Genomic DNA, 115,343 nt, shown 5'->3' on the forward strand with positions numbered 1-115,343 from the left:
GCCGCGGAGCACGGCCTCGCGCCGGGTTCGGGCGTGGTCGGTGTACTGGTGCTCCAGGGGAGGCAGAGGGCTTGGGGTCCCCTGGAGCAACGCCTCGTACACCTGGCCGAGTTCCCGCATCATGACGTCCATCGACCGGCCGTCGTAGACGCTGTGGTGGAACGTCAGCAGCAGTGCGTGGTGGTCCCGGCCGAGCACGACGAGACGGCCCCGTGCCAGCGGGCCGGCCGCCAGGTCGAACGACGCGTCGGCTTCGTCGGCCTGGACCGCGGCCAGGCGTGCGGCGGGATCGTCCGCGCCGGTGAGGTCCTCGACCGTCAACGCGTAGCCCGCGCCGGGCGGGTCGACGTACTGGAACACGGCTCCGGCGTCCTCCACCAGCCGCGTGCGCAGGGCTTCGTGGCGGTCGCTCAGCACGTCCAGCGCCCGCTGGAGGACGTCGCGGCGAAGCGGACCGCGCAGTGAGTGACAGACCGTCTCGTTGTAGGCGGACACCCCACCGGGTAACTGCGCCAGGAACCACAGCCGCTGCTGGGCGAAGGAGGCCGGATGGATCCGTACCGCCGGATCGGCGACGGGCCCCGCACTGAGGGGCGGGGGCGAGGAGACGGGAGCGGCACGGCGGGTGTTCCGCATCGGCGGTATTCGACCTTTCCTGTCCTGTGCGACGGGATATGGGCCCGGTGGCGCGGGATCACCGCGGGCGGGGTGTCCGGGCCGTTCCGGGAAGTCGGGGATCGCCGCCCCGACGGCTCGGGGAGCACGGCGGTGACCACGGCTCCGGCTGCGACGACGAAGCGTGCGAACGGGACACCGGCGAGGCGCCCACGCCCCACAAGGGGGCCTTCTCGTTGACACGCTGCCGGGAAAACAGGGGCGACGACTTCGCTGCCGCGTCTTTACGGCTCGGCCGCCCCGCCCGGTCAGAGGGGAGGAAAGAAATACGGCACTACCCGTTGGTCAGGGCCCCTCCACAGACTTCATGACGGATCGGTCGGCGGCGCGGCCCTGAATCGCTTCCGATCCGTTTCGGCACCGCGTCGGCGTGAAGCGATCTTCGACCAACACCCAAGCCCTGTCAATGACGACTTCCATGGGAGCCGCTTTCCGCGCAATGGTGAGAAACATGCGAGAGGTGGCACGCCGGTGCAGGCACCGTGCCGAATCGGGCGCATTACCGCCATTCGCCGATGTCGACGTCCGCCACCTGCCACGATGCCTCCCGGTGAGGGACCACCCCTCGACCGGCGACCACACAGGACACCCGGACGGGGACTCAGAGTGATCGATTTTGCCGACGGGTGATCGGCACTCGGTCGAGAATCAATGACGCCCTGCTCGCCTCGGGAACACTCGACTGCCCGATATCCAGCTCACGCGCATTCATATGTGCCGTCCGGCCGACCGCTACGGTCGAGCCGATTCCTCATGAGATTTGCCGAATCTCTTTCCTCATGCGTATCGGCAGGCCGACAGGGAGCCGTTTCCCACCTGACGGACGGTTGGACCGGTGCTCCCGGCAGCGAACACGAAGCCCTTGATGAACGGATTCACGACCAAGATCACCAGCTCACCAGGAGCTTTCGCGTGTTTTCCACCCGTCCGGTATCGATCTGTCCAGCCGCGCTCTGCGGCACCTCTCCGGCCCTTCCCCCCTCGCCGCCGTCGGGTCGGCCCCGGTGACGGCGCCCGGCCTTTGGCCGGCGGGCCTTGGCTCCTGATCTTGGGCACGGGTTGTGCGGCTTTGGTCAGCGTGGTCGACGTCGTTCGGAGTGCTTGCTCGGAGGCGGTCGGGCTGCGACGGCCGAGGCGGGAGTGGCGTCGGAGGGCGTTGTAGTGGTGAGTCGGCGAAAGCGGTCCGGGCGGGCCCGGCGCTCGGCGTCCCGGACCCGGCGGTCCTGGAGGATCCCCCCGTTCGCAGGTCGCGTTGAACGACTCGGCGAGTGCGTTGTCCGCGACCGGGCCCCGTGATCGCTGTGGAAAACGGTGCCGGGGAGGCTGCCGCGGGTCCGTTCAGCCGTGTGCGGGGCGTCGATGACGGGGCAGGCCCTCATGTGGTGCGGGCAGGCCCGCATGTGGTCCGCGATCGCCCACTCCGCCAGGCGGCGCGACAGTCTGCCGGAGCCGGCCGACCGGCCTGTGGGCGCCGACGGACCTCCTTGGACGACAGGGCCGCAGATGCCCGAGGGACCCGGACGTTCCGGGGCACCGAGGCGGCGCCGCTCCGATCAGATCCGATGGTGATCGATGACAGGGTGTGCCGACGGGTGGGGCCCGTTCCTTCGTGCGGAAGGGGCTCTCGGCGGCGAACCCGGTCCACGAGCGGGTCTCGACCGACCGGCAGAGCCTCGCCCCGGAGGGGGACGCGGGGCTCCAGCCGCCTTCACCCGGCCCGGCACCCGGAGTTCGGCGAGCCGCTGACCTGCGCGCGGCCGGGCGACGTCGTGCACCTCTCTGAGATGTTCCGCCTTGTGCGCGGCGCCCAGCCCATCCTCGACTCGCTCGACGTCCTCCACCGCGACCGTCCCGCCCTGCCCGTCCACGGCGGGACCGCGGGCCGCCGAGGCCAAAGGCGGCAAGGGCGTCCGCCGTCCGGCCATCACGGCTGCGCAGACCGGCACCGTTCGCACCGCATGCCCGGAGGGCCGGTCCGTCGACGCCCCGGCCCGCGAGTACGGGGCGGCCGCGGCGCCGTCCCTACGGCCGTCGCCGCTCTCCTGTCCGAGCGCACCGCCGGCCGTGCCGACCACGGTTCCATCGGCCCCCGGGACCGTGCCCCGCATCCACCGGACCAGGAACCGGGCCGAAACGGCCGTCCGCTTCGCCGGCCGGGGCCACATCACCGGGGTCGCCGGCACGGCCGCGACGGCCTGAACACGGACCGGGACCGCAGGCCCTCGCTCCCCGACACGCCATCGGACGCCCAAGAAGCCGACAACGTGGCAACGCCCGAGGAACGGTCCGGGACCGCCGAGTTCGAGGACGTGCTTCTTCAGACGGAGGGGCGACGTTGTGGTGCGGATGCGGCCGGCGTCATGTCCGGCAAGTAGTGACGGACGAAGAGGGTGGCGACCAGGTCCCGCCGACTGCGGACGCCCGTCTTGTCGAACACCGCCTTCAGATGGTCCTGGACCGTGTGCGGTGACAAGCCGGCACTACGGCTGATGTCGACCGTGGACCGCCCTCGCAACACCAGGGCCATGATGTCCCTCTCACGAGGGGTCAGCCCGTATGCCGCGGCAATCAGCGCGATGCGCTCGGCGGGACCGGCCTGTTCGACGACGACGGCGGTGCGGGCCGAGGTCGTCGTGGGTTCCTCCAGGCGCCAGGCGTGCAACCGTACCCGGCCGTGCCTACGGCTGTGCATCCACGAAGTGTGGGAGGGCGCGGCCCCTGCGGCCCGCACCGCCGCTGCCACCGCGTACACGGCGGGAGGCAGTCCGCGGTCACCGGATGGCACGTCGTCGGTGTGGACCAGGTCGTCGAACCACATGGCCACGGTGGGCGTCGCATGGACCACCTGGTGGTCGCCGTCCAGCAGCACCAGTCCCGGCGCCGTCTCCGAGACGTTCTCCTCGGCGAGCCGCGTCAGGTGCAGCCGGCGCAGTGCGCTCCCCAGCGGCTGGACCAGCGACGCCGCCACAGCCAGTTCCGGAGAGCCGAACGGGGGCGAGTCGTCCGCGCGGCCCATGACCAGGGCGCCCCACGCCCCGTGTCGGTCCCGCAACAGCACACGTAACTCGTCGCGGAAATTCAGGGGCCGCATGATGTCGCGGTACCGGGGACTGAGGTCGAGGTTCCCGCTCGTCTCCCGGCTGAGCAGGCCCACCGGCGTCGGTCTGGCCGCCAGATCCGACAGGTCGTTGGCATCCCCCTCGCGGTACTCGATGTCGAGCATGCGCGGCATCATGGCGGGCGGCAGGCCGTCCCGGTAGTCACCGCCGGTGTTCATCAACGTCTGCGGGTCCACGGTCACACAGGCGTATACGTCGAACCGCAGCACGGGCCGTACGACCCGTTTCACCGCATCGAAGAAATCCTCGATACTCCGCGCGGACTGCGCCGCCCGTGCCACCGCGTCCCCGATTCCGCCGACCCGCGTTACTCCTCCGTGGCGCCTCATGGTCCGAGGCTAAGCGTGTACAACGGTTCCCGAGCCCGGTTTGCGCAGGTACTCGTGCCTCCGCTTCCGTGCCCGGGAACCGTCGGTGTCCGAGACGCTCGATCGACGCCTCGGTACAGGTCAGCGGTCGTTGTGCAGGACGAGGTTGAGCTTCGCCCAGTCCTTGCCGCCGTTCTCCCCGTTGCGGAGCGTGATCTCGCTGACCGTCGAGGTCTGTCCCGCGGGGACGTAGCGGTTGAAGTTGTACTCGGCGTCGAGATCGGTGTTGGTGTCGTTCGTGCCCTCGTAGAACCGCAGGGTCACATAGATCATGACTCCGTCGGTGGCGTCCGTCTCCGCGGACACGTGCTTCTCCACACGGATCTCGCCCCCGCACGTGGTCTCCCACCACGCCGACGGCGTGCGAACCTCGTTCACCCACCCCTCGGAGGCGACGTCGCCGCTGCAGTACGTACCGGCGGCGAAAATGCCCTCGTCGTCGCGGATCGTGTAGGTGCCGGTCAGAGCGATGTTCCGCCACACGGAGGCCGTGACCGCGTTCTCCCCCGCAGGCGCGGCCGCAACAGCAACCGGAGCTCCCGCCACCGTCAGACTCGCGACGGCTGTGGCTGCGGCCAGCATCCCCATGGTCTTTCTTCGTATGGACATCTCTTCCCCCTCGTTGTCGTCACCGAACGCGCCGAAGGCGGCTCACCGCCATCGACCGGGTAAAGAGTGCCGTGGCCGGCCGGCATATCCCATCCCAGACATCTGGGGGGGCTCACCGCCGGCGCCCCGACCGTCCGGCAGCAGTCCGAACGGCCCGGCCCGCACCGGACGAAAGGCGCCGCGCCGCCCCATGGCCGACGAGAGCCGCCGAGGTCCGCCGCAGGCAGCGCATGGACGGCGACCCGTCGGCTCCGGACCCCCGTCGGCGTTCCGGCCGGCAGGCCGGGACGCTGTCGGCCGCAGCCGGCGCCACGGCCACGCTCACGCACCACGCGGGCACCGCGCCGGACCCCTGCCGGCGACAAGGGCGGCCGCGGGTATCGCACATCTCCGCGCAGGGGCAGTTCACGGATGTCCGCGACCAGGACCAGGATGTGCTCGCCGTTGCGCTCACCGGCGGCGACCGGCACGACGTCACCCGGTCGCCGCCGCTGGTGGATGCGGTCCCTGCGCTCCGGGGCCCGCGGGGGCGTCCCCGCCACGGACTCCGACGCCGGCAGGCGGACCGGGGTCATGGCTTCGACAAGTACCGCCGCCGGCTGTGGAAGCGCGGCGTCAAGCCGATGACCGTCCGACGAGGCGCCGCCCACGACAGCGGACTTGGCACAGTGCGCCTGGCTGCACCGGTTCGAGCGTCTGCGCATCCGCTACGAACGCCGAACCGCCCCGCACCAGGAGCTGCTGCGACCCGCCTGCTCGATCGTCTGGCCGCGGCGGCGCTCCCGGTCATTCCGGCCCCGGAAGTGCGGGGACCGGTGGGCCGTCCAGTGCGGGGGGAGGAGATCCAGGCTTCCCGCACACGGTCGGAGGGTTCGTGCGGGGCGCCTGGGCCGCCATCTGGACTCTCTGTTCACCTGGTCCGCCTGCTTCCTGGCCGGCGGGGCGGAGCCCGGCCGTCCGGGGGACGGCCGGGCTCCTCGGGGTCACGCCGCGGTGGACGGGAGCCTCAGAAGGTCAGGCTCCAGCCGTCGAGGTATCCGGGGTCGACGGTGAAGATGCCGGGGGTGTTGTCGGTGACGCGCAGCTTCCACGTGCCGTTGGCGGGCACGGCCGACGCGTCCACGGTGAACGTGTCGTGGAGTTCCGTGCCCTCGTCCCAGACGAAGTCCTTCACCAGGATCACCGTGCCGTCCTCGGCGACGAGGTTGATCACCTGTCCGCCGATGAAGTCGTGGACGAGGTCGACGGTCACCTTGAGGTCGTCGGGCGCGTTGCCGGCCCGCCCCGTGACGGTGATGGGTGACTCGACGGTGACCCAGTTGGGGATGTCGACCCGGGCCGGATTGGTGAAGAAGTCCCCGCCGGAGGCCAGCACGGACCAGGCGAAGGAGAGTTCGCGGGTCTCCGAGGCGGAGTTCGTGACGGTGACGACCGTGGAGAAGTCGCCCGCCGCCGTCGGGGTTCCGCTGATGACCCCGGTGGCGGTGTCGATGCTCAGTCCGGCCGGCAGGCCGGCCGCGGCGTAGCCGAGAGCGCCGGGACGGGTCGAGACCGCGTCGATCCGCAGTTCGGTGGGCTGGCCCACTGCGGACTTCTGAGTGGGCGGAACGACGGCCGCGATGGTGTTGACGTACGAGGGGCCGACGTTGACCGCGGCCCAGGCGTTGCCGACGGCCGTGTACGCGCCGTCGGCCATGCCGAAGAGATCGTCCGCGGCCCGGAGGGTGGCGACGCGGGCGCCCGCGTAGTCGGTGCGGCTGGTCATGTAGACCGTCAGGGCCCGGTACCAGATGGCGGCGGCGTTCTCGATGCCGATGCCGGCGACCGGGTTGCCGTCGTAGGTGGGGCTGTCGTACGCGATGCCGCTGATGGTCTTCCGGCCGCTGCCTTCGGCGAGCAGGTAGAAGAAGTGGTTGCCCACCCCGGAGCTGAAGTGGGGGTCGAGCTTCCTGGTCTCGGAGGTCCAGTAGTCCTGGGACGTCCCCTTCGAGGAGGCGTCCTTGGAGGGCCGGTCCATGTACCGGATCGGCCGGCCGGTGCCGCGCAGGTCGATCAGCTCGGCCATGGTGTAGTCCGGCGCGTCCAGCGGGTTGTCCGCGTAGAACTCCACGGCTGCGGCCATGATGTCGCTGGTCGCCTCGTTGAGGCCGCCCGACTCACCCGAGTAGTGCAGGTTCGCGGTGGCGTAGGTGACGCCGTGGCTCATCTCGTGGGCCACGATGTCCATGGAGGTCACGGGCCGGGCGTCGCCGATGCCGTCACCGTAGGTCATGCAGAAGCACAGGTCGTCCCAGAAGGCGTTGGCGTATCCGCTGCCGTAGTGGACCCTCGAGCGGGATCCCACCCCGTCGTCGGCGATGCCGTTGCGGCCGAATCGGTCATGGTAGAAGTCCCACGTCTTCTGTGCGCCGTACGCGGCGTCCACGGCAGCCGTCTGCTCGTGGGCCGCGGTGCCGTCGCCCCAGTGGTCGTCGTCGTCGGTGAGCAGGCTCTGTGTGTTGTCCTGGGCGAACGAGTAGGTCCGGTGATTGCCGCGCGCCGGGTCGGTCAACTCGTACGCGGTGCCGTTGTGGACCGAGCCGATCCGCACGGGGCCGCTGTACTGGCTCCGGCCCTCACCGGCGCGGATCTGCTCCGCGCTGTGCAGTTGCTCGCCGGTGGTGGCGTCGGTCACCACCTGGAGGCGGCTCGGGGTGCCGTCCTGCCGGACGCCGGTGACGAAGGTCTCCCAGGCCAGCACGGGTTCGCCGGAGCCCGCCCAGACGACTTGGCGGGGGGCCTGCGGAGTGGCGGCCTTGGCGGTTCCTTTTTCCTTGCCCGCTGCCAGCGCCTCCTTCCTGGCGGCGCCGACGGTGACGGCGGGCTTGGTCGTGTCCACGGCAATCTGCGCCGCGGTGGCCTTGGTGACGGTCCTGGAGTCGCCGTCCTGGTGGACGACCAGGTCGCCGCCGAGCACCGGGAGCCCGGCGTAGGTGCGCTCGTAGCGGGTGTGGACGGTACCGTCCGCGTCCTTGACGACATCTCTCGGCACGAGTTTCTCGCGGTCGCCGAGCTTCAGCCGGCGGGCGGTGGCGGCACCGTCGGCGGCGGCCGACTCGAGCAGCTTCTCCCGCTCTTCGGCGGAGAGTTCGACGCTCCCGGACCCGGGCTCGGGCCGGACCTCGATCCGCCGGGGCGCCCGGTCCTTGTCCTCGGCGAAGGCGGCCGGTCCCGCAGCCGTGACGGCCGGGAGCAGGAGCGCTCCCACGGTGAGCGCCGCGATCAGTACCGCGCGCTTGCGTGGAGTGGCCACGTCCCGACGAGGGTGAGATCCGGATATCGGAGCATGTCTTAACAGTGACGGTATGTCAGTCATTTCTGCAGCTCTCCTTGTGTCCGGCCGTACACGCGACGGCCGGTGACGCGGATGCCGGACGCGAACCGGCACAACCGGCCCCAGGCAGCGGTGCGCATCACCTGGAGCAGCTCGATGCTTTCAAGAAATTAAGCAAACGGGCAGGGGCCCTCGGCTGATTGTCCAAATCCCACCAACCGATCAACTGCTCTTCGAACTCACCCGAACAGAAACTTACTTGAGGCCACACTTTCCCACATCAAGCCTCTGAACAGCAGTTTCAGCGATGAATTTTCCCCAAGAAGAGCTCTTCCCGCCGCTGGAGGGCGCGCCCGCAGTCCACAGACAGTCAGATCACCTTTGCGCCACCCTCGGATCCGCATGTCACCTGCCGGCCATCCGGATGTAACAGAGTGAACGACTGACGGAACTCACCTTCCTTTACCTTCGACTACTTGAAGGCAAATGAGGACTAAGAGTATGTATCGCCGACGAGTTCGTGCACGGCAGCCAGTGAGGCGTCGAAAGCCGTGGCGGGGCTCGGTGTTCACATCGGGTCGTGCTGCCGACAGGTCCGCGGTCTGCTGACGGCGGGGCGGGGTCCGCCGGTTCCACGGGTCAGCGATGCCGTGTTCGACGCGGACGCGTCGTGAGGAATGTGTCTTGTGCTGCCGCTCGCACATCTCCTCGTACCGGTCGGGGGCGCTCTTCTCGAACGTGCGGTGCGGTGGGGTGATCACTTGTCCGCCGGCCTGCGCACCCGGCGTCGGCGACGATCTCCACGGCAGGCCCCTGGGCCAAGAGCCCGATCGGTCCCGGCCGACAGGCGTGGAGGGATGTCCGCGCAGCTTCCCCGTGCGGTCGGACTGCAGAACAGCACCCGCTCGCCTTTGCCCGTGACCATCACGGTCCTGACGGCGTTCCGCCTGCGCTCACCGGGAGGAACGTGTCCCGGTCCTTGCGCTCGGCGGCCGGGCGTCGGACGCGGATCTCGGTGCCGCCGATGATGCCGGTCCTCCCGCCGGCGCCGGTGGTCGACGACCTCGGCCAGGATCCGCAGCCGCACACCGGCGCCGACGGGGCAGCGGTGTTCAGCGAGCAGGGGTCGCACTTCCCCGACGGCCCGGGGATGGTGGAGCGGTTCACGCCGAACCGGCAGGCCGTGGCCGCGTTCAGCCGCGTATCGCACCGCGTCCGATCACCGTACGGACCCGAGCGGGTCGTGGATCGCAGTTGCCGTCAGGGCCAGGACGGCGAGGTCGTCGCGCAGCCGTTCGCCCCACCAGCGGTGGGCGTCGTCCAGCAGTGCGGTGGCCACGTTCTCAGCGGGAGCCGGCTCATCGGCCGGTGGGAGGGAGGCGACGACGGCAGCGAGGTCCTCCGGACCGCGCTGGTCCACGGCGCCGGCTCCTTCGGTGAAGCCGTCGGTGTAGAGCACCAGGGTGTCGCCCGGTCGTAGTTCCACTTCGGTGACCGGGTGGTGTGACGTCTCCAGTACGCCCAGCAGGGTGCCTCGTGTCTCCAGCGGCGCCGTATCACCATTCGCTCGGCGCAGGAGCGGAGCGGGGTGGCCGGCGCTGGCGATCTGGAGGCGGGCGGGGGTGCAGGTGGCGTCGATGACCACGTAGACGAGGGTGCAGAAGGGGGTTTTCTGGCGGCGCAGTGCGTTGTTGATCAAGCTGAGGACGTGATCGGGGTCGCTGGTGTGCTGGGCTGCGGCCCACAGGGTGTGGCGGACCAGGCCGGTGATGGCGGCCGCGTCGGGGCCTTTGCCGCAGACGTCCCCGAGGACCAGGACGTGGCGGCCGTCGGGAGCGGTGAAGGCGTCGTAGAAGTCACCGCCGATGTGCAGACCCTTGCTGAACGGTGCATAGCGGGCGGCGAGATCGAAGCCGCGCAGCTCGGGCAGTCGGGGCGGGAGCAGGGGACGTTCGAGGGCACGGGTCGCCTCGCTGAGGCGGTTGAACAGGCGGTCCTGTTGCGTGCCGACGGCTATCTGGTCGGCGATGTTCTCCAAGGTGGCGAGGACGGTGGCGGGCAGCGCCAAGCGCGTGGTCAGCGACAGCACACCGAGCAGCTCCCCGCCGGAGACGAGCGGGAATCCAGTGAACAACCCTCGGTCGTTCGTCAGTCGATCCGCGTGCGAGTCGGTGCGGGGCGGGACGTCCAGGTACGGGCGGCGTGCCGCGACGACCTGGTGCGCCAGGGCGCGCTGAGCCGTCTCGCAGGAGATGCCGGGGGACTCGTCGTCGTCCTCGGTGCAGATGGCGTGGACCAGTTCGCCGCGGGCGTTCAGGTTCCAGATACAGACGCGGTCGGCGCCCAGGCGGTCGGTGGCGGCGCGTACGCATCTGTGCAGGCGTTCGTCCAGTGGTCCCGGTGCCGTCATGGCCGCGGCGACTTCGGCGGTGAGCAGAGCGTGGCTGGTGCGTTCGGCGAGTCTGCGCTGGGCGTGCAGGCGGTCGGTGACGTCCTCGGTCAGGACGAGGGTGCGGCTGCGTCCCTCGGTGTCCAGGACCTGCCGTACAGCCATGCGCAGGGCCTGAGAGGTGCCATCGCCGCGGACGCGTTCGAAGACCGCGTCGGGCTCGGCGTCACGGCGTTGTCCGGGAGTGGTCAGATGGTGGTGAAGCGCGGTTCGTTGATCCTCGGGGAACAGGTCGGTCACCGGCCGGCGCACCGAGTCCGGCTCGGTCAGATCCAGGACGTGGGCGGCTCGTCGGTTCCAGGCGATCATGGAGTCGCCGTCCAGCATGAGCACACCGATCGGGGCCTGGGTCAGGAACTGTCCCAGCAGCCGCCGCCCCAGCTGCCGGTCGATCGAGATGCCCGAGGACAGCCGCTGTTGGGCCGCGGCCTGCGCCGCGGCATGCGCTTGGCGGCGGGTGAGTCGCCGGAGCAGTTCACGCACCATATGGGTCATCCGCTGCGCTGTCTCGCCGCCCGCCACACGGCGAACGACATCGGAGGAGAACAGGAGCGGGAGTACGGCGAGCTTGTCCTCCGTGGCGGGGGTGGTCGTCACCACGACAGCCAGATCCGCGGGGTGCGGCCGCAGGGAGTGGACGACGCCGACAGGCGCCGTCACCGTCTCCCCCAGCACCACCACCGTGGGCCGGCGCAGGCCGGGCGTTCCGCCGGTACGGGCCGGCACGTCCTCAGCGGTGCTCAGGAGGACCTCGGCAGTCGCGGCCAGCTCGGCGGTGACGGTGGTGGCCGTCTGCCGGGGGAGGTCGACCAGCAGCAGCAGGGGCAGGCTGTGGTCCACTGTTTCAACTCTCGAGCAGGGGTTCGTCGAGCAGGGCTCTGCCGGTCCATACCCGCAGCAGGTCGGTCACCGGGGACATCACGTGCGCGGCGCGGGCGTCGCGCAGCATGCGGTGCAGGGGTGAGTGCTCGCCGTAGCCGATACCGCCGACCAGGGTCAGGGCGTCGTTGACGGTGGCCTCGGCGGCCTCGGCCACCTCGGCCTTGGCGGAGGCCAGCCCCAACAGAGCCTGAGGTGCACCGATCTCAGCCTCGGCGGCGGCATGGTAGATCAGCCGCCGGGTGCGTTCCACGCGCGCCCACATCGTGCCCAGTCGGTGCTGGACCACCGGCTGGGCGGCAGCGGACCGTCCCACGCGCGCCTCCCTGTGCCGTAGCAGGTGGGAACAGGCCTCCTCCAGGGCCGCCGCGGCCACCCCCAGATAGGTGCCGGCCATGGCCATCAGGAAATAGGGGGCGACGACGTTGAAGACGTACCAGATCTCATCGCCCTCCTCCCCCAGCAGGCACCAGTCGGCGATCTCGGCGCCGCGCAGCTCCAGACCGCGCGAGGCGTTGCCGCGCATGCCGAAACCCTGCCACGACGGTCCCCACTCCAGTCCCGGCGCGGTGGCGTCGACCACCGTGCACGAGAACTGGCCCGGCGGCTTTCCCGGCCCGGCGGCCAGGGTCGACAGGACATAGGAATCCGCGTGGCCGGCGTTGGTCACGAAGCTCTTCGCTCCGGTCAGCCGCAGCATGCCCTCCCCGACACGCTCCATACGGGTCTGCGGCAGCCAGAACTCCCCGCCCGTCCCCGGCTCGGACAGGGCCAGAGTCGTCAGATGCTCACCGGCCGCAATCGGCTTCAGGTAGCGTTCCTCCTGCCGGCGACTGGCCTTCGCAGCGATCACCGCCGAGCCGACGAGATGCATACCGAAGCAAATCGACGTCGAGGCACAGGCACGCCCCGTCGCCTCACCGACCTGCGCCACCGCCAGCAAGCCGTGCCCCATCCCCCCGCACTCGGCCGGCATCACCAGCCCGCCCAGCCGGGACCGCAGCGCGGCCATGCCCTTCTCCGGCCATCTCCGCTCCTCGTCCACGGCCGCGGCCTCCGGGGCGAGAACCTGCTCACCGATCTCTCGCGCCGTGGCCACCGCAGCCCCGAGCTCCACTCCCACCAACGCTGCACTCCGCTGCTTCATAGGGCCCGGTCGACGGCATCGGCGGGCACGACAGTCCTCCTTCGGCGCACTACTGCCAGACGCCCACGCACCTCAACTCTACGGCGTACTCGGTCATCGCTGACAGTCGGCTCCGGAGGCCGAGGTCGCCGCCTTGCGGCGGGAAATGCCGTGCTGAAGAAAGAACGCGCGACCCTGCGTGAGGCGGCCCGGTGTTTCGCCTCGGCGGCGGGCTGCCGAACTGCTGCCGGTCCGTGAGGGGCCCTCAGCGCCGTTACGGTGCCAAGCGGTTGTGCCGCACCCCGGGCGTCACCCGCTCGAGCTTCTCCACTGGAGCCGGAGTGCACCGCCGCGAGCGGCCCGCCGAAGCCGACGACCGCGCCGTCCCGGGCCGCTGGGAAGGCGAGCAGCCAGTCGGTCATGTCCGGCACACACTGATCGCTGTCGGCCCCCTTCCCCGTGCCGCCACCCCCTGCAGCCGTTCTTCATCTTCCGGGTTCGCTGTGCTCGTCCCCGCACGGCCGGGCGACGCGACCAGCGGCGCGGCGAGCAGTGCCGCGGTGTGAGGCACGCGGACGGAACTGCCGGCGTCCCCCATGAGCCCAGCACGTGACGCCGGCTTCGGCGAGGTCGTCGACGGCTCCGTCCTCTTGGCGCCGCCGTCAGGTCGTGTCTCGAGCGGGGCCGGACGGGCGGAATCCGTGGCAGCCGCCCGAACGGATCGGTCAGGTCCTGGACGTTCATGCCGTGGCGCTCGCATTTCCCGGATGCCACGGCCGGCAGTGGTCGATCGGCGGCAGGGTGGCGTCCAGGATCACGAACGCAAGGCGGCCCCCGCCCCACGTCACGTCGGACGAGGCAGGGGTCCGGCGTCGTCACCGTAGGGCGGTCTCCGAACCCTCCGGAAGGGAACAGCGGGCAGTCCGCGTGGAGTTCGTGGCCCTCGTCGACCACCGTGGCGTTCGCCGTCCCCGGATGGATTCGTCGCGTCTGCCGTGCCGGCCGTTGCCCACCTGCCGCGGGTCGGTGACGTGGGCAGGGCACAGGCGTGCAGTTCCACGACGCGTCCGCCGCTTCGCCGGGCCCACGCCCGTGCCTCGTCCTCGTAGCGGTCGAGCACGCCGACGTTGTCCAGGGGACCGAGTCCACCGGCGCCCAGGAAGGCGGGCCGGTCCGTGTTCAGCGGTCGGTCGAGCCACAGGCGCGAGACCAGGAAGGGAGGCGCGCTGCGCAGGCGCGTGATCCGTCGTCGCCGTTCCCGTCCTCCCAGGGGCGGCGAGGCCCCGACGGGGCGCCGCAGGCCCCGGGCGTCCACGGCGAGCACCACGGCGTCGACGGCGTGCTCCCCGGTCGCCGCTCCTGCCCCGGTCATGACTTCGAGGGCGGAGCGCCCGTCGATCGTCCTGGGGTCTGCGGCGCGGAAGGCAGGACTGTTCGCGGGCACCGCGCCGCCGTGTGGTCCGTACCGGTGAAGCTTCTGGTGCCGTTCCCGCCGCTTCGGCGGGGCACCAGGTCGTTTTCCTATGCTCACGGCATGGTTCAGGTACAGGAACGGCCGGGGCTGCACCGCGGGCTCGGGGGTGATCGGCGGGCGGCCTGGTCACTGGCTGTGGCCGCCGTGCTGTGCCAGATTCCTTACCCGCTCGTGTCCGGTCCGCGGCGCGACGTGCTCACCGCCGTCGGCGTGGTGGTCTTCTGCCTGGCGTCCCTCGCGGCCGCCGCGCTGCGGCACGGTGTGCGGGGCCCCTTGGCGCTGTTCGTGGGGGCAGGGCTGGGGGGCCTGGCGGTGGAAGCCGTGGGGGTGCGTACGGGTTTCCCGTTCGGCGCCTACCACTACACGGGCTCTTTGGGGCCGAGCGTGGCGGGGGTGCCGGTGGTGGTGCCTCTCGCCTGGGTCATGATGGCCTGGCCCGCGCTGGAGGCCGGGCGCGTACTGGCCGGGGGCCGAAGGCGCGCCCGGACGCGTCCGGCCCGGGTGCGGACGGCGGTGATCGGCGGGTGGGCGCTGGCCTCCTGGGACGTCTTCCTCGACCCGCAGATGGTTGATGCCGGTCACTGGATCTGGTCGGACCCCCACCCGGCGCTTCCCGGCGTGGAGGGCGTGCCGCTGACCAACTTCGCCGGGTGGGTGGCCGTGTCCGTGGTCATGGTCGCCGCCATGGACGTCGCCTCCGGGCGCTCGGTGCGACGATCCGCCGGGAGCGGCGGGCACGACGGCCCGGCCCTCATGCTGTATCTGTGGACCTACGCCTCCTCGGTGACGGCCTGCCTGGTGTTCTTCGGCCGCCCGCAGGTGGCACTGGTGGGCGGAACCCTGATGGGCCTCGTCGCCGTGCCGCTGGCCGTGCGGATGACGGGTGCCGTCGGGAGACGAGGGTGAACCGGTTCCGTCCCGTGCGGACGATGGTCGCGGCGGGAACGGTGCTGGCGGCCGCCGGTACCGCGCACAGCGCCTGGAACAGCACGGCCCTGCGGATCCCGCCGCCGGATCCGCCGCCGGTGACCGAGTACGTGTCCCTTCTGATGCCGGTGCGCAATGAGGCCGGACGGGTCGGTCCCGCGCTGCGGTCGCTGCTGGCGCAAGAACACCTGCCCCGGGCAGAGGTCATCGTGCTCGACGACCAGTCCACCGACGACACCGGTGACGTGGTCCGTCGCCTGTGCGGACCGTACCGGCACGCCCGGGTCGTGCGCGGCACGGCGCCGAAGCCGGGTTCTCCGGGCAAGGCCCATGCCTGCCACCAGCTCGCGTCGCTCGCGCGGGGCAGCGTGCTGGTCTTCGTGGACGCGGACGTGGTGCTCGCGTCGCATGCGGTGGCGTCATCGGTGGCGCTGTTGCGTTCGACCGGGCTCGACCTGGTCTCCCCCTTTCCCCGCCAGGCCGCCGAGGGACCCGCCAACCGGCTCGTCCAGCCACTGCTGCAGTGGTCGTGGCTCACGGCGCTGCCGTTGCGGAGGGCGGAGGCCTCACCGCGGCCGGCGCTGTCCGCGGCGAACGGCCAGTTCCTCGTCGTGGACGCCACCGCCCTGTACGGATGCGGCGGCTTCGCCGCGGTCACGGACGAGGTCCTCGAGGACATGGCACTCATCCGGGCTCTGAAGCGGGCCGGCGGTCAGGGCGGGATCGTGGACGGCAGCCGGATCGCGAGGTGCCGGATGTACGACGGCTGGCGCGACCTGCGTGAGGGGTACGGCAAGTCCTTGTGGACGGCGTTCGGGTCCGGCGGTGGCGCGGCGGCGGTGTGCGCCCTCCTCGTCTGGGCCTACGTGGTGCCCCCGTTGGCAGCACTGCGGGGATCGCGCTGGGGAGCGGCCGGATACGTCGCGGCCGTGACGGGACGGACGCTGACCGCGCGGCGCACGGGTGGGCGGTGCTGGCCGGACGCGCTGGCTCACCCGGTGTCCGTGGGACTGCTGGTGGCGCTGACGGCGCGGTCCTGGCTCGGTCACCGCCGTTCCACGTTGACGTGGAAGGGCAGGCCGCTGCGGGGGTGGCACTGAGGTGGCCCGCGTCGCCGTGATCGGTGCCGGCATGGGCGGGCTGGCGGTTGCCGCCCGGCTCGCCCGTCAGGGGCACCACGTCACCGTGTACGAGCGAGCGGCCGTGTGCGGAGGCAAGCTCGGCACCGTGCGCCGAGACGGTTTCGCCTTCGACACCGGGCCGTCGCTGCTGACCATGCCCGAGGTCTATCACCGGCTGTTCGCGGACACCGGCGCTCCCTTGGAGCGCTGCGTACCGCTGAGACCGGTGGAGCCGGCCTGCAGCTACCGGTTCGCCGACGGGACCCGGCTGGCGATGCCCGGTGACCCGTGCCTGGTGCCCGGTGCGCTGGACGAGGCGCTGGGCGAGGGGGCCGGAGCTCAGTGGGCCCGGCTGCACGCGGCCTCCGGCGAGCTGTGGCGGTTGGTGGGCGAGGACGTACTGCGGCGTCCGCTCGGCGGTCCGGCGGGACTGCTGCGCCGCTCGGCCCGTCCCCGCGATCTGGCGGCTGTCGCTCCCTGGCGCACCCTGCGGGGCACCGGCCGACGGTACCTGCGTGATCCCCGGCTGCGCATGTGGCTGGAGCGCTACGCCACGTACAGCGGCTCCGATCCCCGGCGCGCGCCCGGTGTCATGGCGGTGGTCCCGTACGTGGAGCAGCGCTACGGCACCTGGTACGTGCCCGGTGGCCTCCGCCTGCTGGCCGAGGCCGTGGAGCAGCGTTGCGTCGACCTGGGGGTGCTGTTCCGCTACGGCTGCGGGATCACCGCGGTGGACACCTCGGGCCGGGGCGTCACCGGTGTCCGCCTGGCCGACGGCGGCACGGCAGCGGCGGACGTCGTCGTCTCCGGCGTCGACGCCGCGGTCCTTTACGGACGCCTGGCAGCGGACCGGCGCGGACACCGGCCTCTGACCGCCCTCGCACGTGCTCAGTCCTCGTTGGCCGGGTTCGTTCTCCTGCTCGCGCTGCGCGGGCGGGATCGCCGGGCACCGCACCATCGGGTGCTGTTTCCGGCGGACTACGACGCGGAGTTCGACGCCGTTTTCGGCGCTCCGGCCCGTCCCGCCGCCGACCCGACGGTGTACATCAGCTCTCCGGACGACGCCGCGCTGCGTCCCGATGACGCGCATGAGGCGTGGTTCGTCCTGGTCAATGCCCCCCGGCACTCACCGAGGGGGGCGCCCGGCACCGTCGACTGGACCGTCCCAGGGCTCAAGGAGTCCTACGCCGAGCGGATCCTGGACATCATGGCCGACCGCGGCACGGACGTGCGCCGGCGCCTGCTGTGGTACGAGGCCCGCACCCCCTTCGATCTGGAACACGCCACCGGAAGCCCGGGCGGAGCCATCTACGGCACCTCGTCCAACGGCATCCGCGCCGCTTTTCTCCGGCCGGCCAATCGCTCCCCCGTCCCCGGGCTCTTCCTCGTCGGCGGATCCGCCCATCCCGGCGGCGGCCTTCCGCTGGTGGCGCTGTCGGCTGAAATCGTCGCAGCGCAGATCGGTGACGCCTGATTCCGCGGGACCCTTACTTCAGCGTCCGCGCCACCCCGGCCGCCAGGTGCAGGAAGCCGACGGCTCCGGCCACCGTCCAGCACACCGCGCACACCGTCGCCCAGTCCCATCCCGTCCCCGGCGTGCCTTCGGACAGCAGACCGCTTCCCAGGCACGCGACCGCGCACAGCACCACCCGCAGCGGCCGTTCGGCGACGCTCAGCGCCCCGATTCCGCGCATTCCCGCCGCGTTGGCCCGGGCCCGCGCGTACTCGTGCAGCTGAGCCAGAAAAGCGGCCGCCAGGCACCAAGGGGCCGGCGCCCCCAGGACGTACAGGATCACGACGAGCAGGAGGTCCGCCACCCGGTCGGCCAGAGCGTCCACCACGGCGCCCAGAGGGCGGGCCCGGCCGGTGACCGCGGCGACCGCGCCGTCCAGCCCGTCGAACAGGCCGGACAGGACGACGAGCGCGCAGGAGGCCAACGGCCACGGGCCTCCCGCGGCCGCCGGTCCCACGGCGGCGGCAACCGTGAGGGGACCGGCCAGCGAGAGGAGATCGGGCGGCACGGCGCGAAGCGGACGTGCGCGGGCGCAGCGCTGGACCAGCGCCACCCACGTCGGGACCAGAACGCCGCCGGAGGGTTCGTACCCTCCGTGGAGCTCGGCCCACCGTGCCAGGGCGTCGGCGCGGTCGTGCGCCCCGGGGCCGGTGAACACCCTCCTGCGGCCGTGGGAGCGCGCTCCTGCGGCCCCGGTCGTTCCGGACCCCGGCCGGGTGGCGGGATCGCCGGCCAGGTGATCGCCCGGAGTACGGCTTCTCCGGAAAGGACGGGGCATCGCGAGAAGGGGGCCCGCGCGGCTGTCCAGACAGAGCATCAGCCGGTAGCCGACGAGCAGGACCGCGTGCAGCAGGTACAGCCACAGGCCCAGCGCCACGGTGACACCGGGGACGACGAGTCCGCCGAACGGCACGCTCCAGTCGACCGGGACGGCCAGGAACACCACGAAGCCGCAGAGGAAACCGCACAAGAACGCCCCCGTCACGAACGCGGCCAGGACCGTCGCCCGGGAGCCGGCGACACCGACGCCGACGAACCGGAAGACCAGGAGCACCTCCGTGGAGAGCAGGAGCCACAGCAGGTGGAAGGCGAGGAGGGCGGACACCGCAGGGCGCCAGCCTCCGGCGTCGGCCAGTCGGGCCAGCGCCGGACCGGCGTACAAGGCGGCGCCCATGAGAAGCGGGGCCGCCATCAGTGCGGGCACCAGTCCCAGCCTGCCCCGCCAGCCGGTGAACGTGTCGTCCTCCGCCGCGACCGGGGACACGTGCAGGAAGCCTCGTCGCAGCCCTTCTCCGTACAGGGTGGCGGGCACCAGCGCGATGGCGAGAGCAGGCCAGGACAACTGGACCACCGCCTCGGCCAGGGTCCGCAGTCCTGCCTGCACTCCGTGCCCGTACGGAAGCGCGTCCGCGATCCGCGCCACGGCCCGCCGGGTGTCGTCCCCGCCGAGCGCGGCCGCGCACAGTCGGAGCAGCACCAGCGCCAGGGGAACGACGGAGACCATCCCGAAGAAGGAGATGCCCGCTGCCACCAAGGCCACCTGTCTGCCGTGCAGACCGTCCCGCACCTCGCGGACGAGCAAGCGCAGCGCGCACCGCCGTGTGTGCGTAGCACCAGTCGGCACCGGTCGCTCCTCTGCACGTTCCCTGACCGATATGCGCGCTTTGGACGACAATACACAGGACGTCGCGCGACAGCAGCCCTTTCACGGGCCCGCGTCCGCGTCGTCGCCCCGGTGCCGGTTCCGATCCTCACCGGTCGGCGAACGGGCCTGGTCGCGGACCGTCCCCGCGCCGTCAACCGGCTGTGGGCGCGACTGCCCGGACTCCTCCCCGGCCTTGAGCGGGTTCTGGACCTCACGAACACCGGCCCGCTCATCCTGCTGACCGGCCACCAGACCCCGGCCGCCCTGCGTCTGCTCGGTACCAGGCGGCCGGCGGCCTGGCTACGCGACCGCAGCGTTCGCAACGCCGACCAGCTCACGGAGACGGCCTCCCAGGCCGCCGGACGCCGGGCGCCGGCACACCAGCCTGCCCGGCGAAAGGCCGACCGCGCGGACGGTGCACACGCCGGCGCAGGAGGTGAGGACTCTCCACCTGCAGGTCGCCGAGCTCGACAAGCTCATCGAGGCTCGGTTTCGCGACCCCCGCCACTTCGATGTGATCACCGGCATGCCCGGGTCGGGCGTCATCCTCGGTGCCGAGTCCCCGGCCGCCTCGCCGACTTCGGCGGCGCGCCGGTTCCCCGTACCTCGGGCAAGATCAGCGGGAACCTGCGTCGGGGCGCAGGAATCGAGGACAAGCCTCGTGTGCGTCCCGTTCCGGATCAAGAGGTGGTCGGGGGCCTCACGCCGCAGGGGTCCAATGATCTATTCGCGATGCGCGTTCGTCCGAGGGGCCGACGGTGCGGTCCTGACGATGTGGACGTCGTCGGCCTCGAAGACCGGACCGCATCGAAGGACTCGGTGCACTTCGCGTCCCGGTCGCGGAGCAGGAAATGCGGCGAGTCCACCCGAATGCCCAACTCGACGGCGGGGTTTCTTGCCTGTTGCACCGTCCAGGACCCGGTGGGACGGGCGGTCACCCCGGCGACGCGCAGCCTGCGTGTGCGGTGTTCGAGGAACACCAGCGCGTGGACCCGGCGCAGGCCGGCCAGGTCGACGGGGACGAAGTCGCAGGCGGCGGTGCCCTCGGCCTGCGCGGTCGGGAACTCGCGCCACGTCGGTCCGCTGCGGTGAGGATCTCCCGGACCGTCGTCGAACCGACCGGGTGTCCGAGCCGGACCGGTCCCCCCGGGTCCGTCGACAGCCCCAGCGGGGATCTCGCTTGACGAGCTACAGGACCAGAGCCTTCACCGGACTCGTGAGTTGCCTGCGCGGCAGCACCGCCGGAACCGCGAGCAGCCTGCGTACCACCCGGTACACCGGTGAGACGATCACCCGGACATGGTTCCAGCAGACCGTGATGCCGCGCCGGCCCTCTCCGGGCAGCGGCGATGGGTTTCCGAACGGTACAGGGGCGCCGACGGCGGTGGCTCGGCGCCCGCGACGCTGTTCGCGCCGCGGGCCAGGGCCTTCGGGCATGGAGGCGCACTTACGGGAGGACGATGTCGCGGCCGGGTCCGCCTTCGAGGACGTCCTTTCCGGCGCCACCGCAGACGAGGTCGTCGCCGCCTTCGCCGTCCAGTGTGTCGTTGCCGGGGCCGCCGAGGACGATGTCGCGTCCGTCCCCGCCCATGGCGTGGTCGTCGCCGGGGCCGGCGTGCACGATGTCGTCACCGCCGTGGCCCTCGATCATGTCGTCGCCCCGGCCGCCCCACATCTGCTGATTGCCGCTGTCACCCATCAGGTGGTCCATGCCGTCGCCGCCGTGCAGGACTGCGGGTCCCATGACCATGTCGTTCCCCGCGTCGCCCAGCACCGTGCGTGCGGTGTGGGCGTGCAGTTCGTCGTCGCCGGGGCCGCCGCTGACGGTGCCGATCCCGGGGGTGAAGGCGGCGATCGTGTCGTCGCCGTCGCCGAGGAGGACGTCGATCCTGTCGGGCCGGGGGCTGTCGGCGGGCAGTTCGCAGACGACGGAGGTGGTGTCCTCGGGCCTGGAGTACGCACAGTGGTCGCCCGGTTCGAGCGGGACCACGTCGCCGAAGCCGATCCGCCGGATCCCGTCGCTGGTGTACATGGAGAATATGTTGAGGTTGTTGGCCTGTCCTGCAGCGGCGGTGAAGACGATCGACTGAGTCGCCCAGTCGGCTCCGACACGGGCCTTCGCCTCGGCGGCGGCCGCCGCCGGGCTGACGGCGAGGCCGGCGGTGAACAGGGATACGGCGACCGCGCTGGCGGTGGCTCGTTTTCGGTTCATGAGACCTCGTCTCGGTGGAGTGACGGTGGACCGACCTGCTTGGCGTGGTGCTGCCGGGGACCGGGCGGCCCCGGTCGTAAAGGCAGTCTCCCCTGCTGGTCCGGATCCGCAAGACCGCGAATTGACGCGGCGTCACGGTAAGCCGATGCCCCTCCGGATGCGACGGTTGGGCTTCTTCGGTCAGCATGTTCCCGCTGTCGCCGCGACAGGGTTCATTACCTCAATTCTGTCTCAATAAAGGCGAGTTGGCCTAAGCAGTCGATGGCTGGGATTGCCGGAGGAGCGGAAGGCGGCTGCCCGGGTGCGGACGGAAGGGCTCCGCCTTCAGGCGGAACGAAGCGCGGTCGGAGCGTCGGGTGATCGACCGGGAGGAGCTCGTCGAGGCCCTGGCCGCTCCGGACGTGGCGGGAGTGCCCGCTGCGGGCGCGCGGGGCGGTATCGGCCGTGGCCGAAGAGGCCCTTGGCGCGGGCACTGTCGTGTCGCACCGGCACGAGGCGGCGACCGTGGAGGTGCTCGCGGTGGACTGCCGACGGATCGTCCAGCCGGTGGCCGCTACGTGGGTGAGGGCGGAGGGCTCGGCGGGGGAACCGTCATCAGTGGGGGAACCGGCGACGGCCGAGCCGCAGCCCATGCCGCCCGCTCACCGCGGGGCAGCCCTGTCCGGAACGGCCGTGTCGGCCAACGCGGAACGGACCCGGGTGTGATCAGCGAGGCCTCTTCTCCATGGCCTGGCCGACGGTCCACCGGGAAGTGTTCCGGCGCCTGGTCCACGAGCGTCTTGGGGCCGCGGCGGCCCAGGTGAACGGGAGCGCGCCGAGACCGATCCGCGTTGCCGGCGGCTTCCCTCGCTACGGCATCCATGCTCCAGCGCCGTCGGTTCGGATCCGAGGAGTACGCACGTTCCCGCTGCGTGCCATCGGCCGCGTTCCCCGCCCGATGCGCCTACCGTCACAGCTCCCACCAGGCAACTTGCCCGGCGGGGCCGATTCTGGTGTACGGAAGCGCACCCTTGGGACCCGGGATCTCGCGTGCCGGGGAACTGGACAGCCCTCACGCCGGAACCAGGTCTCGTTGCCATACCGCGAACGCTCCTCCCCGGCATCGCCCCGCACACCAGTCCAGGTCACGTCCTCGCTTTCCGGCCCCGGGAACGGTCCCGGCTCCCGACCCCCGGCTCGCCACCCATCCCTGTGATCAACTCCGTTTATTTCATTGACATTTCACTCAGAAGACGTACCGTTGGGAGCGCTCCCATAACAGTCTTGCAACTGGAAGGAGTTCCCCCCACATGCGTACACAGAGCCCGTTGACCGGGCGTTCACGGTCGTCCCTCCGCCGGCCTCTCCAGGCACTCGTCATGGTGTTCGCCGTGGTCGTCGGCGCATTGGCCTGGTCGGCCCCCGCCCAGGCTCACGGCACCATCGTCAACCCCGCCTCCCGCGCGTACCAGTGCTGGAAGACGTGGGGCAGCAACCACACGAGCCCGGCCATGCAGACCGAAGACCCCATGTGTTATCAGGCGTTCCAGGCCAACTCCGACACCATGTGGAACTGGATGAGCGCGCTCCGCGACGGCCTCGGCGGCCAGTTCCAGGCGCGGACCCCCGACGGGACGCTCTGCAGCAACAACCTCTCGAGGAACGCCAGCCTGGACAAGCCCGGGCAGTGGAAGACGACCAACATCAGCAACAACTTCACGGTCCAGCTGTACGACCAGGCGTCCCACGGCGCCGACTACTTCAAGGTCTACGTGAGCAAGCAGGGCTTCAACCCCAAGACCCAGACCCTGGGCTGGGGCAACCTCGACTTCATCACGCAGACCGGTCGCTACGCCCCGGCGCAGGACATCAGGTTCAACGTCAACACCTCCGGCTACACCGGACACCACGTCCTGTTCGTGATCTGGCAGGCCTCGCACCTCGACCAGGCCTACATGTGGTGCAGCGACGTGAACTTCGGCTGAGCCGGAGAGCGCCGCGCACGGCACCGGCTTCGGCCGGGCGCCGGTAACCCGCCGCCCGGCCGACCGAGCCCCGTCGGGGCAGGGGACCCATTGGGTCACCCTGCCCCGACGGGGCTCCCTGCGTTCCTGGTGTGAACACGCCCGATCGCGCGGCAGTCTCCCGGCATCAGCGTCACCCCTCGGTCACAGAAGGCCGACAGGCCGCAACTTTCCCTGTGCGCCGTGGATCCAACCTGTGACCGCGACCCGTCTTCCCCGCGCATGGGAGCAGATCATGACCCACAGACGTTCCACGGCGGTTGCCGCCGCGTCGTTCCTGCTGCTGAGCGGTGTGGCCCTCACCGCCGCGCCCGCGGCCTTCGCGGGCACGCCCGGCGGCACCTACGCCGACGACCGCGACAGCGACTTCGACGGCGACGGTTACGACGACGTCCTGACCGGCGCTCCGGGCGGCACCGACGGCGGCAAGAAGGGGGCGGGCTACGTCACCGTCCAGTACGGCGCCGCGAGCGGCATGGGCACCGCCACCAGCGTCCCCCGGGTCCGCACCGCCGTCTTCGGTCAGGCGACCGCGGGGGTCCCGGGCTCCGCCGAGTCCGGTGACGGCTTCGGCACCGCCGTGGCCACGGGGGACCTCGACGCCGACGGCTACGACGACGCGATCGTCGCCGCGCCGGGCGAGGACGAGGGTTCCATGAGCGACGCGGGCCGGGTGACGGTCCTCTACGGATCCCCGGCCGGCCTGACCCCCGCCCGCAGCGTCGCCCTGAGGTCGGACGCGCCCGCGGCGGACGCCCGGTTCGGCCTGGCCGTCGCCGCCGCCCGGCTCTCCGGAACCGCACCGGGCGACGTCCTCGCCGTGGCCGACCGCGGGGGCGTCTCCCTGTTCACCTACGGCGCCGGCTCCCTGGAAGGAACGGGCCGGCTCGACACCGCCGGTGTCCCCGGCCGCGACTCGGTGCAGCCCGTTTCCCTGACCACCGGGAACTACGACGGCGACGGATACGCGGACCTGCTCGTGTCCGGCAGCAGCCTGGAGGAGGACTACAGGCCCCGGTCCTCCCTGTACATGGGTGCCGCGGACGGGCCGGCCTACACCCGCGACCTCGCCGGCGGCTCCGCCACGGCGTCCGGCGACATCAACGACGACGGATACGACGACCTGGTCTACGGCAGGCCCGACAAGCCCGAGGACGAGAACGAACCCCTCACGGGCGGATCCGCCGGCGTCTACCTGGGCTCCGAAGACGGCATGGAGAACGTGGACGAACTCGGCACTCCCGCACAGGTGTGGACCCAGTACACCGCCGGTGTGCCGGGCACCGCCGAACTCGGCGACGGCTTCGGCGCCGACGTCTCCCTCGCCGACATCGACGGTGACGGCTACGCCGACCTGGCCGTGGGCGTGCCCGGCGAGGACATCGGCGCCGTGGCGGACGCGGGCGGGGTGCGGATCCTGCGCGGTTCGGCCGCCGGGCTGACCGCGGTGGGCGCGAAGTCCTTCGACCAGAACTCGGCGGGCGTGCCCGGCACGGCGGAGAAGGGGGACCGCTGGGGCGGACAGGTCCGGCTCGCCGACACGGACGCCGACGGCCGCTGCGAGCTGCTGGCCGCGGCACCCGGCGAGAACACCGGCGACGGGGTGGTCTGGTGGCTCGCCGCCTCCACGACCGGGACGGTGAGCACCGGATCATGGTCGTACGGCGGAGGCTCACTCGGCGCTCCCGGAACCGACGCGCGCTTCGGTACGTCGATCGACGAGTGAGCCGACGCGGGCGCCGCTTCGCCGATCGTGCGGCGGACAGGTCCCGTCACAGGGTTCGTCAGGGGGCGGCCTCGGGGCCGCCAAGTCCCGCCGTGCTGTCCGAGCGGGCCTGAGGAGACCTTATGCGGGCGTGATGCGCACCGCATGCGTTGCGCGGCGAAGGAGGGACGGCTCCGGATCGCCGAGGCGGCCATGGGTGACGGCTGTACGAGGTTCGGGGCGCGTGCCGGGTCTGTGATCCGTCGTCAGGCGGCTGCCATCCGGCGGAGACGGCAGGGTCGGCGAGGTGGTCGCACGGTGCTTGGGCGGAGGAACGTGTGAGGGGGCCCGGCTGACGCCGGGCCCCCTCTTTCGTAGCGGGGACAGGATTTGAACCTGCGACCTCTGGGTTATGAGCCCAGCGAGCTACCGAGCTGCTCCACCCCGCGTCGGTAAGGACACTCTACACGGGTTTCAGAAGCCGGCGGGGACGTCGGCCGCGGACGACGTTCTCGGCCTGGGGGCACCGCCTCGCCCATGAGCTCGGCTGTCCGGCGGTGGACGGCCGGTTCCGCCTCCAGTTCGGCGATCCGCCGTCGTGCGGCCACCGGCTCGGCCTGGTCCTCGCCGGCCGACACCGGGCAGTTGCCCGGTGTCGGCGAGGTGCTGACGGCGTCAGACGTAGATCGTCTGTTCACTGGCGCCGAGGTCGTGGGCAATCCGTCGGACGGGCCGGCCGGCTTCGACGGGAGCGAGGACCTCGTGCCGGAACTCGGCCGGGTGACTACGGGGTACGGAAGCCTCCTTGAGTGTCTGGAGCATCTTCCGGCCGACAAGGTGACTCCACCGGGCCCGGGGCGCATCAGAGCCTCCATCAGACCCGGAGCGGTTCGGTTCCGGCGCGAGGTGCGCGGTTTCGCTGTCTGTGTCTTGGTCAGCGGGCCGGTCGTGCTGTGGTCGTTCGTCCGCTCAGGAGGGCGGTTTCGTAGTCCTTGAGGGTGCGGCCGGCTGTCCATCCTCGGGACTGGGCTTTGGACACGTCCAGGACCACGGAGTGCGCCAGTTGGTCCACGGCGTAGCGGGTGAGCGGCGGCTCCGCGCGCGGGCGCAGTCGGGCCGGCGTCCGGGCGGCGGCTGCCGCGGCCCGGGCCGCGGGCAGCGGGATGTGGCCGATGCGTGTCCGTACGCCGTGGGCGCGCAGGACCGTCCGGATCGCTTCGTCCCGGTCGTAGGGCGTCGGGTCGGCGATGTTGTAGGCGCCCGGCGGCCAGTCGGCGGCTGTGAGGCAGGCGTCGGTGAGGTTCTCGACGGCGGTCAGGCTGAGGCGGACGCTGGGTCCTGGCAGCATGAGCAGGCCGTGGCGGACGCGGGAGAGCAGCCGGGGCGCCAGGTGCGGGTCCCCCGCTCCGTAGACGGCCCGCGGTCGCAGTACGACGGCGCCCGCGGCGAGTGCCAGTGCTTCACCGGCGGCTTTGGTGCGGCCGTATGCGTTCAGGTGTCCGCGCACCGGATGGTCCTCGGTGATGCGGGCTCGCCCGGGGATGGGCGCGTAGACGCTGGCGCTGCTCACCCACACCACCGGCCGGCCGGCGGCCGCCTGCAGCAGCCGTGCCGTGCCGTCGACGTTGACGGCGTGCATGGTGGCCTCCGCCGTGGAGCCGGGCGCGGGGTCGCCGACGGCCGCCGCGCAGTGCACGACGAGGTCGGCGCCGGACAGGTCCGGCACCTGGCGGGTGGCGTCCCAGGGGGTGTGCCGGCCGACCGGGCCGGGGCGTCTGCCGACGCACAGGACGTCGGCGCCGCGGGCGGCGGCTGTGGTGGCGATGTGCGAGCCGCAGAAGCCGCTCGCGCCGGTGACGGCGATGGTGGTCATCGGTTTTCCGCGGTTCGGCGGGCGTCGGTCGCCCGGATGGTGAGGGAGCGCCAGGTGGGCAGGGCCGCGCGCCGGTCCACGCGGGCGCGCAGGATGGCAGGGCGGTGGGGGGCGAGTGCGGCGAGGACGTCGTCGAGCTGGGTACGGGCCAGGCGTGCGCCGGGGCAGGCGTGGGGGCCGGCGCCGAAGACGAGCTGGGCCACGGCGGGTGGAGCGGGGTGCCGGGCGTTCGGTGGTTGGTCATGGGCCCGTGCGGCGTGCCGTGCCACCAGGAGCAGGCGGTCCCCGGCTCGTACCGGGCAGCGGTCCAGCTCCGCGTCGGCCCCCGCCACTCGGGGCAGCAGCGGGGAGGGGGCGGTCACTCGCAGTAGTTCGCCCACCAGGGCCGGGCGCAGTCGGTCGTCGGCCGCCTGCTCCCAGAGGCCCGCGTCGGCGCACCAGGCGGCGGCGCGCGGGAGGGCGGCGACGGTGGTGTTGACGGCGGCGAGCGCGAGCATGGCCCGCAGGGCCGGTCGGGTGGTTTCGCCGGATGCCGGGGTGAGCAGTGCCTCCAGTCGTGCCGTCGCTCCGGCGGCCGTGCGTGCGCTGCCCGGTCGCCGGGGACCGGGCAGGTGGTCGCGTACGGCGGCGGCCGCCGCCTCGGCTGCCGCCGCGGCGATGTCCTGCGGGTCGCCGCTCGTGCCCAGCAGCACGCACACGGTGGCTCCGGCCAGTTCACGGGCCAGCGGTACGAGGTCGACGTCGCGGCCCGCGCGGAGCGGGGCGAGGCGGCGGTCCAGGACGTTCTGCCACACCGGGCGCAGTCGCTCCACTCCGGCGGTGCCGAGTTCGTCGGCGATGGCGCGTCGGGTGGCGCGGTGCTCGGCGCCTTCCTGGTCGAACAGCGTGCCGCCCTCGGACAGTTGTCGGGCGGCGCCGCCGGTGGTGCCGGTGGCGGTGCGGTTCAGCGGGACCTGGGTGAGGGCCTGTCGGTAGGGGGTGGCGCCGTGCACCAGCACCGTGCGGCCGATGCGGGTGACCGTGCGGCGGCGGGCGGCGGCGAGGAGGGCGAACAGCACGGGGTGGGAGCGGGTGTACACGCGCCGGTCGCGGCGCCGGGCGGCGCGGAGTGTGGATGCGGTGGGGGTGGCGGGAGATGTGCTCATCTGGCGTGTACCTGTTTGGGGTCGGTGGGCCGGCAGCGGTGGTCCCCGTACTGCGGGAGGGTCCGGTGGGCGTCCCGGGTCCGTAGGCGGCGCGGGCCGGTGCGGGCCGCCATCGGCTCGGCACGGGTGTCGCGGTCGTTGTGCTCATGCGTCCGGGGGAAGAGGACGATGTCCTCGGGCGGTCCCTCCATCGGGGTGTGGGGTGTGCCGCCGCAGCGCGGGTGGGGCGCGGCCGCGAGGGCGAGGGGGTGGCCGTGGCGCAGCATGTGGGGTGTGCGGTGGCGCGGGTGTCCGGTGCGGTGGTGCCCGTGCGGTGCGATCGTCCCGGGGGCCGTCGGGAACAGGTGCCGCTCGGCGGGTGAGGGCTGCTCGTCCCGGCGTGGCAGGCCGCGGCCGCGGGCCGTCTGCGTTCCTCGCGCGAGCTCTGCGCGCGTCTGAGCGGTCCGGTCGGCGACGGGCAGGCAGTCGGCCGTGCGCACGAGCCGTCGGGGGCCGTGTGTGAGGGCGTACCGGAAGCCGGTGTCGGCGGCGCCGGTGTTCCGCTTCTCCTCGCGGACGAGGTGTGCGGGGAAGGGCGCGGTGGCGGCGCGGTGGCGTGCGAGGGCGGCGGTCGCGTCGGTGGGGGCGTTGTCGACGACGGTGCGCGCGACGCCGGTGTCGCTCCGGGAGGCGAGCGCGGCGGGGGCGGTCATCCCCGGCTCCGTTCGGCGAGGCGCCGGGCGGCGAGGCGCGCGGTCTCGGCACGGTCGGGCTTGCGGGAGCGGCCGGACACCGGGATGTCGGCGAACAGCACCGCGTCCGGCCGGGCGGTGCCCATGCGCTCCAGCGGTCCGTGCAGGGCTGCCCGCAGCGCGGCGCGGTCCGCCCCGCCGCCCGGCTGGACGACGGCGACCAGGCGCTCGTCGCCGTCGCCGGCCGGCACGCCCACGAGCAGGGCCAGTTCGACGCCTGGTACGTGCAGCGCCGGCTCGTACAGTCCCGGGTAGATGTTCTCGGCGCGCCGCAGGACCATGTCCTTGCAGCGGCCTTCCAGTACGATCCGGCCGCCGTCGAAGCGTGCCCGGTCGCCGGTGGCGACCCACGGGTCGGGCTCTTCGCCCAGGTAGCGGTCCCGGGCGGCGGGGCCCGACAGCAGCAGTTCCCCGCGGGCGTCGGTCTTGGCCGCCACTTCGGGAAGGGGCGTGCCGACCAGGTCCCCGTCGCCGGTGAAGGCGGCCTTGTCGGCCTGCTCGACCGCCGCGGCGGGGAACAGCTCGGTCAGCGCGTAGACGCCCCACGCCTCCTCGGCGCCCGCGCGCTTGACGCGGGTGAGCAGGTCGGCGCTCGCGGGGGCCGAACCGGTCCACACCCGTCCGCAGAACCGGCCGTCCTTCGCGAGCAGCTGCCGCAGCTGTGGCGGCGTCAGATAGGTGGCCTGCGGCGCGAGGCGGCGCAGTTGCCGTGCCAGGACGTGCGGCGAGCGGGCGGGCAGGGCCACCGGCGCGCCGCTCGCGAGGGACGGCAGGAGGACGAAGAAGGTGCCGCCGAGGACGGGCCGTCCGGGCTCGGGCCGTACCAGCTCGGTCACCGTGGTCATGCCGGCGGCGAGCGAGGAGCGTGTGTGCACCACCGCGCGGGGTTGGGCGGTGGTGCCCGAGGTGAAGACGATGACCGCGTCGCCGTCCTCGTCCATAGGGGGCGGCAGCGGTACGGTTCGGACGTCGGCGTCCAGGGCCGGGGCGCAGCCGGGCGCTCGGGGTCCGATGGTGGCCACCGGTCCCAGCTCGGCGAGGTCGGGCAGGGCCAGGCGGGCTCGATGGGCGAGCGGCCGGGCCCATCCGGCGGCGGCCTGGGCGGCGGCGTCGGCGAGGACGATGCCGGGGCGTGCCAGGGCGAGTCGGGCACGCAGTACGTCCGCTCCGACGCCGGGGTCGAGCACCGCGGCGCGTGCCCCGAGCCGGTGCACGGCGAGCATCACCGCGAGGGCGCGGGGTCCGGGCCGGACAGCGACGCCGACGGTGGCGCCGCGTGCGACGCCCCGTCCGCGCAGGGCGGCCGTGTAGCGGTCGGCGAGGTCGGCCAGGTCTCCGTAGGTGGCCTTGGTGCGTACGGCGCCGGTGCGGGTGGCGCCCAGGACGGCGGGCCGGCCGGGGTGGCGCCGCAGGGTACGGGCGAGGGTGTCGAGCATCAGCGAGGGTCCTCCCCGTGGCGGCCCGGGCCCTTGTCGAGGTACCAGCGGGCGGTGCCGACAAGGCCGTAGGCGCGCAGCCGGCGGGTGGAGTTCTCCACGAGCATGCCGGGGGCGTGGACGATGGCGGTGGTGCGGCGGCGCACCCGGTTCAGGAAGAGCCGGTCGGTGGGGGACGGGCGGCGTGGCATCCCGCCGACGGCCTCGTACAGTGCGGCCGTGACGGCCATGTTGTTCCCGGCGTGCATCCGGTAGGGGGTGAGGTAGCCGTGGCGGCGATGGTGGGCGGGGCGTATGCGGCCGAAGAGGGCGGCCGTGCGGACCAGCAGGCGGAAGGCGGCCCGTCCCAGCGGCCCGTGCTCGTCGCGGCGTGCGTCGACGCGCCCGCAGACCAGGCCCGCGCCGCGCCGCAGGGCGCCGCGGGCGCCGGCTGTCCAGCCCGGGTGCGGCAGGCAGTCGGCATCGGTGCGGGCCAGCCAGGTCGCCCCGTGCTCGATCGCGTACCGGAAGCCGGTGTCCACCGCGCAGCCCACGCCCTTGTCCGGCTCGCTGAGGACGTGGACGGGGAAGGGCGCCCAGCGGGCGAAGTCGTGGGCGAGGGCGGCGGTGCCGTCGGTGGAGGCGTTGTCCACGACGACGAGAGTGAAGTCGCGGTCGTGCTGGGCCGCGAGTGCGTTCAGCGTGGCGCCGATGCGTGCGGCCTCCTGGTGCGCGGGCACCACCACCCACAGGGTGCTCATGTCTTCTCCCAGACCATCGTCATGATGCTGACGCCGCCGCCCAGGCCGACGAACAGGACCCGGTCGCCGGGGTGCAGCCGCTCGTGGACGCGGTCGAGCTGGACGCCGAGGGTGGCGCTGGCCATGTTCCCGAGCTCGGGCACGGTGACGACGAGCCGGTCCCGGGGGACGCCGGTGAGTTCGACGAACCGCTCCAGGTACGGCACGGTGACCTGGTGCACCAGGATGTGCCGGAAGTCGTCCCACGCCAGTTCGGTGCGTTGCCGCATCCGGTCGAGCACCGATGTGCCGACCTTCTCGAACACCTCGCGCAGCTCGCTGCCGTCACCGTGGAAGTAGGTGTGCTCGTCCCCGCGGGGGTGACGCGAACCGCCGCCGAAGATGCCCCCGACCGACCAGTGCCCGGAGTGTGTCTCGGTGTCCACGTCGAGGATGCCGCCTTGCTCCACCGGCTCCAGGACGACCGCGGCCCCGGCGTCGCCGAAGGTGTATCCGGCGAAGCCGTCCCGTAGCTGGTCGGGGCCGGACGGGGCGTGGCGGACCGCACGGCTGGGGGTCTCCCCGGTGACGACCAGGGCGCGGCGGGCACGGCCGGCGAGAATCATCGCCCGTGCCGTGTCGATGCCGTTGACGAAGCTGTTGCACGCGTTGGTCACGTCCAGCGCGTGTGCCCGGGAGCCGAGTTCGGCTTGGACGATGTGCGCGGTCGCCGGTTCGGCCACGTCCCGGGTGGCGGAGGCGAACACCAGCAGGTCCACGTCGTAAGGGGTGAGAGCGGCCTTGTCCAGTGCGGTGCGGGCGGCGCGCACCGCGAGCGTCGAGGCGTACTCGCCCTGCGCGGCCGCCCGGCGTGAGGTGATGCCGGTGACCCGTTCGAGGATACGCGCCGGCAGGGGCAGCCCTGAGGCCGCGGTGATCTGTTCCTGGAGCTGCCGTGACGTCACTTCGCGTTCGGGGAGGCAGGAGGCCACCGCGGTGATGCCCACACGGGGGCGCCCCGGGTCGAAAGCAGCGTGGTGTATGTGCATGCGCCGAACGCTATGAGCGGGTCGGGGCGGGGTGCTTGAGTACGGGTACTCAACTGTCATGGGTGGTTGGCCGTGCCGGAGAGACCAACGGCTGCGGCGTGAACTCTCCCCCGGTGATGCCGGACGCGGTGGAATCCGCCGCGGATCCGGGTGACAGGTGGTTCGCCTCGTGCCCCTCCCCCTCCCCCCTGGAAGCGTGTACGGCCCGGCCGGCAGATCACCACGCACGAGGACCGAACCGTGACCGGGACCGCCGTCGCCGTGGAAGTTCATCGCCCTGCCGCCACCATGCCCGAAGGATGACGTGACCGGCTGCCGGCCTCACTGCCGGTGCACGTGTCCCCGTACTCGGCGGAGCGCTCACAGAAGGTACGCCGACCGCAGGAGCGGGACGCCCGGATCACGAAGCGCCGCGGCGACAGGCGCATCACGGACGGTACCGCCGGCCGCTGGGTCACCACTTCGGCCGGGACGCTGACCGGCCGGCACCGCGGGCCCCTCAGGAACAGGGCTCCAGCACCTCTACGACACCGGTCTCGGTGTCGTAGCTGCGCAGGGCGATGAGCCGGGCTGGCATCGGCGGTGCCGGCAGCAGTTCGGGGACCCGCCGGCCGGCGAAGGCACCTGCCCGCCGGGTACGGCCGAGGGTGATGTGCGGGCTCCAGCGCCCGGGTTCGTGGAAAGGGCTGAGAGTTCCGGGCGGGCTGTCCGAGACGACCGCCTCCCACACCCGGCGGTGCAAGCCGGTCAGCGCGGCGTCGCGGTCCAGTGCCCAGGCCAGCACCGAGGTGGGCCGCTCGAAGCGAACCACGCCGGTGAACCGCACCGGCAGCGGCAGGGCGGCGGCCACCTCGGCGAGCTCCCAGCGGATCGGGGCGGTCAGCTCCGGGCAGGCGGCCAGGGTGAGGTGCGGGCTGTTGGTCGGTGAGCGGTGACGCGCCTGACTGGGCAGCCCCGCGTCCGCGAGCCGCCGCCAGGCCTCCCGGACCGCCGACTCCGCCGCCTCGTCCAGCAAAAACTCGACCGTGCGCACCACCGCAGCCTACCGGCGGTCTGTGCGTGAGCACGCCCCTCACGGACAGACCGCACTGTCCGGGAAACACAACGGAACACGGCAACGAGACCGATCACCAAGGTGTCGCTTCCGGAGGTGGGGGCTCGCTGATGTCGTACGCGCATCCCGGACGAGACTCGTGGCCGGCTTGTCGTGAGGTCGGCGGTGTCGTTCCCGCGTCCGGAGGAGCGGCGGTTGCTGACGGCCGCGGCGGGCGCACCGCGCTCGAGGTGGAGGCGGAGCTGTTCCGGCCGGTCCGCTGGGCGAGCTGTTGAAGGCGGGTGACGTCGGCCGGGTCGGAGTACCGCCGGCCGTGGTGCACGTGACGGCCGTCGACCAGCACGATCCCCCGTTCGAAACGGGCCGGCCACCGCGCCCGCATCCGACCGTGAGCATGCTGCGCCGCGGCCTGTCCTCCCGCGAGCTTCCCAACGGCAGCCGTCTCGACGGCGCGGCGGCCAGACGATACCGATCAGCCGGGCGGACGTCCTGGCCACCTGGCACAGTCCGGCCACATTTGTCATGCGCAAGCCAAAAGACTAGGGTGTCGGGGTCAGCACCGCCGACGCGGACGCCTACCCGCACGTGTGGCGGGTGTCCGCGGCCATGCTCGGCGTCGACGACGAGTACATCCCCGCGACCTGGGAGGCGGCCGAGGCCCAGTCCCGGCAGGTCCTCGACCCGATCCTGCTCCGTACCGCCGAGGGCGATGCGCTGACCGACGTCCTCCTCGGCATCGTGGCCGAGATCGACGGTGGTCTGACGCGTCCCCTGATCAGCGCGTTCTCCAGGTACACGCTCGGCGACCGGGTCGGCGACATGATCGGGCTGTCCAAGGAGCCGCTCCCACAACCGCCGATCGCGACGGCCTGGCCGCTGCTGGTGGCCTTCCGCGAGGGGCTGATCCTCCTGCCCGGCATCCCGGCGATCGTCTGGACCCTGGAGGAGGCCCTGCGCCGGTTCGTCCTGCTCTTCCTCGCCGAGGCACAGCCGGTCAGCATCGAGATCCCGGACGCGAACCGCCCGTCCTGACCGCCCCTGCCGGCCGACAGCCGACGCCGGAGCCCGGCGCCGCTCGGGTCCCGGCCCCGCCGGGGCAGTGGCGCTTCCTCCCCCTGCCCCGGCGGGGCCGGGACGCATCACCGGCCGACATGTCCAAAGGCTTTGCCAGGGCCGCCGAGGAGCCCTTCGCGCACGCGTCCGCACCGGCGGACTCCCCCGGACCGAGCCCCTGTCCCCACCCCGCCGGCCGTACGGACGGACAGTCGTCGTGTCGCACCGCGGCGGGCGGTCCGGGTCCGAGGAAGGCCCGGGCCGTCCTCCCGGTCACCACTTCAGCGGCAGAGCGGCGAGATGCCGGTCGAGCAGGCCGGAGATGATCCGGTGGTCGCGGAGCGAGGGGTGCCAGTCGCAGCCGAGCCGGTCCAGGCCGGGATCGTCGTAGTACCAGTGGCTGACCCGGTCGTCCCCCCGCGCGTTGCGGTCCTCGACGATGCCTCGGGCGGTGTCGGCGAAGGCGGTGCCGGACACCGGGGTGGCGCTGACCACCAGGAACGTCTTGCTTCCGTAGCGGGACCGCAGCTTGTCGAGGAAGCCGTGGTAGGCGCTCGTGTAGGCGGCGATCAGCTCGCTCTGGGTGGCCCACGGCTCGCCCGGGTGGAGCGGGGTCGAGAAATCGTTGATGCCGAGGCCGATGACGACGACCTGCGGCCGCCAGCCGCGCGGCTTTCGCCAGACGTCGCCGACGACGTTCAGCAGGGCCCGGTCGTAGTAGGTGCGGTAATCGGTGCCGGGCTCACCACCGTTGTAGTTGCGGACCATGCCACGGCCGGAGAACGCGTTCTGCTGGTAGTCGGCGCCGAGCTCTCGGGCGGTGAGGGCGCCGAAGGCGAGGTCCGCGTTGCTGTTCCGGTCGACTCCTCCGTTGGCGGAGCAGTCGCGCGTAGCCGACACGTTGCCGTATCCGGCGGTGAAGGAGTCGCCGATGAACTCGATCTGCCTGCTCCGCGCCGCGGGGGCGGCGAGGACCTCTCCTCCCCGAGCGGCGGCGAATCCGCCGAAGCGGCCGGCGGCCCACGGGCTCTCCGTCCGCTTGACGAGCCGCACGGTGTGCTCGGTGTCGGTGAGATTCCTGATCCAGGACGTGGTGCGCCCGGGAGTAACCAGTGTGCCGACGGTCGTTCCGTCGATCTGGACGTCGTAGTCGTTGGCGGGGTCGTCGAGCACGATCCCCACGCCGGTACCGCGGAACCGGCCTTCGAAGGCGATGCCGGGCCAGGTGTACCGCACCGAACCGTCAGCCGCCTTCTTGACCCGGCCCACCGTGCGGAACCCGCCGAAGGCGGAGGACGGCCGGGAGCGGTGGGCGACGGACGCCTGGGAGGGAGCGGCCGCGGCGGCGGTGACGCTCGCGGCGGCGGCCGTGAGCAGTGCCCGCCGGGAGAGGTGGGGAGCGGTGCGCATGAGCGGTCCTTCCGGTGTCGGGAGATCTGCACGTGCGGTGGTGCGGGAGCGCTCCCCTCATGGCCGTGCCGGTGCGGTGTGGGGAGTGGTCGGTGTCGACGGGTACGGAAGACGCCGATGAGAGGACCGGTCGCCGGCCGGTCCGGCGCGGTGCCGGACGGCTCACGGAGGCGGCGGGCCGGCGTCGCCGGTCGGCCGGAGCAGCTCGGCCAGCTCCCTCTTGAGCACCTTTCCGCTCGATCCCAGGGGCAGACGGTCGAGGAAGACCACCCGCCGGGGGCGCCGGTAGGCCGCGATGTGGCGTTCACCCCAGGCCACCAGGGAGTCCGCCAGCTCCGCGCCCGGCGTCAGACCGTCCCGCGGCACCACCACGGCGCACACCTCCTGGCCGTGGACCGGATCGGGGAGCCCGACCACCGCGACCCGGGCGACCGCGGGGTGCCGGAGCAGCGCGTCCTCGACCTCTCGGGGGTAGACGTTGTATCCGCCCCGCAGGATCACGTCCTTCTTGCGGTCGACGACGGTCAGGTACCCCTCGTCGTCCAGCGTTCCGAGGTCTCCGGTGCGGAACCAGCCGGCGACGAACGCGGCGGCCGTGGCATCGGGGTCGTCGACGTATCCGGCCATCAGGTTGTGCCCGCGCACGACGATCTCGCCCACCTCTCCGGCGGGGAGCGGCTCCACGGTGTCCTCGGCCTCGGGGCGGGCCACGGCGACCTCCACGCCCCAGACCGGTTTGCCGACCGTGCCGGGTCTCCTCGGCCAGTCGCGCTGGTTGTAGGCGACGCAGGGGGACGTCTCGGTGAGGCCGTACCCCTCGTAGACCGGGCAGCCGAAGCCGTCCTCGAACGCGGCGAGCGTGTGCGCCGGCAGGGCCGCACCCCCGGAGTAGGCGCGTTCCAGCCTCGGCCGTACGGGACGGCGGGAGGCCGCCTCGACGAGGGCGAAGTACATGGTGGGCACGCCCATCAGGACCGTGCACCCCTCGGTCTCCATCAGGTCCAGCGCGTCCTCGGCGGTGAACCTCCGCATCAGCACCAGCCTCGCCCCGGCCCGGAAGGACGTCCCCATGCCGCAGATCTGGCCGAAGGTGTGGGAGAGCGGCAGGCAGCCGAGCAGCACGTCGGCGGAGCTCATCTCGAAGGGGGAGAGCATCGTGGTGGCGACGTTCATCACCAGGTTGAGGTGCGTGATCGCCGCGCCCTTGGGGCGGCCGGTGGTGCCGGAGGTGTAGAGGATCACCGCGATGTCGCCCGGGGCGCGGGGCACGGGTCCCGCCATCGGCGCGGCGGTGGCGGCGAGTTCGTCGAGCGCGGGGTGCGGGTCGTGGCCTTCGCCCGCGCCGACGGTGAGGACGGGGGTGCCCGCCGCCTCGGCCGCGGGCTCCGCCTCCCCCAGTGACTCGGCCGAGCAGACGAGGGCCCGGGCTTTCGAGTGGCGGAGGATGTAGGCGATGTCGTCGGTCTTCAGCAACACGTTCACGGGCACGGCGGTCGCGCCGAGGGCGAGGATCGCGAAGTACGCCATCGGAAAGTGCGGCGAGTTGGTCACCAGCAGGCCGATCCGGTCGCCGGGGCCCGTTCCCCGCTCGCGCAGCACCGCCGCGTACCGGAGCGCCGAGCTCCAGAGCGAGCCGTAGGTGATCCGCTCGGCGCCGGCGACCAGCGCGATGCGATCCGGCCACCGGCCCGCGGAGTCCGAGAGGATCGTGGCCGCCGAAAGCGTCGAATTCCTGTAAGCACTCATCACGACTCCGCTTCGCGTTCCGGTAATCGGCGGTCATCGGCCGTACGGCAGCAGGAAACGTATTCTGTGCAAGTCCCGCGGTGGATCCTAGGATGAGCCCGACCCATTGGGAAGCGGAAAAGGAGCGGACCTTGGACATGTCCCCGTACATGGACTTCTTCGTGCGCCTCGCCCACGAAACCGGTGATCGAAAGCGGGAGTTCCTCGAACTGGGCCGCAAGGCGGGCCGATTCCCTGCGGCGAGCACCTCGGATGGCGAGATCTCCATCTGGTGCAGCAACGATTATCTGGGTATGGGGCAGCATCCGGACGTCCTGGACGCGATGAAGCGCGCCGTGGACGAATACGGCGCCGGATCAGGGGGTTCCCGGAACATCGGCGGCACGAATCACTGCCATGTGGCTCTGGAGCGCGAGTTGGCCGACCTGCACGGCAAGGAGGACGCCGTTCTCTTCGCCTCGGGATATTCGGCCAACGAGGGATCGCTGTCGGTGCTCGCGGGTGTCGTCGACGACTGCCAGGCGTTCTCGGATTCGGCGAACCACGCGTCCATCATCGACGGGTTACGGCACAGCGGCGCCCGCAAGCACATATTCCGTCACAACGACGGGCAGCACCTGGAGGAGCTGCTGGCCGCGGCCGATCCGGACCGGCCGAAACTGGTCGTCCTGGAGTCCGTGCACTCGATGCGGGGCGACATCGCGCCCCTGGCGGAGGTCGCCGGTCTGGCCAAGCGGTACGGAGCCGTCACGTTCCTCGACGAGGTGCACGCGGTCGGCATGTACGGGCCGGAGGGTGCGGGGATCGCGGCTCGCGCCGGTCTCGACTCCGATTTCACGGTGGTGATGGGGACCCTCGCCAAGGCCTTCGGCATGACGGGCGGCTATGTCGCGGGACCGGCCGTGCTCATGGACGCGGTACGGGCCCACGCCCGTTCCTTCATCTTCACGACGGCGCTGCCGCCCGCGGTCGCGGCGGGCGCGCTCGCCGCGGCACGGCATCTGCGCGGCTCGGTCGTGGAGCGGGAGCGACTGGCGCGGAACGCCCGACTGATGCACGGGCTGCTGCGTGAGCGGGGCATTCCCGTGCTGTCGGACGAGTCCCACATCGTCCCCGTCCTGGTCGGCGAGGACGGGATGTGCCGGCGGATGTCGGTGCTGCTGCTGGAACGGCACGGCGCGTACGTCCAGGCCATCGACGCGCCCAGCGTCCCGGTCGGTGAGGAGATCCTGCGGATCGCGCCCTCGGCGGTGCACGAGCCCGATGAGATCCACCGGTTCGTGGGCGCCCTGGACGGCGTCTGGTCCGAGCTGGGGGCGGCCCGGAAGGTCTGAGGCCCCGCGGGTGTCACCGTCCGGGAGGGCCGGGCGGAGCGGGCCCGGCGTCCGCGGTCGCGTCTCCCGGACCCGTGCCGCTCCAGATCCTGCCCATCTCGGGGGATGCCGCCATGACCTCGTCGAAGGCGCCCGATGCCTCCACCCGCCCGTCCACGAGCACCACCACGCGGTCGGCCGCGCGCAGCAGCGCCGGCCGGTGGGAGACCGCGAGCACGGTGCGCGTCCCGTCCAGCAGCCTCTCCCACAGCAGGTGCTCGGTGTCCGGGTCCAGGGCGCTGGAGACGTCGTCCAGCACCAGGAGTTCGGGGCCGCCCGCCAGCATGCGGGCGATGGCGGCGCGCTGGACCTGTCCGCCCGACAGGCGCAGGCCGCGCGGGCCCACCACGGTGTCCGGTCCGTCCTGCATCGTCGCGAGGTCGGGCTCCATCACGGCGAGGCGGACGGCCTCGTCGAAGGCCGCGCCGTCCCGGCCCAGGAGGACGTTCTCCCGCACCGTCCCGCTGAACAGCCGCGGGACCTGCGGGGTGTATCCGCAGCGGGGTGCGATCAGGAACGAGGCCGGGTCGGTGACGGGTTCGCCGTTCCACAGGACGGTGCCCCCGTCGTGCGGCAGCAGTCCGAGCACGGCCCGGACGAGGGTGCTCTTGCCGGAGCCGACGCGGCCGGTGACCACGGTGACGGTGTGCCGCTCCACCACCAGGTCCACGTCCGCTATGCCGTGCGGTGTGCCGGGGTGGCGGGCCGTCAGGCGGCGGACGGTCAGTTCCCGCAGGGGCGACTCCCCTGGGGGCAGTCCCCGTGCGGGCGATTCCCGCGGGGACGGGGCGGGTCGCGGGTCGGTGTCCGGGGCGGCGGCCTTCTCCTCCGCTTCCGGTACGAGGGGCGGACCGGCCCGCTCCGGGGACCACCGCAGCCGGCCGCCGAGGAAACCGGCGACCCGTCCCAGCGCCACGGAGACCCGCTGCAGCCGTACGGACAGCATGCCGATCGAACCGAGGGCCTCGGTCAGGACCTGCAGGTAGAAGGCGAACAGGGCGAGGTCGCCGACGCTGAAGGCCCCCTCGTCCATCCGGCCCGCGACCAGCAGGAGCACCATGGCGACCCCGATCGGAGCCGCGTTGCCGATCACCGTGCGCTGGACGACGGCGTACAGTTCCTCCCGCACCGCGGCTCGGGCACGGACACCGTTCAGCCGGGTGACGTGCGCGGCGACCCGCGGTTCGGCGGCGGCCGCCTGCACCGCTCCGACGGCGCCCACCATCTCCCGCAGGGCTCCCGCCACCTCGCCGGACGCGGCCCGGGTGGCGCGCCGGTAGCGCAGGAACCGGCTGTGGGCCAGTGCGGTGACCAGCGTCAGCAGGACGAGGAGGGCGAGAAGGGCGCCGGTGACCGCGGCGTCGACGCGCATCATCACCGTGACCGACGCGGCGACGAACAGCCAGTGGGCGAGGTTGGTCGGCGCCCAGGCGACGAAGAACCCCGTCTCGTCGACGTCCTCGCCCACGGTGCGCAGGGACTCACCGGGCGTGGTGCGGGCGGTCACCTCCGGCCCGCGCAGAGCCGAGCCGAGCAGGGCGTGCCGCAGCCGGGCCGTGGTGCCGTACTGGACCTTCGGCTCCAGCCTGGTGATGATCACGCCGAACTGGAGAAAGAGGCGTCCCGCCTCGATCCCGGCCACCAGGGCGATGATCAGCCATACGCCGCCGTCCGCGCCGAGCGCGTCGAACAGCCGCTGGAACAGCAGCCCCACCGCGAGCGTGCCCAGCCGCAGGAGGATCCACAGACCGGTGAGGGTCCAGTAGACGCGGGCGGACCCGCGCAGCACGTCCACGAGCCGCCCGAGGACGGACCGCCGCTCGGCTCCCCCGGCCGCGGGCCCCGTCCGTTCCCGCTCCGCCTCCCGGTCCGCCGGCCCTCCTCCGTCGTCCGCCCGCTCCACGGGCCGCAGCCGGGTCACGGCCCGTCCCCCGTCCCTCACCGGGCGGCCCCCGCCGTGCGGAGGAGTTCGTGGAAGTGCGACGAGGGGTCGGCGGCGAGGGCGGTCCGCTCCCCCTCCTCGGCGACCTCGCCGTCCTCCAGTACCAGGATCCGGTCGGCGTTGCGCAGCAGGTGCGGCCGGTGCTCGACCACGACGGCGGTCCTGCCGTCGAGAAGCCGCTCCAGCGCGGGCACCAGAAGCCGCTCGCTGTACGGATCCAGCCGGGCCGTCGGCTCGTCCATCAGGACCAGTCCCGGATCGCGCAGGAACACCCTGGCCAGCGCGAGTTGTTGCTCCTCGCCCGCGGACATGCCGCGGGCGCCGGCGCCGAGCAGCGTGTCCAGACCGTCGGGCAGGGTGCGCAGCCAGGGGCCGAGCCCCGCCTCGCCCAGCGCGGCGTGCAGCCGGTCGTCGGAAACGGTGCGGTCGAAGAAGGTGAGGTTGTCGCGCAGTGCGGCGTGGAAGACGTGCACCTCCTGCGTGACCAGCGCGACCCGGCCGCGCAACGCCCGGGGGTCGAGTTCCGTCACGTCCAGGCCTCCGGCCGACACCGTGCCCGTCACCGGCCGGTGGAGCCCGAACAGCAGCCGCACCACGGTGGACTTGCCGCTCCCGGTGCGCCCCACGACGCCGAGGCGTTCGCCGGGGCGCAGGGTGAAGGAGACGTCCCGCAGCACCGGCTCGTCGGGCTCGTAGGAGAAGGAGACCCGGTCGAAGCGGACGCCGGGCCGCCCGGCCGGCAGGGTCCGGTTCCCCGTGCGGGGCGCCGTCCCGTGGCCCAGCAGGTCCCTCAGCCGCTGGACGCTCGCGGCGGCGTCCTCCAGGTCGCGGAAGCGGGTGGTGACCGCGAGCAGGGGGCGGCGCAGCAGCATGGCGTAGGACAGGGAGGCGAAGGCCGTCCCGGTGGAGAGCTGGCCGCGGGAGTGCAGCCAGGCGCTGACCGCCAGGGCGAGGACGACGCTGACGGCGGACAGGCCCTGCACGGTGGCGGGCCAGCGGGCCGAGACACGGGCGGCCTCCCGGGCCTTGCGGTACAGGTCGTCCTGGCGCTCGCCGAGTTCCCGCAGCGTGTACCGCGCGGCCCCGTTGGAGCGCAGGTCCTCCGCCGCCGCGAGGCGCTCCTCGAGGAAGCCCTGCAGGTCCGCCGCCACCCGCTGCCGTGCGGTGACGAAGGGCATGGCGCGGCCCACCAGGGTCCGCAGCAGCAGAAGGGTGCCTGCCGCGAACGGGGCGAAGACCAGGGCGAGCCGCCACTCCAGCCGGAACAGGGCGACGAGGACGCCGACGATCAGCAGCGCCTGGGCCAGCAGCTCCAGCAGCAGCGCCGACATCACCGCGGCGAGCCGGGTGACGTCGCCGTCCATCCGCTCGACGAGTTCGCCCGGAGGATGTGCGCGGTAGAAGTCCGGCGGCCGGCTCAGGCAGTGCGCGACCAGGTCCGCACGGAGCCGGTCGGTGCTGCGCCAGGCCAGCCGCGAGGACAGCGCCTCGGTGCCCGTGGTGACCACGAGCACGCCCAGGGCGGCGGCCAGGGACCAGGCGGCCAGGTCCGTCAGCGCGCCGCCGGAGTCGCCCGAGAGCGTCCCGTCGATGAACCCGCGCAGCAGGTAGGGCGCCACGAGCTGGAGCACGATCCCGGAAGGGACCAGCAGGGCCAGCAGCGTCATGGCGGTCCGTTCGCCGCGCAGGTAGCGGACGAGCATGGAAAGGTGCCGTAACGGGCTGCCTGCCAACGTATCCTCCCCCATTCGCCCGGCGGCGAACGACCAGCATAAAGTCCCCCGCGTCTCCTTGTGAATGACACCGGAATGCCGATTGCGCCCCTCCCGACCAGGGACTGAAGCATGCTATTGCTCGTGATTGACGCGTGCTGTTAGACTCCCCAGGTCTCTTGGTCCGGACATGTGTTTCTCGACGCCAAAAGCCTGGTCAGCCGCGTTCTTCACCGCCGCACAGCGCCACGGGCGTCCGGGCGGTCGGACCGGTCGATCCGGAGGCAGACGCGCGCACGTGCACCGAATGCACCGCCCAAGCACCGCCTTGAACAGCCACATGTGAGCGAAACAAGGGGGATTCATGCCGAGCGACACACGCGGTACGGACTCAACGGACGACAACGTTCTGGTCACCGGTGCGGCCGGTTTCATCGGATCGCATCTCGTGACGGAATTGAGGAGTTCCGGCAGAAACGTTGTGGCGTTGGACCGCAAGCCATTTCCTGACGACTTGGAGAGGCGGCCGCCAGGCCTTTCCGGATCACTCCGGACGATACGCGGCGATCTGAACTCGCTCCGTCTGGCGGACTGCCTGGAAAACACCTCGACGGTGTTCCACCTGGCCGCATTACCCGGGGTCCGCCCGTCGTGGACCCAATTCCCCGAGTACCTCCAGTGCAACGTACTGGCGACCCAGCGCCTGCTGGAGGCCTGCGTCCAGGCCGGAGTGGAACGCGTGGTGGTCGCCTCGTCGTCCAGCGTGTACGGCGGCGCGGACGGCGCGATGAGCGAGGACGACCTGCCCCGTCCGCTCTCCCCCTACGGGGTCACCAAGCTCGCCGCGGAGCGGCTGGCCCTGGCCTTCGCCGCCCGGGACGACGCCAAACTGTCGGTCGGCGCCCTGCGGTTCTTCACCGTCTACGGTCCCGGACAGCGCCCGGACATGTTCATCTCCCGCCTGATCCGGTCGACGCTGCGCAACGAGCCCGTCGAGATCTACGGCGACGGGACCCAGCTCCGCGACTTCACCCACGTGTCCGACGTGGTGCGCGCGCTGGTGCTGGCCGCGGCGGTCCGGGACCGGGGCAGCGCGGTCCTGAACATCGGCACGGGGAACGCCGTCTCGGTCAACGAAGTGGTTTCCATGACCACCGAGTTGACCGGATCGCGCCCGTGCACCTCGTACGGCGCGGCCCGCATCGGCGACGTCCGCTCGACCACCGCCGACGTCCGGCGGGCGGCCGGCGTCCTGGGCTTCACGGCCCGGACGGGACTGCGCGAGGGACTCGCCACCCAGATCGAGTCGACCCGGCGGTCGCTGGCCCGCGAAGCGCAGGACGCCGTCGCGGTCGACGGTTCCACGGCGTCCGCACCGCGGCTGTAGCCGGCATGTGCGGATTCGTCGGATTCAGTGACTCGGGCTTCGCGCGGGAGGACAGGTGGGCCACGGCCGAGCACATGCTCGCCGCCGTGGCGCACCGCGGCCCCGACGGCTCGGGCCGGCTGCACCACCGGGGCGTCACCCTCGCGCACTGCGCCCTGACCTTCACCGACCCGGATCACGGCACGCAGCCGTTCGTCTCCGCGTCGGGAGCGACCGCCCTGGTGTTCAACGGCGAGATCTACAACCACGCCGAACTGCGCGCCGAGCTACGGGCCGCCGGCGTCGCGCTGCGCACCGGCAGCGACACCGAGGTCCTGGTGGAGCTGTACGAGTTGCGGGGAACGCGGATGCTCGAGCGGCTGCGGGGCATGTTCGCCTTCGCCCTGCACGACGCCCGTACCGGCACCACCGTGCTGGCCCGCGACCCGATGGGCAAGAAGCCCCTCTACTACACCCGGGTGCCGAACGGCATCGCCTTCGCCTCCGAGCTCACCGCCCTGCTGCGGCACCCCGCCGCACCGCGCGTCCCCGATCCCGGCGCGCTCGCCGACTACCTGGTGTTCCAGGCGTTCTGCGCCCCCGCCTCGGCCGTGCGGGGAGTGAGCAAGGTACGCCCCGGAAGCTGTGTCACCCACGAGCGCGGAAAGTTGCGGGAGACCGAGTTCTGGCGGCCCCGCCTCGCCCCCGGCAGCGGAGCGCGCCGGGGTCCCGGACTGCGGGAGGCCGAGCGGCAGTTCGAGGAGTTGTTCCGGGCCGCCGTCGCCCGGCGCGTCACCAGCACCGACCGCCGCCTGGGCGTGCTGCTCAGCGGCGGACTGGACTCCAGCGCGGTGGCCGCGGTGGCCCAGCAGCTCCGGCCGGAGCGGCCGGTGCCCACCTTCAGCGCGGGGTTCGTGGACCCGGACTTCGACGAGAGCGACCACGCCCTGGCGGTGGCACGCCATCTCGGCACCGAACACCATGTGGTGCGGATCGGCGGCCCGGACCTGGCGGACGTGGTGGAGTCCGAACTGGCTTACGCGGACGAGCCGTTGGCCGACCCCTCCCTGCTGCCGACGCGTCTGGTCTGCCGGGCGGCCCGCGCGCACGTGCGGGGCGTCCTCACCGGTGACGGCGCGGACGAACTACTCCTGGGGTACCGCTACTTCCAGGCCGAGCGGGCGATCGAGCTGCTGCTGCGCGTTCTGCCCGCCCCCCGGCTGGAGGCTCTCGCCCGGCAGCTCGCGCGCCGGCTGCCGGCCCGTTCCGGCAACCTTCCCGTGGCGGCGGCCCTCGGTCTGCTGGCCAGGGGACTGCGCGCCTCCCCCGAGCACCGCTTCTATCTCTCGACGGCACCCTTCACCCCGGGTGAGCTGCCGGAGGTGCTCACCCCCGAGGCCGGGGCCGAGCTGACCGGGCACGATCCGTTCGCCGAGATCTCACGCCTGCTCCGGGACCAGCCCGGCCTCTCCCAGGTCCAGCTCAGCCAACTCGCCGTGACGACCCACTTCCTGCGGGACGTGATCCTCACCAAGACGGACCGGGGCGGCATGCGCAGCGCCCTCGAACTGCGGTCGCCCTTCCTCGACCTGGACCTGGTCGAGTACGGCAACTCCCTGCCCACCGGCCTGAAACTGCACCGGTTCACCGGCAAGTACCTGCTGCGGCGGATCGCCGCCGACTGGCTTCCCCCCGCCGTCGTGCGCAGGACCAAACGGGGCTTCCGCGCGCCGACGGCCGCTCTGCTCCGCGGGGAGCTGCGGCCCCTGCTCCTGGACACCCTCTCCACGGCGTCGCTGCGCCGCGGCGGTCTGTTCGACACCGGGGCGGTGCGCCTGCTGATCGACGACCACCTCGGCGGCCGGCGGGACACGTCCCGCAAGCTGTGGGCCCTCCTGGTCTACCAGCTCTGGGCCGAGAACCTGACGGCCCGGCCCCGCGCCTCCGAGTCCCCCGCGTACCCGGCCCTCTCCTAGGAGAACCATGGCTGCTCCCGACCGACCGCACATCCACGTGCTCTCCCCCCGGACCTGGGGCGAGTTCGGCAACTACCTGGCCGCGACGCGCTTCTCCCGCGCCCTGCGGAGCGCGATCGACGCGGAGGTGACCCTCCTGGAGGCGGAACCGATCCTGCCGTGGATCGGGGAGGCCGGGGCGGAGATCCGGACCATCTCCCTGGAGAGCCCCGACGCGGTGGTCCGCAACCAGCGGTACATGGCTCTCATGGACCGCCTCCAGACGCGTTTCCCGGAAGGGTTCGAGGCCGACCCCACGCCCGCCCAGCGGGCCGACCTGGAGCCCCTCACCCGGCATCTGCGCCGTACCGCCCCGGACGCGGTGGTCGGCACGAAGGGGTTCGTGGCGAGGCTGTGCGTCGCCGCCGTCCGGCTGGCCGGAACGTCCACCCGGGTGGTCAGCCACGTGACCAACCCCGGGCTGCTGCACCTGCCGCTGCACCGCAGCCGGTACCCGGACCTGACGTTGGTCGGCTTCCCCCGGGCGAAGGAGCACCTGCTCGCCACGGCCGGCGGCGACCCGGAGCGCGTACGGGTGGTGGGGCCGCTCGTCGCGCAGCACGACCTGCGGGACTTCATGACCAGCGAGTCGGCCGCCTCCGACGCGGGCCCCTGGGGCGCCGGTCCGGGCCCGGACCGGCCCCGGGTGATCGTCTTCTCCAACCGGGGCGGGGACACGTACCCGGAGCTGGTGCGGCGCCTCGCCGACCGGCACCCCGGCATCGACCTCGTCTTCGTCGGCTACGGCGACCCCGAGCTGGCCCGTCGCACCGCGGCCGTCGGACGACCCCACTGGCGGTTCCACAGCGTGCTCGGGCAGAACGAGTACTTCGACTACATCCGCCGTGCCTCCCGGTCGAGGTACGGGCTCCTCATCTCGAAGGCCGGCCCCAACACCACCCTCGAGGCGGCCTACTTCGGCATACCGGTGCTGATGCTCGAATCGGGGCTGCCCATGGAGCAGTGGGTGCCGGGACTCATCGACGAGGAGGGGCTGGGCCGCGCCTGCGCCACACCCGAGGAGCTCTTCGGCACGGCGGACGACTGGCTGTCCCGCCCCTCGGTGATCGAGGGGCACAAGAAGGCCGCGCTCTCCTTCGCCGACTCCGTGCTGGACCAGGACGCGGTGACGGACCGGATCGGAGCCGCCCTCCGGGCCCTGCTGGAAGCCCGGTGACCGTCCGCCGCGGAGCCGCGCCCGCCCCCCGCCTCCTCCTGGTCGCGGGGGCCGGCGGGGTGCGCGCGGAGGGCGACGCGGAGGTGCGCCTCGGGCACCCCCTCACCGGCGACCACCTGGACCCGGGCCCGCCGGCCGAAGGCGTCTTCGCCGGGTGGCGCTGGGACGGCGAACGCCTGGTGGCCCGCAACGACCGGTACGGCGTCCGCCCTCTCTTCTACCGGTCCGGCGGCGCCTCGCTCGCCCTCTCCCCCGACCCGCTGGCGCTGCTGCCGGACGACGGGCCCGCCGAGCTGGACCACGACGCGCTGGCCGTCTTCCTCCGGCTGGGGTTCTTCCTCGCCGAGGACACCGCCTTCGCCGGGATCCACGCGCTGCCCCCGGCGGCCACGCTCACCTGGGACACCGGCGGGACGCGGCTTCGGTCCGCAGGGCTGCCGTGCCCCGGACCCACCGGGATGACCGAGGAGCAGGCGGTCGACGGCTTCATCGACCTGTTCCGCGCCTCGGTGGCTCGCCGGGCGCCCGGCGAGCCGTACGAACTGCCGCTCAGCGGCGGCCGGGACTCCCGGCACATCCTGCTCGAACTGTGCCGCCTGGCAGCGCCGCCGCGACGGTGCGTGAGCGGTTCGAAGTTCCCTCCCGATCCGGGGGCCGACGCCCGCGTCGCGGCCGCTCTCGCGGCCCGGCTGGGCCTGCCGCACACGGTGGTGCCCCGTCCGCGCGCGCAGTTCCGCGCCGAACTGTCCGCGCTGCCCGCGCAGGGCATGACGACCCTGGACGGCGCGTGGACCCAGCCGCTCCTGGCCCACCTGCGCCGCCACAGCCGCGTCTCCTACGACGGACTCGGCGGCGGGGAGCTGGCCCAGAACCCGAGCGTCGCCTTCATCCGGGCCCATCCCTACGATCCCTCCGGCCTGCCCGGCCTGGCGGACCGGCTGCTGGACGCGGGCCGGACCGGCCCGCACCTGGAGCACCTGCTGGGTCCGCGCACGAGCGTGCTGTGGAGTCGGCAGGCGGCCCGGCGGCGTCTGGTCACCGAGCTGGCCCGGCACGCGGACAGCGCCTGCCCGCTCAGTTCCTTCTTCTTCTGGAACCGGACCCGGCGCTCCATCTCCGCGGCCCCGTTCGCCCTGGGCGACGGACGGCTCGTGACGCACACCCCCTATCTCGACCACGCCCTCTTCGACCACCTCGCCGCGGTGCCGCGCCGGTTCCTGGTCGACGGGACGTTCCACGACCGGGCGCTGCACCGGGCCTTCCCCGAGCACGCGGACCTGGGTTTCGCCTCGTCGGCGCCCCAGCTGCACGGGCCCCCGCTGGTCGCGCACCGGCTGGCGTACCTGCTGCGGTTCCTCGCGCACGCGGTGGCCGTGGAACCGCGGTGGTGGCGCAGCCCCGACCGCTTCCTGCAACGGCTGCTGGCCGCCGGCCGGGGGCCCGGGGCGCCGCAGCGCGTCAGCCGGCTCCAGCCCCTGGCGCTCTATCTGTTGCAACTGGAGGGCTTCGCCACCCGGCGGTCCGGCCACCGGTCCTAGCGACCGGACACCCGCACACCCGTCAGACCCGCACACCGCACCCGACCACAGCCGCAGGGCCCAGAAGGAGCGCACCGCATGCGGAAGACATTGCCCGTGATCAGCACAGGTCCCGCCGCGGGGACGGCTTCGGGCGGCTGCTCGACCCCGGCCGCGGCCCCGGCCCGTTCGGCACTGCCGCTCTGGCGCAAGCGCAGGCTGCGCATCGCCCTCGTGCGCCACCACGACCTGTGCCTGAACACCCGGCAGATAACCCGGGTCCAGAAGCGGGCCGGTGTACTGCCGCACCTCGGACTGGGCTACATCCACACCGCGCTGAAGTCGGCCGGGTTCCACAACGTCATCCAGGTCGACACCCCCGCCCTGGGCCTCGACAGCGAAGGGCTGCGCAAACTGCTCGCGGACTTCGGACCGGACCTGGTCGGGGTGAGCACCACGACGCCCGGCCTGCCCGGCGCCATCGAGGCGTGCGAAGCGGCCAGGAGCACCGGGGCCAAGGTGATCCTGGGCGGGCCGCACACGGAGGTGTACGCGCAGGAGAACCTCGTCCATGACTGCATCGACTACATCGGCGTCGGCGAAGGCATCACGATCATGCCGGAACTGGCGGAGGCGATGGAGCGGGGCGAGGACCCGGAGGGCATCCGCGGCCTGGTGACCCGCAAGCACGACGGTGGCGCCGCGCCCATGGTGAACCTGGAGGAGGTCGGCTGGCCGGAACGCTCCGGGCTCCCGATGGACAGCTACTACTCCATCATGGCCCCGCGGCCGTTCGCGACGATGATCTCCAGCCGCGGCTGCCCCTTCAAGTGCAGCTTCTGCTTCAAGCAGGCCGTGGACAAGAAGTCCATGTACCGCAGTCCCGAGGACGTCGTCGGCGAGATGACGGAGCTCAAGGAGCGGTGGGGGGTGAAGGAGATCATGTTCTACGACGACGTGTTCACCCTGCACCGCGGCCGGGTGCGGGAGATCTGCGCGCTCATCAAGGAGCGGGGCCTCAAGGTCCGCTGGGAGGCGCCCACCCGCGTCGACCTGGTGCCCGAACCGCTGTTGGAGGCGATGGCCGGGGCCGGGTGCGTGCGCCTGCGGTTCGGCATCGAGCACGGCGACACCGAGATCCTCGAGCGGATGCGCAAGGAGAGCAACATCGAGAAGATCGAGAAGGCGGTCACCTCCGCCCACGAGGCCGGGATCAAGGGCTTCGGGTACTTCATCGTCGGCTGGCTCGGCGAGACCCGGGAGCAGTTCCGCAAGACCGTCGACCTCGCCTGCCGGCTCCCCCTGGACTACGCCAGCTTCTACACCGCGACGCCCCTGCCCGGCACCCCCCTGCACACGGAGTCCGTGGCCGCCGGCCGGATTCCGTCCGACTACTGGGACCGGTTCGTGCGGGGCGAGTTCGACGCGCGGATCGGATACCTGGTGCCGGACGCGCAGGAGCGTGCCCAGCGGGCGTACCGGTCCTTCTTCATGCGCCGTGCGATGGTCGGGCCGCTGCTGTCGCACATGGCGGTGACCGGCCAGTGGCGCAACACCCTGGACGGCCTGCGCAGCCTGCACCGGTCCACGTCCAACACCGAACGTGACTTCTGAGCCCGCGGCCCCGGCCGCCCCGCGTCCGCCGGCCCGTCCGGGGCCGCCGGTCCCCCTCAACCGTCCGCTCGGGCGGCACAGGCGCCGGCCGTCCGGTGAGGGATGGCTGACGCACCATCTGCGCAGCACGATGGCCCGGGGTTTCAGGCCCCCGGAATCCTGGGACGTCCCGGTCCGGCACGTGCTGCCGGGGCTGCCGGCGGACGGGACCGTGCGGGCCGAGGAGGCGGCGGCGGCGCTGCGCACCCCCGCCGGGCAGCCGGGCATCGCCATGGTCGTGCCGACCTACGTCGCCCGGACCGGCCTGGCGCGGCAGCGGGAATGGTTCGGCGCGTTGCTGGACCAGGCGGCCGCGGTGGCCGGGGACCATCCTCGGGTGCCCCTGGTGCTGTTCGTCGGCATGCAGTGGTCGTCGGCCGGCGAGGAGGCGGAGTCGCTGCGGCGCCTGCGCGTGCTGCTGGACGACGCCCGCGTCCGGCTGCCCGGTCTGCGGGTCTGCGGTCTCTCGCTGCCCGGGCCGGGCAAGCCCCGTACCCTCAACGGGGCGATCGCGGTCGCCGAGCTCCTCGGCTGCGCGGGCGTCGGGTGGGCCGACGACGACGTGGCCCTGGAGGACGGCTGCCTGTCCCGGCTGGTGCGGGACTTCCTGGCGGCGGGGTGCCGCGGCGCGGTCGGCGCGACCAAGATCGCGCACACCCACGCGTACGCCACTTCCCGGCTGCTGTCCCGGGCCAAGGCGATCGCCGCGCCGGCGACGAACTACCCGCACGGCTGCTGCCTCCTGGTGGCCACCGACGTGGTGGCCGGCGGGCTGCCGGGGCGGTACGTGTCCGACGACGGCTATGTGTGCTTCCGTCTCCTCGACCCCGCGCTGCCCGACCCGCTGGCCCGCCTGCGGCTGGTTCCGGACGCCCGGTGCCACTACTACGTGGCGGGGCCGGCCGGTGAGACCCGCCGCAGGATCCGCAGGCTGCTGCTCAACCACCTCGTCGACGTCGCCGACTGGCCGCTGCCCGTGGTCCGTCACTACTTCGGCCACGTCCTCTTCGGCGGCATGTGGCCCCTGACCGGTTTCGACTCCTCCCACGGCGCCCGCCACGGCGTGCAGAAGGCGCTCATCAAGTGGCTGTACTTCGCCTGGTTCGCGGGCATCGGGGGCGAGCTGTACGCGCGTGGACTGTGCGGCAGGCCGCTGCGCGGCATCGAGTGGGCCCCGTACTCGGACCTCCGCAGGATCACGCCGTCGTCCCCGTCGCCCGCCGCGTCCCCACCGTCCTCCTCCACGCGTCAGGAGAGCTGATGAAGGTACTCTCACTCCACTCCGCCGGGCACGACACCGGCGTCGCCTACTTCGAGGACGGGCGACTGGTCTTCGCCGTCGAGACCGAACGGCTCACCCGGGTCAAGCACGACCACCGCTGCGACGTCGCCCTGCGCCACGTGCTCGCGCAGGAGTGCGTGGACACCGACGGCATCGACCTGGTGGCCGTGAGCACGCCGGTGCGCAGCGGGCTGCTGCGCATCCCCGACATGGACCGGGCCCTGGAGCGGACGGCGGCGGGCGCGCTCCACCACCGGACCGTCTGCGAGATGCTGGGACGCCGGGTGGAATGCGTCGTGGTCACCCACGAGGTCTCCCATGCGGCGCTGGCCGCCCACTACGCGGGCTGGGAGGAGGGCGCCGTCGTCCTCGTCAACGAGGGCCGCGGACAGCTCACCCGCAGCTCCCTGTTCCGGGTGTCGGAGGGGGCCCTGAAGTGGGTCGACAAGGACCCGCTGCCCTGGTACGGCAACGGCTTCGGGTGGACGGCGATCGGGTACCTCCTCGGTTTCGGCCCGAGCCCCAGCGTGGCCGGCAAGGTGATGGCCCTGGGCGGCTACGGGCAGCCCGACGCCCGCATCCGCGAACAGTTGCTGGCGGTCGACCCGGACGTGATGAACGACCGGGACCTCGCCGAACGGGTGCGCGCGGACCTGGCCGCCCGGCCCGAGTTCGGCTCCGGGTTCGAGACGGCCTCGCACGTGGTGGCGACGTTACAGGAGATGTTCACCGGGGCCGTCCGGGAGGTGCTCGACCGGTACGTGACGCGCACGGACGCCGGGGCGGGCCCGATCGCCCTCGGCGGCGGCTGCGCCCTGAACATCGTGGCCAACTCGGCGCTGCGGGCGGAGTACGGACGGGACATCGCCGTCCCGCCCGCCTGCGGGGACGCGGGGCACCTGACGGGAGCCGGCCTCTACGCGCTCTCCCAGGTGGCCGGTGTGACACCGGAGCCGTTCGCCGTCTACCGCAACGGCGGGGGCGACAGCCGCGCCGACGTCCTGGAGGCGGTGGAGCGCGCGGGACTGCGGGCCGTCGACTACGACCGGTCCGAGGTCGCCGGGGTGCTGGCCGCGGGCGGGGTCGTGGCGCTGACGCAGGGGGCGGCGGAACTGGGGCCGCGCGCGCTGGGGCACCGGTCGCTGCTGGGCTCTCCCTCGGTGCCGGGCATGCGCGAGCGCATGAGCGAGAAGCTGAAACAGCGCGAGTGGTACCGGCCGCTGGGCGCCGTGATGCGCGACGAGCGGTTCGCCGCGCTGTATCCGGGGCAGGCGCCGTCGCCGTACATGCTCTTCGAGTACCGGCTGCCGGACGGGACCGCGCCCGAGGCCCGGCACGTCAACGGCACCTGCCGGATCCAGACCCTGGGCCCCGGCGAGGACCGGCTGTACGGTCTGCTCGACGCGTTCGAGGGGCTGACCGGCGTGCCCGCGCTGATCAACACCTCGCTCAACGGGCCGGGCCGGCCCATCGCGCACACCGCCCGGGACGTACTCGACGACTTCGCGCACACGGACGTCGACCTCTTCGTGTTCGACGACCTGATGGTGCGGGGCGGTGCGGCACGCTGACGCCGGGCCCCGGGTGAGCCGGCCGGAGGGGCTCCGGCCGGCTTCCGGTCATCCGCCCAGGTGCCGGGGGACGAGCCGGGTCAGCACGTCGTCCGTGTAGAGGTGGACGACCTGCACCAGGCCGGGGGCGCCGGGGGGCGCCTGGACGGCGGCCAGCGCCCGCCCGCGCAGTTCCTCCAGCTGGGCCACGACGTCCTGGCCAGCGACCGCCCCGGTCCGCATCAGATGGGCGAGGTTGCCGTCCCGCTCGCCGTTGCGGTCGTAGTCGGTCAGGTCGTCGGCCGTGGTGATGGTCAGGGCGAAGGCCTCCGCGAACTCCCTCACGGCGTGGCCCGGTTGGCCGTCTCCGCCGCAGGCGGCCGCGAGCGCCCCGTAGCGGCCCAGGAAGGCGGCGCCGTAGGTGCTCGCGTGGGCGCGCCACTCCTGGAGGTTCGTCGCCCGGCTGCGTTTGGTGCCTATCTGACCGCCGCAGAGGTAGACGGCGTCCCGCTCCAGGATGTCCGTCACCGCCTTGGGCTCCCGGGCGAGGGAGGCCAGTTCGTGGAGGGCCCGCAGATGCAGGCGGAGGCAGACACAGGCGAGTTCGACCCGGTCGAGGCCGGTGTCGTCGTCCATCAGGTCGTCGAGGAGCTTCATGGAGACGATGTCGAGGGCCAGCGCGCGGGAGACCGCGGCCCGCCGGTCGGGGTCGGTCGTCCACTCGGTGAGGAAGTGGGGGACCCGCAGGTACAGGCGGAGGGCGGCGGTGTGGGCCACCAGGTCCGGCGATCCCCCGGTCTCGGCGACGCAACGGGTGACGTGGTCGCGGTTGGCGGCCTCGGCGGCGAGCATGGACCGCGTGTAGTCCGCGGGCAGGGCCGTGACCGGGGCGGCCGTCACCGCCCGCTCCCCGGGCGGGCCGGGGCCGCGGAGCGTTCCCCGCCGATCTCGGCGAGGGTGGCCCGCCAGTCCGGGTGTTCCAGCGCTCCGGCGAATCCCACGCGGTCGGCCCCGCTGTCGAGGTAGTCGGTGACCTGCCGGCCGGTGCGGACGTTGCCGCTCACGAAGAGGACCTGGTCGGGTCCGAGCCCTTTGCGGAAGTGCCGTACGACCTCGGGGGGCACGTGGTCGTTGCGCGAGTACAGGTAGACCATGTGGAAGCCGAAGGTACGGGCGACGTGGAGGTGCCGGTCGATCTCCTCGGTGCTCGTGGTGCTCACCGGCATGGTGCCGAGCAGGTCCCCGGTGCGCCGGTCCTCGCCGAAGGTGAGGGCGACGGTGAGGATCAGCTCGGGCCACTCCTCGCGGGGTATGCGGCCGGGACAGGCGGCCAGGGTCTCCAGGAAGCTCTTCCACACGAAGTAGTCGTCGCCGGAGCCCAGCAACGCGGGCAGCAGCACCGCGTCCGCGCCGCGGACCACCGGGAACCCGGCCCCCGGGCGGGGTGGGAAGTGCAGGACGACCGGCAGCGTCGTGACCGCCTTCACCGCCGCCACGTACGGTTCCATGTGCGACTCGAACGACTCGTAGTCCGTGCTGGCCAGGATGACGGCGGCGAAGCCCAGCCGCGTGAGTTCCGCCGCCTTCTCGACCGCCTCCGTCACCGGGACCTTGAAGGGGTCGATGATGTGGACGGGACCCGGCCGGTGGTCGCGCAGCCGGGCGAGTACACGCCCCGGCTGCCAGAGCGGTGGTGCGGCGTGGAGTTCGGTGTGGTGGTCGAGCCGTGGTAAGGCGTTCACCAGCGTCTTCCCCCTTGTCGTCCGGGCGGGTCGCGCGACGAGGTGCCGGCCGCGTCACGCGTTCGGATGAGGTGTCGCACGTTCGGGCGGCTGTGCGGGGCGCCCTGACCCTCGGGGTCGTTCCCCGACCGGTCGCGAGTGACCGGCGCGGCGTCGCCGATGCCGGAGCGGGCGCCTGCCCCGGCGCGCCACCTCGCGGTGTTCCGTCATGCTCGTACGGAGGGCCACCGGGCCGTTTTGGCATCCGCCGAGGCCGGGGTGGAGGAGGAGCGCTCCGGAATCCTTCGGCGAGCCCGCCCGGCGGATTCACCGGCGGACGAACCAAGGGCCTCGTTCACGTGCTCCCCTTCCATTGGAGAGACGAACAGCGGGTCCACCGGGCCGCGTCGAGAACAAGGAGCGGCAGGGCGGTTGCCGATACTACACGCGTTCGTTTCCACGGGGTAGGGAGACTTTGCGCGACGGTTATGAAGGCCGGTCGCACCGAAGTCCGCGCACCGAAACAGGAACGCCCCGGCACTTTGCCGCGCGGGGCGTTTCCAGCGGTCCGGGGCGTAATTCACGCGAATTGCAGATGGCGTCGGCGCCGCAATCGGCCCGCCATCACGCATCCGCTCGCCGCGCCCAGCAGCAGCGTCACTCCGACGGCGTGCGTCACCCCGGAGGCGAACGAACCGGCGTCGGCGCCGTCGACGGCGTAGGTGATGATCTCCCGGGTCGACCAGAAGGGCAGCGCCTTGGCCGAATCCTTGGCCGGGTCCATCACCATCTGGGCGCCGATGACGGAGATCAGCAGCAGGGCGCCCTCCATGTCCCTCGGCACCACCGCCCCGAGCAGCAGCCCCAGGGGCACGGCGACCAGCGTGGTCAGCAACAGTTCCACCAGGACGGCCTGCGGGTGCTGCACGTCCTGCCCGACCAGGATCACCACCGCGTAGAGGGCGCTGACGCCCAGGCCCGCGGTGAGGAGGGCCAGCAGGCGCCCCGCGAAGAGCTGGAGCGGACGGAACCCGGAGAGGGCCAGGAGCGGTTCGATCTCCCGGCCGCCGACCGTGGAGAAGAGGGCCGCGGCGCTGACCGCGAAGCCCACGCCGAGGCTGGCGAAGCGGACGGCCTGCCCGGTCTGGTCGTAGCGCCCGAGGTAGAAGACGAGCGGGACCAGCAGCAGCAGGCCCAGCACGCCTCGTCGGCGCAGCAGTTCGCGGAAGGTCATGTCCGCCATCCGCAGGGTGGCTGTCATCGGATGCCCCTGTCCTTGCCGGGGGTGAGATCCAGCACCTGGTCCACCTGGTCGAGTTGGTTGAGCATGTGGGTGACCACGACGACGGCCCTGCCGGCCTCGCGCCATGCCCGGACGCTCCGCCAGAAGTCCACGTACGAACCGTGGTCGAACCCCTGGTAGGGCTCGTCGAGCAGCAGCAGGTCGGGGGCGCCGAGGGCCGACAGCACGACGTTCAGCTTCTGACGGGTGCCACCCGACAGGTCCTTGGCGAGGACGCCCCGCGCGGGGGACCAGTCGAGCTCTCCCGCGAGTTTCCGGCCACGGTGGTCGGACTCCTTGCGGCTCAGACCCCGGCCGGCGCCGAAGAGGGTGAAGTGCTCCCCGGGGGTCAGGAAACCCATGACGCCGGCGTTCTGCGGGCAGTAACCGAGGCTGCCGGAGACGGTGACCCGCCCCTTGTCGGGGGAGATCAGGCCGGCGCAGATCTTGAGCAGGGTGGACTTGCCCGCCCCGTTGCCGCCGACGATCGCGGCGATCTCGCCCGCGTGCACGACGAGGTCCACACCGGTCAGGACGCGGCGGCGTTTGTAGCGCTTCGCGATGCCCCGCGCCTGCAGGAGGACTTTACGGCCGGCGGGCTCGGACATGCCGTGGAACCCCTCTCGGGCACCGACGGAATAGCCCATGGCTGCCACCTTTCTGCCGACCGCGACAAACGGCACGCGTTGCCGGCCTCAATGGTCAGGATGTGTGTCCCGGCCGGGTTCGCCGCCCCGGCCGACGCTCGCGGACTCAGCCTGCCACACGCGGCGTGCGGGGCGGCCGGGGCCGCGATTCCCCGGAAGTCCGGGTCTCCCGCGAGCCGGTTTCGGGGGATCCTACGGGGCGGCCGGCCGGTGGCGGGATCCCTGCCCCGCATTTCGGCCATCTGTTTCCCCCGCCCGGAACCGCTCTTGCAGGCCCGCCCAACGGCTGGTTAGCGTACCGACCCAGCCACACTCATCGCTCACTCGTGCGTTGCCCGCATTCGTGTTCAATTCGCCTCTTCCGGAGTTCACCGCCGGAACGGGAACCGGTGGGCCGCACCCCGTGTCAGGACCAGAGGGAATTTCCGCTCGGAACGACGAAGGGGACGTGGATGCGCGGGGGGACCGTGGACCGTCGTGTGTGGTGGCAGCGGGCCGTGGCCCGTGGTTTCGCGCCACCGCCCGCCCGCCCCACCCCGTTCGTCCTGGTGGGACGCGAGGGACCGGACTCGGACGTCCGCGGCGAGGTGCGCGAGGACGGCGTGAGCGGCGTGCGGCCCGGCGGGGCGGCGTTCCCGCTGCCGTCCGGTGGCCTCGGGGTGCTGCTGCCCACCTATGTGGGGCGGTGCGACGCCACGGCGCACGAGCAGACGTTCCGTCATGTGCTGGACTCCCTGGCGGAGGTGCGGCAGGCCCACCCGTCCCTTCCGCTGTCGGTGTGGGTGGGTCTGCAGTACGGTCCCGGAGAGGACGAAGAGGCGCTGCGCAGGCTGCGCCGGCTGGCCGGGCTGGTCCCCGAGGACCCGGACCTCACCCTGGTCGGCCTGGCCCTTCCCGGGCCGGGGAAGCTGCGCACGGTGAGCACGGTGCTGCGGCTCTCCGAGGATCTCGGCTACTCGGGCTGGCTGTGGACGGACGACGACGTCGAGATCGCCCCCCGCTGCCTCGCCCTGCTGGTCTCCCGGTTCCTCGAACGCGGCGAACGGGGCGCGGTCGGGGCGCACTCGGTGGCACTGGCCCGGGAGACGGCCACCTCGCAGGCCATGGACCGGGTCTCGGGCGTCACCGCTCCGCCGAAGGCCTGCCCGGCGGCGGCCTGTCTGGTGGTCGCGACGGACGTGCTGGGCACCGGCATCCCGGTCAGACGCCTGACCGACGACGGGTACGTGGTGTTCGAGCTGCTCGACGCCGAGGCGGCCGATCCGCTGCACGACCTGGAGGTGCTGCCGGAGGCCCGGATCAGCTTCTACCGCGTCAGCCGCACCCACGACACGTTCCAGCGGCTGCGCCGCTCCCTCTACAGCCATGTGACCTGCGTCGCCGACTACCCCTGGCCCACCTCACGGGTCTACCTGACCCGGGTCCTCTTCCACGGCCTGTGGCCGCTCGCGGCCTGGGACGGCAGCCGCGGTCCCGTGCGCGGCGTGCAGCGCTGGCTGATCAAGGGACTGCACTTCACCTGGTTCTGCGGCGTGGCCGGCTCCCTGGCGGTGCGCGGTGCGACGGGACGGCCCCTGCGCCACGTGGCGTGGGGCGACGAGGGGGACTTCCGCAGCCCCACCGTCGAGGAACCCGCCGCGGGAGCGGCTGCCGGGCACTGACACACGAGGCCGCCCCGAGGGCGGCCCGGAAGGAGACCCGATGGCGACAGCCGGTCCGACCGGGGCGGCGGTGACCGTCATCCTGCCCCACCACGACTGTGCGGCGTACCTGGGTGCGGCCGTCGCGTCGGTGCTCGCCCAGGACCGTCCGGACCTCCGGCTGACGGTGGTGGACGACTGCTCACCCGACGAGAAGTGGGTCCCCGAGCTCCGTCCGTACGCCGGCGACCCGCGGCTGACGGTGCTGCGCACCTCCCGGAACGTCGGGCACCTGCGGATCAAGAACAAGGTCCTGGAGTCGGTGGACACCCCCTACGTGGCCTTTCAGGACAGCGACGACATCAGCCTGCCGGGCCGGCTCCGCCATCAACTGGCCGCCCTGGAGAAGGACCGTGCCGACCTGGTCGGGTGCGCCTACTCCTGCATCGACGAGGCCGGCCGCACGACGGGGCGGCGACGCATGCCCCGCAACGGCAACCTGTGGATGCGGCTGGGGCGGACGACCGTGCTCCTGCATCCGTCCTCGGTGGTGCGGCGCTCGGTGCTGGAGACCCTCGGCGGCTTCGACGGCACCGTGCGGCTGGGCGCCGACACCGACTTCCACCTCCGGGCGGCCCGCCTGTACCGGCTGCGCAGCGTGCGCAAGGTGCTCTACCGGTACCGGATCTGGCCCAAGTCGCTCACCCAGGCGCCCGACACCGGATTCGGGTCCGCGCAACGACGGGCGTACACGGAGGCGATGACCGCCCAGGAGGAGCGAAGGCGACGGGCCCGCACCCGTGAGGAGCTGCTCCCGCTGCTGATCGCCCCGCCCAACGACATCGACTTCACCCTGACCCGGGTCGAGCTCGGTTAGGGGCGGGTGTGGACGACGTGGACGGCGCTCCGGCGGGGAACGCGGACGCGCCGCTGCCCCGGATCGCGGTGGTGGTGGCCGATCCGGACGGCGACGGGGAGCGCACGGTGCGCGCTCTCCTCGCCCAGACGGTGCGGCCCGTCTCCGTGACGGTGGTGACGGCGGCCTCCGGGCCGCCCGGAGACGGCCCGGCGCCCTGGGACGACGGCGCCCGCTCTTCCCGTACGGCCGGGAGCCCGGACGACGCGGGAGCGCCGGCCGTACGGGTCGTCCGGTGTGCCCACGAGGAACTCGGGCCGGCGTGTGTCGACGCGGCCAGGAACGCGGGGGCGCCGTACGTCGCCGTGCTGCGCGGCGGCGACGAGGCCCTCCCCCACTGTCTGGAGCACCTGTCGCGGGCGGCCCGCGACGGCGGCGGGGACGGCGGTGCTCCGGTCGGCCTGGTGCAGTGCGGCACGCTCGGGCTGCGGGACGACGGTCTCGTGGACGGGTTCACCCTGCCGTCCACGGCCGCCGGCCCCCCGCCCTCTCCCCGGGACCTCCTCGACGGCGCCTACCTGGTGCGGCGCGCACTGCTGGACGCGGAGCGCTCCATGGCGGCCTGGGTCGCCCTGCCCATGCTGCTGGTCCGTCGGAGGACCGGCACCGCCGGGAACCCCGCCGTCGCCCTGGCCCCCGGCATGCGCGTCGTCCGGCGGACCCGCCTGGTCCGGCGCGGACACCGGGCGCCCGCCGCCGCACCGCGCGACAAAAGCACGCCCCGTCTCGTGTCGGTGGTCGTCCCGGTGCGCGACGGCGCCCGCACGCTCGCCGCCCAGCTGACCGCCCTGTCCCGGCAGACCGGCGCCGTTCCGTACGAGGTCCTGGTCGTGGACAACGGCTCGACGGACGCCACCCGCGAGGTGGCCGAACGGGCCCGCGCCGGACTGCGGAACCTGCGGATCGTCGACGCGTCCGACCGCCCCGGGGAGAGCCGCGCCCGCAACCGGGGCATCGCCGCGGCGCGCGGCGACTTCGTCGCGTTCTGCGACGCGGACGACGTCGCCGACTCCGGCTGGCTGGCCGCGATGACGGAGGCGGCCAAGGGGGCCGACCTGGTGGGCGGCGGCCTGGACACGTCCGTGCTCAGCCCTGCCCACACCGACGAGCAGCCCCTGCCGATGGACGCGCAGACGGACTTCCTGCCGTTCGCCCGGGGAGCGAACTGCGGTGCCTGGAAGGACGTCCTGACGGCGATGGGCGGCTGGGACGAGCGCTACCGGGGCGGCGGGGAGGACATGGACCTCTCCTGGCGCGCCCAGCTCTGCGGCTACCTCGTCCGTTACGCGGGCGACGCCGTCATGCACTACCGGCTGCGGGAGGACCTGACCGCGCTGGCGAGGCAGAAGTGGAACTACGGCCGTTCCGGCGCCCAGTTGTACGCCGCGTACCGCCGCGCCGGATTCCGGCGGCGGGAGGGCCGGGTGGTCGTCATGAACTGGTGCTGGCTGGTGCTGCACGTTCCGGACCTGGTGCGGTCGCCCGCGCCGCGCCGGCGCTACGTCCGTTACGGGGCGCGGCTGGCCGGGTTCCTGGCGGGAAGCGTGCGGCGGGGCGTCCGGTACCTGTGAGGACCTGCTTCCGGTGCACGTGAGGACGGAAGGCCGTACGGGTGGGGACAAAAGCCCGGCACACGTGAGCAGGGGCGGCGCCCGTGAGGCGTGGAGTCCGTACGTGAGACGGCGCGCCGGACGGGTCCGGCGCACCGTCCGCCCGGATCAGACCAGCCGGTGGCCGGTTTCCGGCGCCACGGAGTCGCCCTCCATGGCCCGGCAGGTGGCCCGCAGGGCGGCGACGACGGCGTGGTCCTCCCCCCAGGCGTCGAGGTCCGGGCCGTCCCCTGTCTTCAGGGCCGGCACCGGCACCTCCATGATCTTCGGGTGCACGTACCGGACCGGGGTTTCGGAGGGGGCCACCAAGGACTCGGTGAGTTTCTCCCCCGGTCTCAGTCCGACGTAGTGGACCGGAAGCTCCGCGCCCGCCCGCGCGATGACCCTTCGTGCGATGTCGAGGATCCGGACCTGCTCCCCCATGTCCAGCACCAGGGCGTGACCGACGCTGCCCAGCGCGGCCGACTGGACGACCAGTTCCACGGCCTCCTGCACGGTCATCAGATAACGCGTCACCCCCGGGTGGGTGACCGTCACCGGGTTTCCGGCCGCGACCTGGCGGGCGAAGACGTCGAGGAAGGACCCCTGGCAGCCGAGCACGTTGCCGAACCGCACGCTCACGTACGGCCTGCCCGCCTGGATGGCGGCCGCCGCGGTGAGTCCCTCGGCTATGCGCTTGGAGTATCCGAGCACCCCGACCGGGTCGACCGCCTTGTCGGTCGAGATGTTCACCAGGAACGCGACGTCCGCGGCCAGCGCCGCGTCCAGGACCGCCCGGGTGCCGAAGACGTTCGTCTTGACGGCCTCGCCGGGGAACTCCTCGAGGATGGGGACCCACTTGAGGGCCGCCGCGTGGAAGACGATGTCCGGTCGGCACCGGTGGAAGAGCCGCGTGAGCCCCCTGGAGTCCCTGATGTCGGCGAGGAGGATGCCGGGGCGCACCGACGAGGGGCCGTCCGCGACGCTGCCGGCCGCCAGGTGAAGAGCCGTCTCGTTGCGGTCGAGCATCATGAGGCTCTCGGGTGCCCACCGGCTGAGCTGCCGGCACAGCTCCGATCCGATGTAGCCGCCGGCCCCGGTGACCAGGATCCGCCGGCCGCGCAGGAATCCGGCACTGCTCTCGAGGCCGGTCCTTATCCGCTGCCGACCGAGAATTCCTTCGAGGTCCAGGGCGGGATGGTCGCCGGTTGGCAGGTGCGCACCGTACCCTGCGGAATTATCGTCAAACATGCAGTCACACTTCCTTTTTGACAAGAGCCATGACTGATGTGCCGACCGACACGACGAACTGGACCGACGTGTCGTCTTGGTGCTTTCTTCGCCGACACCATTGCGCTGTCTTCCCGGGGCGTTGTGCCCGAGGACCACATTCCGGCGGCCGTTCGCCACCTGCCGCACCGGCTCCGTCGACGTCGGGCGGATCCGCGTGGACGTCCGGAGGCGGCCGGGATCGTCACCTTATCGAGGGGCGGGCCGGCGCGGGGCGATTTCCTCGACCGCCGCCGGACACGCCCGGCGGCGCCGGGCGGTGAGCCGGGCCGGCTCACGGGCCGCCGACGCCGAGGAATTCGCGCGCGCCCCGCAAGCGGGTCCGGACCCGGGCCCGGGTGGCGTCGGTGACGAGGCGGATGTCCAGCCCTCCCGGCGGGTCCACGTCGCTGCGCAGCCCGGCCGGCAGCCGGGCGGGGTCCAGTCCGTCGCGCCGGGCGATGAGGACGCCCAGTTCGTGACGGTTCATCGCGTCCGGTCCGGCCACGTGGAACACACCGGATCCGTCCGACTCCGTGATCTCCAGGAGGGCGGAGGCCAGATCGTCGACGTGGACCGGGCAGCGGGTGTCGTCCGTGAACAGGACGCCGGCGCGGGTACCGGCCGCGAGGGCGTGCACGGCCTTCTCGTGGGCGGACCGGCCATGCCCCACGATGAGCGAGGTGCGCACCACTGCGGCCTCGGGCACCGTCACCCTCACGGCCGTCTCCGCCGCGGCCTTGGCGGCTCCGTAACGGGAGACGGGGTCGGGGAGCGCGTCCTCGCGGTAGTGGACGTCGGCTCCGGAGAACACCGCGTCGGAGGAGACGTGGACCAGCCGGCACCCGGCCCGCGCCGCGTGCAGGGCCAGCCGGACCGCGCCGTCGGCCGTGACCGCCCAGTCGGTGTGCCCGCCGGCCGTGTTGATCACCGCGGCCGGACGGGCCCGGTCCAGTACTTCTTCCATCCGCCCCGCATCACGCAGGTCGGCCCGGTACCAGGTGACCGGCAGCAGGTCTCCCGGGGTGGTCCGGTAGGTCGCGGCCACGTCCCATCCGGCGGCCACGGCCCGGCGGAGCACTTCGCGCCCGAGGAACCCGCTCCCGCCGACGACAAGCACTCTCACGCATCGCCCCCCTGACGTCCGGACTTCCCCGATCGCTCCCAGGAGTACGGGGGATGGCCCACGCGACCGTGTCGAGCCGTGATTCCTGGGGGCCGATGCTACTGAAGGCCGCGGGTCACGGGGAAGGCGCCCGCCGGACGGCTTCGCCGGTCAGGGAGGGGCCGGGGAGAACCGGTGGGCTGCCGGTGCTCAGCGGCGGTACGCGGCTGCCGCGATCGTGACGAAGGACCGGATCGACGGGTTGGTGTCACCTTCGTTCCGCACGGCCACCACTCGGCTCGGCACCATGTCGATCAGCGGTACCACGGCCGGCTCCGCGGGCAGGTCGTGTCCGGGCGGCACAAGGCCGGCCGTGCCGTTCCACGGCACGGCCCGCAGGCATTCCCGGACGGGCGCCGGCCGTGTGGGATCCGGTCTTCGCCGGCGCCCCCGCTCGTGGAGGCAAGCGGGCCCTGCGGTCGCGCCACAAACTGCGCGCGCCGCAGCCGCACCACCCGGCCGGGAGGGCCAGGAGGTGAAGGCCAGGGGCAGGGGATCGACCGCGCTCGCCGTGCCGGGTCTCCGGCTCAGTGATCGGCACCCCGGTCCGCCGTGGCCCCCCTTCCCTCGTTCTTCCGCGCCTTCCTTTCCTCCTTCTGCGCCTTTCCCCGGTTCCTCTCGGCCGTTTCGGACGTGCCGGGCCGTTCGCCGGAGGTCTTCGCCCCGGTCCGCTTCTCCCTGTCGGGGAGGTTTGTGGTCAGGCCGCCCCGAGCACCGTCCGAGTGGGAGCGGGGCGTTGAGGCTCCGGCGCCGTGTGCGGCTGTCCCGGCGCCTGGATTCCGGACCGGATCAGCCGGGGCGGAACGAGGGCCTCGTCCCGAAGAGGCGTCACGGGGCGGCTCGGCCGGGGCGTCGGGAACGGAGGACGACGGGGCCGTGGATGCCGTGTCATTCCCTTTGGCGGCGGTGTGCGGCGGGGCGGTCGGCGCGGAGGAGCGGCTGACGGCCCGTGTCTCCTTCTCGCCGCTTTCCTGGTGTGAGGAGCCGTCAGGGAGGGCGAGGGCAGTGGTCAGCGCGGCAGCGAGCGCGGCAGTCCCACCGGCGACCAGCATGCGGCGCCGTGCGGCGGCGGCTTTCGGTCCGGGCGCGCTGTCCGCGGGCAACGGGTTCGGGTGCGTGCTCTCGGCATCCCGCACCGGCCTCCGGCTCGGCGCGACGCTCGTAGCGCGGGGCGCGGAGGGGACGGTCACGGAATCCGCCGTGCCGGCGAGGGCGGTCAGCATCCGGGCGCACTCGTGCGCCGTCGGGCGTTCCCCCTCGTCCAGGGCGGTCATCTTCCGCAGCAGGGCCGCGAGGTCTTTCGGCAGGGAGGCGGGCAGTACGGGCCGGCGGTGGAGGCGTGCGACCGCTGCCTCGAGAGGGCTTCCGCCGTATTCGAGCCTGCCTGTGAGGCACTCGAGGAGTACGAGACCGAGGGCGTAGATGTCGGCGGGCCGGCCGACGGGCCGGCCGAGCACCTGCTCGGGGGACAGGTACGCGGCGGTGCCGATGAGTGTGCCGGTGGCGGTACGGGTGGTGGCGTCGAGCAGTCGGGAGATACCGAAGTCGGTCAGGTGAGGACGCCCGGATGCGTCCAGGATGATGTTGGACGGCTTCACATCACGGTGGACGATCCCCGCTTCATGCGCGTGGGCCAGGGCCTCGGCGAGGTCGGCGCCGAGGGCGGCCGCCGCTTCGGGGGACAGAGGGCCTTCGGTGATGCGGCCTTTCAGCGTGGGGCCTTCGACCAGTTGCATGACCAGGTAGGCGCGGTCCTTGTGCCGTCCGGCGTCATAGGCCGTGACCAGCCCGGGATGTTGCATCCTGGCCAGAATGACCGCTTCGTCCTGGAAACGTTCCTCCATGTCGAGGTCGGCTCCAGGGCGGAAGACCTTGACGGCTACCGGTCGCCTCAGACGCAGGTCGAAGCCGCGGTGGACGTCGGCGGCACCGCCCGAGCCGAGGAGCGCGTCCAGACGGTACCGTCCGGCCAGCACCGCGGCGGAATACCGGGAGGTCAGCGCCAACGCCGACTCGCGGAGCCTCATTCCATCTCCTACTTCTTCGAAGAGGTGTCCGTACAGGCGCTCGTCGCCTACGGGGTTCCGGACACACGTACCCGTGAGGGATCGGGCTACCCCGACGGCCCGGCGGCCACCGGTCCGCCCGCCCAAGACCCGGGCGATCAGCCGGTGAAGCCCTTGCGACGGGAATGGTCACCGGTCCGGACACCGATCCCGCCGACGACGTCGACAAGCCCGTACAGGACCACTGGCCGCGGCCGCGAAGACCTCACCCGGCGCCGGCCGTCAGGACGACTCCACCGCCGCGCCGGAGGAAACCGCGGGAAACCCTTCACCCCGCGCTCCTGGCGACGGCAGCAGACCGGAGATGGGAGCAGGGGTCCTCGGCGGCCGCCCGGGGGATGCGCATCCTGTGCAACAGGTCACGCGTGAGGCGATGGCCGTCGGTGGCGCGCCAGGTGACGCCGGGGTACCGCGAACGCAGATGCGACAGCGCCCTGGTGCCCAGTCCGCTGTCACGGAACGAACCGTCGATGACCACGTCGGTGATCACGCCCTTGGCGCACTCCTCGCACGTCCGGTAGGTCACCTGGCCGACCACCCTGCGGATATGGACCAGCAGCAGGCACTCCTCCCCTGCTGCACCGGGCGCGGGCGACTGCAGCAGCCCGACCGCGCGATAGGCCAGGAGCCTGCGCCGCCACCGGCCCCTACGCCGTCCGGCGCGCCGGTGCCTGCCTCCGCTCCCCCGTGGCGACACGACGGACTGCGGCTCCGGCGACCGACCGTGCGCGACGTCCCTGACGGGTGTGTGATCGTGATGCATGGAGTAGCTGGTTCCCCGTTGTGCGGGAGCGATGTCCGCGTCTCCCCCGGTGGAGCGGAACCGGTGAAGGCCGCGTTCCCCGTCCGTCGGCCGGCGGTCCACACCGACACCGTCCGCCCGGCGATCTGCCGAGGAAGCCTCCGGTCGTCAAAAGGCCGTCAAAAGGCTGCGTGCCAGAGGGACGGGGAGGCGGCCCGCCCTCGGGTTCACCCTCGGCACGGCAGTACACGCTGAAAACGCTCCCTGTTTCCTCCGGGTCCGGAAGGACGCGCACACGCTCGGCGCACCGGCCGGGTGACGTCAGTGTCCGCCGGATGCCGGAGTGCCTCGTGTGAGAGAAGGGGCGACGGGCAACGCATCCTGCATGCGCATCGTGGTCACCGGGGTGACCGGAAACATCGGTTCTGTCGTCGTGCGGCGCTTGCGTGCCGAGGGCGGGCACGACCTTGTGGGTCTGGCCCGGCGGCTGCCCGAGGGCACCGACAGCCGGGGCGTCGACTGGCGCTCTGCGGACCTCAGCGTCGAGGCCTGCCACGGCACACTCGTCGAGGCCTTCACCGGCGCGGACGCGGTCGTCCACCTGGCATGGGGCTTCCAGCCGTCCCACGATCTCGCCTATCTCACCGAACTCGGCGTCGGCGGTACCCGCCGCGTGCTCCGGGCCGTCGCCGACACCGGTGTCCCGCACCTGATCCACATGTCCTCGGTCGGGGCCTACTCACCGAAGAAGGACGACCGTCCGGTGGACGAGTCCTGGCCCACCGGAGGCGTGCGCAGTTCGCGGTACAGCCGGCACAAATCGGCGGCCGAACACCTCCTCGACCGGCATGAGGCCTCCGGCGCCGGCACGCTCGTCACCCGCCTCCGGCCGGGAATCGTCGGGCAGCGCGCCGCCGGCAGCGCTCTCCTGCGGTACGGCGTGCCCGCCCTCGTGCCCTCCAGGGTGCTCGGTCTGCTGCCGGTCCTGCCGATGGACCGGAGGCTGACCATCCCGATGGTTCACACCGACGACGTCGCCGAGGCGATCGTCACGGTGTTGCACCGGCGCGCGGCGGGTCCGTTCAACCTCGCCGCCGACACGCCCGTGACCGCGGCGGTCCTCGCGGACGCGCTCGGCGCCAGGCTGGTGCACGTGCCCTCCGCCGTGGTCCGCGCCGTCATGTCGGCCGCCTGGCACGCACGCCTGCAACCGGTCGACACCGGGTGGCTCGACATGGGCTTCGCGCTCCCGACGCTGGATACGACCCGGGCGCGCACGGAGCTCGACTGGGCCCCGGTCAAGGACGGCCCGCAGGTGCTCGCCGAGGTGATCGAGGGCATGAGGGAGGCCGCGTCCGGCCGGACACCCGTGCTGCGCCCACGCACCGTCCTCGGGGCGCTCGGCGACGCGGCCCGTCGTGGACCGGTCGCTGTGCGGCGACGCCCGTGACCGCCGGCACGGCACCGACGCGCTCCGGACCGCCGCCCGTGGTCGCGCTGCTCTCCGCCGCCCACGGCGGGCCGGCTCTGGCGGTCGCCGCCGTCGCGGGCCTGCTCGCGCTCCGCGGCGACCTGTACCCGTTCGACACCGCCGTCGTCACCGCCGCGGTACTCGCCGGTCAGCTCACGATCGGCTGGGGCAACGACCTGCGGGACCTCCCCCGCGACCGCGCCGTCGGCCGGACCGGCAAGCCGTTGGTCACCGGAGCCCTCCCGGTCGCCTGGGTGGTGCGCGCCCTGGCCGTGGCCGGACTCGCCTGCATCGTGCTGTCCGCGCTCGCCGGACGGCGCAGCGCGCTGGTCAACATCGTCCTCGTCGCCGGCGCGGGCCACGCCTACAACCTGGGGCTCAAGGCGACCTGGTGGTCGTGGGCGCCGTACGCCAGTGCCTTCGGGACGCTGCCCTCGGTCGTCACCCTCGCCGGCCCCGCCCCGGCCTGGGCGCCGCTGTGGACGACCGGCGCCGGAGCCGCGCTCGGTGTCGGGGCGCATCTGCTCAACACGCTGCCCGACCTCGCCGACGACGAACGCACCGGCGTCCGCGGCCTGCCGCACCGGCTCGGCGAGCGCCTTTCACGCGTCCTGGCCGCCGTGCTGCTGGCCGTCGCCTCGCTGCTGGCCGTGCTCGGCCCCGCCGGGCCTCCTCCGGCGTGGGCGCCGGCGGTCCTCGCCCCGGTGGCGGTCCTCGTCGTGCTCACGTGGGCCGCCCACGGCCGTACCCCCTTCCGGGCCGCGGTGGCTGTCGCCCTGCTCGATGTCGTGCTGCTCGTGGCGGCCGGTTGATGGCGCCTGCATCCACTCGCTGGGACCTCGCGGTGGTCGGCGCCGGACCCGCCGGCGCCGCCGCCGCCCTGGGCGCACTGCACGCCGACGCGGGTCTGCGCGTCGCCCTGCTGGACCGGGCGGGCTTCCCGCGGGACAAGGTCTGCGGCGACGGGGTGGCCCCGCACGTCCTCGACCTCCTCTCCGAGGTCCTCGTCACCGGTCTCGTCGACGACCGGGTCCCGGTCGAGCGTCTCCGCCTCGGCCGGGGCGGCCTGGCCGTCGAGCGGCGGACGGCCCGCCCGGCGTGGGTGGTGCCGCGCCGGATCTTCGATGCCCGACTGGTCGACGCGGCCGTCGCCGCGGGCGCCCGGCTCCTGCGGCACCGCGTCCGTGATCTGCGGCGGGACACCGACGCGGTGATCCTGGACGGGGAGGTCTCCGCCGCGGTCGTGGTCGGCGCCGACGGCGAGCACTCGGTCGTCCGACGCGCGCTCGGCCGCTCTCGCGGTCCGGTGGCCCTGGCGCTGCGCGGCTACGCCCCGGTCGCACCCGGGCGGCGAGGCGTACAGGTCATCGAGTTCGGCACCCGCCACCAGCCGTCGTACGCCTGGTCCTTCGACCGCGGTGACGGCCACGCGAACGTCGGATACGGCGAGGTCCTCCACGGAGGCCGGCCGGCGCCGACCCGCGCCCAGTTGTTCGAGCGGCTGGAGGTGCTCCTGCCCGGCGCGGCCGAGGAGGGACGGGACTGGGCCGGGCACCTCCTGCCGCTCTCGACGGCACGCTGGCGCCCTCCGGCCGGTCGCGTGCTGCTCGCGGGCGACGCCGCCTGCCTGGTGAACCCCCTGACCGGAGAGGGCATCCACTACGCCGTGGCCACCGGCATCGCGGCCGGTCGCGCCGCCGCCGCAGCCCTACGGGACGGACGGCCCGAGCGGGCGGGAGAGCACTACGCCCGCATCACCCGCCGGATCCTGTTGCCCCACCTGCGCCACACCGCTCTGGCCGCCCGGCTCGCCCGCACCACCGGTGTCCTCGAGGCCGGGCTGCGGGCTTCGGCCGCCGACCAGCGCGTCTTCGACGACTTCGTCGAACTCGGTCTCGCTCGCGGCCGGTTGACCCCCACCGTCGCGCTCGGCCTCGGCCGGGCGTTCCTCACCCCCATCCGTCCGACCGGCCGCCCTCGGGAGCCAGCATGACCATGCGTGTCCTCAGTGTCTGCGGTGTCCTGCCCCATCACCGCTACCGGCAGGAGGAGATCACCGAGTCCTTCGTCGGCATACTGGTCGAGGATGCGGTCGACCGCGGCGTCGTCGAACGGTTCCACCGCAACACGTGCGTCGAGACCCGGCACACCGTGCTGGCGCTGGAGGAGTACGCCCGCCTCGGGGACTTCGGCCGGTCGAACGACGCCTTCATCCGGATGGGCGTCGAACTGGGCGGTCGCGCGGTCGTCAACGCGCTCAAGGAGGTCGGCCTCACGCCGACCGACGTCGACTTCATCGTGTCGTGCACGGTGACCGGTCTGGCCGTCCCTCCGCTCGAAGCCCGCATCGCGGCGGAGATCGGGCTGCGCCCCGACGTGGTGCGCATGCCCCTGGTAGGCCTCGGCTGTGTCGCCGGCGCGGCCGGCGTCGCACGCCTGAACGACCTGCTGCGCGGCCGTCCGGACGGGGTCGCGGTGCTGGTGTCGGTCGAGTTGTGCTCGCTCACGTTCCAGCGCGAGGACACCTCGCTCGCCAATCTCGTGGCGAGCGGCCTGTTCGGGGACGGCGCCGCGGCGGTGGTCGCAGTCGGTTCCGGGCATCCGCTCGCACGGTCCGACGACCCCGCCCGCCCCGAGGTCCTCGCCTCGCGCAGTCGTCTCTACCCCGACTCGGAACGCATGATGGGCTGGGACGTCGGTTCCGGCGGATTCAGGATCGTGCTCGACTCCTCGGTCCCCGACCTGGTGCGCCGGTACGTCGGCGACGACGTTCGCGGCTTCCTCGACGACCACGCCCTCACCGGCGACGACATCGGCTGGTACGTCGCGCACCCCGGTGGTCCCAAGGTCCTGGAAGCACTGCAGGAAGTGCTCGGGATCGAGCGTGACGCCCTGGGAGTGACCTGGGACTCACTGCGCCGGATCGGCAACCTGTCCTCCTCCTCCGTGCTGCACGTCCTGGCGGACACGCTCGCCGACCGCCCTCCGCGGCCCGGCTCCCACGGGCTCATGCTCGCCCTGGGCCCGGGCTTCTGCTCCGAACTCGTGCTCCTGCGCGCCCCGGGAGGATGAGAGGTGAGCGGCGAGGTTCTGTTCACCGTCCTGGTCCTGGCCGTCGGCCTGGAACGGGTCGCCGAACTGTTCGTGTCCCACCGCAACGCCGTCCGGAGCATCGCGCGGGGCGGTGCGGAGGCCGGGCGGGGCCACTACCCGTTCATGGTGGCACTGCACACGGGCCTGCTGGTCGGCGCGCTCGTGGAGGTACGGGTGCGGCAGCCGGACGCCGTACCGGCCCTCGTCTGGACCATGCTCGCCCTCGTCGCGGCCTCGCAGACGCTGCGCTGGTGGTGCGTCGCCACCTTGGGCCGGCAGTGGAACACCCGGTTGATCGTCGTGCCCGGCGCCGCGCGCGTGACCGGCGGCCCCTACCGCCTGCTCCGGCACCCGAACTACCTCGCCGTCGTCGTCGAGGGGTTCGCGCTCCCGCTGGTGCACTCGGCCTGGGTCACGGCGGTCGTCTTCACCGTGCTGAACGGATTCCTGCTCGCCACCCGCGTCCGCGCCGAGGACACCGCCCTGGCGCGGCTGGCCTGAGGAGGGTCTCATGGATCTCCTCGTCGTCGGTGGAGGACCGGCAGGTCTCGCCACGGCATTGCACGCGGCTCGGGCAGGCCTCGAAGTCGCCGTCTGGGAGCAGCGCGCCGGCACCCTCGACAAGGCGTGCGGCGAGGGTCTGATGCCGGGTGCCGTCGCCGCCCTGGCAGCGCTCGGTGTGCACCCGCCGGGACACGACCTGTGGGGCATCTCGTACGTCTCCGGGCCGCGTCGGGTCGACGCCGACTTCCGGGCGGGGCCGGGCCGCGGGGTACGTCGCACCGTCCTGCACGCGGCGCTGCGCGAGGCGGTGCTGGCCGCCGGCGTACGGATCGAGCAGCGCACGGTGCGCCGTGTCGAGCAGGACGAGGACGGTGTCGTGATCGACGGCACCCGTGCCGGCCACCTCGCCGCTGCGGATGGCCTGCACTCGCCGATCCGCCGGTCCCTGGGTCTGCACCGGCCGCGTCGGGCCCACCGGCGACACGGGCTGCGCCGCCACTACGTGCTCGCCCCCTGGAGCGACCGCGTCGAGGTGCACTGGGCCCGTGACGCGGAGGCCTACGTGACCCCGGTGGGCGACGGCCTGGTGGGCGTCGCGGTGCTCACCGCCGGCCGCGGACCGTACGACGACCACCTCGCCGCCTTCCCCGCATTGCGGGAGCGGCTGGCCGGAGCCGGACCCGCCGGACCGGTGCGCGGGGCGGGGCCGCTCCGCCAGGACACGCACGCACGCACCGCCGGCCGGGTGCTGCTGGTCGGCGATGCGGCCGGTTACGTCGACGCGCTGACCGGTGAGGGCGTCGCGCTGGCGCTCGCGCAGGCCTCGGCGGCGGTGCGAGCAGTCGTCGACCATGACCTGGCGGCGTACGAGCGGGAGTGGCGACGACTCACCCGGCGCCATCGCCGGCTGACCCGGGCGCTGCTCGGCGCGACGAGGATCCTCCCGGTCCGCTCAGCGCTGGTGCCCACGGCGCAGCGGCTGCCGGGGTTGTTCTCCGCGACCGTCGATGCGCTGGCGCGTCCGGCGGGTACATGATCCGGCAGGCTTCGGACACCTGCGCCGCGTACGGACGGAGGAATCCGACGCCGTCCGCGGGGACGATGACGGCCGCCGCGGTGCGCCGCGATGAACCCCGGCTCGTTTCGGCTCGGCCTGGCACCGAAGGGCGCGGGGTGGCACCCTGCCTCATGGCCGTCGTCATCGGTGACGGATGCCCAGGAGCTCTTCGGGGGCGACCACCGGACGGACCGAGAGCGCGCGGCCGCGTCGGCCGGCATCGACTTCGTCACGCTCAAGGAGGGCCTGAGCCCGCGGATCAGCCGCGGCCCGAGGACGTGTGCGTGCCCGGCGCCGGGCCCCGAAGGGGACGCTCCTGCGCGTCGGTGAGCAGGCCGACGGGGGAACGGGAGAAGCCGCAGCAGCAGGCGATGCCTTCACTCGGACCGGTCTCGAGACGGTTCGCATCCCCTCCACGACGGGCTCGTCGGCGGTGGCGCCGGCGAGCCCCAGCCACAGCACGCGCTTGCCCGCGAGGCGGGGCCCGCTGCGGCCGCGGGCGAACCCGTGGTTCCCCACGTGGTCGATCCAGCCCTTGAGGACGGCGGGCGCGCTCTGCCGGTACATCGGGAAGACAGCGACGACACCGGCGTCGAGGATGCGCCGCACATGGGCGTGCGCTTCGTCCGAGTACGCCTTCTCCCTGTCGCCCCGGTCGGGCCGGTGCGACGCGCCAGGCATTCGGTTCCCGGACGGCAGGGGGGCTTTTCCGGGAGTGGCCGTGTGGTGCGGTGCGCGTTCGGAGCTGCTGTCCGGGTTCCTGAAGAGCCGGCCGCGGTCACCCGGCCCGGCCCGAACGGTCTGATCTTCATCACGGTGTCGAGCACGTGATCAAACGGTGCGGCACAGGGCGTGGTCGATGAGGTGGTGCAGTGCGTCCTCCTGACGGGCCGAGGTCTTCGGGTCCGCGGAGCGGCTGTGCGCGGAGACGGTGACAGTGCGTCGGCCGTCCACGGTTGCCGCCGCCCGGATCACATATCCGAAGCCGCTCCCTCCGTGCCCGAGGTAGCCGCCGCCGCAGGACAGGGGTGTGAAGAACAGGCCCAGGCCGTCCCGGGTGTCTTCCGGGTGACCGCTGTTCTCCGGCACCGGCACGGTGTTCTGCAGGGCGGCGAGTTCGGCGGGCTTCAGCAGCTGTCCACTTGCCAAGGCGCCGAAGAAGCGGTTGAGGTCGCGGGCCGTGCCGGTCATCGAGCCGTCGGCCCCGCTGTCGAAGGGACGGTAGGGGATGGTGGTGTCGACCATCGGGCCGTCCACGGTGAACTGCTGGTAGTTGGCCGTGTGCGGATACGGAAGGAAGGGCCGGGTGCCGGGGGTGCCGGTGTGCCGCAGGCCGAGCGGGCGCAGGACGCGGTCGTGGACCTGCTGTTCCCAGGTGCGGCCTGTGATCTTCTCAATGATCATTCCGGCGAGCACGTAATTCGTGTTGGAATACGCCCAGCCGGCGTCTGCCCGGAAGGCGGGTTCATGGCGCATGGCAAGGCCCATCAGCTCTTCGGGCTCGTAGGCACGCCACCGGTTGGCGAAGTAGGTCCGGGCACCGGGGTCGGGGAAAACGTCGTGAATGTAGTCGGACAGGCCACTGGTGTGCTGCAGCAGGTTGCGGACGGTGATGGTCCGGCCGTCGTTTCCCGCACCGGACACCACCCCGGGCAGCAGCTGCTCCACCGTCTGGTCGAGGGAGATCCGTTTTTCACCCACCAGTTGCAGCATGACGGTGGCGACGAACGTCTTGGTGGTACTGCCCAGGCGCAGGTAGCCGTCCCTCGGAACCGGGCGGCGAGTGACCAGGTCCCCCACCCCGGAGCGGGCCGTGACCGTCCCGCGCGGAGTCTCCAGACGGACCGTCACCCCGGTGACCCCGGTGTCCCGCAGTGCGTCGGCGTCACGCTGCACGGACCAAGCCGTGTCGGTGGAGCGCGGCGCGGCCGAAGCCGCAACGGACGGCAGAGACGACGCAGCCAGTGCCAGCACCGCAGCCGATAACCGTGAACGACGAAAGATCATGACCCGAGACCAGGAACAGCGAGGGCGGCCGGCCATCCGGGATACGCCCGATCTCGAGCGGGTGCCGGCCGGATGGACATCATGCCGCTGAAGCCGGGTGCGTGAGGTCGGCGACCGTCGTCGGAGCTGTCGGTGTCGGGCACGGTGGAAGCCGGTGAGGCCGGTGTCGGGCCGGTGGATGACGGACACGCTCCGGCACGCGGCTTCGGCGAGCCGACGATCTCCTCGGACATGCGCGCGGAGCAGGGCGCCCGCAGGATCGATGCTCCGCGTGGCCGCGAAGCGGGCCCGTCGTCCGCGTGCGGTTCGGCCCGTCCCCGTTTCGTGCGGTGGGTGAACGCCTCGGGCGTCGCCCCGTCGGCGAAGCCGTTTTGGCAGTCGTGGCCGAGGCGGTCGCCGAGGAGAGGGGCGGCGACGTCGTGCACCGGCCGGCGCCCGGCTGCCGTCCTGCCCCGGTCGGAGGGTGTCGGACCGCGCAGGGTGTCGAGCGGCGACCTGGGCTCGGGGCCGGGCAGCGCACGCGCGTCGTTCGGGTTACCCTGCCAAGAAATGTCAGTCGGCTCCGGAGGCGTGGTCGTCTCCGGCCGGCGGGACGCCTGTCTCGGGGTCCCTGAGACGGACCGTCTCCACGCCGCGGCGCTCGGACCGGCAGCCGTAGGACGGCACCGGGGTGACTCGAAGTGCACGACAGGGGAACCGGAAGGGAAGCCCTGACGCACCAGGGGAGGCCGGGTGTCCGCGCGCCCGGCTCCCTCACCGGAGGAGAGACCACGATGGCGCACGAAGACGACGCCCGGCAGGCCGTGCCGAACACGCCGGGAACGCGCACTGACGGTGACGGCGTCACGCACCGCCGACCACTGCGGGAGCGGCACGTCGAGGAGACGGTCGAGGTCGGGGTGCCGGTGCGGACGGCGTACAACCAGTGGACGCAGTTCAAGACCTTCCCGCGCTTCTCGACCGTGGTGCACGGCGTCGAGCAGATCAGGCCCGCCGTGACCGTCTGGACCATCGGCTACGGACCCCTGCGCCACCGCTTCGCGGTCGAGACCGTGGAGCAGGAGCCCGATGCCTACCTGGCCTGGCGCGGTCTCGAGCAGAACCCCTCCCACCAGGGCGAGGTCGAGTTCAGGCCGACGGGGCCCGGGAGCACCGCGATCACCGTCCGGATGCTCCTGGAACCGCGGGGAGCCGCGAGGTTCCTCACCCGCTCGTCCAGGGTCACCCGGCTGACCGCCCGGCTGGTGCGCGGCGAGCTCATGAGCTTCAAGCGGTTCATCGAGGGGCTGGGGCAGGAGGGCGGGGCCTGGCGCGGCACCATCCGCAACGGCCGTGTGCAGCACGATCGTCCGGAACCCCCCAGGAGCCGTGTGGCCCAGTGGCCCGTCGGCTGACCCGCGCACCGGACACGGCGAGAGAAAGGCGAACCGATGCAGAATCCGCCCGGCGAGGAGCCGGAGACCACCCTCTCCGTGACGCCGCCGAAGAAGTGGGCGGCCGGAGTCCCCGCGGTCGTGCACGCTCTGGAGTACTCCCTGGCGCAGACCTCCCCGCGCAAGACCGGGGTGGACCTGCTGGCCATGAACCAGGTGGGCGGGATCGACTGCCCCGGCTGCGCGTGGGCGGACCCGGCCCCGGGCCGGCGCCATCGCAACGAATACTGCGAGAACGGCGCCAAGCACATCAACGACGAGGCCACCACGCGCCGGGTCACCGCCGACTTCTTCCGTGAGCACAGCGTCTTTGACCTCGCCGCCCGCTCCGACATGTGGCTCAACCAGCAGGGGCGGCTCACCGAGCCGATGATCAAGCGGCCCGGCTCCGAGCACTACGAGCCCATCGGCTGGAACGACGCCCTGGACGTCCTCGCGCAGGAACTCCGGGCGCTGGCCTCCCCCGACGAGGCCGTCTTCTACACCTCCGGCCGCGCCAGCAACGAGGCCGCCTTCGTCCTGCAGCTCTTCGCCCGCGCCTTCGGCACCAACAACCTGCCCGACTGCAGCAACATGTGCCACGAGTCCAGCGGCTTCGCCCTGAGTGAGACCCTGGGCACCGGCAAGGGCACCGTCAGCCTCGACGACCTCCACCACGCCGACCTGATCTTCCTGGTCGGGCAGAACCCGGGCACCAACCACCCGCGCCAGCTCACCGCTCTGGAGGAGGCCAAGCGGGGCGGCGGCCGGATCGTGGCGGTCAACCCGCTGCCGGAGGCCGGGCTGCGGCGCTTCAAGAACCCGCAGAAGCCGAGCGGGATCGTCGGACGCGGCACCCAGCTCGCCGACCGTTTCCTGCACATCAAGCCCGGCGGCGACCTCGCCCTGTTCCAGGCCCTCAACCGCCTGCTGCTGGAGGCCGAGGACGCCCGGCCCGGCACCGTCCTGGACCACGACTTCATCGACGCCCACACCACCGGCTTCGAGGAGTTCGCCCGGCACACCCGCACCGTCGACTGGGACGACGTGCGCACGGCGACCGGATTGACCCGCGAGGAGATCGAGAAGGTCCGCGACGAGGTCCTGCGGAGCGAACGCGTCGTCGTCTGCTGGGCGATGGGCATCACCCAGCACAAGCACGGCGTGCCCACCATCCGGGAGATCGTCAACTTCCTGATGCTGCGCGGCAACCTGGGGCGCGCCGGCACCGGCGCCTGCCCGGTGCGCGGCCACAGCAACGTCCAGGGCGACCGCACCATGGGCATCTGGGAGCAGATGCCGGACACCTTCCTCGACGCCCTGCAGAAGGAGTTCGGTTTCGACCCTCCGCGTCCGCACGGCCTGGACTCGGTGAACTCGATCAAGGCGATGCGCGAGGGCCGCATCAAGGTCTTCCTCGCCCTGGCCGGCAACTTCGTCCGTGCCGCTCCCGACAGCGAGGTCACCGAAGAGGCGATGCGCTCGTGCCGGCTGACCGCCCACATCTCCACCAAGCTCAACCGCTCGCACACCGTCTGCGGCGACACCGCGCTGATCCTGCCGACCCTGGGGCGCACCGAGCGTGACGTCCAGGCCGACGGCGAGCAGTTCGTCACCGTCGAGAACTCCATGAGCGAGGTGCACACCTCCCGGGGCCGCCTCGAACCGGCCTCCCCGCTGCTGCTCAGCGAAGTCGCCATTCTGTGCCGGCTCGCCCGCCGCACCCTGGGCGGCAAGGCGGAGATCCCCTGGGCCGAGTTCGAGGGCGACTACGGCACCATCCGCGACCGCATCTCCCGCGTCGTGCCGGGTTTCCACGACTTCAACGCACGGGTGACCCGCCCCGGGGGCTTTCAGCTGCCCAACCCGGTCAACGAGGGCGTCTTCAACAACAAGGTCGGCAAAGCCCTGTTCACCTGCAACGAGAGCGTGGTCCCCCGGGCGCCCGAGGGGCACCTGCTACTGCAGACGCTGCGCTCGCACGACCAGTGGAACACCGTCCCCTACACCGACAACGACCGCTACCGCGGCATCCACGGCAGCCGCCACGTCGTACTCGTCAACCCGGCCGACCTGACCGGACTCGGCCTCGCCCAGGGCGATCGCGTCGACCTCGTGAGCGTCTGGGCGGACGGCACCGAGCGCCGGGCCGAGAACTTCGAGGTCGTGTCCTACCCGGCCGCGAAGGGGTCGGCCGCCGCCTACTACCCGGAGACGAACGTCCTGGTGCCGCTGGACAGCGTCGCGGACATCAGCAACCAGCCCACGTCGAAGGGCATCGTCGTCCGCCTCGAACCCACCCTCGACCGGACACGGCCCGCACCCGCCTGACCGGCCGCACGACCGGGAAGCGAAGCCGGTGGCCCCGCGTCCGGCGGGACCATCGGCTTCGCTTCCCGCAGGACGCCATTGACGCGCGTAGCTCGTTGCCGCACTCTGGGCTCCGGTTGTTGTCGACTCAACGGTCGGGAGGCCGGAATGTTCGGACGCGCGTCACGCCTGCTTCTCTCATTTGTCATGCTCATGACTGGCATGGTGGCCGGGATGGGCGTCGCGGCCGGAACCGCGCATGCCGACTCCTGCTACACCTGGAACCGCTCCCTCTCCCAGGGGTCCTCCGGCAGCGACGTGACCCAGCTCCAGATCCGGGTCGCCGGCTGGGTGACCTCCGGCGAGCGGCTCTCCTACGACGGCCAGTACGGCGCACGGACCGCCGCCGCCGTCAAGAAGTTCCAGGCCGCGTACGGACTGAGCGCGGACGGGGTCGCCGGCCCCTCGACCTTCAGCAAGATCTACGCTCTCCAGGACGCCGACTGCACGCCCGTCCACTTCAGCTACGCCGAACTCAACAAGTGCAACTCCGACTGGTCCGGCGGCGCGGTCTCCGCGGCCACCGCCAAGTCGAACGCGCTCAAGACCATGTGGAAGCTGGAGGCGATGCGGCACGCCCTCGGCGACGTCCCGATCACCATCTCCAGCGGCTTCCGCTCCCGCGCGTGCAACAACGCGGTCGGCGGCTCCGCGACCAGCCGTCACCTCTACGGAGACGCGGCCGACCTCGTCGGCTCACCGTCCTTGTGCCGCCTCGCCCAGCAGTCCAGGACGCACGGCTTCTCGGAAATCCTCGGCCCGGGCTACCCGGGTCACAACGACCACACCCACGTGGCCTTCGACCCGTCACCGTACTGGTCGGCCCCCACCTGCGGCATCTGACCGACGGGGCTGTCGCGGGGATCGGCCGACGGGCGATCCCCGCGACAGCCCCGGGCCGGTGCACCACCACATCCCTGGGACGACCGCGTCGCCCGGCGTGCAGGCGTCGGCCCCGCCACGCCGTACCGGCGCTTCCCGACCGAGCAGGCACTGATCGTGGAGACCCGCGCCGAGCAGCGGCGGGCCTGTCATGCCGCCGTTCATGACGCCCTCGCGGACGCGGACCCGTGGCACGGGTTCCGGAACCCGGTCGAGCGGATCTGTGGACTCCACGCGCACAGCCGGGGATTCGCCGACGCCTTCCCCGAGGCCATGGACTTCGCCGCCGGCCGGGAGCGGACTCCGGGCGCGGCCGGCGAACCGGCCCGCCGCGCCCAGGAGACCGGCCGATCGCGCCCCGGCTTCGTCGTCGACGACCTGATCCTCATGCCATGGCCCACCGGGGCCTCCGGGACACGCCGCGCACCGCCCGGTTCGCGGCCTCCCGCCGCTTCGCCGCCTACGTGATCGGGGGCATTGCGCGCCGCCCCGGAGACGGGAGCGCCTACGCCACTGCCGCCGGCACCATGCCTGCGGTGCGCACACTCACCCGGCACGCCATGGACCCGTCACCTGGAGGTTCGGCGGTCCTCGCGGCTCAGTGGACTGGCCGGGTCCCTGCCGCCAGGGGCCGTGTGTCACCGGGCCGGGAGCGACGACGGCGCAGTCCGTTCACGTGAGCGCGGCCGAACCCCGCGCACCGGCGGAGCGCGTTCCGCGGGGGACGACGACGCCGCGTCGACGCATCAGTTCCTCCACCTCGCGAAAGCTCGGCAGGAAGCGGTGACGCAGTCGGCGGTGAGTACGGTGGCGCCCCCGGTCGCCCGCATCCTCTCCATGCCGCTGAACGTGCCGGGCGCGCGAGGGACCGGCCTCGCCGGCCGTCCGGGGAACACTCATGTCGATCTTGTGCAGCTTTGCGGTCGACGGCATGGAACCCGGACGAGGCCGCTCATCTCGCCACGCGGCACCTGTCGACTTCGTGATAGCACGGAGCGACCAGACAGAGAGGGCCTACGACGTCATGGGCATCTTCAGCCGCCGCCAGACAGACGTGATCGAGCCGACGCCGGTTGCCGGCGCCGGTGTGCCCGCAGCGAGGGCCTCGACCACCGGTGCCGCACTGGATCCGACGCTGCGGGCGTTGACCGGGCGATGGACCATCGACCGCCCGCACAGCCGCATCGGTTTCTCTGTCCGTCACGCGATGGTGACGACGGTTCGGGGTGCTTTCAGCGACTACGACAGCACTCTGTACTTCGACGGGGCGCGGCCCTCCGAGTCGCGGGCCGACCTCGTCATTCGGGTTGCCAGCGTCGACACGGGCGTGGAACAGAGGGACGCGCACCTCATCGGCCCCGACTTCTTCGACGCGCGGCGCCACCCGGAGATGGTGTTCCGCAGCACCTCCGCCTTCCACGAGGGCGGGGAGAGCTTCCGCATGACGGGAGAGCTGACCATCCGCGGCGTCACCCGGCCCGTCGACCTGCAACTCGACTACCTCGGCTCGGTCCTGGATCCGTTCGGGTACGAGCGAGCCGGCTTCGACGGCACCACCACCATCGACCGCACCGAGTGGGGCCTGGCCTACGACCAGCGCCTCAAGAACGGCGGCGCCATGGTGAGCGAGAAGGTCCGGTTGCAGTTCGACATCTCCGCGATCCGGGTCACGTCATCACCGTCCTGATGGGCTCCCTCGCCCTCCAGAGGCGCTCGCGTCGCCGAGGAACGGCTTTCCGGGGTTCTGCGCCTTCGGCCGGTGGAGGCGTCCCGCCCGCTCATCGGCAGCGCGCCCGCCCTGTCCTCTCCCCCGCCGACGTGTCCTGTCCGACGGCGGCACGGCGCGGCGGCTCCGGCCCCCGCGCGGTACCGGCGAGCGCACCCCGCCCCCGCACTGTGTCCGTGCCTGCGGGGAGCAGCCCGCGTGAAGCGTCGCCGGGCGTACAGCGAGGGCGAAGGCGCGGACGACTTCGGCGAGGCCGTGCCGTTCCGGCTCGAAGGCGAGCACGGCCGCGTCCTCGCCGTACGTCTGTCGTCCTTCGGCGCACCGGAGGGCGCCGACGCGGTGCGAGGGTCGTGTCGCTGCCGTCGCGGTGCCGGGCCGGGATCGCTCAGGCGCCCGGAAGGAAGAGACAGAACGGGTGACCATGAGGGTCACGGAGGACTCGTACGTCCTTTTGGGGCTGGTGGTCCTCCAGCGTCGCGCCCAGGGCGCAAGCCCGCTCGGTCTCCGCCTCCAAGTCGTCGACCTGCAGGTCCACGTGTGCCTGCATCTGCTGAGTACCTGATCGCTGAGGCCACACCGGGGGCGTGTGATCGGCTTCCAGTTGGAAGCTGAGACTGGGGCGGTCCTGTTCGGGATCCCGCAGCCGGACCCATTCGGGGTCCCGCTCGATCTCCTGCCAGCCCAGCAGGGCACGGTAGAAGTCGGCCAGCGCGGGCGGATCGGGAGTGCCGAGGACAAAGGCACCGAGCATCGTCGTCATGCCCCCACCCTGCCCCCGGCGCCCGCCCCCATGCATCGGCCCGCGCAGGGGCGGACCAGTGCCGGTCCAGAGGTGCCGGGCGCCCCTCCTGCGGCCCGTGAGCACTTCTGCGAGCGGCCGCCGGACCGGTGCCCCTGGCCACCCGCCCTCCGCCGGGCATGGGCCGGCTTCGCCATGACGGACCGGCCCCCTGAGCCGCCCGCGACACCGTCGAACACCCTGTCATGACCTACGCCCGCAGCGACGCCGCCGCCCACCAGGTCGTCGAAGACCCCCAAGAGCGAACGCGAACGGCGCGACGGCCACCCCGCGGCCAGGTGACCGGGCACCGGGCCTCGACGTGCCTCCTGGCCCGAAGTCCAGGGAGCACGTCAAAGCGGCTGTCGCCCGGCGAGAGCACCTGCGGGCTCGTCCAGCAGGGCGATGCGGGCCGTGATGCTCTTGCCGACCGGCTCGCGCTGCGCCGCGAAGCCCTGGCAGACGGCCATGACGATCTCCAGGCCGTGCTGGCCCACCCGGCCGGCGTCCGCGGCCCGGGCGAGCGGCAGCACCGGGTCGGAGTCCCACACCCTCACCTCCACGGTGTCACCGATGACGCGCAGATCCAGCAGCGCCGGCCCGGGAGCGTACTTGCGGGCGTTGGTGACCAGCTCGCTGACCACCAGTCGGGTCACGTCGATGGCACGCCGGGAGACCGGCAGGCCGTGCTCGGCCTGGACGCGAGCGAGGAAGTCGGCGGCCAGGTGGCGGGCATGGGCGATGTCGGCGCCGTCCCCGTCCAGGGCGATCGTGGTGTGTATGCGCCGCTCGTCCGGCGCCGCACCGTCCGCGCCCAAGGGAACTGGATTCATCCCGGCCACCTTCGCCACCCCGTTCACACCTCGCGCGTACCCGCGCAGGGACGGGTGACGCCTCATGTCCCTCTGTCGTCTCCGTCACACACGGGCATCACCCGGTGCGTGCGGGGCAATCACCGGGTGAAGGTTTGGTGTGTAAGTATCACTGACATGTCTGAGGGAAAAGTGGCGAACAGCAATCGGGCTGAACAGCGGGAACAACTGTCGGTCGCAGCCACCGCCACTGACGGCGTCCAGGTGCTGAACCCGGCCGGGGAGATCGATCACCACACCGGCGATGCCCTCCGCCACGCCCTGGACGTCGCCCTCACCGCTCACCCCCGTGTCGTGGTCGACCTGGGTGGGGTGACTTTCATGGACTCCAGCGGCATCAACGTCCTCATCGCCGCTCATCACGCCCTCACCCAGGCCGGCGGCTGGCTGCGCCTGGCCGCGCCCACGGACACCGTGATGCGCACCCTGCAGATCGTCGGCGTCGACGCCGTCATCGACTGCCACGACACCCTCCGCCAGGCCCTTGCCGACTGACCGCTGCGACAGGTCGGCCATGCGCCGGCCGGCCGTGACCGAGGCGTGATCACTTTCGTGGGCGGAAAACCCGGCGCGGTCCGGTCGCTGCGGAGCGGCCGGCCGGGTCCGGCGAGGCGACATGCGCCGGGGCGATGCCGGGGGATCCGTGGCCGCGTTCGAACATGCCGGGCGAGCGGCATGCGAGGCCGAGGCAGGAGGCGACGACGGTGGCCAGCGTGCGACGTGGCGCAGGTACGCCGCGTCAGTGGGGGACATGGGCCCGCCGCCTCTCCTCGAGGACGGTGATCGTGCGCGCGCACCAGTCGCGGTTCTCCCGTTCGAAGGCCACGCCGCGCAGACAGGTCAGGTACGGGCCGATGCGGTCGCCGTGACGGAGGAACTCCTCTTCCGTACGGTCGCCGCGCAGGCGGCGCAGCAGGGCGCCGAAGAGGTCTATCTTGGCCTGGGCGATCCGGGCGCGCTCGGTGAGCTGGGCGACGAGCGCGGCGGTGTCGACGTGGTCGGCGGCCTGGACCTTGACGAGCAGGTCGTCGCGGACGACGGCCGGCTTGGCGGAGGCGGCCGTGAAGGTCTCCAGTTCCACGAGGCCGGCGTCGGTCACGTGGAACAACCGCTTGTTCGGCCGGCTCTCCTGCAGCACCTCCCGGCCCGCGACCAGCCCTTCCTTCTCCAGCCGGGTCAGCTCGGCGTAGAGCTGCTGCGGCTGTGCGTACCAGAAGTTGGCCACACCGACGTCGAACGCCTTGGCCAGCTGATAGCCGCTGAGCTCACCGTCGAGCAGCGCCGCCAGCACGGCGTGCCTCAGTGCCATGGGATCCCTTCCTCACATGCCTCTGTCCCCCAGAGGGATATTCATGGTACTCATAAAAATGAGTAATCATATTGATGACTATGAAGGCGGGGCCTTTGAACACTCCCGACCGTTTCCGCGCAGCCGTCGACAACCAGGACCTCGCGGCCCTGGACGACCTGTTCACCGACGACATCCGCCTCTACAGCCCCGTCACGTTCACGCCCTTCGAGGGCAAACCGGCGGTGCTGGGACTCTTCAGGGTCCTGCTGCGGACCTTCGAGGACTTCCGGTACATCGGCCACCACACCGGCACCGCGCAGACCAGCGGCGACGCCACCACCGCACCGTCCGCAGTGCTGCTCTTCCGCGCCAGGGCGGGCGGCAAGGAGATCCACGGCATCGACCTGCTGCACTTCGACGACGACGGCCGGATCAAGGAGTTCACCGTCATGGTCCGGCCCCGGTCCGCCGTGCACGCCCTCGGCGAGGCGGTCCTCGCCGGCCTGGTCGCGGACGGACCGGCCCCGGCGCCGCCCCCTCCGTAGGCGGCCCGCGGGCCAGGGACCGAAAACCGGCTCCCCGGCCGACCGGACGTGCCGAGTGGTCCGCGGCGGCTGTCGATCAGCCGGAGGGCGGGAAACCCGGGAACGTCGAAGTGATGCGCGGCGCCGTCCAGGCGCTCCGGTTCGGGTGTGCGCGATCACGACCGGACGCAGGCTCGTTTCCTCGGTATCGCAGAACCGGCCGAAGCCCCGCCCGTGGCGGTCGTGGTCGACGTCATGCGTGCTTTCACGGTGGCCGCCTGGGCCTTCGCCCGAGGAACGGAAGAGACCGTTCCCGCCGAGTCGCCGGACGAAGCCCTGGCACTCAGAACTCGCCACCCGGACCGGGTGGCGCTCAAGGACGGTCCGCCCGCGCCCGGGTTCGACACCGTCGACTCGCCGGGCCTGCTGCGGTCCGTCGGCCTCGGCGGACGGACCGCCATGCGAGAAGACCACCGCGGGGACGGCCGGCGCCCTCGCGGTCAAGGAAGCCTCGCTGCTGCTGCGCGCCGGCTTCGTGGTGGCGGAGGCGACGGCCCGGCTCCTGCGGGCACGCCGGTGCGACAGCGTCATGTTCGTGGTCACCGGCGAGAACGGGCGGGCCGAGGAAGACCCGGCGTGCGCCCGGTACATCGCGCGGAGGGCCGCCGGGGCCGGTGCGGATGCGGCCGGGTTCCTCCGCCGCGCCGACGCGTCGCGAGCCGCCGAACTGCGGGAGGGCGTGCGTCAAGGAGCCCACCCCGACGACGTCGCGCTCTGTCTCGCACTCGACCGGTTCCCCTTTGCCATGGCGGCGGCCCCGGAGGACTCGCTCATGGTCCTCCGGCCGCACGCCGCGTCTTCGCCGGCCGACGGGGCTTCGCTCCGATCGCCGGTGAGGTCCGTGCCGGCGCGGGCCTGAACGCCCTCACCCGCGCACGGACGAGAAGGGGCCGTTCGTGATGCGGTGGGTTCCACCGCTCGACGCTCCGCTGTTCGATCGGCACAGGACGGCGAAGACCGGTCGACGGCGGTCGGCCCGGGTCACGGAGGCCGACCGGGGTGGTCGAGCCGCGCGTCCCGCTCGTCGTCCCGGACGCCCGGCGTCCCGGTCCCGGCACTCGTCCCGTCGAGGAAGTCCCCGCTTTCGCCCGCGAGGCCGGCCACCGGCGTGTGACGCCGCGGACCGACGGCCATCCGGTGTCCGGCCGATGAGTTCCGCGGCGTTCGGCGGTCGTATCGTCGAAGCCGTTGGCGAAGGGAGTTCTGATGCGCAGCGTGACCTATTCGATGAGCGTCTCACTCGACGGTTACATCGTCGGGCCGGACGGCGACTTCAACTGGACGGCGCCCGACGAGGAGGTCTTCCGCTTCTGGATCGACGAGATTCGAGACGTCGGCGTCCACCTGATGGGACGACGGCTGTACGAGACGATGCTGTACTGGGAGACCGCCGACCAGGACCCCTCGCTCGACGAGCCGGCGCTCGAGTGGACCGCGCTCTGGAAGCCGCTCCCCAAAGTGGTGTTCTCCAGCACGCTGTCGACGGTGCAGGGCAAGGCCCGCCTGGCCTCCGGCAGCCCGGCGGAGGAGATCGAGCGGTTGCGGGCCGAGCCGGGAGAGGGCGACATCGCGATCGGCGGCGCGACCCTCGCCGCCGAGGTGGCGGCGTCGGGCCTGATCGACGAGTACCGGGCCGTGGTCTACCCGGTGCTGGTGGGCGGTGGCATTCCGTTCTTTCCCCGGCGCGAGCGCCGGGTGGATCTCGAACTCGTCGAGACCCGCGCCTTCAGCTCGAAAGTCGTCTACCTCCGCTACCGCGTGGCACGCTAGGCCGGGCCCGAGAAGGCCGCTGCCTCGGCTCGCTGCGGTGCTCCTCCCCCGGCCCGCCGCCGGGCGGGTCCACGACGCCGTCGAGCGACACGAAACCGGTGTGCACCACGTCGCGCATGCTGCTGTCTGCTCATGACCGGGTGAGTTGCCGGGTCCCCACTGGATCGCGGACGTGGCAGCCGTCTTGGACGGAACCGACGTCCGGCGCGCGTCGTCCACCGCACCGCCGCCCCATGGACGCTCATCCGGAACGTCCGACCACGAGCCGGCCCGGCCCTGTGGCCCTCCCCCTCGAAGGTGCAGGAAACCAAGGACCGAGAGGGGGTAAACGGCAGTCATGGACGGCACACGATCTCAGCAGGACGAGCGGGGCCGACAAGAAGCCCGGGCCCGATGGACCATGTGGACCTGGCAATGGGCCAGGTGGCCGGCCCTGATCCTCGCGGTCAGCTGGGCGGCCAGCTGGATCGGCAGTCTCAGCCGGGGTGAGCGGGGACAGGATCTGTGGTGGCCCCTGGCCAGTACCGTCATCTGGACAGCGGTGACCGTGAACGGCTTCGTGACCTGCCGCCGGATCAGGACGACGACTCTGCCGTCCCTCACCCGTCGGCCATCCGCCTGATCACCTCGCCCGGCCCGTCTCCCCGTTCCCCGTCACCTCCCGCCGCTGGGGGCGAAGTCCTCCAGCAGGCACAGACCCGCCCAAGCGGACGGGTCCGCCGGCGGGGGCGGGGCTCGAGCAGCGAACCGGGAGCCCAGGGTCGCCCGGTCCCCTCGGTGCGCACACCTCCGCATCCCCCACGAGGTGTGGCCGGCCTCCGTCTCGGCCGGCGTCGTGCGGCGATCCGTTCGACATCGTTCCGTGTCAAGGGGGTTGAGGGGGAGCGGCGGCGTACTCGTCGCCGCCGCTCGGCCGCACCGGAGCCACCGTTCTGGCGGCGCTGCGCATACCGGCGACCACCACGGCCCCGGCCGAGAGGACCGGCACGGCAAGCCTCCACATGCTGCGCCCCTCGGCCGGGCGCCGCTGGGCAGAAGTGCGGGCAGCGGCGCCGGCGAACACGGAAGGCGGCGTCCTCCGGCGACGTGTGAACATCCGCTGCGAGGCGGTGGGGCGACGCGGACGCCGCCGTGAGCGCTGCGGACGTCATGGCCGGTGCTTGTGCGCGAACACCCACCGGTTCCCCTCCAGCGCGTCGTTCGGCTCGGGAAGGGGGCCGCGTCCGTGCCGGTGGGTGAAGTCGAAGGGGGTGTGCACCGAGGTGGACCAGCCCCTGGCCGTCAGGTCGCCCGCGGAGTCGGGCCGGGGCCCCTTGTCGAAGAGGCGGAGCAGGTCGATGCCGATCCGCTCTCGCGTCGCCGTGTAGATCGCGCTGTCGCGGTACTCCAGCAGATCCTTCTCCAGCTTGGCCTCGAAGGCCAGTGCGCTGCCTTCGGTGGTCAGCCGGTCCACCGTGTCGACGAGGTACGTCTCGACGGGACTCGGCAGGTAGAAGAGCAGTCCCTCGGCCAGCCAGACGCTCGGCGCGGCCGGGTCGAAGCCGGCGGCGGTCAGCGCGGTGACCCAGTCGGCGCGCAGGTCGACCGGTACGGGGACGCGCTTCGCCTTCGGGGCGGCCGACAGGTCCGTGAGCACCCGCTGCTTGAACGCCAGCACGCCCGCCCTGTCGATCTCGAAGACCGCACAGTCGCAGGGCCACTCCAGCCGGAAGGCGCGGGTGTCCAACCCCGCTCCGAGCAGGACCACTTGACGGGTGCCCGTACGCACCGACCGGAGGAGGAAGTCGTCGAGGACCCTGGTCCGCAGGCCGAAGTAGCGGGCGAACCGCCCCCACAGCGGATCGCCGTCTCCGTCCGGGACCTGCTGGATGCGCACCGGCCAGTGCGCGCACGCCGGGGCGGCGCGCACGAAGTGTTCCGCGTAGACGTCCTGGGCCAGGCTGTCGGGGCGGTGGGTCTCGATCGCCCGTGCCGCGGCCACCAGGAGGGCGGTCAGACCCACGCCCGCGTCCACGCCTCCCACGTCGGTGTGCGGCGACGCCGTGCCGGCCGTGTTTCGTCCGTCGGCGGGAGTGGGGACCACGGGGCGCCCGCTTGCCGGGTGCGGTGAGCCCGCGGTGCCGTGTGCCTCGCTCATCGGTTTCTTCCCTCCGGGAGCAGGACGGGTTTGACCACGCGGCCCGCGTCGCAGTCGCGTTCGGCCTCGTTGATGTCGGCCAGCGGGTACGTGCGGATCAGTTGGTCGAAGGGGAAGCGTCCGGCCTGCCACAGCCCGGTCAGCCGGGGTATCAGCAGTCCGGGCACGGCGTCCCCTTCGCAGATGTGGCGGATGCTGCGGCCCCGGTCCAGCGTGCCCGGTTCGAGCGGCAGCGCGGTGTGGAGCCGTGCCACCAGGCCGAGGCTTCCGGTGGGGCGCAGTGCCCGGAGCGCGTCGTTGATGAGCGGGGACGAGGCCGTGGTGTCCAGCGCGTACTGCGCGCCGCCGTCGGTGAGCCGCCGGATCCGTTCGGGCAGTCCGGCCGTTCCGGCGGGCAGCGGGATCGCGCCGAACCGCTCGGCCAGGGCCAGCCGCCCGGGGTGCCGGTCGACGGCCACGGTCAGCGCGCCGGCGGCGGTGGCCGCCATCACCGCGGCCAGGCCCACCGCTCCCGCGCCGAAGACCGCGAGGGTGTCGGCGGGGCCGGCGCCGAAGGTGTTCAGCACGGCTCCGGCGCCGGTGAGGAAGCCGCAGCCGAGCGGTCCGAGCAGTGCGACGGGCAGTGCGGGGTCGACCCGGACCGCGTTGCGGGCCGGGACGAGCGCGTACTCGGCGAACGAGGACTGGCCGAACCACCGGGGCGCGAGCGCTCCCCCGGTCGCGTCGGTGAGCCTTGGTGCTTCCTCCTCGCGCCCTCCGAAGAGGTTGAGGGAGGCGAAGGAGTCGCAGTGGGCGGGGGACGCGCCGCGGCAGTTCCGGCAGTGTCCGCAGGAGTCGAAGCTCAGCACGACGTGGTCACCGACGCCGATCGCGGTGCCCGGGCCGCCCGTCCGCACCACGATCCCGGCCCCCTCATGGCCGAGCACCGCCGGCAGCGGGCTGCGACCGGCCGATCGCCGGACCGCGAGATCGGTCCGGCACATCCCACAGCCCGTGATCTCGACAAGGATCTCGCCGACGGCGGGTTCCGTGCGCAGGGTCACCTCCTCGATCGCGAACGGGTCCTCGTACGAGCGCAGTACGGCCGCCTGGAACCTCACGTCACTCCTCCTGCGGTCGGTGGACGACGAACGGCCGGAGGTTGCCGTAGAACCCCCACGGTCCGCCCGCGATGCCGACACCGCTGTTCTTGACGCCCGCGAAGGGCTGGGCGAGGGACAGCTCGGCATGGTGGTTGATCCAGGCCGTGCCGCATTCGAGCCGGCCGGCCACCGCCTCGGCCCGGTCGGGATCGGCGCCCCATACGGATCCGCCCAGTCCGAAGCCGGTGCCGTTGGCCGCGTCGACTGCTTCGTCGAGGCTCCGGTACGGAAGCACCGGCAGGACGGGTCCGAACTGTTCCTCGGTCACCACCGGGCTGTCGGGTGGGACATCGGTGAGGATCGTGGGAGCGAAGAAGCAGCCCGGCCCGTCCAGCCGGTGGCCGCCGGCCGCCGCCCGGGCGCCGTCCGCCAGGGCCCGCTTCGTGACCTGCTCGACGCGGGCCAGCTGAGGGGCGTTGCTGACCGGGCCCAGCCGGGTCTCCGGGTCGAGGCCGGGCCCGACGGCGACGGTCTTCGCGCGCCGGGCGAGGGCTTCGACGACCTCGGCGTGGAGCCGTGCCGGTGCGTAGACGCGTTTGACCGCCATGCAGACCTGCCCGCAGTTGCGGAACGCCGCCCAGAACAGCCGGTCCGCGATCCGGTCCACCTCGACGTCGTCCAGCAGGACGGCGGCGTCGTTGCCGCCCAGTTCCAGGGTGACCCGGGCGAGCGAGGCCGCCGCCGCCCCGGCGACGGCCCGCCCGGTGGGCACCGAGCCGGTGAAGGTGACGTGGCGGATGCCCGGGTGGGAGGCGAGGCGGGCGCCGAGCGGTTCACGGCCGGTGACGACGGTCAGTACGTCTTCGGGCAGGGCGGTGGCGAGGACGGAGCCGAGCAGTCGGGTGGCGAGGGGGGTGAACGGGGACGGTTTGAGGACCATGGTGTTGCCCGCCGCGAGCGCGGGCGCGAACTTCGCCGCCGCGAGCTGGAGGGGGAAGTTCCACGGCACGATCGCGGCGACGGGTCCGAGGGAGCGCCAGCGGATCTCGCTGTGCACGGGCCGGCCGTCGGTGATCCGCCGGGTTCTGGGGGCCAGGTCCGCGAAGTAGCGCAGGCGGGCCGCCGTACGGTCGATCTCCGCGTACGACTCGGCCAGGGGCTTGCCCTGTTCCCGGGTGAGCAACCGGGCGAGGCTGCCGCCCGCCGTCTCCACGGCGTCGGCCGCCACGCGCAACGCGGTGGCGCGGGCGGCGGGATCGGCGCGCCAGCCGCGCCAGGCCCGGTGGGCCCGGCCGACCACGGCGTCCAACTCGTCCGGATGCTGGTCGGGGACCTCGTCGACGGTCTCCCCGGTGGCCGGGTCGACGACGCCGAAACGCGCGGTCCGGCGTCCGGGGGCGCGGCCGGGTTCGGGGGCGGGCATGCCGCTGGTCACTTCCCGGCGGGGACGCCGACCGCGTGCTCCCGGGCCTGCCGGTCCATCTCCGCCCGGAAGGCGGCCACCAGACGCGGCTGGATCCTCCCGGCCTTGCGGTCGCCGCCCGCGCAGACCGCTCCGCGCACGCCCACGATGTCCGTGCCGATGCGGGTCAGCGGACCGAGGTCGGTCTGTTGGACGCTGCCCGCGAGGGCGGCGAGCAGACCGGCCGCATGGGCCAGCCGGACGAACTCGGCGCACACGTCCGGCGGAACGTGGTCGAACAGCCGCGTCCCGTCCTTGACGGCGGTGTCGAGCATGGCGGCGTCGGCGCCGGAGCGGGCGGCGATGTGGGGCACGGCGAGCGGATTGACGCAGCCGATCCGGTGGGCGTCGGCGTAGCCCGAAGCGACGACGAGCGCTTTCGGGCGGTGGTCCTTCACCGCCCGGACGACCGCGCTCATGACCTCGACACCCTGCTCCGGCGTCGTGCATCCGTAGAGGCCGACCTTGATGTACGTGGCGCCGGAGACGACCGCGCCGAGCGCGGCCTGGGCCACCGTACCGGGCTTGTACGGGACGTCTCCCACGGTGGCGGACACCGGTTTGTCCGCCGGGACCGCGTCACGGATCTCCCTGATGACCCAGGGGAAGTTGGCGCCGAGCGAACCCTCGTCGGGCTTCTTGACGTCGACGATGTCGAGGTGCTCCGCCGACTTCGCGCAGTCGAGGGCCTCCTCGACGCCGTCCGGGGAGATGAGAAGCAACACCATGGGCTCCTTCCGCCGCATGTCCGCCTGGCCGAGGGACAGGGGTGCGGATCACCTGGTTCGTGTGCGGTGCGTTCATCATTTCCGCGGCCCGTGGGCGTCGGTAGAGCGTGCGGAAACCGGATGGGGCGTCGTCGGCGCACCCAGTGCGCCGTGCGCGCCGGTCCGAACCGGCTCCCGCCCGATCCGCGGTGTTCAGGAGCGGTTCCCGCCATGAGGTCAGGAGGCACGGGAGAGGCGAAGGCGGGAGATCTCCGTTTCCGGCGGCCCGCCCGGCGACGGATCGATGCGTGTTCCATGCCGGAGCGGCGCCGTTTTCATTCTTTCCGTTGAACGGCCCGTCTTCCCCGGGGCGCCGGATTCCGCAGCCCGCATAGTGACAGCGCGACGGCCCTACGACCGGCCGGCCGGAGGTGGACTTTCCCGCTCCGCGCGGGTGTTCGCCGCACCGTACGGCACGGCCGGCGCGCACGACCGTCCCGTCCTCTGGTCCGACGAAAGGCAAGAGCCCATGCGGAACGAAGCGATCAAGCGGGTCGCACTCGTGTTCACCCTGTTCGACGTGGACGGAAACGAGGTTCTGGAAGCCGACGACTTCGATCTGATGAGCAGCCGGGTCGCCGCCGCCGTCCCCGATGCCGACGAGGCGCGGAAGCAGGCCATGCGTGCCGGCTTCACGCGCTACTGGAACACGCTGGCCGGTGAACTCGACAGCGATCACGACGGCCGGATCACTTATGACGAGTACCGGGCGTGCGTCCTGTCGCCGGAGCGCTTCAGCGGAGCGATCGACGAGTTCGCGGCCGGCTTCGCGCGCCTCGGCGACCTGGACGGCAGCGGTACCGTCGCCCGACCGGTGTTCATCGGCATGATGAGGGGGGTCGGTTTCGACCTGCCGAACATCCATGCGCTCTTCGACGCCTTCGAGCCCGATGACGACGACCGGATCCGGGTGGACGTCTGGGAAGCCGAGATCAAGAACTTCTACGCCCCTGACAAGGGCGGTATTCCCGCGGACCTGCTGGCGGTTTCCCCGGCAGCCTGATCGGCACGGCCCGGTGGCCCGCTCCGTGCGGGGCGGGCCACCGGGCTCCCCGTCCGCTCGGCTGCGGATCCCGGGGCGGCCCGATGCCCCTTCACGTCCGGGAGTGGACGCGCGGCGTGTGCGGGACCGTGCACGCCCTCGGCCACGGCACGAGCCGCGACGTCCTGTTCGAAGGAGCCCGTATCGTCGCCTCCGGACGGGCGGAGACGTCGAACGCCTGTGAAGCGCCGGCAGGGCCGGCGTACGTGCCCGCCCGGCGCGGTGGAGCGGGAAGCCGCCGGCCCGGCCTCACGGCCGAGCCGTCCGCGCATCCGATCGGTGACGACGCGGAGCGGTACCCGGGGTCTGTCCGATGGGGCGGCGGTGAGCCCTGAGCCCGGGTCCTCCGGCTCCGGGGTCCGTGCTCCGCCGCTGTGCCCGGGCCGCCACCGGTGTGAGAGGCGGGCGGCCCGGGCGTGGTCAGTGGTGGAAGCCGATGCGGGCCGAGTCGTGGGGGTGTCCCTGGTCGAGGTGCTCGATCGCCCTGCGCATGTCCTCGGCGAGGAGTTCGATCTCGTCGCGGTCGACGCCGTGCCGTACGAGGACGCGCTGGATCACGGTCTCCTGGCGGTCGGGCGGGAGCGGGTAGGAGGGGACCTGCCAGCCGCGCATGCGGAGCTGGTCGGACAGGTCGTACAGGCTCCAGCCGGTCGAGGCGGGGTCGGTCAGGGTCCAGGAGGCGGCGGGCAGTGCCCCGGTGCCGTCGTAGAGCAGGGTGAACGGGCCCATGTCGGCGACCTGTCGGGCGAGGTGCTGTGCGGTGTCGGCGCAGGCCTGGTGGACGCGCCGGTATCCCTCGCGGCCCAGGCGCAGGAACAGGAAGTACTGGGCGACGACCTGGCCGCCGGGGCGGGAGAAGTTCAGGGCGAGGGTGGGCATGTCGCCGCCGAGGTAGTCGACGTGGAAGACCAGGTCCTCCGGCAGGGCCGCCTTGTCGCGCCACAGGGCCCAGCCGACGCCGAGCGGGGCCATGCCGTACTTGTGGCCGGAGGCGTTGATCGAGGCGACCCGCGGCAGTCGGAAGTCCCACTCCAGGTCGGGGTGGAGGAACGGCGCGATGAAACCGCCGGAGGCGGCGTCGACGTGCAGGGGGACGTCCAGGCCGGTCTCCGTCTGCAGGCGGTCGAGTTCGGCCGCGATCTCCGCCACCGGCTCGTAGGTGCAGGTGTAGGTCACCCCGAGGATCGCCACGACGCCGATGGTGTTCTCGTCGACGTACCGGCGCAGTTGGTGTGCCTGCAGGCCGGTGGCGCCCGGTTCCACCGGCACTTGGCGCAGCTCCACGTCGAAGTAGCGCGCGAACTTCTCCCAGCACACCTGCACCGGCCCGCACACCAGGTTGGGCCGGTCGGCCGGCCGGCCGGCCGCGCGTCGGCGGTCGCGCCACCGCCACTTCAGGGCGAGGCCGCAGAGCATGGCGGCCTCGCTGGAGCCGGTGGTGGAGCATCCGACGGCGGACTCGGCGCTGGCGGAGCCGACGGGGGCGTGCCACAGGGAGGCGAGGATGTTGACGCACCGGGACTCGATCTCCGCGGTCTGCGGGTACTCGTCCTTGTCGACGATGTTCTTGTCGAGACACAGGTCCATCAGGCGGCGGACCTCGTCGTCGGCCCAGGTGGTGCAGAACGTGGCCAGGTTCTGGGCCGCGTTGCCGTCGAGCAGCAGCTCGTTGCGCAGCAGCTGGTGGACGACGTGCGGGGGCGCGGGCAGCTCCGGCATCGCCCGCTTGGGCAGGGGCTTCTCACTGATCGGTGACGTGAAGACGTCGGCGGCCGGATCAGCGACCGTCTCCTGGGCGTTGTGCAGAGCCACCGTCGGCACCTCTCGCGTCGTCCTGCCGTGTCCCTCGGAGACTACGGGCGGGAGCCCGCGTCCGGCAGCGGGCGTACTCCACCCGGGTGGCGCGGCAGGTGGTGGAGCCCGTACGCCGGACAGCGCCCGGCCACCGCCGCGGTCGGGGGCACGGCCGGACATCGCGCGGGCCCGGCCATGGCCGCTCTTGCGGTACGCGGACGGCCGTCCCGCCCCGCTGCCGCCGGGTGGGACGAACGCGTCGAGAACCACAGCGGGTGCCGGGCGCCTCGCCCGGACGACGCTCACCTCCCTTGCCCGGGTTCCTCGGGCGGTGTCACACGCGTGGGGCCGGGCTGCGCCGTCCTGACCGGGCGAGGGAGCGGCGCCCGGTCAGCCGGAGGCCCGCGTGTCCCCGTCCGCCCGCCTGGTCCGCCGCACGGTGGTGAGTGCGGCGAGCACCGTGCCGACGGTCACGATCGTCAGTCCGCGCAGCCACACCTGGGCCTCGATCTGCGTGGCGAGCACGACGCAGGACGCGATGCCCAGTACCGGCAGTGCGGTCGGCGTGTGGAAGTGGTCGGCTTCGCCCGGCTCCCGGCGCAGTACCAGCACCGCCGTGTTGACCAGGAGGAAGACGACCAGCAGCAGCAGAACCAGGGTGGACGCCAGGGTGGCGACGCTGCCGGTGAGCGCGAGGAGCATCGCCGGCAGCGTGGTGACCGCGATCGCGGCCCACGGTGTGCGGCGGCCCGGCAGCACCTTGGTCAGCGCAGCGGGCAGCAGCCCGTCCTTCGCCATGCCGTAGGCCAGGCGGGAGGACATGATGCCGGTGAGCAGCGCGCCGTTGGCCACGGCGACGAGCGCGATGGCGCTGAACAGGCGGGGCGGCACGCCGCCCGCCTCCTCGACGACCTCCAGCAGCGGCCCGCTCGACCCGGCCAGCCGGGCGGTCGGTACCGCCGCGGACGCGGCCATGCCCACCAGCACGTACACGGCCCCGGCGGTGGCGAGGGCGCCGAACAGGGCACGTGGGTAGGAGCGCCGCGGGTCGCGGGTCTCCTCGGCGACGTTCACCGAGGTCTCGAACCCGACGAAGGAGTAGTACGCCAGTACCGAGCCGCTCAGCACGGCCGCCGCCGTCCCCTTCTCCGGGGTGCCCAGCTGCGTCAGCCGCCCCACGTCGCCGTCGCCGCGCAGCAGCAGCCACGCGCCGAGGACGACGATGACGGCCAGTCCGCCCACCTCGACGACGGTGGCGACGACGTTGGCGCGGGTCGACTCCTTGATCCCCCGTGCGTTGACCAGGGCGAGCAGGGCCAGGAACAGCAGGGCCACGAGCCCCACGGGCAGTGTCACGAAGGCCGACAGGTAGTCGCCGCCGAAGCCGCGGGCGAGCGCCGCCACGGAGACGATGCCGGCGGCCAGCATGCAGAAGCCCGCGACGAATCCGGCGACCGGGCCGAAGGCGCGCGTCGCGTAGTGGGAGGCTCCGCCCGCCCGCGGATACTTCGTCGCCAGCTCGGCGTAGGAGGCGGCGGTCAGCAGCGCCAGCAGCAGCGCGACGACCAGGGGTACCCACACCGCTCCCCCGGCGTCGGCCGCGACCTGGCCGACCAGGACGTACACGCCGGCGCCGAGCACGTCGCCCAGGATGAAGAAGTACAGCAGCGGGGTCGTCAGCGCGCGCTTGAGCGCCGTTGTCTCCTGTGCCCCTTCCTGCTCCCCCGTTTCCACCGACACCCTGGTCCCGACTCTTCTCGTCATACCGGCCCGTGTCCCCCGTACCGCGGGATGCACGCTCGGACAACGGTCGCCGCACGGATGTGTCGCGTCACACCGGCCGTGCGTCACGAACGGGCCGGCGGCTTCCGCCCCGTGGTCGTCGGCGGCCGGAGGAAGGAAGAACGACAAGCGCGGGGAAGGGGGCCCGTACGGCGGCCCCACCGGGTGTCGGCGCCTCGCCCGCGCGGGTCACGGCCTTGGCCGCCTGACGGCGAGCCGCGTCCGCCGGCCTCGGACCGGGCTATCGCTCCGGATCCCCGGTGCGCCGGCGGCGCACGGCGACGGCCGCGACGTCGTCGTCGAGCCTTCCGCCCGCGTAATGGAGCAGGTCCGCGTGCAGCCGGTCCAGCAGCGCACGGGGCGGCGCCTGGTCGTGCCGCCGTGCCCAGTCCGCCAGCGGGAAGAACTCGCCGGCTCGGTCGCGGGTCTCCGTCACGCCGTCGGTGTAGAGCAGCATCTGGTCGCCCGGGGCGAAGGCGACGGTGTCCACATGGTAGTGGTCTCCCAGGAGCGCCGAGAGGTTGAGGGGGGTGGAGGCGAGAGTGGGCTCGAGAACGTGGGTCTCCCCGCCGCGCACGAACACCGGTGGCGGATGTCCGCAGTTGAGGATTCTGACGTGCTCGTCGCCGTGCGGGATCTCGGCGATCAGGGCGGTGGCGAAGTGCTCCGTCTGGTCATCGGCGGGGACCGCGGCGCTGTAGCGGGACATGGTGATCTGGAGCCGACGGATGACGGCCCTGAGGTCGGGTTGGTCGTACGCGTGCTCCCGGAAGCAGTTGATCACCGCGGAGGCGGCTCCCACCGCTGACAGGCCCTTTCCGCGCACGTCGCCGATGAGCAGCCGGACTCCGTACGGCGTGTCGGCGGCCTCGTAGAAGTCGCCTCCGATCCGGGCCTGCTCCTGGGCGGCCAGATACAGCGACTCGATCTCGACGTGCCGGACGCGGTGCGGCAGCGGCCGCAGCAGCACCTTCTGAGCCGCGTCGGCGACGAGCCTGACCTGGAAGAGCGTCTCCTCCCGCTGGAGTCGCAGATGGCTCGTGTATGCGGCCGTCAAGGTGACGGCGGTGATCGCGGCGGCCGTGTACGGCGTCCCCAGATCGGAGTAGACGAAGCTGAGACCGATCATGATCAGCAGGCAGAACGTCCCCAGCAGGACCGTCGGGAGGACGGGCCACAGCGCGGCGGCGAGGGCGGGGGCCGCGGGCAGCAGCCGGCTGAAGGCGATCTCCCTCGGAGTGGAGAACGCCAGACCGGCGATGAGGAGGGTGACGACCACCGGTGACAGCAGCACCGCTTCCCGCTGGCCGCCGTTCGGACGACGACGGTGCCGGAGCCTTCCTGAGCCGATCACAGAAGTGATCCTATCGGGATGATGCGGACATCGATCCGCGACAGCGCAGGTGCTCGTGTCCGGTGATCAGCCGCTCGTGCGGTTTTCCGGCACGGCCGGACGGCGGCGACGGGTCCTCCCCCCGCACGCCGTGGGGCCACGGGGACGGGTTCCGTCAGGAAGCCGACGCCGTGGCCCGGCAGCCGGGGCACAGGCCCCAGAAGGTGACCGCGGCCTCCCGGATGTCGTACTCCTCCGGCAGTCGCGGCTCGATGCAGGGCGCCGCGCCCACCGTGCACTCCACGTCGCGGATGGAACCGCAGGCGCGGCACACGAAGTGGTGGTGGTTGTCGTGGCGCTCGGTCTCGTAGCGGGTGGGGTGGCCCGCGATCTGGGTGGATCGGACCAGACCGGCGTCCGTGAGGGCACGCAGCACGTTGTAGGTGGCCTGCAGGGACAGGCGGCCGATGATCCGCTGAGCACGCTCGCGCAGGGTGTCGGCGTCGAGGTGACCGCCCGAGTCGGAGACGGCCATCAGCACCGCCATGCGCGGAGCGGTCACTCGCATACCCGCCGTACGCAGCCGTTCCGCGGCCAGGGCCATCGGTTCGTCGGCCGCGCCGGGGGTCGTCATGCCGCCTCGCCCTTCGCGTCGCCGTCGAGACCGCGTGCGCAGGGGTCGCCGGAGAGCTCGAACCACACGCTCTTGCCCCCGGGCCCGCCCTCGCAGCCCCACTGTGCGGCCAGCATGTCCACGAGGAGAAGTCCGCGACCGCATTCGTCCTCCGGACCCGCGTCGGCCGGGCGGGGAAGGTCCGCGCTGCCGTCGCTGACCAGACAGCGAAGGCCGGAGACCCGCTCGAGGGTGAGGTGCAGCGGGCCGGAGGCATGACGCAGTGCGTTGCTCACCAGTTCGCTGACCAGCAGCTCGGCGGTCGACACGAGGTCGTCCAGACCCCACTGCCGCAGCACGTCGCGTATCACGGCCCTCGCCGAGGAGCACGCGGTCGGCGACCACGGCAGGGACCAGGGCCCGCCCACGAACGATTCCACGTGGGTCCCGGCCGCCGCACCGGACGGCAGGGCGGTGGCCGGTCGCTGAGGGCCGGGGACGGCCGCATCGGCGACCGTTCCGCCCGGGGGGGCTTCCCGGGGAGCTGTGCGATCCATAAAAGCGCGCTTTCGAGGACGGGTGCGATCTGCCTTACGACCGTACGCTTTTTCTTGAATCGGTCAAGTATATGGATTACATCCTTTCTCATGATTCCATACGTTTTCCGACGCACGTACCGCGACCGCCGCCCGCGATGCCGGCCGGGCGGGATGGCGGGCGGGCGGGATGGCGGGCGGCGGCCGCTTTCAAGCTCTTCGAGGGAGCGGTCACGGTTCGGGGATCGCGTCGCCGCCCGACCGCCCCACGGCGAGATCTCGCACGCGTCCCGAACGGGCGTGGTGATCCGCGGGGACACCACCTGGGACGGGGTGGCGCGCGGACGGACACGGGAGGAGCCACCGGCGGGGACGGTTTCGTCGCCGGTGCGAGGATCCGCCGGCGGGACTCCTCCAGCGGAGAAGACGTGCTCCGCCCCTATTCTCGTCTCCTTGACGAGAATGGGGTTCCTCATTATCGTCAAGGGGACGAGAAAAGAGGAGCTTCCATGGCCGACATCACCCGGCGCCTGGGCTGGCGCCACCTGCGCTCCACGCCCACGGCCCACATCCGTCACCACCGCGGCGGCAAGCTGGTGCACGACGGGCCAGGGCTCGGCTTCTGGTTCCGTCCGTTGACCGCCGCGCTCTCCGAGGTGCCGGTCGAGGACCGGGAGCTGGCCATGACCTTCCGCGCCCGCACGGCCGATTTCCAGGACGTGTCGGTGCAGGCGACCGTCACCTACCGGATCGGCGACCCGGCACTCGCCGCCGCCCGCCTGGACTTCTCCGTCGACCCGGACACCGGAGTATGGCGCGGGGCCCCGCTGGAGCAACTGGGCACACTGCTCACCGAGACGGCCCAGCAGCACGCGCTGGACGTACTGGCCCGCACCCCGCTGTCCGCGGCGCTGGTCGACGGGGTGGCCGCGGTGCGCGACCGGATCGCGACGGGCCTCGACGCCGAGCCACGGCTGCCGGCCACCGGGATCGAGGTGGTGGCCGTACGCGTCATGGCGGTGCGTCCCGAGGCGGAGGTGGAGCGCGCGCTGCGTACGCCCGCCCGGGAGCGGATCCAGCAGGAGGCCGACCGGGCGACGTACGAGCGGCGGGCCGTCGCCGTCGAACGCGAGCGCGCCATCGCCGAGAACGAACTGGCCAGCCAGATCGAACTCGCCCGCCGCGAGGAACGGCTGGTGGAGCAGCGCGGGGCGAACGCGCGCCGCGAGGCGGAGGAGGGAGCGGCGGCGGACCAGGTGCGCGCACAGGCCGAGGCGGCACGCACGGTCAGGCTCGCCGAGGCCGAGGCCGCCCGTTCGGTGGCGCTCGCCCGCGCGGAGGCCCAGGCGGCGCGCGAGGTCGGCGAGGCCCGGGCCGAGGCCCAGGCGGCCTGGCTGCGCGTCCACGGCGATGTCGACGTGGCGACGCTGCACGCGCTCACCGGGACACGGCTGGCGGAGAACCTGCCGCGCATCGACAGCGTGACCGTCTCCCCGGACATGCTGACCGAACTGCTGGCCCGGCTCGGCGGCGGGGCCCGCGGATGAGTCTCGCCCCGCGGGCCGTCCTGGTCCACCGCACCACGGAGTACGAGGAACTGGTGGCCCGGCACGGCACCCACGGACAGGCCGCCTTCTTCCTCTCCTCCCGGGGCCGGGACCTCGGGGAGGTCGCCGAGCGCCACCGCCGCGCGCACCGGGCGCTGGCCGAGGTGGCGGCCGCGGTCCCGCTGACCTGGCGGCAGGCCCGGGTGGAGCGGAGCGACCTGGACCGTTTCCTGTTCGCCCCGGAGGACATCGTGGTCGTGGTGGGGCAGGACGGACTGGTGGCCAACGTGGCCAAGTACCTCTCCGGGCAGCCGGTGATCGGCGTCGATCCCGAGCCGGGGCGCAACCCCGGTGTACTGGTGCGGCACCGGGCGGCCGACGCGGCGGCGCTGCTGCGCGGCGCCTCCACCGCCCGGGCGGACGAACTCACCATGGTCGAGGCCGTCGCCGACGACACCCAGCGGCTGGTCGCACTCAACGAGATCTATCTCGGCGCCGTCGGACACCAGACGGCCAGATACCGCCTGGGCCTGGAGGGCGACGGGGGTGTCGTCGAGGCTCAGGCTTCCTCCGGGGTGCTGGTGGGTACGGGCGCCGGCGCGACCGGCTGGCTCCGGTCGGTGTGGCAGGAGCGGGGCAGCGCCCTGCACCTGCCCCACCCCACGGAGGACCGCCTGCTCTGGTTCGTCCGCGAGGCCTGGCCGTCGCCGGCCACCGGAACGTCCCTGGTGGCCGGCGAACTCGCCGCCACCGGCCGGCTGTGCCTCACCGTCGAGTCCGAACGCCTCGTCGCCTTCGGGGACGGTGTGGAGGGCGACGCCCTGGAGCTGACGTGGGGGCAGACGGTACGGGTGGGCAGGTGCGAGCAGCGGCTGCGGCTGGTGACCCACGTTCCGGGGCGGCGGTGACTCGAGGGGCGGAACGCCGGGTGCGCGCGGGGAACCGCGCCGGGGAAGCCGAGCACCACCGGCCGGACCGCGGCCTGCTCGCCGGTTCTCCACCACTCAGGGCACCGATGGCACCGGCCACCGGGACACGTGCACCGCTCGTTTCCGCTTCGGGCTGCCGGCTCCCACGAATGTGGCTGACCGCATCCGGCCGGCGACGTCACTCCTCCTGTCCGAGGCCGGCGAGCACCTCCCGTGCGGCACGCGTGCCCGAGGCCAGAGCGCCCTGCACCGATCCGGTCGCCCGGTGGTCCCCGCACACGTGCCTGCCGGGGCCGAAACGGGTGGTGCGGCTCAGCGGCCAGGGCGGAAGCATCGCGGGGAGCGCGCCCTGGACGGTGCAGGCGGCGACCTGGCCCCAGTCGCTCGTGTCGACGCCGTACAGGCCAGCCAGTCGGCGGCGCACCTCGTCCGCCGCACCGGGCCGGTCCGTTCCCAGCACGGAGGTGGAGACCAGTGCGGTGCCGGGCGGCGCGTACCCGGAGGCGACCTCACTGAGCACACAGGTGTTCAGGACCGCTCCGGTGCCGTCCACCATCAGCGTCGGTTCCGCCAGCGGCGTACCGGCTGCCGCGTGGTAGTAGGTGGTGACCGTGCGTGCGTCCGGCACGGACAGGCCCGGCAGCAGGCGGCCCGCGGTGGCGGCGTCCGTCGCGACCACGACGGTGGGGGCCGGCAGTTCGGTGCCGTCCCCCAGGAGCACCCCCTCGTCGGTGATCTCGGCGACGGGCGTTTCGAGCCGCAGGACGCCGTCGGGCAGACCGTCGGCGAGCCGGGCCGGCACCGCTCCGATGCCGGTGGCGGGCAGACACAGGGATCCGCGGACCATGCTCCGCCAGACGAGGTGGAAGAAGCGCGCGGAGGTCTCCAGCCGGTCCTCCAGGAAGACACCGGACAGGAACGGCCGCAGTACGTGCGCGATCACCGCGTCCGAGAGGAACGCCCGGGACAGGGCCTCGGAGGTCGGGCGGTCCGCACCGCGTTTCAGAAGGCCCGCCGGCAGTATCGCGTCGCGGGCGGTGAGCGCCGCCAGCGCGGCCAGGTCACGGGCCGCGAGGATCCTCCCCGGCAGCAGCTCACGTGCCGCACCCGGACTCCGGGTGGGGTCGACGAGGCGCACCGGCCCGGTCGGAGTGTGAGCGATGATGCCGGGAGTGAAGGGCCGTAGTTGGAGGCTTCTCAGGTTCAGGCGCCGTTTCACCTGTGGATACGAGGTGTTGAACACCTGGAAGCCGCGATCCAGCAGGAACCCGTCCCGCCGGTCCGTACGCATGCGGCCTCCCACTCCGTCGGACGCCTCCAGCAGAGCCACCCGCAGTCCGGCACGGCACAGATCCAGTGCGCAGGCCAGGCCGGCCAGGCCCGCACCGACGACGACGGCGTCCGGTGTCCCGCGGTGTTCGCCGGTCATGTTCCTCCTCGTTCGACGCCGTATCCGTGATGCGGGGCCGACGGGCCTCGGCCGCGGCCGCCGATCCAGCGGACCACGTTCCCCGGGCCGGCGCCAGACGTCACGACCGCGTGCCCCGGACGACGACACGTCACCGGGCGGCCACCGACTCCAGGACGGCGACGGCCCCGGCAAGGCCCGTCGGGCGCACCGCGCCGGCCACCGCCTGCCCCGTCCAGCCCGGTCCGAGGGTCAGGACGACCGGCTTGCGGCGAGCGCCGCGCACGCCCCACTCCAGGCCGGCCACGTGCTGGGCCAGCGGCCGGCTGGCGGTGGTACGGGACTGCGCCCACAGCCCCACGGCGGCCGGCCCGGTCCTGCGCACCGCCGCGACGAGGGACTCGACGGGCAGGGCGCCTCCGAACATGCGCACCGGAACGCCCCGCTGAGCGAGCGCGGCGGACAGCACCTCCAGCGCGAGTGTGTGGTTCTCCCCCGGTACACAGGCGAGCACCACGGTGGAGCCGGGCCGGTCGGCGACCGTGTCGGGCGTGGTGCGCCGTAGCACGCCGGAGACGTGCCAGGACAGGAAGTGCTCGACCTCGACGTACCTCTCGCCCGATGTCTGCCATTTACGGCCGACGGCCTGCAGCGTGGGCACGATCACCTCGGTCCATGCGGCGACCAGTCCGTGCTCGGTGACCGCGTCGAGCAGGAGCCGGTCCAGCGCGGCGGCGTCGAGCCGCAGGGCCGCACGGGCGACGCCCTTGCACTCCTGGCGCACGTCACCGAGGCTCAGCCCGCTGCCCGCCCGGCTGCGGGACGGCGGTCGCCGCGCCCCGGCGGCCGTCTCGCCAGCCGGGGCCACGGCCGGCGGCTCCTCACCGCGCGCCAGGCGCGCGGCCTCGGCCGGGGGCAGGCCGGTCGCCGTCAACGCGCACATCCGCTCCAGCCGGGCCACGTCCCCCGCGGTCCAGCGCCGGTGCCGGCCGCCGGTGTGGCCGTCGGGGCCGAGTCCGTAGCGGCGATCCCACGTACGGACCGTGGTGGGGGCCACCCCCAGACGCCTCGCCACCTCGCCGGTGGTCAGTCCACCGCCCGGCGGGACGCCCTCGCCGTCCCGGTCGCCCCGGTGCTCACCGTTCTCCGTCAGCGCGCTCATGACTCCACTGTACGACGCACAAACGACGCATGTTGTTTGCATCGTTTGTGCCTCCAAGACTGAGACCACCGCACGGCAGGAGGAGTCAGGCCATGAGCACCCGCACACGACCCACCACCGCCCTCGTCCCGCCCGTGGAGGAGACCCGGTACGAGGAGGAACTGGCCCGTGGGCTCGTCGCCGCCGACGAAGAGGCGTTCGCGGCGATCTACCGGCGCTGGGGCCCGCTCGTCCACACCATGGCCTCCCGGTCCCTCGGTGACGCCTGCGAGGCCGACGACGTGACCCAGCAGGTCTTCATCGGCGCCTGGCGCGGGCGGCACGGTTTCCGTCCGGAGCGGGGTGTGCTCGGCGCCTGGCTGGTCGGCATCACGCGCCGCAAGATCGTTGACGCACTGGCCGCCAGGACGAGGCGCCTGTCCCTCGTCGACTCGGCCGCCCACGACACCGCCCCCACCGGATCGGCCACGGGGGCGCCGGACCACGTGCTGGACCGCGTGCTGCTCGTCCAGGCCCTGGCCCGGCTTCCGCACGCCCAGCGAGAGGTGCTGTGCATGGCGTTCTACGAGGACCTGACGCAGGTCCAAATAGCGGAACGCACCGGCCTGCCCCTGGGAACGGTCAAGAGTCACACCCGCCGCGGCCTCCACCGGCTGCGGCTGGCGATCGAACAGGATCACGTGCCCGGCGCGGGTGTGTGACCGGACCGGAGAAGCGGTGCCTCGGACGCATCCGCGGCGCCACCCGCCCGAGAAACAGGACCGAGACCCCGCAGCGTGCGGAGACTCCGTTCGAAGGGATGATCCCCATGACCTCCCGGACCCCCCTCGCCATCGCCGCCTCGGCCGGCGCCTGCGCACTCGCCCTCGGCGCGGCCGCACCCGTCATGGCGGCCCCCGACAAGGCACAGGACACGTCCATGGTGTCCGTCTTCCACGGCATCCCCGGGATGACGGTCGACGTCTACGCCAACGGCGACGAACTGCTCAGCGACTTCGAGCCCGGCACGGTGACCGAGCCGCAGTCCCTCGATGCCGGGACCTACGACATCCAGGTCTTCGAAGCGGGCCAGGGCCCCGACGGCACACCGGCCCTGGAGAAGGAGGTGAAGGTGACCGAGGGCGGCAACGCCACGGTCGCCGCCCATCTCTCCGCGGACGGCAAGCCCCGGCTGACGGCCTTCACCAACGACGTGTCGCAGGTGGACGCCGGCGAGGCGCGCCTGACGGTCCGCCATGTCGCGGCCGCGCCCGCCGTGGACGTACGGGCCGGCGGACAACCCGTCTTCACCGACCTGACGAACCCCGACGAGGACACCGCGGCGGTCGACGCGGGCACGGTGAACGCCGACGTCGTCCTCTCCGGGACGGACACCGTGGCCATCGGACCGGCCGACCTGAACCTCGACGAGGGCACGAGCAACGTCGTCTACGCCTGGGGCAGCGCCGAGGACAAGAACCTGGCTCTGGCCACCCAGACGTTCAACGGCATGGAATCGACGCCCAACGCCGTCCATGCGGGCGGCAGCGGCGCCGCCGTCACCCCGAACTCCTCCGAGCAGTGGCCGGCCTGGGCGGCCGCGGCCGGAGCGGTCACGGTGACCGGCTTCCTGGTGGCTCGCCGGGTCTCGGGCCGGCGTGTCTGACACCGCACGACGGCTGACCGTGACGGCTGTCGCCCTGGCAGCCGTCCTCGGCGTTCCGGGTCCGCCGTCGGAGCCGGGCCCGGCTCCGACGGCGGACTTCGGAGCCGCACCGTCGGCACACCGAGCCGCGGCCGTTCCACTCGACGGCACGACGCGGCCCGGGGCCGGCACGGCCCGAAAGACGCCACCCGAGCACGTCGAGGTCCCCGGCATCGGTCTTGCCGCGCGTGTCGAAGGCGTCGGGGTGACCCGGCAAGGAGCCCTGGCCGTCCCCGAGGACCCCTCCGTGGCAGGCTGGTACCGCTACGGCCCGGCCCCGGGGAGCCCTCGGGGGTCGGCCGTGCTCGTGGGGCACGTCGACGGCGACACGGGTGAACTCGGCGAGTTCGCCGCCCTCCGCGACGTGGAGCGCGGCGACCGCGTCGAGGTGCGGCGGGCAAAGGCGGGCCCGGCGGTCTACCGCGTCGTCTCACGTGCCACCGTGCCGAAGGACGAGCTGCCGCCGTCCGTCTTCCGCAGGAAGGGCTCTCCGGTCCTCACCCTGATCACCTGCGCGCCGCCGTTCGATCCCGGGCGGGGAGGCTACCTGGCGAATCTCGTCGTCACGGCGGAGCCGGTGACGAACTGACGGCACTCCTACGGGTCCGGCCGGCCCGTGCACGCAGCGGTACGGAGCCCGAGACACAGGAGGACGCGGTGGGTCACGTGGAGTCGGCGCACTTGCTGGAGCTGGCGCTGGGGCATGCGTCCGGTGACGAGGACGCCGGCGCCCTGCGGCACATTTCGACGTGTCCGCGCTGCCGGGAGGAACTGGAGCTGACGACCCGCGTGCTGACGGCCGCGCGCAACGCCGAGGCGGCGGACCTCGTGGCCGTGCCCCCCGAGCGGGTGTGGCAGGGGATCGTCCGGGAGCTGTCGTATCAGGCCGCCACGCCTTCTCAGCCCGGAGAGCGCCCCGTCCGACGGTCCGCCGCCGAGACGGCGGGCGCCGGCACCCGCGCGGGTCTGCTCGCACTCGCTCTGGTCGTCGGCGTCGCCCTTCTCCGCCGGTTCCGGGTGAGGGCCGGCCGCGGGCCCGTCCGGCGGCTTCGGTCCCCGCGGTGGCGCCGTGCGTGCCGAGCCCGCCCCGGGTGACGGGGGCGGGGGCGCCGGTGGCCCCGCCCCCGGCGGAGCGGTGTCCCACGCACGGCCGGCACGCTCGCACCGGCTGCGTTCTCCCTTCCCGTGGGCACCGCCCTATTTCTCCCGTGCCTCGCCGCGGGCCTGCTGGAAAGCGTCCGAGATCGTCTGCGCGGCACCGGACAGCACTCCCTTGGTCGCGCCCCGGGCCCCCGACTCCTTGATCCGTCCGGGGAGTTCGGTCAGCCCGGGCGGCTTGCGCGGTCCCGCTTCCAGATCGAGGCGGTTGCACGCCTCGGCGAAGCGCAGGTAGGTGTCGACGCTGGCCACCACGATCCGGACATCGATCTTGAGTATCTCGATACCGACCAGGGAGACCCGTACGAACGCATCGATCACCAGCCCCCGGTCGAGAATCAGTTCCAGTACGTCGTACAGACCGCTGGACCCTCCCCCACCGCCCTGCCGCGCCGCCACCGTCATCGCGCCCAGCCCCTTTCCCGTGCCCTGCGGTCCCGTCCGGAGTTTCCCTTCACGTCCGGCCGTCGACATCCAGGAGCGTGGCGGCGGCCGCACGAGGGCCCGCGGCTCCCGGTCGCCGGACGACCAGCGTCTCCCGCGCGGACGTCCGCCCCGTCCTACGCCTCGGATAACCCGGAACGGCACACTCACGCCCTGCACTGCACGCCCGAACCCGGAAAGCCTCTCCCTCCGGGAGCACGACGCCTCACCACCCACCACAGGGGCCGTCCTCAGCGCGGCGCGCTCTTCTGCCGCCAGGCCGTCCACGACACGTTCCACGCACCGAAGCCGTTCCCCGGGGCGACCACGCCCTCGGTCTCCTCGCCCGTGAGCTCGAACGGGTCGCCCGGCCGTACCTGTCCGTAGCACCTGGCCGCGTCCACGTCGCTCATGCCCATGCGGACCGAACCGCGGTTGGCGTTGCCGAAGTGGGAGGCGTTCCACGGGGCGGCGTGTGCGTCCACGCCCGACCAGGTCAGCCGCGTCGAATGGTCGACCCTCTTGCCGCAGGCGCCGCCGGGGCCGACCGTCTCCTGGGGAACCGGCACCGAACCGACGGCCGCGTCCGCACCGAGCCGCCCCCGGCATCCGCGCCCGGCTCGACCCGCGCCGCTTCGACATCGTGATCGCCGACCTCGTCGGCAACGCCCCGCGGCACGAGGGCGCGCCCGTCACCGTGAGCCCGCGCGGCGAAGCACGCTCCCCCGGCCCGCGCGTACTGGTCACACAGGTCGCCGCCAGCGGACCCGGCATCCGGCCCGACGTGCCGCCGCAGGTCTTCGACCGGTTCCACAAGGCCGACGCGGCGCGTACCCGGTCGGCGGGCAGCGGCCCGGGGCCGGCGATCGCCCGGAAGAACGTACGGCTGTACGGCGGGACCGTCCGCGCGGGGGACCTCCCCGGGGGCGGCGCAGTCTTCACCGTCGAGACACCGCTCCGCCCGGAGGAGGCCGACGGACGAGGCGTGCGCGATGGCCGCACAGCCGGCGCTGAGCCTCGGCAGCCTGGAGGCCGTGCTCAGCGAGGCCGCCATGTCCCTCGCGAACCTCGTCCGGCTCGGGGTGGCGCCGACCACCACGCTGCTCGGGGTGACGCGGCCGGCGGCGCCCGGCCGGATGGCCGAGTCCGAGGGGACCGCTGTCGCCTGACGCGGCCTCCCCGCAGTGCGAAGGCGCACGCCGACGTGCCGTCACCGCGGCGTGCGGGCACCGCCGGCGGCCCCGGTGAACGTCCGTACCCGGTGGTCCGGCGCCTGCGCCGGTTCGTCCGCGGTGACGACCGCGCCGGGGCGGCCGTCTGCTTCGCTTCCCGCCGGTTCCAGCCTCACCGGCGGGTGAGCACGCGGAACCTGTTGCCGTCGGGGTCGGCCAGCGGCACCGCGCCGTCCCCGCCGTGGGCGGGGCCGAGGCGCTTCGCCCCGAGGGAGAGCAGGCGCTCGACCTCCGTCTGCTGGTCGTCGTCCGGCGCGAGGTCGAAGTGCAGGTCCTTGCCGGGGTCCGGCAAGAACGGCGGACCGCCCCATGTGATCTTCGTACCGCCGTGGGGGGACTGGACGGCGGTCTCCTCCTCCTGGTCCCAGACCAGCGGCCATCCCAGCGCCCGGCTCCAGAAGTAGCCCACGGCCTGCGAACCGTCGCAGGCGAGCGCTCCGATCAAGCCGCAGCCGGCGAGGAAGGCGTTGCCCGGCTCGAGGACACAGAACTCGTTGCCCTCGGGGTCGGCGAGCACCACGTGGGAGGCGTCCGGTTCCTGGCCGACGTCGGCGTACCGCGCGCCGAGGCCGATAGCTCTGGCCACGGTTTCCCGCTGGTTCTCCGGGGAGGAGCTGGTCAGGTCGAAGTGCAGCCGGTTCTGAGCGGTCTTCCGTGCCCGGGCAGGACGGAAGCCGAGACGGTAGCCGGCGTCGTTCCCGGACAGCAGGGCGACACCGTCGTCGTAGTCGTCGGCCCCCTCCAGGCCCAGGACACCCGACCAGAACCGCGCCAGGTGTTCGGGCCGGTGCGCGTCGAAGGAGATCGCGAAGAGTCCGCTGCCCATTGCGTCACGCATCCTCGGTCCGTCGAGTGTCCACTGCCGGAAGGACGCCGCGCCGGCGCCTCGAACGAGGATCCTACGGGCCGGCCCGCCCCGGTCGCACCCGGGTATTCCGCGGCCCCGCGTGCGGACAGCCGGGACCGTGGGGCCCGGAAGCCGTCGATCCGATGAGGGCGGCCACCCGACGACACTCCCTCGGCCGGCCGGCCGAGCGGTGGGCCGTGGAACGGGTCCCCGCTCGGACCGCCGGTGTCCCCCACCCCGAGCCGATCGGCGCACGCCTCCGTGGTACGCCCGCGCGGTCGGTTCCCGAACGCGATCAGGACGCCGTTCCGCCAGGGCTCGGACAGCCGGGACTTGCCGGACGCGTCGCCCCGGCCGGCCCGCTCCGCGCGGCCGTCGGTCACGGAGTACGGCCCCGACCGCAACGGACGCCACTTCTCCACAGTCTTCTCATACAATCCGACTCACAATAGGGGGGAATCATGATCCATCACGCCCGTTCGGCCCTGGCCGGCGTTCTGACCGCGGCATTCCTGGTGGCCACACCCGCCGCGGCGTCCGCGCCCGGCACGGCGGGGCCGTACACCCGGACCGTGGAGAAGGGGCACGTGCTCGCCTGCGCCGGAACAGAGGGCGGGACGCGTGTGGACATCGAGCTCTACGAGAATTCGGCCTTCGGCACCCACGTCCAGGTGTCCGTGCGGACGGCCGAGACCGTGTACGTGCGCGGCGGGGAGACGGACGGCGGCCTGTTCGACGGCGGCACGATCTCCCGCCGCCTGGTCGTCGAACCGAGGGAAGAGGCGGCCAGGTCCTCGCAGACGGTGGTCATCAGCGGTTCCTACGCGCCCGCAGGTCCGCGCGAGCGGGTCCACGAGGTGCACGACGAGCCGTTCGGCCCGGTGGTGACGAAGGGGTGGAGGGTGCCGCTGTCGGCTGTCGTCACCGTGAACGCTCTGGGACAGCGGGTCGGCCTGGCGTGCGACCCCGCCTTCGCCTTCGACCTGAGGGTCCGCCGCCCCGCCGGCAGCGTGGACCGAGCCTGAGGCAGGACCTCACTCCCGGCGACGGCGGACACCGTCCCGCCACGCGTCGTTCTCGACGCCGGGGCGCTGCCGCAGCCGGCTTCGGCCCCGTACCGCATCTCCCGGGCCCCGACATCACATCCCGACAGGCACCGGCGAACCCGATATCTCCTTTTGACCGGACGCCCGTCCTCACGAACGAGGTGACAATCCCATGGACATCGTCGATCTCGCCGCGCTCGGCGAGTCGTTCACCCGCGATCCCTACCCCGTGTACGCCCGGTTACGGGCCCAGGGGCCGGTGCACCGCATCCGGATGCCGGAAGGGGGCGCGTCGGCCTGGCTCGTCGTCGGATACGAGGCCGGGCGTGCCGCCCTCGCGGACCCCAGGCTCTCGAAGGATTGGAGCAAGGCCTCCCCCGACCTGCCGCTGGGTGCCGTCTCCTCCGGCCCGCACATGCTGAGGGCCGACCCGCCGGACCACACACGGCTGCGCAAACTGGTGGCCCGGGAGTTCACCACGCGCCGGGTGGAGGAGCTCGCCCCACGCGTTCAGAAGACCACCGACGCGCTGCTGGACCGGATGCTCGCCGCCCCCGACGGGCGTGCCGACCTCGTCGAGGCGCTGTCCTTCCCGCTGCCGATCGCCGTGATCTGCGAGCTGCTCGGCGTACCGGGCCTGGACCAGGAATCCTTCAGGACCTGGTCGAACGACGCCCTCGGGGCCTCCGACCCCGAACTCCGCAAGGCCGCAGCGGCCTCGATGGCGCAGTACCTGGCGACGCTGGTGGAAGGCAAGCGTCAGCAGCCCGGCGAGGACCTCATGAGCGCGCTGATCCACAGCTCGGAGGAGGACGGCGACAGGCTGTCCCGCGAGGAACTCCTGGGCATGGCCTGGCTGTTGCTCGTGGCCGGTCACGAGACCACCGTGAACCTCATCTCCAACGGCGCTCTCGCCCTCCTGAACCACCCGGAACAGCTGGCCGCCCTGCGCGCGGATCCCTCGCTCATGGACAACGCGATCGAGGAGATGCTGCGTTATGAGGGCCCCCTGGAGACACCCACGTTCCGCTTCACCACCGAACCCGTGTCCATCGGCGACACGGTCGTTCCGGGGGGAGGCGAACTCGTCCTCGTCGCCCTGGCCGACGCCAACCGGGATCCCGCGCGTTTCCCCGCACCCGACCGCTTCGACATCACCCGCGACGCCCGCGGCCACATGGCGTTCGGCCACGGCATCCATCACTGCCTGGGCGCCCCACTGGCCCGCCTGGAGGCGCGCATCGCCTTCAGCACCCTGCTGCACCGCTGCGCCGACCTGACCCTGGACATCCATCCGGCGGCCATCACCTGGCGGCCCGGGATGATGATCCACGGTCCGCGCAGCCTGCCCGTGCGCTTCACCCGGTAGGCCTACGGCGAAGGAGCCGGGATCGAGCCGAACAGCAGTGCGGGGCCCCGCCAGGACGTGCCGGCGGGGCCCCGCATCCCGTGTCGTTCCCGGTTCGGCGGTCGGGTCAGTGGTCGGAGTAGCTGAAGTCGCCCACGGTCCAGGCACTGACATCCTCGATCGCGATGCGGTACATCCCGCCCGTCTCCGGAATGCCCACCGTGCCCTGCAGGATCCGGGCGACATGGAAGTGCAGATGCGTGGGCGGCCCGTCCTTCTCCTCGGGAGCGCCGAAGACAGCGGAGAACTCGTTCAGTTGGGCGGAATCCGTCAGCACCTCCGACACCCTCTGCCGCCACACGGCCTCAGGGGCCAGGCGACCGGTGATGACGGCGCCACCGGCGACCACGGTCAGCGACATCCGACTGCTCCGCCCGGATTCCACGAGGGCGGCGATGTTAACGATCAGCTCGTCAGGCTTCGGCATGAGACCGGATTCTATGCACTGGCCTGCCTTTCCGTACGAGGCCTCCCTCGGAGGGGCGCAGCGAACGGACAGAGTGCCGGCATGCGCGGAGGCGACGGTCCTTCTGATCGGCGGGCCGCCGCTCTGCCTTCGCTCCTGTGATCAGGATCTCCGGTGCGGCGAAGCGGCTCATGGTCGGCCGCGCCCTGCGCAGCAGTGAGGCCCCGGACCGCCGCCTCGGGGCCGAGCGGCTACGGGGATCGGGCACCCGCGCCTTCAGGGCGGTGGCGAGCCCGAAGGACGCGGGGCTCCACCGTTGAGCGCGCCGTCGTATGCGGCAGGAGCCGGCCGCGGGTGCCCGACGTCGGCCTACGCGGCCAGTGTCTCGTCCTCGCGGGAGACGCTCGTACGGTCGGCGTACTTCGCGAGCAGGGCGTCCGCCGTGAGGAGAGCCTGCTCGGCGGTGCGGGCCCCGGTCATCACGCACAGCGTGTACGTGGCGTCTTCGAGAGCCCTGCTGGTGTAGCCGGTGGGACGCACGTCGTGTTCGATGCGCGCCTGAGCGAAGCGTGCCAGCACGGCGCGCAGCTCCTTCTCCGCCGGAAGGATCATGGTGATACCTCTCCCCTCACGAGTCCCTTCCGCAGCACGGCCGGTCGCACCGCGGGGAAGTGACTGCCTCCATGGCGTCTGACGACCACGGTTCACGACCGGGCGGCGTCAGGCGAAACTCCGGATGCCCCGTATCGAAGGGCCTACTCCACACTCCCCGCCGCCTTCGGTCCGCCCGTGTCCGCGCAGTCGGCGCTCAGGTGCCGCCCGGTCGCCCGGCGAGCGACCTCGGCGGCCGCTTCGCCGCGGCGGGTTCGCCGCGGCGGGTTCGGCGCGTCTCAGCAGGCGGCGGCTTCTTCCACCGTCTCCCGTGTCTTCAGCACGGTGTCGACTCCGGTGAGTTGCAGAAGCCGCCGCAGCTGCCGCGTCGGCGCGGCCACGCGCAGGTCCGTCGCCTGGCGGGTGAGGATCAGCAGGTTCAGCAGCGCCGAGTCCGCGAAGGTGACGCCGGAGGCGTCCAGGACCACTCTCGAGCACTCCCTGGCCGCGGTGGCCAGCGCGTCCGTCAGGGGCGTCACCGAGGAGCTGTCGTAGGAGCCCCGTGCGCCGACGACCCGGACGCCGCACCATTCGTACTGCACCACCGCGGCCTGGTCCAGGACCTGCAGCCGGCTCCCGTCGGCGCCGCTCGAGCGCCTCGTGACCTCTTCATCCGAAGACACCCTCAGATCCCTCCTGCGTCTCCCCCGACCAGATCCCGTCATCCATTGCGCGAAAAGTATGTCATGCATCCAGTGTCCGGCAAAAGTGGTCTGTAGAATGCGGCGCATGGTTGAAGTGCCTGGATCTCACTCCGGATGGACGTTCGTCACCAACCACGCGCGCGTGCTGGCCACCATCGCCGACAACCCGAACGTCCGGATCCGCGACATCGCCGCTCACTGCCGGCTCACCGAGCGTGCCGTCCAGCGGATCATCTCCGACCTCGAACAGGACGATTACCTCTCCCACACCCGTGACGGCCGCACCAACACCTACCGCATCGAGCCGGACAAGGTGCTGCGTCACCCGGCGGAAGCGGGTCTGACGGTGGCCGCACTGCTCTCCCTGCTCGTGCAGGACGAGACCGACCGTGCGAGGAAGCCCGGCGACCACTCGTCCCCCCTGGCCGGCGCCGGCGGTACGCGGTAGCAGCGGGTCGCGCCGCACAGGGCGGCGCACGCCCTCCTGGAGCACACGTCCCGGGTGGACGCGAGGACGGTGGTACGGGATGGCCGTGCCGGCCCGGGTCGCCGTCGCACGTGTACGGGGCCACTCGTCCACCACGCCGCCCCCGGGGCCCGGGAGGCGGGGCTGTGGGTCGCGTCCGCCTGCTCCGTCAGGGCCGAACCGGCGTCGACGGCGAGGCGCGGCGGCACGGGCGTGCTTCCGTGTGCCTCCTCGCATGCCCACGGCGTCGGGGCGGGCGGGAGGCCGCGTCGTGGGAGAGGTGCCCGCGAAGGCCGCGCGAGCGATGTCCACGGGATCGGCGTCCTCGTCCGCCGCGGGTCCGGATTGGGGCGGGGCCGCGGGGGCACGCGCACCCCACGACGGTGGAGGAGTGATCGACCATGGCCGAACGATCGACGGCGACGGCGAAGCAAGGGTCTCGGACAGTGGGCCGTGAGGACGCCCGGACGCCGCCGCTGCGGCCCGGCGACTACGAGCCGGCCGACTACGCGGCGATCGTGGTGCGCGGTGCCCGGGAGGCCGGGGTCTCGCCCCTGCTCGTGATGACCGTGCTCCACAACGAGGCGTACAAGCCGCACCATCCCCTGCTGGAGCGGTTGTGGCAGTGGTGGAAACCCGGGGCGTCCTTCGGTCTGGCCAACATGCACCGGGCGACGTTCGAGCGGGTCCGGCGGACGCACGGCCTGCCGGGACGGTGGCAGGACCTGCGCGACGACCCCGCCTTCGCCGTCCGCACGGCCGCCCTGCACCTGAAGGACCTCGACCGGAGCCTTCCGGGGCGGCACGTACGCCGTTACACCCGCGACGAACTCCTCGCCCTCGGCTACAACACGGGCGAACGCAACATGCGCGCCTTCGCCCGGGGCGTCCCGCCGGGCCCCATGGCACGGTCGTACCTGCGTCGTTTCCGCGCCCATCGGGAACGAGCCGCCAAGGCCCTGGCCGACGGAGGCGAGCCGCGCGAGACGGTCACCGGCCGGCACCGCGACGGCGCCCGCCGGCCACATCGGCCGGCGGGATGACGACGGGTGGCGGCGCCGCGAGGACGGCGTCGTGCGCGGCACGGGCCATGGGGCGGCGATCCCCGTCAGGACCGCCGCGCCCGGCGGGCGGCCGGGACGGCTCCCCTCAGGTCACCGGCCCCGCGGCCGGCGGCGCGGGGTCGTAGGCGGCGTCCCGGGTGAGGTCCCGCAGGCGGAGCGCGGCGGTGAGCAGGTCGCGGTGGCTGGTGTAGAGGGCGTTGACGCCGAAGCGCAGCAGGTCGGGCGCGCGCATGTCGGCGATGACGCCGCGTTCGGCGAGGGCGGCGACCAGTCCGCGGGCGTGGGGGTGGCGGAGGGTGACCTGACTGCCGCGGCGACCGGGATCGGCCGGAGTGACGGAGCTGAAGCCCAGGGGGGCCAGGAGTTCGTCCGCACAGCGCAGGAAGAAGCCCGTCAGGGACAGGCTCTTGGCGCGGACCCGGGTCAGGTCGACGCCGTCGAAGGCGGTGAGGGCCGCTTCCAGGGCGAGCAGGGACAGGATCGGCGGGGTGCCGATGCGGGCGCGGGCGATGCCGGGGGCGGGCGTGTACTCCTGGGCCAGGCCGAACGGGTCGGCGTGGCCGGTCCAGCCCGGCAACGGCGTTTCCAGGCCGGTGTGGTGGCGGTGCGCCACGTAGAGGAAGGCGGGGGCGCCGGGGCCGCCGGAAAGGAACTTGTAGCCGCAGCCGACGGCCAGGTCGACGCCGAGGGCGTCGACGTCGAGGGGCAGGGCGCCGGCCGCGTGGCACAGGTCCCACAGCGCGAGGGCGCCGGCGTCGTGGGCGGCCCGGGTCAGCGTCCGCATGTCGTACAGCTCGCCGGTGCGGAAGTCGACGGGCGCGTAGCTGACGACGGCGACCCGGCGGCCCTCGGCGGCGAGGAAGCGCGGGAGGTCCGCCGGTGGCACCCGCCGTGCCTCCAGACCCCGGCGACGGGCGACCGCGTC

Annotated in this window: 90 protein-coding genes, 1 tRNA gene and 7 pseudogenes (2 of these 98 cut by a window edge); 45 read left to right on the forward strand and 53 right to left on the reverse strand. The window is 72.7% G+C overall.

What is annotated here, in order from left to right:
* The 7 genes and pseudogenes from ADK41_RS31930 to ADK41_RS44395 form a co-directional block, all read right to left on the reverse strand.
* Positions 1-636, reverse strand: partial view of a non-ribosomal peptide synthetase gene (locus ADK41_RS31930; RefSeq protein ID WP_078661878.1) — the beginning only. It extends 3,453 nt beyond the left edge of the window; the window shows 636 of its 4,089 coding nt (coding positions 1-636); its start codon is at positions 634-636; its stop codon lies beyond the left edge, outside the window.
* A 2,356-nt stretch (positions 637-2,992) separates the two neighbouring features.
* A complete protein-coding gene (locus tag ADK41_RS31935; RefSeq protein ID WP_051843075.1) occupies positions 2,993-4,123 on the reverse strand; it encodes a helix-turn-helix transcriptional regulator in 1,131 nt (376 codons plus the stop codon).
* A gap of 120 nt (positions 4,124-4,243) precedes the next feature.
* Positions 4,244-4,771 (reverse strand): hypothetical protein, encoded by a 528-nt coding sequence (locus tag ADK41_RS31940; RefSeq protein WP_158717658.1) that lies wholly within the window; start codon positions 4,769-4,771, stop codon positions 4,244-4,246.
* 1,006 nt (positions 4,772-5,777) lie between these two features.
* On the reverse strand, positions 5,778-8,126 hold the full coding sequence (locus ADK41_RS31945) for a M4 family metallopeptidase (RefSeq protein ID WP_051843076.1): 2,349 nt from the start codon (positions 8,124-8,126) through the stop codon (positions 5,778-5,780).
* A 1,177-nt stretch (positions 8,127-9,303) separates the two neighbouring features.
* Positions 9,304-11,373, reverse strand: coding sequence for a SpoIIE family protein phosphatase (locus ADK41_RS31955; protein ID WP_051843078.1), 2,070 nt, complete (start codon positions 11,371-11,373; stop codon positions 9,304-9,306).
* Between the two features lie 4 nt (positions 11,374-11,377).
* Positions 11,378-12,511: an acyl-CoA dehydrogenase family protein gene (locus ADK41_RS31960; protein WP_199821916.1), complete on the reverse strand. Its 1,134-nt coding sequence runs from the start codon at positions 12,509-12,511 to the stop codon at positions 11,378-11,380.
* 879 nt (positions 12,512-13,390) lie between these two features.
* A pseudogene (locus ADK41_RS44395) lies at positions 13,391-13,871 on the reverse strand (isorenieratene synthase); the annotation flags it as partial.
* 201 nt (positions 13,872-14,072) lie between these two features.
* Between ADK41_RS44395 and ADK41_RS31965 the strand changes: the two are divergent.
* Genes ADK41_RS31965 through ADK41_RS31975 form a run of 3 tightly spaced genes read left to right on the forward strand, consistent with a single transcriptional unit; the run spans position 14,073 to position 17,534 of the window.
* Positions 14,073-14,918, forward strand: a complete 846-nt coding sequence (locus tag ADK41_RS31965) for a carotenoid biosynthesis protein (RefSeq protein ID WP_051843089.1) — start codon at positions 14,073-14,075, stop codon at positions 14,916-14,918.
* On the forward strand, positions 14,915-16,039 hold the full coding sequence (locus tag ADK41_RS31970) for a glycosyltransferase (RefSeq protein ID WP_199821915.1): 1,125 nt from the start codon (positions 14,915-14,917) through the stop codon (positions 16,037-16,039). Before ADK41_RS31965 ends, ADK41_RS31970 begins: the two co-directional genes overlap by 4 nt.
* 1 nt (position 16,040) lies before the next feature.
* On the forward strand, positions 16,041-17,534 hold the full coding sequence (locus ADK41_RS31975; protein ID WP_030823671.1) for a phytoene desaturase family protein: 1,494 nt from the start codon (positions 16,041-16,043) through the stop codon (positions 17,532-17,534).
* A 13-nt stretch (positions 17,535-17,547) separates the two neighbouring features.
* On the opposite strand, the gene ADK41_RS40180 is transcribed toward ADK41_RS31975, so the two are convergent.
* The gene (locus ADK41_RS40180) at positions 17,548-19,197 is read right to left on the reverse strand and encodes a YhjD/YihY/BrkB family envelope integrity protein (RefSeq protein WP_158717659.1); all 1,650 of its coding nucleotides are present in this window, start codon (positions 19,195-19,197) and stop codon (positions 17,548-17,550) included.
* 1,468 nt (positions 19,198-20,665) lie between these two features.
* The gene (locus tag ADK41_RS31990; RefSeq protein WP_030823675.1) at positions 20,666-21,430 is read right to left on the reverse strand and encodes a calcium-binding protein; all 765 of its coding nucleotides are present in this window, start codon (positions 21,428-21,430) and stop codon (positions 20,666-20,668) included.
* A gap of 1,358 nt (positions 21,431-22,788) precedes the next feature.
* Between ADK41_RS31990 and ADK41_RS32000 the strand changes: the two genes are divergently transcribed.
* Together ADK41_RS32000 and ADK41_RS32005 are read left to right on the forward strand one after the other, a co-directional pair.
* Positions 22,789-23,394, forward strand: a complete 606-nt coding sequence (locus ADK41_RS32000; protein WP_030823683.1) for a lytic polysaccharide monooxygenase auxiliary activity family 9 protein — start codon at positions 22,789-22,791, stop codon at positions 23,392-23,394.
* Between the two features lie 274 nt (positions 23,395-23,668).
* On the forward strand, positions 23,669-25,159 hold the full coding sequence (locus ADK41_RS32005) for an FG-GAP repeat protein (RefSeq protein WP_030823686.1): 1,491 nt from the start codon (positions 23,669-23,671) through the stop codon (positions 25,157-25,159).
* Positions 25,160-25,513: 354 nt separating this feature from the next.
* On the opposite strand, the gene ADK41_RS32010 is transcribed toward ADK41_RS32005, so the two are convergent.
* The 8 genes from ADK41_RS32010 to ADK41_RS32045 all read right to left on the reverse strand — a co-directional run bounded on the left by ADK41_RS32010 (position 25,514) and on the right by ADK41_RS32045 (position 33,124).
* Positions 25,514-25,587 (reverse strand) — tRNA-Met (locus tag ADK41_RS32010).
* 485 nt (positions 25,588-26,072) lie between these two features.
* Entirely contained in the window at positions 26,073-27,011 is a 939-nt protein-coding gene (locus tag ADK41_RS32015) for an NAD-dependent epimerase/dehydratase family protein (RefSeq protein WP_030823689.1), read from the reverse strand.
* Positions 27,008-28,156, reverse strand: coding sequence for a cytochrome P450 (locus ADK41_RS32020; RefSeq protein WP_051843079.1), 1,149 nt, complete (start codon positions 28,154-28,156; stop codon positions 27,008-27,010). The genes ADK41_RS32015 and ADK41_RS32020 overlap by 4 nt, the downstream gene beginning before the upstream one ends.
* On the reverse strand, positions 28,153-28,848 hold the full coding sequence (locus ADK41_RS32025; RefSeq protein WP_051843080.1) for a hypothetical protein: 696 nt from the start codon (positions 28,846-28,848) through the stop codon (positions 28,153-28,155). The genes ADK41_RS32020 and ADK41_RS32025 overlap by 4 nt, the downstream gene beginning before the upstream one ends.
* Positions 28,845-30,323 (reverse strand): class I adenylate-forming enzyme family protein, encoded by a 1,479-nt coding sequence (locus tag ADK41_RS32030; protein ID WP_030823707.1) that lies wholly within the window; start codon positions 30,321-30,323, stop codon positions 28,845-28,847. The genes ADK41_RS32025 and ADK41_RS32030 overlap by 4 nt, the downstream gene beginning before the upstream one ends.
* Positions 30,323-31,063 (reverse strand): glycosyltransferase family 2 protein, encoded by a 741-nt coding sequence (locus ADK41_RS32035; protein ID WP_030823710.1) that lies wholly within the window; start codon positions 31,061-31,063, stop codon positions 30,323-30,325. Before ADK41_RS32035 ends, ADK41_RS32030 begins: the two co-directional genes overlap by 1 nt.
* Complete coding sequence (locus ADK41_RS32040; protein WP_030823714.1) at positions 31,060-32,091, reverse strand: 3-oxoacyl-ACP synthase III family protein; 1,032 nt, start codon at positions 32,089-32,091, stop codon at positions 31,060-31,062. The genes ADK41_RS32035 and ADK41_RS32040 overlap by 4 nt, the downstream gene beginning before the upstream one ends.
* Positions 32,092-32,590: 499 nt before the next feature.
* Positions 32,591-33,124 (reverse strand): 2'-5' RNA ligase family protein, encoded by a 534-nt coding sequence (locus ADK41_RS32045; protein WP_030823716.1) that lies wholly within the window; start codon positions 33,122-33,124, stop codon positions 32,591-32,593.
* Positions 33,125-33,709: 585 nt separating this feature from the next.
* Between ADK41_RS32045 and ADK41_RS32050 the strand changes: the two are divergent.
* A pseudogene (locus ADK41_RS32050) lies at positions 33,710-34,177 on the forward strand (oxygenase MpaB family protein); the annotation flags it as partial.
* A gap of 294 nt (positions 34,178-34,471) precedes the next feature.
* Here ADK41_RS32050 and ADK41_RS32055 read toward each other — a convergent pair.
* On the reverse strand, positions 34,472-35,608 hold the full coding sequence (locus ADK41_RS32055) for an SGNH/GDSL hydrolase family protein (RefSeq protein ID WP_030823719.1): 1,137 nt from the start codon (positions 35,606-35,608) through the stop codon (positions 34,472-34,474).
* A gap of 162 nt (positions 35,609-35,770) precedes the next feature.
* Positions 35,771-37,354, reverse strand: a complete 1,584-nt coding sequence (locus ADK41_RS32060; protein WP_051843081.1) for a long-chain-fatty-acid--CoA ligase — start codon at positions 37,352-37,354, stop codon at positions 35,771-35,773.
* 137 nt (positions 37,355-37,491) lie between these two features.
* On the opposite strand from ADK41_RS32060, the gene hemA reads away from it, so the two are divergent.
* Positions 37,492-38,688, forward strand: a complete 1,197-nt coding sequence (hemA, locus tag ADK41_RS32065) for a 5-aminolevulinate synthase (RefSeq protein WP_030823725.1) — start codon at positions 37,492-37,494, stop codon at positions 38,686-38,688.
* A 13-nt stretch (positions 38,689-38,701) separates the two neighbouring features.
* On the opposite strand, the gene ADK41_RS32070 is transcribed toward hemA, so the two are convergent.
* Together ADK41_RS32070 and ADK41_RS32075 are read right to left on the reverse strand one after the other, a co-directional pair.
* The gene (locus ADK41_RS32070; protein WP_234318664.1) at positions 38,702-40,648 is read right to left on the reverse strand and encodes an ATP-binding cassette domain-containing protein; all 1,947 of its coding nucleotides are present in this window, start codon (positions 40,646-40,648) and stop codon (positions 38,702-38,704) included.
* 17 nt (positions 40,649-40,665) lie between these two features.
* Entirely contained in the window at positions 40,666-42,372 is a 1,707-nt protein-coding gene (locus ADK41_RS32075) for an ABC transporter ATP-binding protein (RefSeq protein WP_234318668.1), read from the reverse strand.
* Between the two features lie 373 nt (positions 42,373-42,745).
* Here ADK41_RS32075 and ADK41_RS32080 point away from each other — a divergent pair, with 373 nt between their 5' ends.
* The 7 genes from ADK41_RS32080 to ADK41_RS32110 all read left to right on the forward strand — a co-directional run bounded on the left by ADK41_RS32080 (position 42,746) and on the right by ADK41_RS32110 (position 52,962).
* Entirely contained in the window at positions 42,746-43,768 is a 1,023-nt protein-coding gene (locus ADK41_RS32080) for an NAD-dependent epimerase/dehydratase family protein (protein ID WP_078661880.1), read from the forward strand.
* 5 nt (positions 43,769-43,773) lie between these two features.
* Positions 43,774-45,723: an asparagine synthase (glutamine-hydrolyzing) gene (asnB, locus tag ADK41_RS32085; protein ID WP_030823738.1), complete on the forward strand. Its 1,950-nt coding sequence runs from the start codon at positions 43,774-43,776 to the stop codon at positions 45,721-45,723.
* Between the two features lie 7 nt (positions 45,724-45,730).
* On the forward strand, positions 45,731-46,939 hold the full coding sequence (locus ADK41_RS32090; RefSeq protein WP_030823741.1) for a Moenomycin biosynthesis protein MoeGT1: 1,209 nt from the start codon (positions 45,731-45,733) through the stop codon (positions 46,937-46,939).
* On the forward strand, positions 46,936-48,477 hold the full coding sequence (locus tag ADK41_RS32095) for an asparagine synthase-related protein (RefSeq protein WP_030823744.1): 1,542 nt from the start codon (positions 46,936-46,938) through the stop codon (positions 48,475-48,477). Before ADK41_RS32090 ends, ADK41_RS32095 begins: the two co-directional genes overlap by 4 nt.
* A 78-nt stretch (positions 48,478-48,555) precedes the next feature.
* The gene (locus tag ADK41_RS32100) at positions 48,556-50,070 is read left to right on the forward strand and encodes a B12-binding domain-containing radical SAM protein (protein WP_030823747.1); all 1,515 of its coding nucleotides are present in this window, start codon (positions 48,556-48,558) and stop codon (positions 50,068-50,070) included.
* A complete protein-coding gene (locus ADK41_RS32105) occupies positions 50,060-51,370 on the forward strand; it encodes a hypothetical protein (RefSeq protein ID WP_030823750.1) in 1,311 nt (436 codons plus the stop codon). The genes ADK41_RS32100 and ADK41_RS32105 overlap by 11 nt, the downstream gene beginning before the upstream one ends.
* A complete protein-coding gene (locus ADK41_RS32110; RefSeq protein WP_030823753.1) occupies positions 51,370-52,962 on the forward strand; it encodes a carbamoyltransferase C-terminal domain-containing protein in 1,593 nt (530 codons plus the stop codon). The genes ADK41_RS32105 and ADK41_RS32110 overlap by 1 nt, the downstream gene beginning before the upstream one ends.
* 48 nt (positions 52,963-53,010) lie before the next feature.
* Here ADK41_RS32110 and ADK41_RS32115 read toward each other — a convergent pair whose 3' ends face one another.
* The 4 genes from ADK41_RS32115 to ADK41_RS32130 form a co-directional block, all read right to left on the reverse strand.
* On the reverse strand, positions 53,011-53,841 hold the full coding sequence (locus ADK41_RS32115; RefSeq protein ID WP_030823755.1) for a hypothetical protein: 831 nt from the start codon (positions 53,839-53,841) through the stop codon (positions 53,011-53,013).
* Positions 53,838-54,683: a geranylgeranylglyceryl/heptaprenylglyceryl phosphate synthase gene (locus ADK41_RS32120; RefSeq protein ID WP_030823758.1), complete on the reverse strand. Its 846-nt coding sequence runs from the start codon at positions 54,681-54,683 to the stop codon at positions 53,838-53,840. The genes ADK41_RS32115 and ADK41_RS32120 overlap by 4 nt, the downstream gene beginning before the upstream one ends.
* Before the next feature lie 559 nt (positions 54,684-55,242).
* Entirely contained in the window at positions 55,243-55,923 is a 681-nt protein-coding gene (locus tag ADK41_RS32125; protein ID WP_030823761.1) for a hypothetical protein, read from the reverse strand.
* Positions 55,920-56,591, reverse strand: coding sequence for an ATP-binding cassette domain-containing protein (locus ADK41_RS32130; RefSeq protein ID WP_037803814.1), 672 nt, complete (start codon positions 56,589-56,591; stop codon positions 55,920-55,922). Before ADK41_RS32130 ends, ADK41_RS32125 begins: the two co-directional genes overlap by 4 nt.
* A 452-nt stretch (positions 56,592-57,043) precedes the next feature.
* Between ADK41_RS32130 and ADK41_RS32135 the strand changes: the two genes are divergently transcribed.
* Genes ADK41_RS32135 through ADK41_RS40200 form a run of 3 tightly spaced genes read left to right on the forward strand, consistent with a single transcriptional unit; the run spans position 57,044 to position 60,718 of the window.
* Complete coding sequence (locus ADK41_RS32135; RefSeq protein WP_030823781.1) at positions 57,044-58,252, forward strand: hypothetical protein; 1,209 nt, start codon at positions 57,044-57,046, stop codon at positions 58,250-58,252.
* Between the two features lie 40 nt (positions 58,253-58,292).
* Positions 58,293-59,108, forward strand: a complete 816-nt coding sequence (locus tag ADK41_RS32140) for a glycosyltransferase family 2 protein (RefSeq protein ID WP_030823784.1) — start codon at positions 58,293-58,295, stop codon at positions 59,106-59,108.
* A gap of 8 nt (positions 59,109-59,116) precedes the next feature.
* Positions 59,117-60,718 carry a glycosyltransferase gene (locus ADK41_RS40200; RefSeq protein WP_234318670.1) on the forward strand — a complete coding sequence of 534 codons (1,602 nt, stop codon included), beginning with the start codon at positions 59,117-59,119 and terminating at the stop codon, positions 60,716-60,718.
* A gap of 147 nt (positions 60,719-60,865) precedes the next feature.
* On the opposite strand, the gene ADK41_RS32150 is transcribed toward ADK41_RS40200, so the two are convergent.
* The 5 genes and pseudogenes from ADK41_RS32150 to ADK41_RS32170 all read right to left on the reverse strand — a co-directional run bounded on the left by ADK41_RS32150 (position 60,866) and on the right by ADK41_RS32170 (position 65,762).
* Positions 60,866-61,987 (reverse strand): polysaccharide biosynthesis protein, encoded by a 1,122-nt coding sequence (locus ADK41_RS32150; protein ID WP_030823790.1) that lies wholly within the window; start codon positions 61,985-61,987, stop codon positions 60,866-60,868.
* Between the two features lie 313 nt (positions 61,988-62,300).
* The gene (locus ADK41_RS32155) at positions 62,301-63,131 is read right to left on the reverse strand and encodes an SDR family oxidoreductase (RefSeq protein WP_030823793.1); all 831 of its coding nucleotides are present in this window, start codon (positions 63,129-63,131) and stop codon (positions 62,301-62,303) included.
* 189 nt (positions 63,132-63,320) lie between these two features.
* Positions 63,321-63,521: pseudogene (locus tag ADK41_RS32160) on the reverse strand (LysR family transcriptional regulator); the annotation flags it as partial.
* 176 nt (positions 63,522-63,697) lie between these two features.
* Entirely contained in the window at positions 63,698-65,197 is a 1,500-nt protein-coding gene (locus ADK41_RS32165; protein WP_078661882.1) for a serine/threonine-protein kinase, read from the reverse strand.
* Positions 65,198-65,504: 307 nt separating this feature from the next.
* The gene (locus ADK41_RS32170; RefSeq protein WP_234318674.1) at positions 65,505-65,762 is read right to left on the reverse strand and encodes an N-acetyltransferase; all 258 of its coding nucleotides are present in this window, start codon (positions 65,760-65,762) and stop codon (positions 65,505-65,507) included.
* Between the two features lie 601 nt (positions 65,763-66,363).
* Here ADK41_RS32170 and ADK41_RS32175 point away from each other — a divergent pair.
* Genes ADK41_RS32175 through ADK41_RS32200 form a run of 6 tightly spaced genes read left to right on the forward strand, consistent with a single transcriptional unit; the run spans position 66,364 to position 72,082 of the window.
* Positions 66,364-67,428, forward strand: coding sequence for an NAD-dependent epimerase/dehydratase family protein (locus ADK41_RS32175; RefSeq protein ID WP_030823806.1), 1,065 nt, complete (start codon positions 66,364-66,366; stop codon positions 67,426-67,428).
* A complete protein-coding gene (locus tag ADK41_RS32180) occupies positions 67,425-68,261 on the forward strand; it encodes a UbiA family prenyltransferase (protein ID WP_051843082.1) in 837 nt (278 codons plus the stop codon). Before ADK41_RS32175 ends, ADK41_RS32180 begins: the two co-directional genes overlap by 4 nt.
* On the forward strand, positions 68,261-69,442 hold the full coding sequence (locus tag ADK41_RS32185; RefSeq protein ID WP_030823812.1) for an NAD(P)/FAD-dependent oxidoreductase: 1,182 nt from the start codon (positions 68,261-68,263) through the stop codon (positions 69,440-69,442). Before ADK41_RS32180 ends, ADK41_RS32185 begins: the two co-directional genes overlap by 1 nt.
* A complete protein-coding gene (locus ADK41_RS32190) occupies positions 69,439-70,521 on the forward strand; it encodes a type III polyketide synthase (RefSeq protein WP_030823815.1) in 1,083 nt (360 codons plus the stop codon). Before ADK41_RS32185 ends, ADK41_RS32190 begins: the two co-directional genes overlap by 4 nt.
* 3 nt (positions 70,522-70,524) lie before the next feature.
* The gene (locus ADK41_RS32195; protein ID WP_030823818.1) at positions 70,525-71,043 is read left to right on the forward strand and encodes an isoprenylcysteine carboxyl methyltransferase family protein; all 519 of its coding nucleotides are present in this window, start codon (positions 70,525-70,527) and stop codon (positions 71,041-71,043) included.
* 10 nt (positions 71,044-71,053) lie between these two features.
* Positions 71,054-72,082, forward strand: a complete 1,029-nt coding sequence (locus tag ADK41_RS32200; RefSeq protein WP_030823821.1) for an NAD(P)/FAD-dependent oxidoreductase — start codon at positions 71,054-71,056, stop codon at positions 72,080-72,082.
* 162 nt (positions 72,083-72,244) lie between these two features.
* Here ADK41_RS32200 and ADK41_RS32205 read toward each other — a convergent pair whose 3' ends face one another.
* Entirely contained in the window at positions 72,245-72,784 is a 540-nt protein-coding gene (locus ADK41_RS32205) for an NAD(P)H-dependent oxidoreductase (protein ID WP_420706747.1), read from the reverse strand.
* Between the two features lie 150 nt (positions 72,785-72,934).
* Positions 72,935-73,999 (reverse strand): serine hydrolase domain-containing protein, encoded by a 1,065-nt coding sequence (locus tag ADK41_RS32210; protein ID WP_324604880.1) that lies wholly within the window; start codon positions 73,997-73,999, stop codon positions 72,935-72,937.
* An 884-nt stretch (positions 74,000-74,883) separates the two neighbouring features.
* Here ADK41_RS32210 and ADK41_RS32215 point away from each other — a divergent pair.
* From ADK41_RS32215 to ADK41_RS32235, 5 genes and pseudogenes are all read left to right on the forward strand, one after another.
* Positions 74,884-75,504, forward strand: coding sequence for an SRPBCC family protein (locus tag ADK41_RS32215; RefSeq protein ID WP_030823826.1), 621 nt, complete (start codon positions 74,884-74,886; stop codon positions 75,502-75,504).
* 36 nt (positions 75,505-75,540) lie between these two features.
* Positions 75,541-77,853: an FdhF/YdeP family oxidoreductase gene (locus ADK41_RS32220; RefSeq protein ID WP_030823828.1), complete on the forward strand. Its 2,313-nt coding sequence runs from the start codon at positions 75,541-75,543 to the stop codon at positions 77,851-77,853.
* Positions 77,854-78,000: 147 nt separating this feature from the next.
* The gene (locus ADK41_RS32225) at positions 78,001-78,735 is read left to right on the forward strand and encodes a D-Ala-D-Ala carboxypeptidase family metallohydrolase (protein ID WP_030823831.1); all 735 of its coding nucleotides are present in this window, start codon (positions 78,001-78,003) and stop codon (positions 78,733-78,735) included.
* 87 nt (positions 78,736-78,822) lie between these two features.
* A pseudogene (locus ADK41_RS32230) lies at positions 78,823-79,317 on the forward strand (TetR/AcrR family transcriptional regulator); the annotation flags it as partial.
* Between the two features lie 481 nt (positions 79,318-79,798).
* Positions 79,799-80,461 (forward strand): YceI family protein, encoded by a 663-nt coding sequence (locus ADK41_RS32235; RefSeq protein WP_030823834.1) that lies wholly within the window; start codon positions 79,799-79,801, stop codon positions 80,459-80,461.
* A 424-nt stretch (positions 80,462-80,885) separates the two neighbouring features.
* Here ADK41_RS32235 and ADK41_RS32240 read toward each other — a convergent pair whose 3' ends face one another.
* Entirely contained in the window at positions 80,886-81,260 is a 375-nt protein-coding gene (locus ADK41_RS32240) for a VOC family protein (RefSeq protein WP_030823837.1), read from the reverse strand.
* Positions 81,261-81,631: 371 nt separating this feature from the next.
* Positions 81,632-82,111: an ATP-binding protein gene (locus tag ADK41_RS32245; RefSeq protein WP_030823839.1), complete on the reverse strand. Its 480-nt coding sequence runs from the start codon at positions 82,109-82,111 to the stop codon at positions 81,632-81,634.
* A 156-nt stretch (positions 82,112-82,267) separates the two neighbouring features.
* On the opposite strand from ADK41_RS32245, the gene ADK41_RS32250 reads away from it, so the two are divergent.
* Positions 82,268-82,645, forward strand: coding sequence for an STAS domain-containing protein (locus ADK41_RS32250; RefSeq protein WP_030823842.1), 378 nt, complete (start codon positions 82,268-82,270; stop codon positions 82,643-82,645).
* 244 nt (positions 82,646-82,889) lie between these two features.
* On the opposite strand, the gene ADK41_RS32255 is transcribed toward ADK41_RS32250, so the two are convergent.
* Positions 82,890-83,459: a PadR family transcriptional regulator gene (locus ADK41_RS32255; protein WP_030823845.1), complete on the reverse strand. Its 570-nt coding sequence runs from the start codon at positions 83,457-83,459 to the stop codon at positions 82,890-82,892.
* 95 nt (positions 83,460-83,554) lie between these two features.
* Here ADK41_RS32255 and ADK41_RS32260 point away from each other — a divergent pair, with 95 nt between their 5' ends.
* From ADK41_RS32260 to ADK41_RS32270, 3 genes and pseudogenes are all read left to right on the forward strand, one after another.
* Entirely contained in the window at positions 83,555-83,986 is a 432-nt protein-coding gene (locus tag ADK41_RS32260) for a nuclear transport factor 2 family protein (RefSeq protein WP_234318676.1), read from the forward strand.
* 147 nt (positions 83,987-84,133) lie between these two features.
* Positions 84,134-84,884: pseudogene (locus ADK41_RS32265) on the forward strand (2-phosphosulfolactate phosphatase).
* A 347-nt stretch (positions 84,885-85,231) separates the two neighbouring features.
* Positions 85,232-85,795, forward strand: a complete 564-nt coding sequence (locus ADK41_RS32270) for a dihydrofolate reductase family protein (RefSeq protein WP_030823851.1) — start codon at positions 85,232-85,234, stop codon at positions 85,793-85,795.
* A 1,147-nt stretch (positions 85,796-86,942) separates the two neighbouring features.
* Here ADK41_RS32270 and ADK41_RS32280 read toward each other — a convergent pair.
* The 4 genes from ADK41_RS32280 to ADK41_RS32295 form a co-directional block, all read right to left on the reverse strand.
* A complete protein-coding gene (locus ADK41_RS32280) occupies positions 86,943-87,818 on the reverse strand; it encodes a class I SAM-dependent methyltransferase (RefSeq protein ID WP_030823857.1) in 876 nt (291 codons plus the stop codon).
* A 110-nt stretch (positions 87,819-87,928) separates the two neighbouring features.
* A complete protein-coding gene (locus tag ADK41_RS32285) occupies positions 87,929-89,032 on the reverse strand; it encodes an NAD(P)-dependent alcohol dehydrogenase (RefSeq protein ID WP_030823861.1) in 1,104 nt (367 codons plus the stop codon).
* Between the two features lies 1 nt (position 89,033).
* On the reverse strand, positions 89,034-90,437 hold the full coding sequence (locus ADK41_RS32290; protein ID WP_030823864.1) for an aldehyde dehydrogenase family protein: 1,404 nt from the start codon (positions 90,435-90,437) through the stop codon (positions 89,034-89,036).
* Between the two features lie 8 nt (positions 90,438-90,445).
* Positions 90,446-91,201 carry a (5-formylfuran-3-yl)methyl phosphate synthase gene (locus ADK41_RS32295; protein WP_037803879.1) on the reverse strand — a complete coding sequence of 252 codons (756 nt, stop codon included), beginning with the start codon at positions 91,199-91,201 and terminating at the stop codon, positions 90,446-90,448.
* A gap of 511 nt (positions 91,202-91,712) precedes the next feature.
* Here ADK41_RS32295 and ADK41_RS32300 point away from each other — a divergent pair.
* Positions 91,713-92,246 (forward strand): EF-hand domain-containing protein, encoded by a 534-nt coding sequence (locus ADK41_RS32300; RefSeq protein WP_030823870.1) that lies wholly within the window; start codon positions 91,713-91,715, stop codon positions 92,244-92,246.
* A 459-nt stretch (positions 92,247-92,705) separates the two neighbouring features.
* Here the strand turns inward: ADK41_RS32300 and ADK41_RS32310 are convergent, their stop codons facing one another.
* From ADK41_RS32310 to ADK41_RS32330, 5 genes are all read right to left on the reverse strand, one after another.
* Positions 92,706-94,097, reverse strand: coding sequence for a glutamate decarboxylase (locus ADK41_RS32310; protein WP_030823878.1), 1,392 nt, complete (start codon positions 94,095-94,097; stop codon positions 92,706-92,708).
* Between the two features lie 372 nt (positions 94,098-94,469).
* Positions 94,470-95,843 carry an APC family permease gene (locus ADK41_RS32315; protein WP_234318679.1) on the reverse strand — a complete coding sequence of 458 codons (1,374 nt, stop codon included), beginning with the start codon at positions 95,841-95,843 and terminating at the stop codon, positions 94,470-94,472.
* A 259-nt stretch (positions 95,844-96,102) separates the two neighbouring features.
* A complete protein-coding gene (locus tag ADK41_RS32320; RefSeq protein ID WP_078661884.1) occupies positions 96,103-97,215 on the reverse strand; it encodes a PP2C family protein-serine/threonine phosphatase in 1,113 nt (370 codons plus the stop codon).
* Between the two features lie 154 nt (positions 97,216-97,369).
* Complete coding sequence (locus tag ADK41_RS32325; RefSeq protein ID WP_234318680.1) at positions 97,370-97,828, reverse strand: Fur family transcriptional regulator; 459 nt, start codon at positions 97,826-97,828, stop codon at positions 97,370-97,372.
* Entirely contained in the window at positions 97,825-98,247 is a 423-nt protein-coding gene (locus ADK41_RS32330; protein WP_245174645.1) for an ATP-binding protein, read from the reverse strand. Before ADK41_RS32330 ends, ADK41_RS32325 begins: the two co-directional genes overlap by 4 nt.
* Positions 98,248-98,852: 605 nt before the next feature.
* On the opposite strand from ADK41_RS32330, the gene ADK41_RS32335 reads away from it, so the two are divergent.
* Positions 98,853-99,890 carry an SPFH domain-containing protein gene (locus ADK41_RS32335; RefSeq protein WP_030823892.1) on the forward strand — a complete coding sequence of 346 codons (1,038 nt, stop codon included), beginning with the start codon at positions 98,853-98,855 and terminating at the stop codon, positions 99,888-99,890.
* Positions 99,887-100,798: an NAD(+)/NADH kinase gene (locus tag ADK41_RS32340; RefSeq protein ID WP_030823894.1), complete on the forward strand. Its 912-nt coding sequence runs from the start codon at positions 99,887-99,889 to the stop codon at positions 100,796-100,798. The genes ADK41_RS32335 and ADK41_RS32340 overlap by 4 nt, the downstream gene beginning before the upstream one ends.
* Before the next feature lie 199 nt (positions 100,799-100,997).
* Here the strand turns inward: ADK41_RS32340 and ADK41_RS32345 are convergent, their stop codons facing one another.
* Complete coding sequence (locus ADK41_RS32345) at positions 100,998-102,248, reverse strand: NAD(P)/FAD-dependent oxidoreductase (protein ID WP_030823897.1); 1,251 nt, start codon at positions 102,246-102,248, stop codon at positions 100,998-101,000.
* Between the two features lie 130 nt (positions 102,249-102,378).
* On the reverse strand, positions 102,379-103,389 hold the full coding sequence (locus tag ADK41_RS32350) for a MerR family transcriptional regulator (RefSeq protein WP_030823900.1): 1,011 nt from the start codon (positions 103,387-103,389) through the stop codon (positions 102,379-102,381).
* Between the two features lie 92 nt (positions 103,390-103,481).
* Here ADK41_RS32350 and ADK41_RS32355 point away from each other — a divergent pair, with 92 nt between their 5' ends.
* The 4 genes from ADK41_RS32355 to ADK41_RS43990 all read left to right on the forward strand — a co-directional run bounded on the left by ADK41_RS32355 (position 103,482) and on the right by ADK41_RS43990 (position 106,168).
* A complete protein-coding gene (locus ADK41_RS32355) occupies positions 103,482-104,090 on the forward strand; it encodes an RNA polymerase sigma factor (RefSeq protein ID WP_030823903.1) in 609 nt (202 codons plus the stop codon).
* Positions 104,091-104,197: 107 nt separating this feature from the next.
* Positions 104,198-105,034: a DUF4397 domain-containing protein gene (locus tag ADK41_RS32360; protein ID WP_030823906.1), complete on the forward strand. Its 837-nt coding sequence runs from the start codon at positions 104,198-104,200 to the stop codon at positions 105,032-105,034.
* A gap of 211 nt (positions 105,035-105,245) precedes the next feature.
* Entirely contained in the window at positions 105,246-105,662 is a 417-nt protein-coding gene (locus tag ADK41_RS38445) for a class F sortase (RefSeq protein ID WP_078661892.1), read from the forward strand.
* A gap of 68 nt (positions 105,663-105,730) precedes the next feature.
* Complete coding sequence (locus tag ADK41_RS43990) at positions 105,731-106,168, forward strand: hypothetical protein (protein WP_051843084.1); 438 nt, start codon at positions 105,731-105,733, stop codon at positions 106,166-106,168.
* A gap of 102 nt (positions 106,169-106,270) precedes the next feature.
* On the opposite strand, the gene ADK41_RS32375 is transcribed toward ADK41_RS43990, so the two are convergent.
* Together ADK41_RS32375 and ADK41_RS32380 are read right to left on the reverse strand one after the other, a co-directional pair.
* The gene (locus ADK41_RS32375) at positions 106,271-106,636 is read right to left on the reverse strand and encodes a gas vesicle structural protein GvpA (protein WP_030823916.1); all 366 of its coding nucleotides are present in this window, start codon (positions 106,634-106,636) and stop codon (positions 106,271-106,273) included.
* 269 nt (positions 106,637-106,905) lie between these two features.
* A complete protein-coding gene (locus tag ADK41_RS32380) occupies positions 106,906-107,223 on the reverse strand; it encodes a hypothetical protein (protein WP_030823920.1) in 318 nt (105 codons plus the stop codon).
* Between the two features lie 74 nt (positions 107,224-107,297).
* Here ADK41_RS32380 and ADK41_RS44400 point away from each other — a divergent pair.
* Positions 107,298-107,555, forward strand: a pseudogene (locus ADK41_RS44400) (ATP-binding protein); the annotation flags it as partial.
* Between the two features lie 91 nt (positions 107,556-107,646).
* Positions 107,647-107,823: pseudogene (locus tag ADK41_RS40210) on the forward strand (RidA family protein); the annotation flags it as partial.
* 175 nt (positions 107,824-107,998) lie between these two features.
* On the opposite strand, the gene ADK41_RS32385 reads toward ADK41_RS40210, so the two are convergent.
* Positions 107,999-108,712, reverse strand: a complete 714-nt coding sequence (locus tag ADK41_RS32385) for a VOC family protein (RefSeq protein WP_030823925.1) — start codon at positions 108,710-108,712, stop codon at positions 107,999-108,001.
* Positions 108,713-109,194: 482 nt separating this feature from the next.
* Here ADK41_RS32385 and ADK41_RS41315 point away from each other — a divergent pair, with 482 nt between their 5' ends.
* A complete protein-coding gene (locus ADK41_RS41315) occupies positions 109,195-109,758 on the forward strand; it encodes a hypothetical protein (RefSeq protein ID WP_030823928.1) in 564 nt (187 codons plus the stop codon).
* Between the two features lie 193 nt (positions 109,759-109,951).
* Positions 109,952-111,148, forward strand: a complete 1,197-nt coding sequence (locus tag ADK41_RS32395; RefSeq protein WP_030823930.1) for a cytochrome P450 family protein — start codon at positions 109,952-109,954, stop codon at positions 111,146-111,148.
* Between the two features lie 106 nt (positions 111,149-111,254).
* Here the strand turns inward: ADK41_RS32395 and ADK41_RS32400 are convergent, their stop codons facing one another.
* From ADK41_RS32400 to ADK41_RS32410, 3 genes are all read right to left on the reverse strand, one after another.
* Entirely contained in the window at positions 111,255-111,614 is a 360-nt protein-coding gene (locus ADK41_RS32400) for a hypothetical protein (protein WP_030823932.1), read from the reverse strand.
* A gap of 348 nt (positions 111,615-111,962) precedes the next feature.
* Positions 111,963-112,205 (reverse strand): DUF5133 domain-containing protein, encoded by a 243-nt coding sequence (locus tag ADK41_RS32405; RefSeq protein WP_030823934.1) that lies wholly within the window; start codon positions 112,203-112,205, stop codon positions 111,963-111,965.
* Positions 112,206-112,483: 278 nt separating this feature from the next.
* Positions 112,484-112,867 carry an STAS domain-containing protein gene (locus ADK41_RS32410; protein WP_030823936.1) on the reverse strand — a complete coding sequence of 128 codons (384 nt, stop codon included), beginning with the start codon at positions 112,865-112,867 and terminating at the stop codon, positions 112,484-112,486.
* A 106-nt stretch (positions 112,868-112,973) separates the two neighbouring features.
* On the opposite strand from ADK41_RS32410, the gene ADK41_RS32415 reads away from it, so the two are divergent.
* Together ADK41_RS32415 and ADK41_RS32420 are read left to right on the forward strand one after the other, a co-directional pair.
* Positions 112,974-113,336 (forward strand): helix-turn-helix transcriptional regulator, encoded by a 363-nt coding sequence (locus ADK41_RS32415; protein ID WP_037803820.1) that lies wholly within the window; start codon positions 112,974-112,976, stop codon positions 113,334-113,336.
* A gap of 464 nt (positions 113,337-113,800) precedes the next feature.
* The gene (locus ADK41_RS32420) at positions 113,801-114,397 is read left to right on the forward strand and encodes a lytic transglycosylase domain-containing protein (RefSeq protein ID WP_234318682.1); all 597 of its coding nucleotides are present in this window, start codon (positions 113,801-113,803) and stop codon (positions 114,395-114,397) included.
* 106 nt (positions 114,398-114,503) lie between these two features.
* On the opposite strand, the gene ADK41_RS32425 is transcribed toward ADK41_RS32420, so the two are convergent.
* Positions 114,504-115,343, reverse strand: partial view of a kynureninase gene (locus tag ADK41_RS32425; RefSeq protein WP_030823944.1) — the 3' portion only. 420 nt of this gene lie beyond the right edge of the window; the window shows 840 of its 1,260 coding nt (coding positions 421-1,260); its start codon lies off the right edge, out of view — the gene reads right to left on this strand; the stop codon is at positions 114,504-114,506.

The organism is Streptomyces caelestis, assembly GCF_001279005.1.
GTDB lineage: Bacteria > Actinomycetota > Actinomycetes > Streptomycetales > Streptomycetaceae > Streptomyces > Streptomyces heliomycini.

Excerpts from the sequence above, each read along its gene's own strand:
- ADK41_RS32075 (WP_234318668.1), bottom strand. The coding sequence starts at position 42,372 with ATGCTCGTCCGCTACCTGCGCGGCGAACGGACCGCCATGACGCTGCTG.
- ADK41_RS32245 (WP_030823839.1), bottom strand. The coding sequence starts at position 82,111 with ATGAATCCAGTTCCCTTGGGCGCGGACGGTGCGGCGCCGGACGAGCGG.
- ADK41_RS41315 (WP_030823928.1), top strand. The coding sequence starts at position 109,195 with ATGATCCATCACGCCCGTTCGGCCCTGGCCGGCGTTCTGACCGCGGCA.
- ADK41_RS32100 (WP_030823747.1), top strand. The coding sequence starts at position 48,556 with ATGCGGAAGACATTGCCCGTGATCAGCACAGGTCCCGCCGCGGGGACG.
- ADK41_RS32325 (WP_234318680.1), bottom strand. The coding sequence starts at position 97,828 with ATGACGACCCCCGGCGCGGCCGACGAACCGATGGCCCTGGCCGCGGAA.
- ADK41_RS32360 (WP_030823906.1), top strand. The coding sequence starts at position 104,198 with ATGACCTCCCGGACCCCCCTCGCCATCGCCGCCTCGGCCGGCGCCTGC.
- ADK41_RS32240 (WP_030823837.1), bottom strand. The coding sequence starts at position 81,260 with ATGACGACGATGCTCGGTGCCTTTGTCCTCGGCACTCCCGATCCGCCC.
- ADK41_RS31945 (WP_051843076.1), bottom strand. The coding sequence starts at position 8,126 with ATGACTGACATACCGTCACTGTTAAGACATGCTCCGATATCCGGATCT.
- ADK41_RS32055 (WP_030823719.1), bottom strand. The coding sequence starts at position 35,608 with ATGCGCACCGCTCCCCACCTCTCCCGGCGGGCACTGCTCACGGCCGCC.
- ADK41_RS32015 (WP_030823689.1), bottom strand. The coding sequence starts at position 27,011 with ATGACCACCATCGCCGTCACCGGCGCGAGCGGCTTCTGCGGCTCGCAC.
- ADK41_RS32415 (WP_037803820.1), top strand. The coding sequence starts at position 112,974 with ATGGTTGAAGTGCCTGGATCTCACTCCGGATGGACGTTCGTCACCAAC.
- ADK41_RS32090 (WP_030823741.1), top strand. The coding sequence starts at position 45,731 with ATGGCTGCTCCCGACCGACCGCACATCCACGTGCTCTCCCCCCGGACC.
- ADK41_RS32020 (WP_051843079.1), bottom strand. The coding sequence starts at position 28,156 with ATGAGCACATCTCCCGCCACCCCCACCGCATCCACACTCCGCGCCGCC.
- ADK41_RS32080 (WP_078661880.1), top strand. The coding sequence starts at position 42,746 with ATGCCGAGCGACACACGCGGTACGGACTCAACGGACGACAACGTTCTG.
- ADK41_RS31940 (WP_158717658.1), bottom strand. The coding sequence starts at position 4,771 with ATGTCCATACGAAGAAAGACCATGGGGATGCTGGCCGCAGCCACAGCC.
- ADK41_RS32030 (WP_030823707.1), bottom strand. The coding sequence starts at position 30,323 with ATGCTCGACACCCTCGCCCGTACCCTGCGGCGCCACCCCGGCCGGCCC.
- ADK41_RS32250 (WP_030823842.1), top strand. The coding sequence starts at position 82,268 with ATGTCTGAGGGAAAAGTGGCGAACAGCAATCGGGCTGAACAGCGGGAA.
- ADK41_RS31935 (WP_051843075.1), bottom strand. The coding sequence starts at position 4,123 with ATGAGGCGCCACGGAGGAGTAACGCGGGTCGGCGGAATCGGGGACGCG.
- ADK41_RS32315 (WP_234318679.1), bottom strand. The coding sequence starts at position 95,843 with ATGACGAGAAGAGTCGGGACCAGGGTGTCGGTGGAAACGGGGGAGCAG.
- ADK41_RS32345 (WP_030823897.1), bottom strand. The coding sequence starts at position 102,248 with ATGACCGGCGAACACCGCGGGACACCGGACGCCGTCGTCGTCGGTGCG.
- ADK41_RS32110 (WP_030823753.1), top strand. The coding sequence starts at position 51,370 with ATGAAGGTACTCTCACTCCACTCCGCCGGGCACGACACCGGCGTCGCC.
- ADK41_RS32355 (WP_030823903.1), top strand. The coding sequence starts at position 103,482 with ATGAGCACCCGCACACGACCCACCACCGCCCTCGTCCCGCCCGTGGAG.
- asnB (WP_030823738.1), top strand. The coding sequence starts at position 43,774 with ATGTGCGGATTCGTCGGATTCAGTGACTCGGGCTTCGCGCGGGAGGAC.
- ADK41_RS32395 (WP_030823930.1), top strand. The coding sequence starts at position 109,952 with ATGGACATCGTCGATCTCGCCGCGCTCGGCGAGTCGTTCACCCGCGAT.
- ADK41_RS32135 (WP_030823781.1), top strand. The coding sequence starts at position 57,044 with ATGCGCGGGGGGACCGTGGACCGTCGTGTGTGGTGGCAGCGGGCCGTG.
- ADK41_RS32405 (WP_030823934.1), bottom strand. The coding sequence starts at position 112,205 with ATGATCCTTCCGGCGGAGAAGGAGCTGCGCGCCGTGCTGGCACGCTTC.
- ADK41_RS32140 (WP_030823784.1), top strand. The coding sequence starts at position 58,293 with ATGGCGACAGCCGGTCCGACCGGGGCGGCGGTGACCGTCATCCTGCCC.
- ADK41_RS32025 (WP_051843080.1), bottom strand. The coding sequence starts at position 28,848 with ATGACCGCCCCCGCCGCGCTCGCCTCCCGGAGCGACACCGGCGTCGCG.
- ADK41_RS32215 (WP_030823826.1), top strand. The coding sequence starts at position 74,884 with ATGGCGCACGAAGACGACGCCCGGCAGGCCGTGCCGAACACGCCGGGA.
- ADK41_RS32205 (WP_420706747.1), bottom strand. The coding sequence starts at position 72,784 with ATGCCTGGCGCGTCGCACCGGCCCGACCGGGGCGACAGGGAGAAGGCG.
- ADK41_RS32290 (WP_030823864.1), bottom strand. The coding sequence starts at position 90,437 with ATGCCCGCCCCCGAACCCGGCCGCGCCCCCGGACGCCGGACCGCGCGT.
- ADK41_RS32130 (WP_037803814.1), bottom strand. The coding sequence starts at position 56,591 with ATGGGCTATTCCGTCGGTGCCCGAGAGGGGTTCCACGGCATGTCCGAG.
- ADK41_RS32225 (WP_030823831.1), top strand. The coding sequence starts at position 78,001 with ATGTTCGGACGCGCGTCACGCCTGCTTCTCTCATTTGTCATGCTCATG.
- ADK41_RS31990 (WP_030823675.1), bottom strand. The coding sequence starts at position 21,430 with ATGAACCGAAAACGAGCCACCGCCAGCGCGGTCGCCGTATCCCTGTTC.
- ADK41_RS32040 (WP_030823714.1), bottom strand. The coding sequence starts at position 32,091 with ATGCACATACACCACGCTGCTTTCGACCCGGGGCGCCCCCGTGTGGGC.
- ADK41_RS32060 (WP_051843081.1), bottom strand. The coding sequence starts at position 37,354 with ATGAGTGCTTACAGGAATTCGACGCTTTCGGCGGCCACGATCCTCTCG.
- ADK41_RS32200 (WP_030823821.1), top strand. The coding sequence starts at position 71,054 with ATGGATCTCCTCGTCGTCGGTGGAGGACCGGCAGGTCTCGCCACGGCA.
- ADK41_RS32340 (WP_030823894.1), top strand. The coding sequence starts at position 99,887 with ATGAGTCTCGCCCCGCGGGCCGTCCTGGTCCACCGCACCACGGAGTAC.
- ADK41_RS32000 (WP_030823683.1), top strand. The coding sequence starts at position 22,789 with ATGGTGTTCGCCGTGGTCGTCGGCGCATTGGCCTGGTCGGCCCCCGCC.
- ADK41_RS32035 (WP_030823710.1), bottom strand. The coding sequence starts at position 31,063 with ATGAGCACCCTGTGGGTGGTGGTGCCCGCGCACCAGGAGGCCGCACGC.
- ADK41_RS32335 (WP_030823892.1), top strand. The coding sequence starts at position 98,853 with ATGGCCGACATCACCCGGCGCCTGGGCTGGCGCCACCTGCGCTCCACG.
- ADK41_RS32300 (WP_030823870.1), top strand. The coding sequence starts at position 91,713 with ATGCGGAACGAAGCGATCAAGCGGGTCGCACTCGTGTTCACCCTGTTC.
- hemA (WP_030823725.1), top strand. The coding sequence starts at position 37,492 with ATGTCCCCGTACATGGACTTCTTCGTGCGCCTCGCCCACGAAACCGGT.
- ADK41_RS32270 (WP_030823851.1), top strand. The coding sequence starts at position 85,232 with ATGCGCAGCGTGACCTATTCGATGAGCGTCTCACTCGACGGTTACATC.
- ADK41_RS32350 (WP_030823900.1), bottom strand. The coding sequence starts at position 103,389 with ATGAGCGCGCTGACGGAGAACGGTGAGCACCGGGGCGACCGGGACGGC.
- ADK41_RS31965 (WP_051843089.1), top strand. The coding sequence starts at position 14,073 with ATGGTTCAGGTACAGGAACGGCCGGGGCTGCACCGCGGGCTCGGGGGT.
- ADK41_RS32375 (WP_030823916.1), bottom strand. The coding sequence starts at position 106,636 with ATGACGGTGGCGGCGCGGCAGGGCGGTGGGGGAGGGTCCAGCGGTCTG.
- ADK41_RS32220 (WP_030823828.1), top strand. The coding sequence starts at position 75,541 with ATGCAGAATCCGCCCGGCGAGGAGCCGGAGACCACCCTCTCCGTGACG.
- ADK41_RS32235 (WP_030823834.1), top strand. The coding sequence starts at position 79,799 with ATGGGCATCTTCAGCCGCCGCCAGACAGACGTGATCGAGCCGACGCCG.
- ADK41_RS32150 (WP_030823790.1), bottom strand. The coding sequence starts at position 61,987 with ATGTTTGACGATAATTCCGCAGGGTACGGTGCGCACCTGCCAACCGGC.
- ADK41_RS32165 (WP_078661882.1), bottom strand. The coding sequence starts at position 65,197 with ATGAGGCTCCGCGAGTCGGCGTTGGCGCTGACCTCCCGGTATTCCGCC.
- ADK41_RS32125 (WP_030823761.1), bottom strand. The coding sequence starts at position 55,923 with ATGACAGCCACCCTGCGGATGGCGGACATGACCTTCCGCGAACTGCTG.
- ADK41_RS32255 (WP_030823845.1), bottom strand. The coding sequence starts at position 83,459 with ATGGCACTGAGGCACGCCGTGCTGGCGGCGCTGCTCGACGGTGAGCTC.
- ADK41_RS32185 (WP_030823812.1), top strand. The coding sequence starts at position 68,261 with ATGGCGCCTGCATCCACTCGCTGGGACCTCGCGGTGGTCGGCGCCGGA.
- ADK41_RS32005 (WP_030823686.1), top strand. The coding sequence starts at position 23,669 with ATGACCCACAGACGTTCCACGGCGGTTGCCGCCGCGTCGTTCCTGCTG.
- ADK41_RS32385 (WP_030823925.1), bottom strand. The coding sequence starts at position 108,712 with ATGGGCAGCGGACTCTTCGCGATCTCCTTCGACGCGCACCGGCCCGAA.
- ADK41_RS32190 (WP_030823815.1), top strand. The coding sequence starts at position 69,439 with ATGACCATGCGTGTCCTCAGTGTCTGCGGTGTCCTGCCCCATCACCGC.
- ADK41_RS32175 (WP_030823806.1), top strand. The coding sequence starts at position 66,364 with ATGCGCATCGTGGTCACCGGGGTGACCGGAAACATCGGTTCTGTCGTC.
- ADK41_RS32400 (WP_030823932.1), bottom strand. The coding sequence starts at position 111,614 with ATGCCGAAGCCTGACGAGCTGATCGTTAACATCGCCGCCCTCGTGGAA.